106 protein-coding genes, 2 pseudogenes and 2 riboswitches (2 of these 110 only partly in view) are annotated in these 112,323 nt (G+C 70.8%); of the genes and pseudogenes, 72 read left to right on the top strand and 36 right to left on the bottom strand.

Going from position 1 to position 112,323, the window contains the following annotated elements; translation table 11 throughout:
- A protein-coding gene (locus ACZ4N4_RS12745; RefSeq protein ID WP_467587518.1) for an MFS transporter crosses the window boundary here: on the bottom strand, positions 1–981 show its 5' portion. It extends 567 nt beyond the left edge of the window; 981 of the gene's 1,548 nt are visible here — the first part of the coding sequence; the start codon lies at positions 979–981; the stop codon falls past the left edge of the window.
- 193 nt (positions 982–1,174) lie between these two features.
- Between ACZ4N4_RS12745 and ACZ4N4_RS12740 the strand changes: the two genes are divergently transcribed.
- From ACZ4N4_RS12740 to ACZ4N4_RS12730, 3 genes are all read left to right on the top strand, one after another.
- Positions 1,175–1,798 carry a TetR/AcrR family transcriptional regulator gene (locus tag ACZ4N4_RS12740; RefSeq protein WP_467587515.1) on the top strand — a complete coding sequence of 208 codons (624 nt, stop codon included), beginning with the start codon at positions 1,175–1,177 and terminating at the stop codon, positions 1,796–1,798.
- 82 nt (positions 1,799–1,880) lie between these two features.
- Complete coding sequence (locus ACZ4N4_RS12735) at positions 1,881–2,582, top strand: ribonuclease HII (protein ID WP_467587512.1); 702 nt, start codon at positions 1,881–1,883, stop codon at positions 2,580–2,582.
- A 68-nt stretch (positions 2,583–2,650) separates the two neighbouring features.
- Positions 2,651–3,277: a hypothetical protein gene (locus tag ACZ4N4_RS12730; protein WP_467587509.1), complete on the top strand. Its 627-nt coding sequence runs from the start codon at positions 2,651–2,653 to the stop codon at positions 3,275–3,277.
- A gap of 305 nt (positions 3,278–3,582) precedes the next feature.
- On the opposite strand, the gene ACZ4N4_RS12725 is transcribed toward ACZ4N4_RS12730, so the two are convergent.
- A complete protein-coding gene (locus ACZ4N4_RS12725; RefSeq protein WP_450767047.1) occupies positions 3,583–4,203 on the bottom strand; it encodes a hypothetical protein in 621 nt (206 codons plus the stop codon).
- A gap of 285 nt (positions 4,204–4,488) precedes the next feature.
- The gene (locus ACZ4N4_RS12720) at positions 4,489–6,654 is read right to left on the bottom strand and encodes a RecQ family ATP-dependent DNA helicase (protein ID WP_467587506.1); all 2,166 of its coding nucleotides are present in this window, start codon (positions 6,652–6,654) and stop codon (positions 4,489–4,491) included.
- Positions 6,655–6,782: 128 nt separating this feature from the next.
- On the opposite strand from ACZ4N4_RS12720, the gene ACZ4N4_RS12715 reads away from it, so the two are divergent.
- The 7 genes from ACZ4N4_RS12715 (at position 6,783) to ACZ4N4_RS12685 (ending at position 18,602) form a co-directional block, all read left to right on the top strand.
- Positions 6,783–8,282: a DUF4192 domain-containing protein gene (locus ACZ4N4_RS12715; RefSeq protein ID WP_467587503.1), complete on the top strand. Its 1,500-nt coding sequence runs from the start codon at positions 6,783–6,785 to the stop codon at positions 8,280–8,282.
- Between the two features lie 557 nt (positions 8,283–8,839).
- A complete protein-coding gene (locus tag ACZ4N4_RS12710) occupies positions 8,840–10,756 on the top strand; it encodes a glycogen debranching N-terminal domain-containing protein (RefSeq protein WP_467587722.1) in 1,917 nt (638 codons plus the stop codon).
- A gap of 165 nt (positions 10,757–10,921) precedes the next feature.
- Entirely contained in the window at positions 10,922–11,680 is a 759-nt protein-coding gene (locus ACZ4N4_RS12705) for an NUDIX hydrolase (RefSeq protein ID WP_360488650.1), read from the top strand.
- An 80-nt stretch (positions 11,681–11,760) separates the two neighbouring features.
- Complete coding sequence (locus ACZ4N4_RS12700; RefSeq protein ID WP_467587500.1) at positions 11,761–14,487, top strand: ABC transporter ATP-binding protein; 2,727 nt, start codon at positions 11,761–11,763, stop codon at positions 14,485–14,487.
- 162 nt (positions 14,488–14,649) lie between these two features.
- Entirely contained in the window at positions 14,650–15,537 is an 888-nt protein-coding gene (locus ACZ4N4_RS12695) for a FadR/GntR family transcriptional regulator (protein ID WP_467587497.1), read from the top strand.
- A gap of 520 nt (positions 15,538–16,057) precedes the next feature.
- Complete coding sequence (locus tag ACZ4N4_RS12690; RefSeq protein ID WP_453565769.1) at positions 16,058–17,614, top strand: RNA polymerase sigma factor; 1,557 nt, start codon at positions 16,058–16,060, stop codon at positions 17,612–17,614.
- A 121-nt stretch (positions 17,615–17,735) separates the two neighbouring features.
- Entirely contained in the window at positions 17,736–18,602 is an 867-nt protein-coding gene (locus tag ACZ4N4_RS12685) for a serine protease (RefSeq protein ID WP_467587494.1), read from the top strand.
- 99 nt (positions 18,603–18,701) lie between these two features.
- On the opposite strand, the gene ACZ4N4_RS12680 is transcribed toward ACZ4N4_RS12685, so the two are convergent.
- Positions 18,702–18,932, bottom strand: a complete 231-nt coding sequence (locus ACZ4N4_RS12680; RefSeq protein ID WP_351326738.1) for a DUF7455 domain-containing protein — start codon at positions 18,930–18,932, stop codon at positions 18,702–18,704.
- Positions 18,933–19,374: 442 nt separating this feature from the next.
- Here ACZ4N4_RS12680 and ACZ4N4_RS12675 point away from each other — a divergent pair, with 442 nt between their 5' ends.
- The 6 genes from ACZ4N4_RS12675 (at position 19,375) to ACZ4N4_RS12650 (ending at position 26,458) form a co-directional block, all read left to right on the top strand.
- Positions 19,375–21,498, top strand: coding sequence for a DNA gyrase/topoisomerase IV subunit B (locus ACZ4N4_RS12675; RefSeq protein ID WP_467587492.1), 2,124 nt, complete (start codon positions 19,375–19,377; stop codon positions 21,496–21,498).
- 388 nt (positions 21,499–21,886) lie between these two features.
- Positions 21,887–22,420 (top strand): DUF1453 domain-containing protein, encoded by a 534-nt coding sequence (locus ACZ4N4_RS12670; RefSeq protein WP_467587489.1) that lies wholly within the window; start codon positions 21,887–21,889, stop codon positions 22,418–22,420.
- Complete coding sequence (locus ACZ4N4_RS12665) at positions 22,417–23,568, top strand: sensor histidine kinase (RefSeq protein ID WP_467587486.1); 1,152 nt, start codon at positions 22,417–22,419, stop codon at positions 23,566–23,568. The genes ACZ4N4_RS12670 and ACZ4N4_RS12665 overlap by 4 nt, the downstream gene beginning before the upstream one ends.
- The gene (locus ACZ4N4_RS12660; RefSeq protein ID WP_467587483.1) at positions 23,565–24,242 is read left to right on the top strand and encodes a response regulator transcription factor; all 678 of its coding nucleotides are present in this window, start codon (positions 23,565–23,567) and stop codon (positions 24,240–24,242) included. The genes ACZ4N4_RS12665 and ACZ4N4_RS12660 overlap by 4 nt, the downstream gene beginning before the upstream one ends.
- Positions 24,243–24,311: 69 nt before the next feature.
- Entirely contained in the window at positions 24,312–24,869 is a 558-nt protein-coding gene (locus tag ACZ4N4_RS12655; protein ID WP_467587481.1) for a DUF485 domain-containing protein, read from the top strand.
- Positions 24,866–26,458 (top strand): solute symporter family protein, encoded by a 1,593-nt coding sequence (locus ACZ4N4_RS12650; RefSeq protein WP_467587478.1) that lies wholly within the window; start codon positions 24,866–24,868, stop codon positions 26,456–26,458. Before ACZ4N4_RS12655 ends, ACZ4N4_RS12650 begins: the two co-directional genes overlap by 4 nt.
- Positions 26,459–26,484: 26 nt before the next feature.
- On the opposite strand, the gene ACZ4N4_RS12645 is transcribed toward ACZ4N4_RS12650, so the two are convergent.
- Complete coding sequence (locus ACZ4N4_RS12645; protein ID WP_467587475.1) at positions 26,485–27,177, bottom strand: response regulator; 693 nt, start codon at positions 27,175–27,177, stop codon at positions 26,485–26,487.
- Positions 27,178–27,335: 158 nt separating this feature from the next.
- Here ACZ4N4_RS12645 and ACZ4N4_RS12640 point away from each other — a divergent pair, with 158 nt between their 5' ends.
- From ACZ4N4_RS12640 to ACZ4N4_RS12630, 3 genes are read left to right on the top strand one after another with little or no spacing between them, the layout of a single operon-like run.
- Positions 27,336–28,151 carry an ABC transporter ATP-binding protein gene (locus tag ACZ4N4_RS12640; protein WP_453565792.1) on the top strand — a complete coding sequence of 272 codons (816 nt, stop codon included), beginning with the start codon at positions 27,336–27,338 and terminating at the stop codon, positions 28,149–28,151.
- Positions 28,141–29,007: an ABC transporter permease gene (locus ACZ4N4_RS12635; RefSeq protein WP_467587472.1), complete on the top strand. Its 867-nt coding sequence runs from the start codon at positions 28,141–28,143 to the stop codon at positions 29,005–29,007. Before ACZ4N4_RS12640 ends, ACZ4N4_RS12635 begins: the two co-directional genes overlap by 11 nt.
- A 46-nt stretch (positions 29,008–29,053) precedes the next feature.
- Positions 29,054–30,106, top strand: coding sequence for an ABC transporter substrate-binding protein (locus tag ACZ4N4_RS12630; protein WP_467587469.1), 1,053 nt, complete (start codon positions 29,054–29,056; stop codon positions 30,104–30,106).
- 46 nt (positions 30,107–30,152) lie between these two features.
- Here ACZ4N4_RS12630 and ACZ4N4_RS12625 read toward each other — a convergent pair whose 3' ends face one another.
- The 4 genes from ACZ4N4_RS12625 to ACZ4N4_RS12610 all read right to left on the bottom strand — a co-directional run bounded on the left by ACZ4N4_RS12625 (position 30,153) and on the right by ACZ4N4_RS12610 (position 34,901).
- Entirely contained in the window at positions 30,153–30,833 is a 681-nt protein-coding gene (locus ACZ4N4_RS12625) for a response regulator (RefSeq protein ID WP_467587467.1), read from the bottom strand.
- Complete coding sequence (locus ACZ4N4_RS12620; RefSeq protein ID WP_453565802.1) at positions 30,830–32,479, bottom strand: ATP-binding protein; 1,650 nt, start codon at positions 32,477–32,479, stop codon at positions 30,830–30,832. The genes ACZ4N4_RS12625 and ACZ4N4_RS12620 overlap by 4 nt, the downstream gene beginning before the upstream one ends.
- 141 nt (positions 32,480–32,620) lie before the next feature.
- Entirely contained in the window at positions 32,621–33,565 is a 945-nt protein-coding gene (locus ACZ4N4_RS12615) for a sucrase ferredoxin (protein WP_467587464.1), read from the bottom strand.
- Between the two features lie 79 nt (positions 33,566–33,644).
- The gene (locus tag ACZ4N4_RS12610; protein ID WP_467587461.1) at positions 33,645–34,901 is read right to left on the bottom strand and encodes a citrate/2-methylcitrate synthase; all 1,257 of its coding nucleotides are present in this window, start codon (positions 34,899–34,901) and stop codon (positions 33,645–33,647) included.
- 110 nt (positions 34,902–35,011) lie between these two features.
- Here ACZ4N4_RS12610 and ACZ4N4_RS12605 point away from each other — a divergent pair, with 110 nt between their 5' ends.
- Positions 35,012–36,175, top strand: coding sequence for a citrate synthase/methylcitrate synthase (locus ACZ4N4_RS12605; protein ID WP_467587458.1), 1,164 nt, complete (start codon positions 35,012–35,014; stop codon positions 36,173–36,175).
- 131 nt (positions 36,176–36,306) lie between these two features.
- Positions 36,307–37,380, top strand: a complete 1,074-nt coding sequence (locus tag ACZ4N4_RS12600; RefSeq protein ID WP_467587455.1) for a CobW family GTP-binding protein — start codon at positions 36,307–36,309, stop codon at positions 37,378–37,380.
- Here the strand turns inward: ACZ4N4_RS12600 and ACZ4N4_RS12595 are convergent.
- Positions 37,377–39,833 (bottom strand): DNA gyrase/topoisomerase IV subunit A, encoded by a 2,457-nt coding sequence (locus tag ACZ4N4_RS12595; protein ID WP_453566615.1) that lies wholly within the window; start codon positions 39,831–39,833, stop codon positions 37,377–37,379. The two genes, ACZ4N4_RS12600 and ACZ4N4_RS12595, sit on opposite strands and share 4 nt — an antisense overlap.
- A gap of 285 nt (positions 39,834–40,118) precedes the next feature.
- Between ACZ4N4_RS12595 and ACZ4N4_RS12590 the strand changes: the two genes are divergently transcribed.
- The 4 genes from ACZ4N4_RS12590 (at position 40,119) to ACZ4N4_RS12575 (ending at position 44,991) form a co-directional block, all read left to right on the top strand.
- Positions 40,119–41,522 carry a M16 family metallopeptidase gene (locus ACZ4N4_RS12590; protein ID WP_467587452.1) on the top strand — a complete coding sequence of 468 codons (1,404 nt, stop codon included), beginning with the start codon at positions 40,119–40,121 and terminating at the stop codon, positions 41,520–41,522.
- Complete coding sequence (locus tag ACZ4N4_RS12585; protein WP_453565818.1) at positions 41,519–42,907, top strand: M16 family metallopeptidase; 1,389 nt, start codon at positions 41,519–41,521, stop codon at positions 42,905–42,907. The genes ACZ4N4_RS12590 and ACZ4N4_RS12585 overlap by 4 nt, the downstream gene beginning before the upstream one ends.
- A gap of 246 nt (positions 42,908–43,153) precedes the next feature.
- Positions 43,154–43,317: riboswitch (cyclic di-AMP (ydaO/yuaA leader) on the top strand.
- 12 nt (positions 43,318–43,329) lie between these two features.
- Positions 43,330–44,085 (top strand): M23 family metallopeptidase, encoded by a 756-nt coding sequence (locus ACZ4N4_RS12580; protein WP_453565821.1) that lies wholly within the window; start codon positions 43,330–43,332, stop codon positions 44,083–44,085.
- A gap of 210 nt (positions 44,086–44,295) precedes the next feature.
- Positions 44,296–44,991, top strand: coding sequence for a GntR family transcriptional regulator (locus ACZ4N4_RS12575; RefSeq protein ID WP_351709601.1), 696 nt, complete (start codon positions 44,296–44,298; stop codon positions 44,989–44,991).
- A 302-nt stretch (positions 44,992–45,293) separates the two neighbouring features.
- On the opposite strand, the gene ACZ4N4_RS12570 is transcribed toward ACZ4N4_RS12575, so the two are convergent.
- The gene (locus ACZ4N4_RS12570) at positions 45,294–45,575 is read right to left on the bottom strand and encodes an HPr family phosphocarrier protein (RefSeq protein ID WP_030563197.1); all 282 of its coding nucleotides are present in this window, start codon (positions 45,573–45,575) and stop codon (positions 45,294–45,296) included.
- Positions 45,576–45,751: 176 nt separating this feature from the next.
- Between ACZ4N4_RS12570 and ACZ4N4_RS12565 the strand changes: the two genes are divergently transcribed.
- The 4 genes from ACZ4N4_RS12565 (at position 45,752) to ACZ4N4_RS12550 (ending at position 51,322) form a co-directional block, all read left to right on the top strand.
- Positions 45,752–48,763, top strand: a complete 3,012-nt coding sequence (locus ACZ4N4_RS12565) for a bifunctional acetate--CoA ligase family protein/GNAT family N-acetyltransferase (protein ID WP_467587449.1) — start codon at positions 45,752–45,754, stop codon at positions 48,761–48,763.
- An 81-nt stretch (positions 48,764–48,844) separates the two neighbouring features.
- Positions 48,845–49,441 (top strand): DUF5998 family protein, encoded by a 597-nt coding sequence (locus ACZ4N4_RS12560; protein WP_352225937.1) that lies wholly within the window; start codon positions 48,845–48,847, stop codon positions 49,439–49,441.
- Entirely contained in the window at positions 49,441–50,634 is a 1,194-nt protein-coding gene (locus tag ACZ4N4_RS12555) for an alkaline phosphatase family protein (protein WP_453565827.1), read from the top strand. Before ACZ4N4_RS12560 ends, ACZ4N4_RS12555 begins: the two co-directional genes overlap by 1 nt.
- Positions 50,635–50,674: 40 nt before the next feature.
- Positions 50,675–51,322, top strand: coding sequence for a thymidine kinase (locus tag ACZ4N4_RS12550; RefSeq protein ID WP_467587446.1), 648 nt, complete (start codon positions 50,675–50,677; stop codon positions 51,320–51,322).
- 31 nt (positions 51,323–51,353) lie between these two features.
- On the opposite strand, the gene ACZ4N4_RS12545 is transcribed toward ACZ4N4_RS12550, so the two are convergent.
- Positions 51,354–52,157: a VOC family protein gene (locus tag ACZ4N4_RS12545; RefSeq protein WP_453565829.1), complete on the bottom strand. Its 804-nt coding sequence runs from the start codon at positions 52,155–52,157 to the stop codon at positions 51,354–51,356.
- A gap of 314 nt (positions 52,158–52,471) precedes the next feature.
- Between ACZ4N4_RS12545 and ACZ4N4_RS12540 the strand changes: the two genes are divergently transcribed.
- Positions 52,472–53,314, top strand: a complete 843-nt coding sequence (locus ACZ4N4_RS12540) for a sulfurtransferase (RefSeq protein ID WP_467587444.1) — start codon at positions 52,472–52,474, stop codon at positions 53,312–53,314.
- An 83-nt stretch (positions 53,315–53,397) separates the two neighbouring features.
- Here the strand turns inward: ACZ4N4_RS12540 and sepH are convergent, their stop codons facing one another.
- Complete coding sequence (sepH, locus tag ACZ4N4_RS12535; protein ID WP_453565835.1) at positions 53,398–54,432, bottom strand: septation protein SepH; 1,035 nt, start codon at positions 54,430–54,432, stop codon at positions 53,398–53,400.
- Positions 54,433–54,903: 471 nt separating this feature from the next.
- Here sepH and ACZ4N4_RS12530 point away from each other — a divergent pair, with 471 nt between their 5' ends.
- On the top strand, positions 54,904–55,692 hold the full coding sequence (locus tag ACZ4N4_RS12530) for a hypothetical protein (RefSeq protein WP_467587441.1): 789 nt from the start codon (positions 54,904–54,906) through the stop codon (positions 55,690–55,692).
- Here the strand turns inward: ACZ4N4_RS12530 and ACZ4N4_RS12525 are convergent.
- Positions 55,616–56,944 carry a D-arabinono-1,4-lactone oxidase gene (locus ACZ4N4_RS12525; RefSeq protein ID WP_467587439.1) on the bottom strand — a complete coding sequence of 443 codons (1,329 nt, stop codon included), beginning with the start codon at positions 56,942–56,944 and terminating at the stop codon, positions 55,616–55,618. The two genes, ACZ4N4_RS12530 and ACZ4N4_RS12525, sit on opposite strands and share 77 nt — an antisense overlap.
- Complete coding sequence (locus tag ACZ4N4_RS12520) at positions 56,904–58,142, bottom strand: MFS transporter (RefSeq protein ID WP_467587436.1); 1,239 nt, start codon at positions 58,140–58,142, stop codon at positions 56,904–56,906. The genes ACZ4N4_RS12525 and ACZ4N4_RS12520 overlap by 41 nt, the downstream gene beginning before the upstream one ends.
- Before the next feature lie 159 nt (positions 58,143–58,301).
- On the opposite strand from ACZ4N4_RS12520, the gene ACZ4N4_RS12515 reads away from it, so the two are divergent.
- A complete protein-coding gene (locus ACZ4N4_RS12515; protein ID WP_453565847.1) occupies positions 58,302–59,429 on the top strand; it encodes a ferrochelatase in 1,128 nt (375 codons plus the stop codon).
- Between the two features lie 8 nt (positions 59,430–59,437).
- Positions 59,438–60,253 carry an inositol monophosphatase family protein gene (locus ACZ4N4_RS12510; protein ID WP_467587433.1) on the top strand — a complete coding sequence of 272 codons (816 nt, stop codon included), beginning with the start codon at positions 59,438–59,440 and terminating at the stop codon, positions 60,251–60,253.
- Between the two features lie 151 nt (positions 60,254–60,404).
- On the opposite strand, the gene ACZ4N4_RS12505 is transcribed toward ACZ4N4_RS12510, so the two are convergent.
- Positions 60,405–60,578 carry a hypothetical protein gene (locus ACZ4N4_RS12505; protein ID WP_351709989.1) on the bottom strand — a complete coding sequence of 58 codons (174 nt, stop codon included), beginning with the start codon at positions 60,576–60,578 and terminating at the stop codon, positions 60,405–60,407.
- 416 nt (positions 60,579–60,994) lie between these two features.
- Between ACZ4N4_RS12505 and ACZ4N4_RS12500 the strand changes: the two genes are divergently transcribed.
- The 4 genes from ACZ4N4_RS12500 (at position 60,995) to ACZ4N4_RS12485 (ending at position 64,545) form a co-directional block, all read left to right on the top strand.
- Positions 60,995–61,648, top strand: a complete 654-nt coding sequence (locus ACZ4N4_RS12500) for a response regulator transcription factor (RefSeq protein WP_467587430.1) — start codon at positions 60,995–60,997, stop codon at positions 61,646–61,648.
- A 5-nt stretch (positions 61,649–61,653) separates the two neighbouring features.
- The gene (locus tag ACZ4N4_RS12495) at positions 61,654–62,913 is read left to right on the top strand and encodes a sensor histidine kinase (RefSeq protein WP_453565852.1); all 1,260 of its coding nucleotides are present in this window, start codon (positions 61,654–61,656) and stop codon (positions 62,911–62,913) included.
- 401 nt (positions 62,914–63,314) lie between these two features.
- A complete protein-coding gene (locus ACZ4N4_RS12490) occupies positions 63,315–63,611 on the top strand; it encodes a DUF4193 domain-containing protein (RefSeq protein WP_003997302.1) in 297 nt (98 codons plus the stop codon).
- A 13-nt stretch (positions 63,612–63,624) separates the two neighbouring features.
- Positions 63,625–64,545, top strand: coding sequence for a hypothetical protein (locus ACZ4N4_RS12485; RefSeq protein WP_467587427.1), 921 nt, complete (start codon positions 63,625–63,627; stop codon positions 64,543–64,545).
- Between the two features lie 27 nt (positions 64,546–64,572).
- Here ACZ4N4_RS12485 and ACZ4N4_RS12480 read toward each other — a convergent pair whose 3' ends face one another.
- Positions 64,573–65,034: a DUF3093 domain-containing protein gene (locus ACZ4N4_RS12480; protein WP_467587424.1), complete on the bottom strand. Its 462-nt coding sequence runs from the start codon at positions 65,032–65,034 to the stop codon at positions 64,573–64,575.
- Positions 65,035–65,092: 58 nt separating this feature from the next.
- Between ACZ4N4_RS12480 and ACZ4N4_RS12475 the strand changes: the two genes are divergently transcribed.
- The 8 genes from ACZ4N4_RS12475 to ACZ4N4_RS12440 all read left to right on the top strand — a co-directional run bounded on the left by ACZ4N4_RS12475 (position 65,093) and on the right by ACZ4N4_RS12440 (position 73,093).
- Positions 65,093–65,677, top strand: coding sequence for a PaaI family thioesterase (locus ACZ4N4_RS12475; protein ID WP_450766970.1), 585 nt, complete (start codon positions 65,093–65,095; stop codon positions 65,675–65,677).
- Positions 65,674–66,237, top strand: a complete 564-nt coding sequence (dut, locus tag ACZ4N4_RS12470; protein WP_467587421.1) for a dUTP diphosphatase — start codon at positions 65,674–65,676, stop codon at positions 66,235–66,237. The genes ACZ4N4_RS12475 and dut overlap by 4 nt, the downstream gene beginning before the upstream one ends.
- A gap of 1 nt (position 66,238) precedes the next feature.
- Positions 66,239–67,000 carry a DUF3710 domain-containing protein gene (locus tag ACZ4N4_RS12465; RefSeq protein WP_453565861.1) on the top strand — a complete coding sequence of 254 codons (762 nt, stop codon included), beginning with the start codon at positions 66,239–66,241 and terminating at the stop codon, positions 66,998–67,000.
- Between the two features lie 170 nt (positions 67,001–67,170).
- Positions 67,171–68,367 carry an alginate lyase family protein gene (locus tag ACZ4N4_RS12460; RefSeq protein WP_453383986.1) on the top strand — a complete coding sequence of 399 codons (1,197 nt, stop codon included), beginning with the start codon at positions 67,171–67,173 and terminating at the stop codon, positions 68,365–68,367.
- A gap of 156 nt (positions 68,368–68,523) precedes the next feature.
- Entirely contained in the window at positions 68,524–71,103 is a 2,580-nt protein-coding gene (locus ACZ4N4_RS12455; protein ID WP_453565864.1) for an ATP-binding protein, read from the top strand.
- Entirely contained in the window at positions 71,100–71,786 is a 687-nt protein-coding gene (locus ACZ4N4_RS12450) for a response regulator (RefSeq protein WP_467587417.1), read from the top strand. The genes ACZ4N4_RS12455 and ACZ4N4_RS12450 overlap by 4 nt, the downstream gene beginning before the upstream one ends.
- A gap of 149 nt (positions 71,787–71,935) precedes the next feature.
- Positions 71,936–72,334, top strand: a complete 399-nt coding sequence (locus tag ACZ4N4_RS12445; protein ID WP_351325771.1) for an OB-fold nucleic acid binding domain-containing protein — start codon at positions 71,936–71,938, stop codon at positions 72,332–72,334.
- A 3-nt stretch (positions 72,335–72,337) separates the two neighbouring features.
- The gene (locus ACZ4N4_RS12440) at positions 72,338–73,093 is read left to right on the top strand and encodes a DUF3159 domain-containing protein (protein WP_467587414.1); all 756 of its coding nucleotides are present in this window, start codon (positions 72,338–72,340) and stop codon (positions 73,091–73,093) included.
- 67 nt (positions 73,094–73,160) lie between these two features.
- Here the strand turns inward: ACZ4N4_RS12440 and ACZ4N4_RS12435 are convergent, their stop codons facing one another.
- Positions 73,161–73,832, bottom strand: coding sequence for a potassium channel family protein (locus tag ACZ4N4_RS12435; RefSeq protein WP_351710019.1), 672 nt, complete (start codon positions 73,830–73,832; stop codon positions 73,161–73,163).
- Positions 73,832–74,503, bottom strand: a complete 672-nt coding sequence (locus ACZ4N4_RS12430) for a potassium channel family protein (RefSeq protein ID WP_450766958.1) — start codon at positions 74,501–74,503, stop codon at positions 73,832–73,834. Before ACZ4N4_RS12430 ends, ACZ4N4_RS12435 begins: the two co-directional genes overlap by 1 nt.
- Before the next feature lie 363 nt (positions 74,504–74,866).
- Here ACZ4N4_RS12430 and ACZ4N4_RS12425 point away from each other — a divergent pair, with 363 nt between their 5' ends.
- Entirely contained in the window at positions 74,867–76,912 is a 2,046-nt protein-coding gene (locus tag ACZ4N4_RS12425) for an APC family permease (protein ID WP_467587410.1), read from the top strand.
- A gap of 169 nt (positions 76,913–77,081) precedes the next feature.
- On the top strand, positions 77,082–78,410 hold the full coding sequence (locus tag ACZ4N4_RS12420) for a class I SAM-dependent RNA methyltransferase (RefSeq protein WP_467587407.1): 1,329 nt from the start codon (positions 77,082–77,084) through the stop codon (positions 78,408–78,410).
- A 433-nt stretch (positions 78,411–78,843) separates the two neighbouring features.
- Here the strand turns inward: ACZ4N4_RS12420 and ACZ4N4_RS12415 are convergent, their stop codons facing one another.
- The 3 genes from ACZ4N4_RS12415 to ACZ4N4_RS12405 form a co-directional block, all read right to left on the bottom strand.
- Positions 78,844–79,149, bottom strand: coding sequence for a ubiquitination-like system serine protease family protein (locus ACZ4N4_RS12415; RefSeq protein ID WP_467587720.1), 306 nt, complete (start codon positions 79,147–79,149; stop codon positions 78,844–78,846).
- Positions 79,150–79,247: 98 nt separating this feature from the next.
- Positions 79,248–79,736 (bottom strand): hypothetical protein, encoded by a 489-nt coding sequence (locus ACZ4N4_RS12410; protein ID WP_467587404.1) that lies wholly within the window; start codon positions 79,734–79,736, stop codon positions 79,248–79,250.
- A gap of 371 nt (positions 79,737–80,107) precedes the next feature.
- Positions 80,108–80,470: an ArsR/SmtB family transcription factor gene (locus tag ACZ4N4_RS12405; protein ID WP_467587401.1), complete on the bottom strand. Its 363-nt coding sequence runs from the start codon at positions 80,468–80,470 to the stop codon at positions 80,108–80,110.
- Between the two features lie 81 nt (positions 80,471–80,551).
- A riboswitch (cobalamin riboswitch) is annotated at positions 80,552–80,760 on the top strand.
- A 28-nt stretch (positions 80,761–80,788) separates the two neighbouring features.
- Here ACZ4N4_RS12405 and nicT point away from each other — a divergent pair.
- Complete coding sequence (gene nicT / locus ACZ4N4_RS12400) at positions 80,789–81,895, top strand: Nickel transporter NicT (RefSeq protein WP_467587398.1); 1,107 nt, start codon at positions 80,789–80,791, stop codon at positions 81,893–81,895.
- Positions 81,896–82,008: 113 nt separating this feature from the next.
- On the opposite strand, the gene ACZ4N4_RS12395 is transcribed toward nicT, so the two are convergent.
- Positions 82,009–82,224: a hypothetical protein gene (locus ACZ4N4_RS12395; RefSeq protein WP_467587396.1), complete on the bottom strand. Its 216-nt coding sequence runs from the start codon at positions 82,222–82,224 to the stop codon at positions 82,009–82,011.
- Positions 82,225–82,550: 326 nt separating this feature from the next.
- Between ACZ4N4_RS12395 and ACZ4N4_RS12390 the strand changes: the two genes are divergently transcribed.
- The 4 genes from ACZ4N4_RS12390 to ACZ4N4_RS12375 all read left to right on the top strand — a co-directional run bounded on the left by ACZ4N4_RS12390 (position 82,551) and on the right by ACZ4N4_RS12375 (position 85,655).
- Positions 82,551–83,153: a hypothetical protein gene (locus tag ACZ4N4_RS12390; RefSeq protein WP_467587393.1), complete on the top strand. Its 603-nt coding sequence runs from the start codon at positions 82,551–82,553 to the stop codon at positions 83,151–83,153.
- Positions 83,154–83,192: 39 nt separating this feature from the next.
- Entirely contained in the window at positions 83,193–83,936 is a 744-nt protein-coding gene (locus ACZ4N4_RS12385) for a YcnI family copper-binding membrane protein (protein ID WP_467587390.1), read from the top strand.
- A gap of 275 nt (positions 83,937–84,211) precedes the next feature.
- Positions 84,212–84,853: a hypothetical protein gene (locus ACZ4N4_RS12380; protein WP_467587387.1), complete on the top strand. Its 642-nt coding sequence runs from the start codon at positions 84,212–84,214 to the stop codon at positions 84,851–84,853.
- 178 nt (positions 84,854–85,031) lie between these two features.
- Positions 85,032–85,655: a sigma-70 family RNA polymerase sigma factor gene (locus tag ACZ4N4_RS12375; protein ID WP_467587385.1), complete on the top strand. Its 624-nt coding sequence runs from the start codon at positions 85,032–85,034 to the stop codon at positions 85,653–85,655.
- Positions 85,656–85,774: 119 nt separating this feature from the next.
- Here ACZ4N4_RS12375 and ACZ4N4_RS12370 read toward each other — a convergent pair whose 3' ends face one another.
- Positions 85,775–85,990, bottom strand: coding sequence for a heavy-metal-associated domain-containing protein (locus ACZ4N4_RS12370; protein ID WP_467587382.1), 216 nt, complete (start codon positions 85,988–85,990; stop codon positions 85,775–85,777).
- 321 nt (positions 85,991–86,311) lie between these two features.
- On the opposite strand from ACZ4N4_RS12370, the gene ACZ4N4_RS12365 reads away from it, so the two are divergent.
- The 17 genes and pseudogenes from ACZ4N4_RS12365 to ACZ4N4_RS12285 all read left to right on the top strand — a co-directional run bounded on the left by ACZ4N4_RS12365 (position 86,312) and on the right by ACZ4N4_RS12285 (position 102,180).
- Complete coding sequence (locus ACZ4N4_RS12365) at positions 86,312–86,509, top strand: hypothetical protein (protein WP_467587379.1); 198 nt, start codon at positions 86,312–86,314, stop codon at positions 86,507–86,509.
- Positions 86,510–86,689: 180 nt separating this feature from the next.
- Positions 86,690–86,992, top strand: coding sequence for a hypothetical protein (locus tag ACZ4N4_RS12360; protein ID WP_467587377.1), 303 nt, complete (start codon positions 86,690–86,692; stop codon positions 86,990–86,992).
- A complete protein-coding gene (locus tag ACZ4N4_RS12355) occupies positions 86,989–89,286 on the top strand; it encodes a heavy metal translocating P-type ATPase (protein WP_467587374.1) in 2,298 nt (765 codons plus the stop codon). Before ACZ4N4_RS12360 ends, ACZ4N4_RS12355 begins: the two co-directional genes overlap by 4 nt.
- A 17-nt stretch (positions 89,287–89,303) precedes the next feature.
- Positions 89,304–89,876 (top strand): copper chaperone PCu(A)C, encoded by a 573-nt coding sequence (locus ACZ4N4_RS12350; protein ID WP_467587371.1) that lies wholly within the window; start codon positions 89,304–89,306, stop codon positions 89,874–89,876.
- A 134-nt stretch (positions 89,877–90,010) separates the two neighbouring features.
- The gene (locus ACZ4N4_RS12345; RefSeq protein WP_467587368.1) at positions 90,011–90,778 is read left to right on the top strand and encodes a hypothetical protein; all 768 of its coding nucleotides are present in this window, start codon (positions 90,011–90,013) and stop codon (positions 90,776–90,778) included.
- Between the two features lie 234 nt (positions 90,779–91,012).
- Complete coding sequence (locus ACZ4N4_RS12340; protein WP_467587367.1) at positions 91,013–91,618, top strand: sigma-70 family RNA polymerase sigma factor; 606 nt, start codon at positions 91,013–91,015, stop codon at positions 91,616–91,618.
- Between the two features lie 246 nt (positions 91,619–91,864).
- Positions 91,865–92,905 carry an ABC transporter substrate-binding protein gene (locus ACZ4N4_RS12335; RefSeq protein WP_467587364.1) on the top strand — a complete coding sequence of 347 codons (1,041 nt, stop codon included), beginning with the start codon at positions 91,865–91,867 and terminating at the stop codon, positions 92,903–92,905.
- Positions 92,906–92,961: 56 nt separating this feature from the next.
- Positions 92,962–93,927 carry a FecCD family ABC transporter permease gene (locus ACZ4N4_RS12330; protein WP_467587362.1) on the top strand — a complete coding sequence of 322 codons (966 nt, stop codon included), beginning with the start codon at positions 92,962–92,964 and terminating at the stop codon, positions 93,925–93,927.
- Positions 93,928–93,931: 4 nt separating this feature from the next.
- Positions 93,932–94,855 carry an ABC transporter ATP-binding protein gene (locus tag ACZ4N4_RS12325; protein WP_467587359.1) on the top strand — a complete coding sequence of 308 codons (924 nt, stop codon included), beginning with the start codon at positions 93,932–93,934 and terminating at the stop codon, positions 94,853–94,855.
- Positions 94,855–95,436, top strand: coding sequence for a DJ-1/PfpI family protein (locus tag ACZ4N4_RS12320; protein ID WP_467587356.1), 582 nt, complete (start codon positions 94,855–94,857; stop codon positions 95,434–95,436). The genes ACZ4N4_RS12325 and ACZ4N4_RS12320 overlap by 1 nt, the downstream gene beginning before the upstream one ends.
- A 156-nt stretch (positions 95,437–95,592) precedes the next feature.
- Positions 95,593–96,369 (top strand): hypothetical protein, encoded by a 777-nt coding sequence (locus tag ACZ4N4_RS12315; RefSeq protein WP_467587354.1) that lies wholly within the window; start codon positions 95,593–95,595, stop codon positions 96,367–96,369.
- A gap of 159 nt (positions 96,370–96,528) precedes the next feature.
- A complete protein-coding gene (locus ACZ4N4_RS12310; RefSeq protein ID WP_467587352.1) occupies positions 96,529–97,176 on the top strand; it encodes a superoxide dismutase family protein in 648 nt (215 codons plus the stop codon).
- 11 nt (positions 97,177–97,187) lie between these two features.
- A complete protein-coding gene (locus ACZ4N4_RS12305; RefSeq protein ID WP_467587349.1) occupies positions 97,188–97,754 on the top strand; it encodes a copper resistance CopC family protein in 567 nt (188 codons plus the stop codon).
- A 349-nt stretch (positions 97,755–98,103) separates the two neighbouring features.
- Entirely contained in the window at positions 98,104–99,534 is a 1,431-nt protein-coding gene (locus ACZ4N4_RS12300; protein ID WP_467587346.1) for a PepSY-associated TM helix domain-containing protein, read from the top strand.
- Between the two features lie 73 nt (positions 99,535–99,607).
- Positions 99,608–100,261 (top strand): DUF5134 domain-containing protein, encoded by a 654-nt coding sequence (locus tag ACZ4N4_RS12295; RefSeq protein WP_467587343.1) that lies wholly within the window; start codon positions 99,608–99,610, stop codon positions 100,259–100,261.
- Positions 100,262–100,553: 292 nt separating this feature from the next.
- A pseudogene (locus ACZ4N4_RS12290) lies at positions 100,554–100,715 on the top strand (iron chelate uptake ABC transporter family permease subunit); the annotation flags it as partial.
- A gap of 994 nt (positions 100,716–101,709) precedes the next feature.
- On the top strand, positions 101,710–102,180 hold the full coding sequence (locus ACZ4N4_RS12285; protein ID WP_467587341.1) for a hypothetical protein: 471 nt from the start codon (positions 101,710–101,712) through the stop codon (positions 102,178–102,180).
- Positions 102,181–102,205: 25 nt separating this feature from the next.
- Here the strand turns inward: ACZ4N4_RS12285 and ACZ4N4_RS12280 are convergent, their stop codons facing one another.
- The 10 genes from ACZ4N4_RS12280 to ACZ4N4_RS12235 all read right to left on the bottom strand — a co-directional run bounded on the left by ACZ4N4_RS12280 (position 102,206) and on the right by ACZ4N4_RS12235 (position 108,829).
- On the bottom strand, positions 102,206–102,568 hold the full coding sequence (locus ACZ4N4_RS12280) for a glutamate ligase domain-containing protein (protein WP_467587338.1): 363 nt from the start codon (positions 102,566–102,568) through the stop codon (positions 102,206–102,208).
- A complete protein-coding gene (locus tag ACZ4N4_RS12275; protein WP_467587336.1) occupies positions 102,568–103,092 on the bottom strand; it encodes a C39 family peptidase in 525 nt (174 codons plus the stop codon). Before ACZ4N4_RS12275 ends, ACZ4N4_RS12280 begins: the two co-directional genes overlap by 1 nt.
- A 36-nt stretch (positions 103,093–103,128) precedes the next feature.
- Positions 103,129–104,220 (bottom strand): D-alanine--D-alanine ligase family protein, encoded by a 1,092-nt coding sequence (locus tag ACZ4N4_RS12270; protein ID WP_467587334.1) that lies wholly within the window; start codon positions 104,218–104,220, stop codon positions 103,129–103,131.
- Positions 104,217–105,017 (bottom strand): diaminopimelate epimerase, encoded by an 801-nt coding sequence (gene dapF, locus ACZ4N4_RS12265; protein WP_467587331.1) that lies wholly within the window; start codon positions 105,015–105,017, stop codon positions 104,217–104,219. Before dapF ends, ACZ4N4_RS12270 begins: the two co-directional genes overlap by 4 nt.
- A gap of 389 nt (positions 105,018–105,406) precedes the next feature.
- Positions 105,407–105,949, bottom strand: coding sequence for an NUDIX hydrolase (locus tag ACZ4N4_RS12260; protein ID WP_467587329.1), 543 nt, complete (start codon positions 105,947–105,949; stop codon positions 105,407–105,409).
- Positions 105,946–106,338, bottom strand: a complete 393-nt coding sequence (locus ACZ4N4_RS12255; RefSeq protein WP_467587326.1) for a hypothetical protein — start codon at positions 106,336–106,338, stop codon at positions 105,946–105,948. Before ACZ4N4_RS12255 ends, ACZ4N4_RS12260 begins: the two co-directional genes overlap by 4 nt.
- Before the next feature lie 95 nt (positions 106,339–106,433).
- A complete protein-coding gene (locus tag ACZ4N4_RS12250; RefSeq protein ID WP_467587324.1) occupies positions 106,434–107,279 on the bottom strand; it encodes a helix-turn-helix domain-containing protein in 846 nt (281 codons plus the stop codon).
- A 27-nt stretch (positions 107,280–107,306) separates the two neighbouring features.
- The gene (locus tag ACZ4N4_RS12245; RefSeq protein ID WP_390043543.1) at positions 107,307–107,819 is read right to left on the bottom strand and encodes a DUF6879 family protein; all 513 of its coding nucleotides are present in this window, start codon (positions 107,817–107,819) and stop codon (positions 107,307–107,309) included.
- Complete coding sequence (locus ACZ4N4_RS12240) at positions 107,797–108,027, bottom strand: hypothetical protein (protein ID WP_467587320.1); 231 nt, start codon at positions 108,025–108,027, stop codon at positions 107,797–107,799. The genes ACZ4N4_RS12245 and ACZ4N4_RS12240 overlap by 23 nt, the downstream gene beginning before the upstream one ends.
- A 337-nt stretch (positions 108,028–108,364) precedes the next feature.
- Positions 108,365–108,829, bottom strand: a complete 465-nt coding sequence (locus ACZ4N4_RS12235) for a hypothetical protein (protein WP_467587318.1) — start codon at positions 108,827–108,829, stop codon at positions 108,365–108,367.
- A gap of 158 nt (positions 108,830–108,987) precedes the next feature.
- Between ACZ4N4_RS12235 and ACZ4N4_RS12230 the strand changes: the two genes are divergently transcribed.
- From ACZ4N4_RS12230 to ACZ4N4_RS12220, 3 genes and pseudogenes are all read left to right on the top strand, one after another.
- Positions 108,988–110,049 (top strand): NAD(P)/FAD-dependent oxidoreductase, encoded by a 1,062-nt coding sequence (locus ACZ4N4_RS12230; RefSeq protein ID WP_467587316.1) that lies wholly within the window; start codon positions 108,988–108,990, stop codon positions 110,047–110,049.
- 353 nt (positions 110,050–110,402) lie between these two features.
- Positions 110,403–110,975 (top strand): hypothetical protein, encoded by a 573-nt coding sequence (locus ACZ4N4_RS12225; protein WP_467587313.1) that lies wholly within the window; start codon positions 110,403–110,405, stop codon positions 110,973–110,975.
- Positions 110,966–111,546, top strand: a pseudogene (locus ACZ4N4_RS12220) (integrase); the annotation flags it as partial. The gene ACZ4N4_RS12225 and the pseudogene ACZ4N4_RS12220, both read left to right, overlap by 10 nt.
- A 324-nt stretch (positions 111,547–111,870) precedes the next feature.
- On the opposite strand, the gene ACZ4N4_RS12215 reads toward ACZ4N4_RS12220, so the two are convergent.
- Positions 111,871–112,125: a transposase domain-containing protein gene (locus ACZ4N4_RS12215; protein ID WP_467587310.1), complete on the bottom strand. Its 255-nt coding sequence runs from the start codon at positions 112,123–112,125 to the stop codon at positions 111,871–111,873.
- Between the two features lie 157 nt (positions 112,126–112,282).
- Positions 112,283–112,323, bottom strand: partial view of a hypothetical protein gene (locus tag ACZ4N4_RS12210; protein WP_467587308.1) — the final stretch only. Its footprint extends 394 nt past the window's final position; the window shows 41 of its 435 coding nt (coding positions 395–435); the start codon falls outside the window, past its right edge; the stop codon is at positions 112,283–112,285.

Below are 112,323 nucleotides of genomic sequence, written 5' to 3'. Positions count from 1 at the left end.
GCCGACGGCGATCGCCACCGTCACCGGCAGGAAGGCCAGACCGGCCCGGATCGGGCTGTAGCCCAGCACGTTCTGCACGAACAGCACGATGTAGAAGAACATCCCGAACATCGCCGCGGCCAGGCTCAGCATGATCACGTACGTGCCGGAGCGGTTGCGGTCGGCGAACATCCGCAGGGGGGTGATGGGCTCCTTCGCCCGGGTCTCGATGAAGACGAAGGCCAGCAGGAGCACCACCGCGGCACCGAAGGAGCCGAGGGTCAGAGTGTCGTGCCAGCCCTCCTCCGAAGCCCGGATGAAGCCGTACACCAGGGAGACCATGCCCAGTGTGGAGGCCAGCGCGCCCGCGATGTCGAACCGCCCGGGATGCCGGTCGGACTCGTTGATGTACTGCGGGGTGAGAGCGACGATCAGCAGTCCGATCGGCACATTGACGAAGAACACCCAGCGCCAGTCGAGCCAGTCGGTGAGCATGCCGCCGGCCAGCAGACCGATGGCGCCACCGCCCGCGGAGACGGCGGCGAACACGCCGAACGCCCGGTTGCGTTCGGGGCCTTCCGGGAAGGTGGTGGTGATCAGCGCCAGCGAGGTCGGCGACGCGATCGCACCACCCATGCCCTGGAGGGCGCGGGCGGCCAGCAGCTGCCAGGGTTCCTGGGCGAGACCGCCGAGGAGCGAGGCGAAGGTGAACAGCAGGATGCCGGTCATGAACACCCGGCGCCGGCCGAGGATGTCACCGGCTCGCGCACCGAGCAGGAGCAGACCCCCGAAGGTGAGCGTGTAGGCGCTGACCACCCAGGTGAGGTCCGTGGTGCTGAACTTGAGGGCGTCTTGAATGTGCGGGAGCGCGATGTTCACAATCGTCGCGTCAAGTACGACCATGAGCTGGCAGGCGGCAATCACGGCGAGCGCGATGCCGGGGCGCCCCTGCCGGCGGGCCGCACCGGGTTTCTGTTCGGATATCAGCTGAGAGGTTGTCACTATGGGTCCCCCACGAAGGTGTTAGTGAACGCCCGCGTTCACTGTCGCGACAACGGTAGTGAGTCCTCGGTAGAGAACGCAAGCGTTCACTTAACTGCGCGTCGCGTGCCGCGTCCCCCTTTGCCGTCGCGTGCCGCGCATCGTCCCCCCGCTCCGGAATCCCGCTTCCCCTCGCTCGCTGGAGAAACTCAAGATGGTTACCTCGCCCTGGACTGCCGCTCCTGCTCAGGCGGCCTCCCCCCGTCGGCGCGGTGCGGTCCTCGAACGCGCGATCCTGGACGCTGCCTTGGAGCAGCTCAGCACGGTCGGCTGGAACGGCCTCACCATGGAGGGTGTCGCCGCCGGTGCGCAGACCGGAAAGGCCGCGGTGTACCGGCGCTGGTCCTCGAAGGAGGAATTGGTCGCCGACGCCTTGCAGGCGGGTCTGCCACGTTTGGAGGAGGCCCCCGACCTCGGAAGTGTGCGCGAAGACCTGCTGGCCCTGTGCCGGCAGGCCCGGGACGCGATGTTCTCGCGCCCCGGCTTCGCCTTGCGGTCGGTGATTCACGAATGCGATCCGACGCAGGTCGAGCGGTTCCATGGGGTGATCTTCGACGGCGTCGTGGGGCCGACCACCAGGCTGATCGGTGACATCGTCGCCCGCGGCATAGAGCGGGGGGAGGTGCGCGCCGATGCGGCCAACGACTATGTGCTCGACGCCATTCCGGCGATGATGATGTACCGCAACAAGATTTCTGGAAGCGAATGGAGCGACCAGGAGGTCGAGCGGATGATCGACCAGTACATGCTTCCGCTGCTGCTGTCGCGCGGCGTCTGACCCGGCGCTCCCGCGGCCCGCGGGCCGGTAGGGGAAGCCGGGGTGTCGCTCGGGGATCGGCGCGGCGTACCCTGAGTGCGCCATGCCGTACGAACCACCTACTCACACCGTCGAGCGCTCCCTCCGCGCCACGACCGGAGCGAAGGTCATTGCCGGTGTCGACGAAGTGGGGCGCGGTGCCTGGGCCGGGCCCGTCACCGTCTGTGCCGCGGTCACCGGTCTTCGCCGACCACCCGAGGGCCTCACCGACTCCAAGCTGCTGACCGTCAAGCGCCGTACGGAACTTGCCGAGGTGCTGCGGACATGGGTCACGGCCTACGCCCTGGGCCATGCCTCGCCGGAGGAGATCGACAGTCTCGGGATGACGGCCGCGCTGCGGCTGGCCGCCGTCCGCGCCCTGGAGGCCCTCCCGGTCCGTCCCGACGCGGTCATCCTCGACGGGAAGCACAACTACCTCGGTACCCCGTGGCAGGTGCGCACGGTCATCAAGGGTGACCGATCGTGTGTGGCCGTCGCGGCGGCCTCGGTGATCGCCAAAGTTCAGCGCGACAAAATGATGGCCGAACTGGGTATCGACCATGCAGACTTCGGATTTGCGGACAACGCCGGGTATCCGTCGCCCGTGCACAAGGCCGCACTGGAGGACCGGGGCCCCACCCCGTACCACCGGTTGTCGTGGGCGTATCTTGATGCGCTGCCCCAGTGGCAGCACCTCAAGAAGGTCCGCAGCTGGGCGGAGGGAAGCGTTCCGGAGATCGAGGGTCAGCTCGGCTTCGACTTCTGACGTTCCTGTCGCACTGTTGTGCCACCCAGTTCACGTGACCTGCACCAACGTTTGATAGATATCAGCTCATGCCTCTCATTCCCGAGGAGCCTCAGATTCACGAGAGTGCCCAGGGTCCCCGCGCCACTCCGGCCAGTGGCCGTATCGCGCCGACCCCTCGTCCCGTACCCGGCCCCCGCCCCGCGGCTCCGTCGCGTCCCGGTCGTCCCGGCCCTGTGCGGCCGACGCCGCCGGTACAGCGCGCGCCGCGTGACATGGCCAAGCCAGGCCCGTCCGGCCCGGCCGTTCCCGCCGCGGCAGCGGCGGCCCCGCAGATCCAGCTGATCCCGGCATCGGTCGAGAGCGCTCTCGACTCCGCCGAGGAGGCAGTGGACCTGCTTCTCGACTCGGGCCGTGCCCCCGGTGACGTGCTGGTGATCACCACCGGCGCGCAGCATCCGTGGGCCGACCACGAGCTGACCTTCGGTGAAGCCTCCTACTGGGCGCAGCACGACGCTGGCGACGACGTCTTCTACACGGACGCGGCCGTCGCCTCCCGTGCCGCGACCCGCCCTGTGGTCGTCGTCGCCGTCAACGGCGGTTCCGACGCGGTCGCCGCCACGGTCCTGCCGCTGGCTCTCTCCCGGGCAGGTGCGCTGCTGATCGTCTGTGGCGACCCGCAGCGGATCAACTCGGTGCTGGGCGCCGGCGTCTGAGCGACCTCCGGCGCCTCTGGGACTCCGGAGGTACCGAAGGAGTTGTGGCGACGGACTCGCACGGTGGTGCCTTCGGCATGCCCGGAAGCGGGCGAGGGGCACCGGCCGTCGGGGCGCGGTCGTTCGACGGACGGAGGATCCGGAGCGCGGGTACCGGGCCGGATCTGTCGAGTGACCAAACCAGGCCACGTCCGCCACGGGCCGGAGTGGGGTGAGCGAGCCCGCTGAGCACGCCGTACGGCATGTTTCAGGGGGGCGTGCCCGGCGGCGGGTGCTCGGCCGGTGCCCCCGCGCGGGGGTCGGCTTCAGCGGGCGGCCGCGCGGCGCAGTACCTCGGAGGCGGCGCCTCCGGTGCGCGGTGGCAGGGGCGCGGACTCGGACAGGGCGAAGGGTTCGGGAGGCGAGTCGGCGTTCGGGCGCCGCCCGCCGCGACCCTCACCGAGTACCTGCCAGCCGTCGTGGGTCAGCGTGATGTACGACCCGCAGCGCAGCCCGTGCAGGGTGCAGGCGTCCCGCAGCCCCCACATCCAGGCACCGTCCTCCTCCGTCCAACGCGCGTCCCCCTCGCGGCAGTAGAGCAGTACGGCGGTCCGCACCGGGGTGCGGCGGCGCAGGTCGTGTGGGATGACCCGGCGCAACTGCGCCAGTAGCGCGTTGCGGAACATCCAGCCGTCGGCCTGCGCCGAGCGCCGGGTGAACGAGGCGCTGGCGCACAACCGTTCCTCCGGGTCGAGGACGGCCACGATCGCCGTCGTCGGCCTGGGACGGTGCCGGGCGTGCAGCCCGCTGACCACCTCACGAGGATTGCGCAGCAGCGGTATGCCGGCGTCGGCCCACTCCGCGGGCTCGAGCAGGCGGCTGGCGGAAACGGCGGACGCGGACGTCGACAACGATGCTGCCGAGGACGGAGCGAATCCGAAGGTCACGTTCCTCCCTTCGGCTACGCGCCCACACAGCGGGCGAGATTGGATTCGGGGGAGCGCGCACCGCAGTAAGGCCCAACCGGATCACGGACGAGCCGTGCGGGGAGCGGACTTCAATTCTTCCTGTCGAACTTGATTGCGGCAACGAGCAAATGGGGCCACCGACTGTTATCTGGTGGTGCGTGGCTTATATCCCTACCCACCGAGGCACCGGAGGACTCCGGGACGTTCGAGTACGACACGTGCGAACGCCGCATCCGGTGCCGTATTCGAACAGCACCGGGTCGATCAGCCCTGTACGGCCAGGACCAGCGGCAACACCCCGCGCGCCCCGGACCTCCGCAACATGCGCGCCGCGACCGCCAGCGTCCAGCCGGTCTCGGTGAAGTCGTCCACCAGCAGGACCGGACCCTCGGCCGCGGCGAGTGCGGCGGACAGGGCGGGTGGCACGGTCAGCGCGCCGTCGAGGGTCTTCAGACGCTGGGCACTGTTGCTGCGCGAGACGTGTGCCGCCTCTCCCGCGTACTCCACGGAACCCAGCAGAGGCAGTCTGCCGATCTCCGCGATGCGGGCGCCCAGGGAGTCGATCAGCCGGGGCCGGGAGCGCGAGGCGACGGTGACGACACCCACCGGGCGGGGCTGCGCGTCGGCCGCCCCAGGGGCCCATCCACCGGGGCCCTTCGCCCAGTCGGCCAGTACGTCCACCACCGCGCGGGCGACATCGTCCGGCACGGCCGTGTCCGGGGCCTGGGGTGCGAGCAGCGGCCGTAGCCGGTTGCCCCAGCCGATGTCCGACAGCCGCCCCAGGGCTCGCCCCGCGGCGGCCTGTTCACCGGCCGGAATGCGTCCCTTGAGATCGATGCCGATGGCCGGCAGGCCGGTCGGCCACATCCTCCGGGGCTCCACCTCGACGCCCGCGCGGCCGAGGTCGACCCGTGCGGCGTCCACTGCGGCTGTGGAGGTGTCCGCCGTGAACCGCGGCCGTGCGCAGTTGTCGCAGCGGCCGCAGGGCTTCGCGCCCTCGTCGTCGAGCTGGCGCTGCAGGAACTCCATCCGGCAGTCCGTCATGGCCGCGTACTCGCGCATCGCCTGCTGTTCGGCCGCCCGCTGCCGTGCCACCCAGTCGTACCGCTCCGCGTCGTACGTCCACGGCTGCCCGGTCGCGATCCAGCCGCCCTTGACCCGCTTGACCGCGCCGTCCACGTCGAGGACCTTCAGCATGGTCTCCAGCCGGGAGCGGCGCAGTTCCACCAGCGGCTCCAGCGCGGGCAGCGACATGGGGCCGCCGGCCCGGGAGAGTACGTCCAGGGTGCGGCGCACCAGCTCCTCCGAGGGGAAGGCGAGCGAGGCGAAGTAGTCCCAGATCGCCTCGTCCTCCCGGCCCGGCAGCAGCAGTACCTCGGCGTGCTCGACACCGCGCCCCGCGCGGCCCACCTGCTGGTAGTAGGCGATGGGGGAGGAGGGCGAGCCCAGGTGCACCACGAACCCGAGGTCGGGTTTGTCGAAGCCCATGCCGAGGGCCGAGGTGGCGATCAGTGCCTTGACCCGGCTGCCGATCAGGTCGTCCTCGGCCTGCTGCCGGTCGGCGTTCTCCGTCTTCCCCGTGTACGACGCCACGGTGTGCCCGCGCTGCCGCAGGAACGCGGTGACCTCCTCGGCGGCGGCCACGGTGAGTGTGTAGACGATGCCGGAGCCCGGCAGCTCGTCCAGGTGATCCGCGAGCCACGCCATCCGGTGCGCGGCGTCCGGCAGCCGCAGCACACCCAGGCTCAGGCTCTCCCGGTCCAGCGGACCGCGCAGCACCAGTGCGTCCGAGCCGCCACCGGTGCCCAGTTGCTCGGCCACATCGGCGGTCACGCGCGCGTTGGCCGTGGCGGTGGTCGCCAGCACCGGCACACCGGGTGGCAGTTCGGCGAGCATGGTGCGCAGCCGCCGGTAGTCCGGCCGGAAGTCATGGCCCCAGTCGGAGATGCAGTGGGCCTCGTCCACCACGAGCAGTCCGGTCGCCGCGGCGAGCTTGGGCAGCACCTCGTCGCGGAAGTCTGGGTTGTTGAGGCGCTCCGGGGACACCAGGAGGACGTCGACCTCGCCGGCCGCGATCTCCGCCTGGATCGCCTGCCAGTCCTCGGTGTTGGAGGAGTTGATGGTGCGGGCGTGGATACCGGCCCGGGCCGCCGCGCCCACCTGGTTGCGCATGAGCGCGAGCAGCGGGGAGACGATGACCGTCGGGCCGCTGCCCGCGGCCCGCAGCAGCGAGGTCGCCACGAAGTACACCGCGGACTTGCCCCAGCCGGTGCGCTGGACGACCAGGGCCCGGCGCCGGTCGGCGACCAGCGCCTCGATCGCCCGCCACTGGTCCTCGCGCAGCCGTGCCGTACCCGTGTCGTCGCCGACGAGACGGGCGAGGACGGCGTCCGCCCGCGTCCGGAGTTCCGCGTTGCTCGTGTGCTCCATGCGTCCATACAACAGGACGGGACCGACAGCCGGGCGGTCTGTGGACGAGCGCGGCGGCTTTGACGTGTCCCTGATTTGACTTGTCCACAGGAAAACCGGAATTCCGAGATCCGCGAGATCGTCGGCGCATGACGAATCACAGCGAAACCACCGGACCCTCCGAAAACGGCGACATCACGGGAGGTGTGCAACCCCTCGGCCATCCCGCCCACGACACCCAGATCACGCTGCGTACCCCGGCCGAACTGGCCGACGCGCTGCCCTACCTGCTCGGGTACCGCCCCGAGGACAGCATGGTGCTGGTGGCCCTGCACGACCGGGGCGGCCGTGGCCGGTTCGGCGGGCGGGCCCGGCTCGGCATCCCCGCGAACAAGGACGACTGGGAATCGGCCGCACGCCAGCTGGCCCAGGGCCTGACGGCGGGCAGCGAACGCCGTGGAACCCGCCCCGAGCAGATGGTCGCCTACGTCTGCCAGGAACCGTCGCCCGGCGAAACGGGCCGGGACGTCATGCGCCGGCTCGCCCCGCTCGCCCAATTGCTGCGCACCGAGTGCGGCCGCCTCGACGTGCCGGTGATCGAGGCGCTGTGCGTCTCGGGGGGCCGCTTCTGGTCGTACTGCTGCCCGGCGGACGAGTGCTGCCCTCCGGACGGCGCCCCCATGGGCCTGCCCGGCACCTCGGTGCTCGCGGCCGCCGCCACCTACGCCGGGATCCAGGTGCGCGGCACTCTGCGCGAGCTGCGGGCCAGGCTGCAGCCCTGGGAGTCCGGCGCCGCGCCGGAACAGGAGGGCGCCCTGGACCGCGCCGGAATGGCCCTGGTGCCCCGCATCCTCCACGATGCCTCCCGCGCGGAGGTGGCCGAGGAGACGCTCGCCCTCGCCGAGCAGCTCATGAGCCGGTACGCCGCGGCCGTCCCGGTGTCCGGCGTCCACCAGGCGGACCTCCGCGACGACGCTCTGCTCGCGCACGGCGAGGCCGCCCGGCTGATCCTCGGACTGCAGGACCGCACCACCCGCGACCGGGCGGCAGCCTGGATGGAGGGTGACGAGGCCGGACCCGCCCTGCGCCTGTGGCGAGCCCTGGCCCGCCGCTGTGTCGGCCCCTACGGCGAACACGCCGCCGCTCCCTTGACGCTGGCCGGCTGGGTCGCCTGGTCGACCGGCGACGACCTGGAGGCGCGGGAGGCCCTGGCGATGGCGCTGGGCGCGGACCCCGAGTACCTCTTCGCCCGCCTCCTGCACCAGGCCTGCAACGAGGGCCTGGACCCGGAGTCGATCCGCCGCTGCCTGCGCACGGAACGCGCGGGGCGCGAGTCGGCCGACGGCCCGGAGGCTGGCGGCGACAATGCTCCGGCCGACCCGGGCACCGACCACGAGCCGACCGCCGCCTCCGAGACCCGACGTCGCCGCCGTCCGCGCGCCGAAGACAGTTCCGACCCGCGGCGGCCACGGCCGGAGGGCGCCCGTCCGCGACCGGCGGGCGCAGTTCACACCCGGACCCGCCCCGGGTCGTCCAGGCCGGGCGACGGCACGCGCACCCGCGCGGCGGGGAAGACCGACACCCGAGGCGGCCGGGCCGCCCGGGAGGACTCAGGCACCCGGAAGGGCCGTGTCGAGGGGGACGAATGAACGGGGGCCGGCCAGGGACGGCACACGGACGGGCGTGGGCCGGTGCTGTCCGCCGCCGGACACGGAACCTCATCGGACCGGGGCGGTTCCGCGACTGCCCGCCCGTCGGCCGGCGCCGTGTCGGCCTGTCGGCCCTGGGCGTCCGAAGGCATGGGCCGAGCGGCCCGCGCGGAGTCCCCTCGCACTGTCGCCCGATCGGGTTCGGCGGGCGGGGGCGTGACCACGAGGAGCCCTCCTCCGTTCACCTGAGTGGCGGAACGCCTGGACGGGTCGTGCCGCCGCCCGTCCTCTGTCCCTCCGGAGTCCTCCGTCCGGCGCCCAGCACGTCCCGGGCGCACAGAGCGCAGAAGGAGCCTCCCGTGCATCAGCCGACTCCGACCTTCACCGCCGACGGCAACCGCCGACTCCGGGACGGCCCCCCACCTTGGCTGTCGCGGGCGGAAGGCCCGTCGGGGCAGCCCCGCGACCGCACGACACGGGCCACGCCCCCACGATCGACCCCAGGTCCGCAGAGCCCGGGGCACGTCGGCGGGCTGCCGCCCACGCACACCGCGTTGATCTGCGTCGCGCTGCCCGGCCTCGCCGTCTCCACGGAGCAGGGCCAGTTGACCGGCCGCGGCCTGGAAGGGTTCTACCGGGCGGGTCGGCGGCTGCTCGCACGCTGCCAGGTCCGTGTCGCCGGCCGCGAACCGCTCCCCGTGCAGGCGCGGATGGCGGGTGCGGACTCCACACGCTTCGTGGGTACCCTGCGGACTTCCCCGGGGGCCGGCCCGGATCCGGACGTCGTCGTGGAACGAATCCGTCACGCCGAGGGCACCGAGCGCATCACCCTGCACAGCTCCGCGCGCCACCCCCTGCGTCTGGCGCTGGAGGTGGCCCTCGGCACCGACCTCGCGGAGCTGAGCGCCATCGCCTCCGGCAGCCCCGGCCCCGAACTCCCGGCCAGTGTCCACGACTCCGGCCTGCGCTGGACCACCCCCACCGGCAACTCGTCGGTCACGGCGGACCCGCCACCCACCGACGCACTGGCCTCCGCGGGACTGCTGCGCTGGGAGTTCGAACTGCCCCCGGGCGGAACGGCGAGTGTGGAACTGCGGGTGCGCCCGGACGGCACGGGTCACCCGCGCGCCGTGGGACGCGCGGCCACGAGCCCCCTGGCGCCCGCCAGGGCCGCGGGTGACGATCCGAGAGCCGCGGCGCTGTTCAGGACCAGCATCGAGGATCTCCAGGCGCTGCTGCTCCGTGACCCGGCACACCCCTCCGACACCTACCTCGGGGCCGGGGCGCCCTGGCGCTGCGGCCTGGCCCCGGCCGAGGCGCTCGCCGCGGCCCGGATGACCCTTCCTCTCGGCACCCGCCTCGCCGCCGGCACCCTGCGCACCCTCGCCCGCACCCAATTGCGCGGTCCGGGTCCGCAGGCCGGTATGGTCCCCGGGCCGCGCCGGGATGCCGGAGCACATCTGCCGCCGGGCTGCACGGGCACGGAGGCCACCCTGCTCTTCCCCGTGCTGCTGGCGGAGGCCCGCCGCTGGGGGCTCCCGGACCAGGAGACGCGGGAACTGCTGCCCGCGGCCGAGCGCTGCCTGACCTGGCTGCGCACCACGGTGGGCGACCACACCTACCTCTGCGACCCACAGCCCGGCGGACCCGCGCGCAGCGAGACCCAGGCCCATGCCCACCGAGCCGCGCTGCTCGGCGCCGAGCTCCTCGACGCGTACGACCGGCCGGGCGGCGCCGGACTGCGGCAGTGGGCGGGGGAGCTGAGGAAGTCGTTCCAAGCGGACTTCTGGACCGAGGACAGAAGCGGCGGCCGTCCGGCGGCGGCGCTGACCCCGGACGGCCGCCCCCTGACCCACCTGGGCTCAGCCGCCGTCCACCTGCTCGACACCGGCCTGCTCGGCGCCGGCAGACCGGCCGACGGCCTGCTCGACAAGGTGCAGACCGAGCAGCTCGCCCGGTTGCTCGGCGGTCCGGCCATGGACTCGGGATGGGGGTTGCGCGGACTCGGGGCCAAGGAAGCGGGACACAATCCGTTCGGCCACCGGGCCGGGGCCGTCCGGGTCCAGGAGACGGCACTCGCCGTCGCCGGGCTGGCCGCCGCGGGCTACGAGAAGGAGGCGGGCGGCCTGCTGCGTGGCCTGCTGGCGGCGGCCGAGCACTTCGGCCACCGGCTGCCCGAGATGTTCGCCGGTGAGCAGCGCACCGACGGGAGCGCCCCCCTTCCGCACCCCGCGGCCTGCCGTCCGGCGGCCACGGCCGCCGCCTCCGGGGTGCTGCTCCTCACCACCCTCGCCGGCATCCGCCCCGACGCCCCGGCCGGGACCGTCACCCTCCGGCCCGTGCACAGCGCGCCCCTGGGTGAACTCGGCCTGACCGGCCTGCGGGTGGCCGGCGCGCCTTTCTCGGTACGGGTCAGCCGACTCGGCCTGGCCATGGTCGAGGAGGCCGCGGACGACCTGCAGTTGGGGGCATGACCCCAGGCAATCGTGCGAGACGTGACCGGCGCGACGAACGGGCGGGCGGCCGTCGGACGCGTGCCGGAACGAACTACGGGGTGCATACCTGAGCGAAGTGGATCAGCCGTCGAAGCGAGCGACGAAGGGAGTGTTTATCGTCAGGCAGACGACTATGATCACCGCATGCCCTACGACCCGTCAGCCTTTCCGCCCTTCGCCGTCACCGTGGACCTGGTCGTGCTGACTGTGCGCCGCCACGCCCTGTGCGCGCTGGCGGTACGCAGAGGCGAGCAGCCGTTCCAGGGGCGCTGGGCGCTGCCGGGCGGCTTCGTACGGGCAGACGAGGATCTCTCGCAGGCGGCGGCGCGGGAACTCGCGGAGGAGACCGGGCTGCGCGCTCACGACCCCGATGCCCCCGCCCAGGACGGCGGGGCCCACCTGGAGCAGCTGGCGACCTACGGCGACCCCAAGCGCGACCCCCGGATGCGCGTGGTCAGCGTCGCCCACCTCGCCCTCGCCCCCGACCTCCCCGCTCCGCGCGCGGGCGGCGACGCCAGCAACGCGCGGTGGGCGCCGGTCGAGGAACTGCTCGCGCAGGGCGGCTATGGCCGGGACGGCGAGACGGTTGCACCGCTCGCCTTCGACCATGCCCAGATTCTGTCCGACGGGGTGGAGCGCGCCCGCTCCAAGATCGAATACTCGTCCCTGGCCACCGCGTTCTGCACACCCGAGTTCACGGTCGGTGAGCTGCGCAGGGTCTACGAGGCGGTGTGGGGCGTGGCGCTCGACCCGCGCAACTTCCACCGCAAGGTGACCGGCACCCCCGGTTTCCTCGTCCCCACCGGCGGTACGACCACCCGTCAGGGCGGCCGTCCGGCTCAGCTCTTCCGTGCCGGCGGCGCGACTCTGCTCAACCCTCCGATGCTGCGACCGGAGGTCTGACCGTCCGACAGCGCGAACCCTGTCGCGGTTAAACCCTTCTATACCCGGAAAAACGGTCATTCCGCGCTATCTTCCCTAAGGTGATCGAGGCCTTCGGACTGACCAGCAATCCCCGCAAGGCGCACCCGCCCGCCGTCGACGACGTGACCTTCGAAGCGCGCGCGGGCCGCGTCACCGCACTCCTGGGCGACGCAGGCGCGGGCAAGACCACGGCGCTCAGACTGATGCTCGAACTCCAACAGGGCCGTGGACTCACCTACTTCAGGGGTCGCCCCTTGCATCGGATCGCCCACCCCTCGCGTGAGGTCGGCGTCCTCCTCGGTGACGTTCCCGGTCACCCGGCCCGCTCCGTACGCGGGCATCTGCGCATGCTGTGCGCGGCGACCGGAGTACCGGTCCGGCGCGCCGACGAAGTACTCGAAGCGGTCGGGCTCGTCAGTCTGCGCGAGGAGCGCCTGGGCACGCTCTCGCGCGGCGTGGACCGACGACTGGGCCTGGCCTGCGCCCTGCTCCCCGACCCGCACACCCTTGTCCTGGACGAACCCACGCACGGTCTCTCCACCCGTGAGGGCCACTGGCTGCACCGCATGCTCCGGGCGCACGCCGCACGGGGAGGCACGGTCCTGTTCGCCACCTCCGACCCCAAGGAGGCCGCCCGTGCCGCCGACCGGGTGGTCACCCTGGAGGCCGGCAGGCTTGTCGCGGACCAGGAGGCCACCGACTTCGCCCGAACCCGGCTGCGCCCCCGCGTGGCCGTCCGCAGCCCCCACGCCGCCCGGCTCGCCGCCCTCCTCACCAAAGAGGCCCGCACGGACCACCGCTCGGTGGAGGTCGTCAGCGAAGGCGGCAACCGCCTGTCGGTGTACGGCAGCACGACGGCCGAGGTCGGCGAGGCGGCGTTCCGCCACGGCATCCTCGTCCACCAACTCGCGGACGAGGTCGGCGACATGGGGGCGGGAGCCGGATCGGAGCCGGTCACGGACGCCGCACCGGAGGCCGTACGACGGCAGCGGGGCGACAGCGAACCGGCCGCGGCGGAGGAACACCGGACGGTCGGCGGGGCGCCGACCACCGACCGGCGGGACACGCCCGGTGCCGACAGCCGTCAGGACACGAGCGGTTCTCCGGTCACCCCGCAGCCTCGGATGTCGGCCGGATCGAAGTCGGTGAGTCAGTCCCGCGCCGCCGGTCAGGAGCAGGGCCCGGATCTGCCCGCGAACACAGCGGGGCACACGGGCGCAGCTGAGCAGCTGCCCGAATCCAGCGGGGCGTCCGCGCACGCGGAACAGTCAGGCCGCGCCGTCGTCACCGAGACCCCGACCGTGGCGCTCTCGGCCCGGTCGACAGGCGCCACGGCGGCTGCCCGGCCGTCGTCGGCCGACACCGCGTCCTCGTCGGCTGTGGCCCCGGCCGCATCGTCCGAGCCGCCGATCCACGCCCCAGCCCCGGACCCCATGTCCGCCACCGTCCCCGCCCAGCCACCCTCCACTGCCGATCCCGCCCAGCCGTCCGCCGCCGCGTCCACCCACCCACCGGTCGACGCCGCCTCGGCTCACTCGTCGACCGCCACCCCTGCCCAGCCGTCGGCCGCGGCCTCCTCCGCTCACCCGCCAGCGGTCACCGCATCCGGCCGGCCAGCCGTCGGTGCCGCCTCCGGGCGTTCCTCGACCACTGCCGCCGCTGCCCAGGCGTCCACCACCGCGTCCGCCCCGCCGCAGGCCTCCGCCGCATCCCCCCAGTCGTCACCGCGTCCCGTTCCGGACGATCCCTTCGCCCGCTCAGCCTCCTCGCAGTCGCCGGCCCCCACCGTGTCCGGCGTAGCTCCGACCACGCAGCCGCCCGTCAAACAGCCACAGCCCGGCGAAGCCTCGACCGCCAAGCTCTCCGCCAGGCTGCCGCGGCGGAAGTCGCAGACCAGCGAACCTTCGGCAGCGGGTGGCGACCCCATCCCCCTTCCGGCCGGGTCCGCGCGACGGGCTCACGCCGTCGCTCCGGACGACTCGTCGCCGCTCCCACCCGCCATCGCAGTCCGCTCCGCCCCCAGCCCCCTCCGTCCGCTGCGCTACGAGCTCCGCCGAGCCGCCGGGATCGGTACCGGCTTTGTCACCTGCGGTGTTGTCCTGGTGGTGTCCGCCCTCACCACCGTCCTGCTCGCCCGGCTCGGGCACACCCCGCAGGCCCGGCTGTTCGCCGCCTGGCCGCGGGAGCTGCCGCTGCCCCCTGCGGCGCTCGGCGCGGGGCTGCTCGGGGCGCTGGCCTTCGGGGACGAGTTCCGCCACCCCGCACTGGCGGCGGACCGCGGCACCGTGCCTCGCCGACTGGGGCTGCTCACCGCGAAACTGGCGGTCTCCGGAGCCACCGCCGTATTGCTCTCGTTCCTCACCCTGGGCTGCGACGCCGAGATGCTCTATGTCGTCTACGGCCGGGAACTCGCGAAGGTTCCCGCCGAGTGGCTTCCGATGACCGCGAGTTGGTTCGGACTGATCGTCGGCTGTGCCTGGGCCGGTGTGCTGGCGGCGGGCGTCTTCCGGTCCACCACGGCCGGTCTCGCCGCGGTGCTCGCCGTGCCCGTACTCGTCGTGCCCGTCGTGCACAAGGCGCTGCAGGGGTCTGGTGTGCGGATGGCCGCCGGACTCCCGATGCGGATGCGGGAGATGTTGCTGCTGCAGTGGCCCTTCGGGGGCGAGCGCTATCTGGTCGCGGCAGCCCGGGTGCTGGCCCAACCCGTGGGCGGGGCAATGGCGTTGTCGCTGGCCACGCTGCTCTGCGCGTACCTGTTCACCACCTTCCGGGCCAGGCTCCGATAACCACGGACCGGGCGCTTCCGATCCTCCCGTGTGCACAACTCCCCGCAGAAAGGCCATTTCTTTCCGATAAGGCGTCAATTGCGATGGGGTGAGCGATCACCCTTTCGTGTGCTTTTCACCAAAGACCTCAAGGGAGTTGGAGACAGCGCCGACAAAGGATCCGTGAGTACCCTTGCGCACACCATGATGACCGCCGCCCGCTCCGCAGACTCTGGTCTGGTCGGCCCGGGCGAACTCGACCGCTACCCGTACGTGGATGCCCCGGCCACCGATCGTGTCGGGGCACCTTCCTGGGAGGGCCCGGACCCCGAGCTGGGCCGGGTGGGACGGCGTGCCGCGGGCAGCCGCGGCCGCGGACTGCACGGTCAACTCGTCCAACAGCTGGGTCAGATGATCGTCTCGGGTGACCTGGGCGCGGACCGCCCGCTGGTGCCCGAGGAGATCGGCCAGCGATTCGAGGTCTCCCGCACCGTCGTCCGTGAGTCCCTCCGGGTCCTGGAGGCCAAGGGCCTGGTCAGTGCCCGCCCGAACGTCGGCACGCGCGTGCGTCCCGTCAGTGACTGGAACCTCCTGGACCCCGACATCATCGAGTGGCGGGCCTTCGGGCCGCAGCGCGACGACCAGCGCCGCGAGCTCAGCGAGCTGCGCTGGACGATCGAGCCACTCGCCGCGCGGCTCGCGGCCGGGCACGGGCGGGAGGACGTCCAGCAGCGCCTGTCCGACATGGTCGAGATCATGAGCCACGCGATGGCGCAGGGTGACGCGCTGACGTTCTCGCGCGCGGACGCCGAGTTCCACTCGATGCTCATCCAGATCGCGGGCAACCGCATGCTGGAGCACCTCTCCGGCATCGTGTCGTCGGCCCTCCACGTCTCCGGCGGTCCGGTCACCGGCTGTGAGCGGCCGAACGAGACGTCCCTGGCCCAGCACGCGCGGATCGTCGACGCGCTCGGCACGGGCGACGGCACGGCGGCCGAGTCGGCCATGCGTCAGCTGCTCACCGTCCACCCCGAGGTCGAGCGCGTGGTTCCCGCCCCGCGTGAGCACTGACCCGCGTCGATAGCGGTGCGCCAGGTCGGTTCCGCGCTCTGGGAGCGCCACCGGCCCTGGACCCCGCTTCCGCCGGACCTCGCCGGATCCCTCAGGGCTCCGGCGAGGTCCGGCGGCGGGACGGACACGCGGCGGTCGTATGACGGACACGGCAACGGTCGAGCGACAGACACCGCACCGGTCGAGCGGTGTATGCCAGGCTCGGTGGCGGCCGTACGGCGCATGCGTCGGCGTCCGAACCGCCCGGAGAGATCAGCGGCGACAACCTCTGCCCATATCTGACCGTTTTTGGGCGCTTACGGGGTGTGACTCGGGCCACGTAGATTGGGCGTAACGCTCTTGCGAACAACGCGATGACCTAAGAGGTGACAGCCGCGGAGGGAATACGGACGCCATTCATGGCGCTGTGTATCTTCCCGGCCCCCGCCCGCGCCGTCGGCCCATCCCCAAGCCGGCGGTCGGCTCCAGTCCGTCCAGGACGGGGCCGGAAGCCGTTTTCCAACGTTCCGAGAGGTTGTTCGTGTCGGCCAGCACATCCCGTACGCTCCCGCCGGAGATCGCCGAGTCCGTCTCTGTCATGGCTCTCATTGAGCGGGGAAAGGCTGAGGGGCAGATCGCCGGCGACGATGTGCGTCGGGCCTTCGAAGCTGACCAGATTCCGGCCACTCAGTGGAAGAACGTACTGCGCAGCCTCAACCAGATCCTTGAGGAAGAGGGTGTGACGCTGATGGTCAGTGCCGCGGAGCCCAAGCGCACCCGAAAGAGCGTCGCAGCGAAGAGTCCGGCCAAGCGCACCGCCACCAAGACGGTCGCAGCGAAGACGGTGACCACCAGGAAGGCCACCGCCACGGCCGCCCCTGCCGTGTCCCCCTCCGTAGCCGACGATCCGGCCGAGGAGGCGGGGTCCGTGAAGAAGGCCGCCGCCGCCAAGAAGGCCGCCCCCACCGCCAAGAAGGCCGTCGCCAAGAAGACCGCGACCGCCGCGAAGAAGGCGGTGCCGGCGAAGAAGACCGCCGCCAAGAAGGACGACGTCGAGATTCTCGAGGAAGAGGTCCTCGAAGAGGCCAAGGCGGGCGCCGAGGAGCCCGAGGGCACCGAGAGCGCGGGCTTCGTCCTGTCCGACGAGGACGAGGACGACGCGCCGGCGCAGCAGGTCGCCGCGGCCGGTGCCACCGCCGACCCGGTCAAGGACTACCTCAAGCAGATCGGCAAGGTCCCGCTGCTCAACGCCGAGCAGGAGGTCGAGCTCGCCAAGCGCATCGAGGCCGGTCTGTTCGCCGAGGACAAGCTGGCCAACGCCGACAAGCTCGCCCCGAAGCTCAAGCGCGAGCTGGAGATCATCGCCGAGGACGGGCGCCGCGCCAAGAACCACCTCCTGGAGGCCAACCTCCGTCTGGTGGTCTCCCTGGCCAAGCGCTACACCGGCCGCGGCATGCTCTTCCTGGACCTCATCCAGGAGGGCAACCTCGGTCTGATCCGCGCGGTCGAGAAGTTCGACTACACCAAGGGCTACAAGTTCTCCACGTACGCCACCTGGTGGATCCGTCAGGCGATCACCCGCGCCATGGCCGACCAGGCCCGCACCATCCGTATCCCGGTGCACATGGTCGAGGTCATCAACAAGCTCGCGCGCGTGCAGCGCCAGATGCTCCAGGACCTGGGCCGCGAGCCCACCCCGGAGGAGCTGGCCAAGGAACTCGACATGACCCCCGAGAAGGTCATCGAGGTCCAGAAGTACGGCCGCGAGCCCATCTCCCTGCACACCCCCCTGGGTGAGGACGGCGACAGCGAGTTCGGTGACCTCATCGAGGACTCCGAGGCCGTCGTTCCCGCCGACGCGGTGAGCTTCACGCTCCTCCAGGAGCAACTGCACTCGGTCCTCGACACGCTCTCCGAGCGTGAGGCGGGCGTCGTCTCGATGCGCTTCGGCCTCACCGACGGTCAGCCGAAGACCCTCGACGAGATCGGCAAGGTCTACGGCGTCACGCGCGAGCGCATCCGTCAGATCGAGTCCAAGACCATGTCGAAGCTGCGCCACCCCTCGCGTTCGCAGGTGCTGCGCGACTACCTCGACTAGGTCGCGGTCGTACGACGTCGAAGGCCCGGCTCCCCTGTGGGGGACCGGGCCTTCGGGCTGCGGGTCGCGGTGCGCTGGATGACTCTGGGTGTCCTGGTACCACCCAGAGTGAGGAGCGTGCATGCGCCGTCCCTTTGCCCCGGTCCTGATCCGACCGCTGATCCTGGCGGCCGTCACCGCCGTGATACCGCTGGCCGGCCCGCCCCCGGCAGTCGCCGACAGCGTTGTCGTCGGCGGGTTCCCCGTCGACGTCTCGCAGACTCCCTGGACGGTCGCGCTGTCCAGCCGTGACCGGTTCGGAGGTACGCGGGCCGGCCAGTTCTGCGGTGGGGTGGCAATCGGCCGGACCACGGTGCTGACCGCGGCCCACTGCCTGGCCGACGAGGTGATCGGGGGGCCCGCCGAGCGGGTGCGCGACCTCAAGGTCATCGCGGGCCGCACGGATCTTCTCTCGACGCAGGGCCAGGAGATCCCGGTGACCGTCGCACGGGTCAATCCGCGCTACGACCCCGATGCGAACACCGGCGACTTCGCCGTCCTCACCCTCGCGCAGCCCCTGCCGGCCGGTGCCGTCGTCAAGATGGCCGCCGCAGGCGACGCCGCCTACCGGGCCGGCACCGGTGCCCTGGTCTCCGGATGGGGCGACATCACGGGTGGCGGCGACTACGCGCGCCGGCTGTACGCGGCGCAGGTCCATGTGCTGCCCGACCAGGCGTGCGAGCGGGCTTATCCCGGCGGCGCCGACGGCACCTACCGGGCGGATTCCATGGTGTGCGCGGGGGAGACCTCGGGCGGACCCGACGCCTGTCAGGGGGACAGCGGGGGACCGCTGGTGGCGCAGGGGCGGCTCATCGGACTCGTGTCGTGGGGCAGCGGCTGCGGCCGCCCGGGGAGTCCCGGTGTCTACACGCGCGTCTCCGAGGTCGTGCGGGCCCTCGGGCCGGACGGTGGCTTCAGCCGCTCAGGAAGGCCTCACAAGCCCTCCTGAGGGCTGCTGTGGGCACATGACGACGGGCGGTCGCTCCCGAGGGAGCGGCCGCCCGTTCACCGGTCTGGGCCGGAGCTGGCTCGTCGTGTGTGCGAGAGGTCAGCGCTCATCTTCGGAGGCGGTGTTCGGAACGGACGTCAGCCGCTCCGTCTCGTCCTGTATCTCAGCGGCGATCTTCTTGAGTTCCGGCTCGAACTTGCGTCCGTGGTGGGCGCAGAAGAGCAGTTCTCCGCCGCTGAGCAGCACGACGCGCAGGTATGCCTGGGCGCCGCAGCGGTCGCAGCGATCGGCGGCCGTCAGGTGGCTCGCGGGGGTCAGAACAGTAGTCACGTCGCCTCTTCTCTAGCTCGACGAGCTGTCGTACCAGGGTCAACATCCAACCAGCCCGAAAACGTTCCCGCTCGGGGCTTCTCCTCGAAAAAAATCTTTCGAGGTGGCCGTCTGCTGCCGGTTGGCGGCGAATGTGCCGTATTGCGTCGTCTTAAGTGCTTACGGGTTCGCGCGGTTTCATCGGTCTCATCCTCCCGGCCGGGTTGCCGGTTGTTTGTGAGGACGTGCCCGGAGCCTAAATGGTTCATGCCTCGAAGGGAACGTGATATGTACTTCACTCCAACGAGGGATCGAACACGCATGCGACCGTGGACTAGGGTGAGTTCACGACGAGGGTGGCGTTACAACGGCTCTACCAGGCCTCGGTACCCTCTGAACGGCGACCGAAGCCGGCCCCTTACCCAAAAGGGGCTCCACTGAAATTCAGCGAGGAGCGAACCGCGTGACCGCCGATACGTCCGTGCCGTCCACAGCGCTGCTGGCAGGAGCAGACCGGGACGGTTCCAACTACACCGCGCGGCACCTGCTCGTCCTCGAGGGCCTCGAGGCAGTGCGCAAGCGCCCCGGTATGTACATCGGATCGACCGACAGTCGCGGTCTGATGCACTGTCTGTGGGAGATCATCGACAACTCCGTGGACGAAGCCCTGGGCGGCTACGGCGACCACATCGAGGTCATCCTCCACGACGACGGCTCCGTCGAGGTCCGGGACAACGGCCGCGGCATCCCCGTGGACGTCGAGCCCAAGACCGGCCTGTCCGGTGTCGAGGTCGTGATGACCAAGCTGCACGCCGGCGGCAAGTTCGGCGGCGGCTCCTACGCGGCCTCCGGCGGCCTGCACGGCGTCGGTGCCTCGGTGGTCAACGCGCTCTCCGCGCGGCTCGACGTCGAGGTGGACCGCGGCGGCCATGTGCACGCGATCAGCTTCCGCCGCGGTGTCCCCGGCGTCTTCGCAGGTGACGGCCCGGACGCGAAGTTCGAGGCCAAGAGCGGGCTGCGCAAGACCAAGAAGATCCCCAGGACCCGCAGCGGCACCCGGGTGCGTTACTGGGCCGACCGCCAGATCTTCCTCAAGGACGCCAAGCTCACCCTGGAGACCCTCCACCAGCGGGCCCGCCAGACCGCGTTCCTGGTGCCCGGACTGACCATCGTCGTCCGTGACGAGTACGGTCTCGGCGCCGACGGCAGCAAGGGCGAGGAGTCCTTCCGCTTCGACGGCGGCATCAGCGAGTTCTGCGAGTACCTGGCCACCGACAGGCCGGTCTGCGATGTCCTCCGTTTCTCCGGACAGGGCACCTTCAAGGAGACCGTCCCGGTCCTGGACGACCACGGTCAGATGACCCCCACCGAGGTCACCCGCGAACTCGGTGTCGACGTGGCGCTGCGCTGGGGCACCGGTTACGACACGACCATGAGGTCGTTCGTCAACATCATCGCCACGCCCAAGGGCGGCACCCACATGGCCGGCTTCGAGCAGGCCGTCCGCGAGACCCTCAACGAGGTGCTGCGCGCCAAGAAGCTGCTGCGTGTCGCCGAGGACGACATCGTCAAGGACGACGCCCTGGAGGGCCTCACCGCCGTCGTCACCGTCCGTCTCGCCGAACCGCAGTTCGAGGGCCAGACCAAGGAGGTCCTCGGCACCTCGGCGGCCCGCCGGATCGTGAACAACGTGGTCACCAAGGAACTGAAGGCGTTCCTCACCTCCACCAAGCGGGACTCGGCGGCCCAGGCCCGGGTGGTCCTGGAGAAGGTGGTCGCCGCCGCGCGGACCCGCATCGCCGCCCGTCAGCACAAGGACGCGCAGCGCCGGAAGACCGCCCTGGAGTCCTCGTCCCTGCCGGCCAAGCTCGCCGACTGCCGCAGCGACGACGTCGAGCGCAGCGAGCTCTTCATCGTCGAGGGAGACTCCGCGCTCGGTACGGCGAAGCTGGCCCGGAACTCGGAGTTCCAGGCGCTGCTGCCGATCCGGGGCAAGATCCTCAACGTGCAGCGGTCCTCGGTGACGGACATGCTCAAGAACGCCGAGTGCGGCGCGATCATCCAGGTCATAGGGGCGGGCTCCGGCCGCACCTTCGACATCGACGCGGCCCGCTACGGCAAGATCATCATGATGACCGACGCCGATGTCGACGGCTCCCACATCCGCTGCCTGCTGCTGACGCTGTTCCAGCGCTACATGCGGCCCATGGTCGAGGCCGGCCGGGTCTTCGCCGCGGTGCCGCCGCTGCACCGCGTCGAGATCGTCCAGCCCAAGAAGGGGCAGGACAAGTACGTGTACACGTACTCGGACCGTGAGCTGCGCGACAAGCTCATGGAGTTCCAGAGCAAGGGCATCCGGTACAAGGACTCCATCCAGCGCTACAAGGGTCTCGGCGAGATGGACGCCGACCAGCTGGCCGAGACGACCATGGACCCGCGCCACCGCACCCTGCGCCGGATCAACCTCTCCGACCTCGAAGCGGCGGAGCAGGTCTTCGACCTGCTGATGGGCAACGACGTGGCTCCCCGAAAGGAGTTCATCTCCGGCTCGGCGGCGACGCTGGACCGCTCGCGGATCGACGCGTAGCCGCTGCGCTGGGTCTTGGCCGACGGGGCGCTGAGCTGGTCGCCGGTGAAGACGGGGCGGTGCGCTGGTCGCCGGTGAAGGTGGGCGGCGGTGAAGGCAGTGGTGGTGAAACACGCCCGCCTTGCACCGCGCGCCCGCCTTGCACCGCGCGCCCGCCATCTGCCGTGCGCCCGCCACCTGTCGCGTGCCCGCCAAATGCGCGGCGCGCCCCCATCCGCACGGCCCCACCCGCGGGCGCCTCCACCCGGGGGTGGAGAGATCCCGCTCGTCGGATTCCACCCGTGGTCCACCCACACTCCGATCTGTTGACCTGCGCATTTCCGTAGCGTCGGAGGTGTCGGCAGCTCCCGCTCCCGGCACCGCCCCCTTCCCGCTCACGGAGGCACTGATGTCCGGGCTCGTCAACGCGTTGCTGATCGTGGCAGTCGTCGTCGTGGTGATCGTGCGCCAGTTCCGCGCCCGCCCGATCGACACCGGTCGGCGCTGGTGGCTGCTGCCCGTGATCCTCGCGGTCGTCGCACTGCGCGAACCCGGCATACTCGACGCCCATCACCGCACCGGATCCGCCTTGCTGCTCGGTACGGAGCTGCTGGTGGGACTGGGGACGGGTGCCGCCTGGGCCTGGACCACCCGGGTGTGGACGGAGCCCGACGGGGTCGTATGGACCAAGAGCACCAAGGCCAGCGCGATCGTCTGGTTCGCCGGGATAGCCGTGCGCGTCGGTCTCGTCGCCATCGGCGCCCTCGTCGGCGTCCACCAGCACAGCTCGGCCCTCATGCTCGGCCTGGCGGTCACGCTGCTGGTTCGCGCCGGCATCCTCGTCTGGCGTGCGCAGTCCCTCCCCTCCGCCCCGTCCGCAGGCGGTCCCACCCGGGCGTACGGTGACGCTATGGCCCGGGTCACCAGGAAGGAAGGCGTGTGACGGAGAACGTCTGGACGCGCTGGCCCTCGCGCGAGGCGCTGGGCCGCGCGGGGGTCACCCGGCCCCGGCGCATGCTCGCCTGGGCTGTGCGGGCGGTGGTCCTCGCCCTGCTGCTGTGGGGCGCCTTCCACCAGTCGCACGTCCACGGCTGGGGCATGGCCGCGGTGGTGGCGGGTGTCGTCGTGACCGCCGTGGCCTCCTGGGGCTTCTACCGGACCACGTACGCCCACCGGCTCGTGCCCTCCCTGCTTCTCATCGGTGTCCTCCTGGCCGTCGCGGTGGCGGCGGAGGCCAACGGATTCCGGGGACCGGCCCTCGTGATCTGGTGCGGCTGCGGCATCTCCGCCGTGGAGCGGCTGCCGATCGCGATCGCGGTGCCCGTCACATCCGTGGCCCTGGCCTCGTACTCCGCGTTCACCAACGACGTATGGCTGACCACCGCGGCCACCGTCGTCGGATTGGCACTCGGCGGCTACGTGATGAGACTCGACGCCGAGGCCCGGGGGCACGCTCAGCGGCTGCTGGCCCAGGAGCGCGCGGCGAGAGCGGCCGAGGCTGAGTCGGCGGCGCTGGCGGAGCGGGCCAGGATCGCGCGGGAGATCCACGACGTGCTGGCCCACAGTCTCTCGGCCCAGATGGTGCACCTGGAGGCGGCGCGGTTGCTGATCGAGCGCGGAGCCGACCGGGAGCAGATCCTCGAACGGGTCGTGGCCGCCCGGGGAATGGCCAGCAACGGACTGGCCGAAACCCGACAGGCCCTGTCCGCCCTGCGCGGCGAGCTGACGCCGCTGGAGGAGTTCCTCACGGAGGTCGTCGCTTCGGCCGACGGTGCCGAGGTCACCGTCACGGGCGAACGCAGGGCCCTGCCCGCAGAGGCGTCGCAGACCGTACGACGCGTCGCCCAGGAGGCGCTGACCAACGTTCGCAAACATGCCCACGGCGCCAAGGTCCAGGTACGGCTGGACTATCAGGAGCACGAAGTGACCCTGAACGTCAGGGATTCGGGCGGTCGTCCCGGCGATCTCACCGGTGCGGGCAGCGGGTACGGTCTGCTGGGTATGCGGGAGCGAGCCGAGTTGCTGGGTGGCTCGCTGGAGGCAGGGCGTGACGACGAGGGGTTCGAGGTGACGTTGAGGGTGCCCGTATGACGGAGGTGGAGCAGAAGCCCGCGCGGGTGGTGGTCGCCGACGACCAGACAGTGGTCAGGGAGGGCATCGTGATGCTCCTCGGCCTGTTGCCCGGCGTGGAGGTCGTGGGAGCGGCGGGCGACGGGGAGGAAGCTGTGCGGCTGGTCGCCGCACTCGCCCCGGACGTGGTGCTGATGGATCTGCGGATGCCGCGTTGCGACGGTGTGGAGGCGACCCGGCGGATCAGGGCGGAGTACCCGGGGACACAGGTCGTGGTGCTCACCACGTTCGCGGACGACGAGTCGCTGTTCCCGGCGCTGAAAGCCGGTGCACGTGGCTATCTCACCAAGGACGCGGGCGGCGACGAGATCGTGCGGGCGGTGCAGAGCGTCCTTTCGGGAGACGCGGGACTGTCGCCGAGCATCCAACGGCGGCTGCTGGAAAGGCTGTCACAGCCCGAGCCGACGGCCGTGGCCACGGAGGCGCCCGACGGGCTGACCGTGCGGGAGACCGAGGTCCTGGTGCTGATCGCCGAGGGGCTCACCAACCAGGAGATCGCCCGCAGACTGCATGTCTCCACCGCGACCGTGAAGACACACATCAACAACCTCTTCGCCAAGACGGGCCTCAAGGACCGGGCCCAGGCGGTGCGTTACGCCTACGCGAAGGGACTGGTGCGGCCACCAGCGAATTGAGTCACCTGATGGGGTGAAGAGCCGCGGGAAGAAGTGTCGGGGATCTTCCCGGTCTGTCCATCCTTGGGCATGCAGTCAAGCAACGATCGTCACCGCGACGGCGGGGACGGTCCCGAGAGTTCGGCCGAGCAGCACGAGGACCAGGGCGAGTACGGCGCGGCCTCCCGAGAAGTCAGGTACGAGGATCCCTGGTACGACGCGCTGGCCTCCGGCTGGGGCGAGCTGGACGGCACCGGGGTACCGGCTCCCGCCGTACCGGCCGCGCGGTCGGAGCGGGAGGGGGCGGCCGTTCGCGCCCGTGACGTGTATCTGGAGGTGCAGCGCAGTGCGGCCTTCCAGGAGGTGCGCAGCCGCTATCGCAGGTTCGTGGTGCCGGGAGTCGTCGTCTTCCTCACCTGGTACGTGGGGTATGTGGTGACCGCGACGACCGCGCCGGGGCTGATGGCCAGGCCCGTCGCAGGGGCCGTGAACGTGGCGATGGTCGCGGGCCTCGGGCAGTTCCTCACCACGTTCCTGCTCACCTGGGCCTACGCCCGGCACGCGCGGTTGCGCAGGGACCGTGCCGCGCTGGAGCTGCGCTGGGACACCCAGGAGCTGACCAGGGGCGCCCGGGGCGGTGAGTCATGACGGGGCATCATCAGACGTTGGCTCTGCTGCTGTTCAGCGCGTTCGTCGCGGTGACGCTCGGGATCACGACGTGGGTGAGCCGACGACGGCATGGTTCGGCGGAGGAGTTCTATGCCGGCGGGCGGCTCTTCTCCCCGATGGAGAATGGTTTTGCCATCGCGGGCGACTACATGTCGGCGGCTTCCTTCCTCGGTGTGACCGGCCTCATCGCGCTCTTCGGCTACGACGGACTGCTGTACGTGGTGGGCTTCCTGGTCGCCTGGCTGGTCGTGCTGTTCCTGGTGGCCGAACTGGTTCGCAACTGCGGGCGGTTCACGCTCGCCGATGTGATCGCGGCGCGGATGCGGGAGCGACCCGTGCGGATCGCGGCGGGAACTTCTTCGATCACCGTGTCCGTTCTCTATTTGGTGGCGCAAATGGTGGGGGCGGGCAGCCTGGTGGCGCTGCTGCTGGGGCGGACGAGCCAGGCCGCGCAGGCGTGGACGGTCATCGGGGTCGGCGCGCTGATGGTGATCTACGTGTCGTTGGGAGGCATGCGGGCGACCACCTGGATCCAGATCGTGAAGGCGGTCCTGCTGCTCAGCGGCACGGTGGTGCTGACCGTGCTGGTGCTGGTGCGGTTCCACGGCGACATCGACCGCCTGCTGCTCACGGCGGCCGACCGCAGTGGGCACGGGAAGTCGTTCCTGGCGCCGGGCCTCAAGTACGGCGGCAGCTGGAGCGCCCGGCTGGACTTCATCAGTCTGGGGTTGGCGCTGGTGCTGGGCACGGCGGGGCTGCCGCACATCCTGTCCCGCTTCTACACGGTGCCCACGGCGCGGGCGGCACGGCGTTCGGCGGTCTGGTCGATCGGGCTGATCGGCGGCTTCTACCTGATGACGATCGTGCTCGGTTTCGGGGCGGCGGCCCTCGTCGGACCGGACGCGGTGCGCGCCTCGAACGCGTCGGGGAACACGGCAGTTCCGCTGCTGGCACTCGATCTGGGCGGCGGCGCGGGCTCCACAGGCGGAACGGTTTTGTTCGCGGTGGTCGCGGCCGTCGCCTTCGCGACCATTCTCGCGGTGGTCGCCGGGATCACCCTTGCCTCGTCCGCGTCCGTCGCCCATGACCTGTATGCCTCGCTGCGCAGACCGCACGCCAAGCAGCGCAGCGAGGTGGCGGTGGCGCGGACGGCCGCGGTCGGCATCGGGGTGGTGGCGATCGCCCTCGGCCTGCTGGCCCGCGACATGAACGTCGCCTTCCTGGTGGGGCTGGCCTTCGCGGTGACCGCCTCGGCGAACCTGCCCGCGCTGCTGTACTCGCTGTTCTGGCGGGGCTTCACGACCCGTGGCGCGGTGTGGGCCGTATACGGCGGGCTGGTCCCGGCCCTGGTGCTGGTCGTGCTGTCCCCGGTGGTCTCGGGAAGCCCGGGCGCGCTGTTCCCGGCCGTTGACTTCCAGTACTTCCCGTTGCAGAACCCGGGGATCGTCTCCATCCCGCTGGGCTTCCTCGCCGGGTGGCTCGGCACGGTCACCTCGGACGAGGTTCCGGACGAGGCCAAGCAGGCGGAGACCGAGGTGCGGTCGCTGACCGGGGCGGGGGCCGTCTGACCTGTGCCGGAGCGGCTACGGAGCCGCTACGGCGCCACCCAGGCGTACCGGTGCTCGGGGCGGCCCGTGTCGCCGTACTTCAGGGAGAGATGGAGCCGGCCCACCTGTTCCAGGTGACGGAGGTAGCGCTGGGCGGTGGAGCGGCTGAGGCCCGTCTCGGCGGCGACCTCGTGGGCGGAGAGCGGGTGGTCGGCTCGGTGCAGGACGCCGCAGATGAGGTCGCTGGTGGGTTCGGAATGGCCGCTCGGCAGCCCGGGCGCGGACGGCACCGGTGAGGTGCGCAGCGCGCCGAAGATCCGGTCGACCTGCTCCTGGCCGGTCAGGCCCCGGCCGCCGACCCGGTCGACGGTGCGGCGCAGCGCCGCATAGGAGTCGAGGCGGGTGCGCAGCGCGGCGAAGGTGAACGGCTTGACCAGGTAGTGCAGGGCACCCAGCCGCATCGCCCTCTGGACGGTGGCCACATCGCTGGCGGCCGTGATCATGATGACGTCGGTGCCATGGCCCTGTTCCCGCATCCGGTGGACGAGCTCGAGGCCGGTCTGGTCCGGCAGATAGTGGTCCAGCAGGACCAGGTCGATGGCGCCGCGTTCCACGGCGGCCAGGGCCTGGGCGGCGCTGTGCGCGCGGGCGGCCACCCGGAAGCCGGGAACCTTCCCCACGTACTTGGCGTTTATCTCAGCGACGCGGAAGTCGTCATCGACCACCAGGACGTCAATCATCAGGCCTCTCCTTCAAGGCCGGCGAGCGTTAAGCCCGTGTTTCGGCTCCGCAGTTGTAGCGCGAGCAAAAAGAGCACAACAGATGCTTGCGAGCAAAAGAACGGCTTGCGCCCAGAAGACTGATGCTGTGGTCCGGGCCACACCTACCGTCCCGGCCCATGAGCGCAGACACCAGCCCCGCCATCGAGCTGCGGGGCGCGAGCAAGATCTTCAAGACCCCGTCGGGGGGTCTGCACACGGCTGTCCGCGACCTCGACCTCACCGTGGGGCGTGGTGAGTTCGTGGCCGTCGTAGGGCCGACGGGCTGTGGCAAGTCCACCACGCTGACCCTGGTCAGCGGGCTGGAGGAGCCCAGTGAGGGCGACGTGCTGGTGGCCGGTGAGCCGGTGGCCGGCGTCGGCGACAAGGTCGGATTCGTCTTCCAGCAGGACGCTACCTTCCCCTGGCGGACCGTGCTGTCCAACGTGATGGCTGGCCCCCGCTTCCGGGGCGTGCCCAAGGCGGAGGCCAGGGAGAAGGCCCGCGAATGGCTGGCTCGGGTCGGCCTCGCCGCCTTCGAGGACCGCTACCCGCACCAGCTCTCCGGCGGCCAGCGCAAGCGCGTGGCGCTCGCCGCGACCTTCGTCAACGACCCCGAGATCCTGCTCATGGACGAGCCGTTCTCCGCCCTCGACGTGCAGACCCGGGCCCTGATGTCGGACGAGCTCCTTGAACTCTGGGAGGGCACGGGCGCCTCCGTGGTGTTCGTCACCCACGACCTGGAGGAGTCCATCGCGCTGGCCGACAAGGTCGTCGTCATGACCGCAGGACCCGCGACCGTCAAGCAGGTCTTCGACATCGACCTGCCCCGCCCCCGCAAGGTCGAGTCGGTGCGTCTGGAGCCGCGGTTCATCGAGATCTACCGCGAGATCTGGGAGTCCCTCGGCGAAGAGGTCCGCATCACCCGCGAGAGGGGTGCCGCTCATGTCGCCTGAGGTGCTCAGCACACCGGTCGTCGACACGGTCAAGGCCGGCCCGGACCGCGCCCGGTCGCGGGCCCAGGCCGCCCGTAGACGCAAGGCGATCGTGTTCGCCGTACGCGTGCTGCTGCTGGTGGCCGTGCTCGGTCTCTGGGAGGTCCTGTCCCGGGCCGAGGTCATCGACCCGTTCAACTTCTCGATGCCCTCCCAGATCTGGGACCAGATCTGGACCTGGGTGACCCACGGCACCGCCCTCGGCTCCCTGGGCGAGCAGATCTGGTACACGCTCTACGAGGCGCTGCTCGGCTGGGTCATCGGTGTCATCGCCGGCGTCGTGTTCGGAATCGCCCTGGGGCGGATCGACTTCCTTGCCGATGTTCTCGGTCCGTTCATCAAGGTGCTCAACTCGATCCCCAGGATCGTGCTCGCCCCGATCTTCCTGATCTGGTTCGGACTCGGCCCGTCCTCCAAGGTCGCCTCGGCCGTGGTGCTGGTCTTCTTCCCGGTGTTCTTCAACGCCTTCCAGGGTGCCCGGGAGGTCGACCGCAACCTCGTCGCCAACGCCCGCATCCTGGGTGCCAGCGACCGTCGGGTGACTCTCCAGGTGGTCGTTCCGTCAGCCACCTCGTGGATCTTCACCAGTCTCCACGTGAGCTTCGGCTTCGCGCTCATCGGCGCCATCGTCGGCGAGTACATAGGGGCGACCAAGGGCATCGGGCTGCTCGTCTCGCAGTCGCAGAACACCTTCAACCCGGCCGGCGTGTACGCCGCGATGGTCATCCTCGCTGTCGTAGCCCTCGCTGCCGAAGGGCTGCTGACCTTCGCCGAGCGCCGCATCTTCCGCTGGAAGCCGACCGGCTCCGACAGCTGAGCCTCCACTTCTCACCGCACCGACCTCTCACAAGGACGTGAACCCCATGCGCACCACCGCCAGATACGCCTCGCTGGCCGCCGCCGGCCTGCTCGCCCTCTCCTCGCTCACCGCGTGTGCCAACGACGCGGCCAGCACCTCCGCCACCGGCAGCAAGGGCGACGGCAAGGGCGAGAAGGTCAAGATCATGGTCGGTGGCCTGGACAAGGTCATCTACATGCCCGCGATGCTCACCCAGCGGCTCGGCTACTTCGACGCCGAGGGCCTCGACGTGGAGCTGCTGACCGAGCCGGCCGGCGTGCAGGCCGAGACCGCGCTCGTCGCCGGGCAGGTCCAGGGAACGGTCGGTTTCTACGACCACACGCTTGACCTCCAGACCAAGGGCAAGGCGGTCGAGTCCGTCGTGCAGTTCTCGCGTGCGCCCGGAGAGGTGGAGGTCGTCTCGACCAAGGCGGCCGGCGACATCACCTCGCCCAAGGACTTCAAGGGCAAGAAGCTCGGCATCACCAGCCTCGGGTCGTCGACCGACTTCCTCACCAAGTACCTCGCCGTCAAGAACGGGGTGAAGGTCAACGACTTCTCGCCGGTCGCCGTCGGCGCGGGCGCGACCTTCATCGCTGCGCTCCAGAAGGGTGCCATCGACGGCGGTATGACGACCGACCCGACGGTCGCCACGATTCTGGACAAGAAGGCGGGCAAGGTCCTGCTGGACATGCGGACGCCGGAAGGCTCCCAGAAGGCGCTGGGCGGCCCGTACCCGTCGTCGAGCCTGTACATGCAGACGGACTGGGTCAACGGTCACAAGGACACCGTCCAGAAGTTGGTCAATGCCTTCGTCAAGACGCTCAAGTGGATGTCCACGCACAGCGCCGCCGAGATCGCGGCCAAGATGCCCGCCGACTACGCCCAGGGCGACAAGGCCCTCTACACGCAGTCCATCAAGAGCACGCTGCCGATGTTCACCGACGACGGCGTGATGCCGGAGAACGGCCCGGAGACCGTGGAGAAGGTGCTGAAGGCGTTCAACACGAACATCCAGAACGCGGATGTCGACCTCAGCAAGACGTACACGACGGAGTTCGTCAAGGCTGCCAAGTAGAGGCTGCTGAGCAGAGGCCGCCAAGTGACGGCCGGTTGAGCGGGTCTCAGCCGCGGGTCGCCCACACGTAACGGTGTTCGGGGCGGCCCGCGTCGCCGTATTTGAGGGTCAGCCGGGCCCTTCCCGTGCGCTCCAGGAGCTTCAGATAGCGCTGGGCGGTCTGGCGGCTCACGCCCGTCCGTTCGGCGATCTCCTGGGCCGACAGCGGGCCTTGGGCGTTCATCAGGGACTGGCGCACCAGCTCGGCAGTGGTGGGGGAGTGCCCTTTGGGCAGGTCCGGCTCGGACGTCGTGGACAGGGCGCCGAAGATGCGGTCCACCTGGGCCTGTTCGGCCTCGCCGCCGCCGTCCAGGGTGCGCCGCAGCTCGGCGTACGCCTCCAGCTTGGAGCGCAGCCCGGCGAACGCGAACGGCTTGACGAGGTACTGCAGGGCGCCGTGCCGCATCGCCGCCTGCACGGTCGACACGTCCCGGGCCGCCGTCACCATGATCACGTCGGTCCGGTAGCCGCGCCGACGCATCTCCTGGACGACCGCGAGACCCGTGTCGTCGGGCAGATAGTGGTCCATGAGCACCAGGTCGAGGCGGGGCAGCGTCTCCAACTGGAGCAGCGCCTCGGCCGCGTTGTGGGCCTCGCCGGCCACATGGAAGCCCGGCACCTTCTCGACGTAGGCGGCGTTCACCCGGGCGACCCGGGTGTCGTCGTCCACGACCAGGACCTCGATCATCGCGTCTCCTCGTCGGCCGGGACGAGCGCCGGTTCCGGCTCGGTCAGTGCCTCGGGGAGTGCGACCGTGAACTGCGCGCCCCCGCCGTCCGCCTCGCCCACGTCCGCACTGCCGCCCTGCCGTTCGGCGAGCCGGCGTACCAGCGAGAGCCCGATGCCGCGTTTGCCGTGCGCGGGCGGCTTCTTGGTGGACCACCCCTCGGTGAAGACCAGCTCCCGCTGCTCCGCCGGGATCCCAGGCCCGGTGTCGCACACCCGGAGGACGACCGCGCGGCCCTCGGCGCACAACTCGACCTCCACGCGCGCGTGCGGAGTGCCGGCGACCGCGTCCAGGGCGTTGTCCACGAGATTGCCCACGACCGTGACCAGCCCCCTGGGGTCGATCAGCCGATCCGGCAGCCAGGTGCGGTCCGACACCCACAGGGCGACCCCGCGCTCGGCCGCGACGGTGGCCTTGCCGACCAGCAGGGCGGCCAGCAGCGGGTCCTGGATCTTCTCGGTGACCTGCTCGGCGGTGACCCGGTGGTCGCCCACCACCTCGCCGACGAAGTCCACGGCGTCGTCGTACATCTCCAGTTCCAGCAGCCCGAGCAGGGTGTGCATACGGTTGGCGTGCTCGTGGTCCTGGGCGCGCAGGGCGTCGATCAGCCCGCGCGTGGAGTCGAGTTCGCGGCCGAGCTGCTCCAGCTCGGTGCGGTCGCGCAGGGTGGCGACGGCGCCGCCGTCGTCGGTGGGCATGCGGTTGGCGACCAGGACCCGCTGGCCGCGCACGGTGAGCAGATCGGTGCCGGTCACCCGGCCGGCCAGGACATCGGTCGTACGGCCCTCACCGAGCGCCTCGTCAGGAGACCGGCCGACGGCCTCGTCGCCGATGCCGAGCAGCCGTCTCGCCTCGTCGTTCAGCAGGCGGATGCGGCCGCCGCGGTCGAGCGCGACGACGCCCTCCCGGATGCCGTGCAGCATCGCCTCGCGCTCCGCGAGGAGCGCCGAGATGTCGGAGAAGGCCAGGTCGCGGGTCTGCCGCTGGACCCGTCGGGAGATCAGCCAGGCGGCCAGCGCACCGACCGCGAGAGCGCCGCCGGCGTAGGCGAACAACCCGGGGATGGCGCTGAGCAGGCGCGCCCGCACGCTGTCGTACGCGATACCGACCGAGACCGCCCCGATGATGCGGTGCTTCGCGTCGTACAACGGCACCTTGCCGCGCGCGGAGCGGCCCAGGGTGCCGTTGTCGATCTGCATGACGTCCTTGCCGGCCAGCGCCTCCCTCGGGTCGGTCGAGACATGGCGGCCGATCTCCGAGAGAGTCGTGTGCGACCAGCGGAACCCCCGCCGGTCCATCACCACGATGTACTCGGCGCGGGTGGCCTTCCGGATCCGCTCCGCCTCCCGCTGCACCGGGCCGGTCGTGCTCGGCTGCGTGGTGAGGACGCCCTCGGCGATCTGCGGATCCTGGGCCGTGGTCTGGGCGATCGCCAGTGCCCGGCGCATCGCCTCCTGGTCCAGCTGTTTGCTCAGCGGTGCCAGGAAGAGCCCGGTCGCCAGCACCGCGACCCCGGCGGCGATCACCAGCTGCATCAGCAGGACCTGCGAGAACGCCCGTCGGGGCAGGCCGAGCCGCAGGCGGCGTGCGGGAGGAGTGGGGCTCATGCCCACGACGGTACGTGGGCGTGCGGGCCCGGCCGTAGGGGGTGTGGCATGGATCTCTTGACTATTTCTTGGGGAAACCCGTCATCGGGGGTCGCCTCAGCTCACCCTTCTCGGGTGCGGCAGCCCACCTTCGCCGCCGCGTCAGCTCGCCAGAGCCGTCGTCGTCCGCAGTTCCCGCAGCGACACCACGTCCATCCGGGCCGGCGACCCCAGCACCGACACTCCGCAGCTCTCCGCGCGGGGCGGCAGTGAGGTGCCCTGGGCCACGCCGACCCGCCAGCGGCGGCCGTCGGTGTGGGCGACGGTGACGTCCCAGTGCGGGGCCGCGCCCTCGGTGCGCACGACGCTCAGCACGCCCGCCGCGTACTCGCCCACCGTCTCGCGCACGGCCAGCTCGGCCGCCTGGCCGGGCCGTTCCCAGGCGGAGCACCCACGGCACCCCTCCAGCACCACACGGCCCTCCTGGGCGCCGCGCAGGACCTCCTTGACGGCATGGGCCTCGGCGCGGCCGTACGCGTAGCCGTACGGCAGCACGAGCACCGTCGGCGAGAAGCGATGACCACCCAGATGGGTGACCTCCCAGGTGCCCGCCACGCCGGACGCGGCCAGTTCGGCGGCGAGCGGGCGGCCGAGCAGCGCGCAGCAGCGGTCGCGCTTGCCGTTGGTGCAGACGAGCGCGAGCGGGCCGCCCGCGTGCGGCCGGCCGTCGAGCGCCGTGCCGAACGACCGGTGGTCGCCCGCACCGAGCGCGGCGAAGTCGAGGCCGAGCAGCCGCTCGGGGTCGCGGGTGGCAGCGCTGTGCAGCCAGACGTTGCCGGGAACCGTGTGGGCCGCGTACACCTGGCGGACGGCGGGGGTGCCCGGATCGGCGTGGCGGCCGGGGCGGCGGATGAGCGCGATCCGCACGCCGGTGCCCTTGGCGGCGGCCTCCAGGGCGCGGCCAAGGGCGGGGTCCAGATGGCTCGAAGTGAGCGCCTTGGCACCCCACGGGCCGGGCTGTTCCAGCAGCAGCCACGTCGTCGCGGTGGCCGCGGTGCCGGAAACGGGCTCGTCAAGCATCCGGGAGACGGTTGTGCACCTACTCACAGAGGTGAGCCTAACCTGACTCTGCCCCGGGATGACTTCCGGCCCTGCTCCGTTCGCCTCGCCGGTGGGCCGTTGTCGGCTACTCCGGCAGCGGCTGCGGCGGCTTCGGGCCGACGTAGTGACCGCTGGGACGCATCCGCAGCGGGCGTTCCCCGTACTCCTCCAGGACATGCGCGATCCATCCCGCTGTCCGGGCGACGGCGAAGATCGTCTCGCCCGCGGTGGCGGGCATGCCGCAGGAGGCCGTGAACACGGCCAGCGCCAGGTCGACGTTGGCGTGCAGTGGAGCGTGCCGGGCGGTCGTGGCGACGACGTCCCGGGCGGCGAGCAGAGCGGGCTCCGCGCGGGGGACCTCCTCAAGGAGGCCGAACAGGACTCGCGCGCGAGGATCCTCGCCCTGGTAGAGCCGGTGGCCGAGGCCGGGGATACGGCGGCCCGCGCGGAGTTCGTCCGCGATCACCGGGACGGCGGTGCCCTGGTCGAGGACGTCGAGCAGCATCCGGTGGGCGAGGCCGCTGGAGGCGCCGTGCAGGGGGCCTTCGAGGACGCCGAGCCCGGCCGACACGGCCGCGTAGGCGTGGGCGCGTGCGGAGGCGGCGAGCCGGACCGCGAGCGTGGAGGCGGCCAGGTCGTGGTCGACGAGCAGGGCGAGCGCCGCGTCCAGGACGCGCAGTTCGGCGGCGCTGGGGTCGATGCCTGTCAGCCGGCGCCACAGCCGGTGGGCCAGCGGGCCGTCGTCGTGCCGGCGCTCGCGCTGCGGGGGCAACGCCGCGACCAGGGTGGGGATCAGCACGCGCGCGGTGCCGAGGACGGCGTCCTCGGACAGGTCGAAGCGCAGCGGATCCTCGGCGGCCGAGGCGATCGTGGCGACCCGCAGTCGGTCGGTGGGGGAGGTGTGCTCCGGCAGCGCGTCGACGGCCCGGCGCGCGACGGCGACGGTGTCCCGCGGGGCGGTGAGGGTCACGCCCGGCGTCATCCGGCCCGTCCACAGCCACTCGGCCACCTCCTCGTAGGAGTGGCGCACGGCGAGTTCGGTGGCGTCGACGCCCCGGAAGAAGTAGCGGTCCTTCTCGATCAGCGTGATCCGGGTGCGTACCGACAGATCCCCGCCGGACCCCGGACTCCCCGTGGCATCCCGCCTGTTGCGCCGGGCGAGCGCCGCCACCTCGTCGGCGTCGAAGGTGCTGGCGCGGCCGCCGGGCTCACGCCTGCTGCTCAGCTGGCCACGGCTCACATAGGCGTACACGGTCTCGGGTTTCACCCCGAGCAGCTCGGCGGTCTCCTTGGTGCTCAGCCGTCGCGCGGGACTGCCGGGAGCGGGTTGTTGATCGCGCATGGCGCCACCGTAGCCGTGTCCGACACATATTGATTCAATCAATATTGACAGACGATGAGTCAAGCATGGACAGTCGAATCAAGTTCAGGGTGGAAAGCGGAGGCAATGTCATGACCGTCAGCAGGAGTGCGTCGACCCTTGTCGAGGTGCCGCGTGGGCTCGCCGGTGTCGTCGTCACCGACACCGAGGTGGGGGACGTCCGGGGGGCCGAGGGCTTCTACCACTACCGGCAGTACTCGGCCGTCGAACTCGCCCGCACCCGTGGCTTCGAGGACGTCTGGCACCTCCTGGTCCACGGCGAACTGCCGGACGCGGCGCGTGCCGCCGCCTTCGCCGCCGAGACCGCCGCGCTGCGGCACCTGCCCGACGAGGTCCGGGCGGCGCTGCCCGCGGTGGCCGCGGCGAGCGGCGGGTCCGGACCCCTGGCCGGGATGCGCACCGCGCTCTCGCTGCTCGGCGCCGCGCAGGGGTTCCGGCCGGTGTACGACATAGACGCGGAGCGGCGACGCGCCGACACGGTCGTCGCCTGTGCGGCCGTGCCGACGCTGCTCACCGCGCTGTACCGGCTCGGACAGGGGCTCGACCCGGTCGAGCCGCGCGCGGACCTGTCGTACGCGGCCAACTACCTGTACATGTTGACGGGTTCGGAACCGGATCCCCGGCAGGCGCGTGCGGTCGAGCAATACTTGATCTCAACCATTGATCACGGATTCAATGCGTCAACCTTCACGGCTCGCGTCATCGCGTCGACCGGCGCGGACGTCGCGGCCTGCCTCGTGGGGGCGGTCGGTGCGCTGTCCGGGCCGTTGCACGGGGGCGCGCCCAGCCGGGCGCTGGACACCCTGGACGCGATCGGCACACCGGACCGGATCGACCCGTGGATCCGGGAACGGGTCCTGGCCGGCGACCGCGTGATGGGCTTCGGGCACGCGATCTACCGTACGGAGGACCCGCGTTCCCGCATGCTGCGCGAGATCGCGCAGGACTTCGGCGGCCCCCGGGTCGCGTTCGCCGTCGAGGTCGAACGCCATGTGGAGCGCATCCTCGCCGAGCTGAAGCCCGGCCGCGAACTCCACACCAACGTCGAGTTCTACGCGGGCGTCGTCATGGAACTGTGCGGCCTGCCCCGCGAGATGTTCACCCCGACGTTCGCGGCGGCCCGCGCGGTCGGCTGGAGCGCCAACATCCTGGAACAGGCGGCCGACTCGAAGATCATCCGGCCGGTGGCACGGTATGTGGGGCCGGCGCCGAGGGCGGCGGCCGCGGCTCGGTAGGCCTCTGCGGCGAGCGTCACGAACCGTGGCTTCTCGCCCGGCACGCCCAGGGCGACGGGCGCGGTCTTGGGCGGCAGGTCGTTTCCTATCCTGGACCGATCACGTCCGCGTCGGTACGAAAGAGGCCCCCGTTGGAGCACCGCCCCAGCCCCCAGCAGATCCCGGTCGTCGTGCTCGCCGGATTCCTGGGCTCCGGGAAGACCACGCTCCTCAATCACCTGCTGCACCGCAGCGGAGGCAGCCGGATCGGGGCGATCGTCAACGACTTCGGGGCCATCGAGATCGACGCGATGGCCGTGGCCGGCGCCCTCGGCGACTCCACCGTCTCGCTCGGCAACGGCTGCCTGTGCTGCGCCGTCGACGCGAGCGAACTGGACCGGTATCTGGAGCGGCTCGCCGACCCGGCCACCGGTGTCGACGTGATCGTCATCGAGGCGAGCGGTCTCGCCGAGCCTCAGGAACTCGTCCGGATGCTGCTCGCCAGCGAGCACCCCGGCATCGTCTACGGCGGCCTCGTCGAGGTCGTCGACGCCGCCGAGTTCGACGACACACGCGCGAAGCACCCCGAGATCGACCGGCACCTCGCCCTCGCCGACCTGGTCGTCGTCAACAAGCTCGACCGGGCCGAGCGGGGCGGCGAGCGTGTCCTGGGGCTCGTGCGGTCGCTCAGCGACCACGGGGCCGCCGTCGTGCCGGCCACCTACGGCCGTATCGACCCCGAGTTCCTCTTCGACTGCCGGCCAGGGGAGGAGCGCATCGGGCAGTTGTCCTTCGACGATCTGCCCGAGCATGCAGAAGGCGATGAGCACGCGGGACACCCGCACAGCCGGTACGACAGCCTGTCCTTCGTCTCCGGCCGGCCACTCGATCCCCGCAGGCTCATGACCTTCCTCGACAGCCGGCCCGAAGGGCTCTACCGGATCAAGGGGTACGTCGACTTCGGGCCGTACGACACCGGGAACCGGTACGCCGTGCATGCCGTGGGGCGGTTCCTGCGGTTCTACCCGGAGCCCTGGGGGCGGGACGAGGAGCGGCTGACCCAGCTCGTGCTCATCGGCTCCGGCATCGACGTGCCCGCCCTGCGCAAGGAACTGGACGCGTGCACGAACGACGCCCCACACGCCGACGAGCACGGCATGTGGGGCGTCCTGCGCTATGTGCAGGGCCTGGAGGAAGGCCCTGAGGAGGAGGGGTACGGGGCCTAGACCGGGCCCGCCACCACCGACACCGTCTTCGGCAGCGACACACCCGAGCCGTCCCGGCGCGGATCGGCCTCCGGGAGCTCGGCCGGCGTGCCGTTCTTCTGAGCGGCCTTCGCCGGCACCGGCCCCGCCCAGGCGAAGGCCAGGCAGTCCTCGCCCTTCAGGAACCGCTGGCAGCGCACCCCGCCGGTGGCGCGGCCCTTGCGCGGGTACTGGTCGAACGGGGTGAGCTTGGCCGTCGTCTGCACCGAGTCGTCGAGGGTGCCGCGTGAACCGGCCACCGTGAAGACCACCGCGTCGGCCGCCGGGTCCACCGCCGTGAAGGAGATGACCTTCGCGCCCTCCGTGAGCTTGACGCCCGCCATACCGCCCGCCGGCCGGCCCTGCGGGCGCACCTGGGAGGCCTGGTAGCGCAGCAGCTGCGCGTCGTCCGTGATGAACACCAGGTCCTCCTCGCCGGTGCGCAGCTCCATCGCGCCGACGATCCGGTCGCCCTCCTTGAGGGTGATGACCTCCAACTCGTCCTTGTTGGACGGGTAGTCGGGGACCACACGCTTGACCACGCCCTGCTCGGTGCCGAGGGCGAGACCCGGCGACGACTCGTCCAGTGTGGTCAGGCAGACCAGCGACTCGCCGTCCTCCAGGGAGAGGAACTCGGACAGGGGCGCGCCGCCCGCGAGGGTCGGGGCGGTCGCCGTCTCCGGGAGCTGCGGCAGGTCGACCACGTTGATACGGAGCAGACGGCCGGACGAGGTCACCGCGCCGACCTCGCCGCGGGCGGTCGCCGGGACCGCCGAGACGATCACGTCGTGCTTGGCCCGCTTGCCGTCGGCGTCCTCCGGGAACGGCTCGCCGTTCGTCGTGCGCGCCAGCAGGCCGGTCGAGGAGAGCAGCACCCGGCACGGGTCGTCGGCCACCTGGAGCGGCACCACGGCCGCCGGGGCGCCCGAGGCCTCCAGCAGGACCGTGCGCCGCTCGGTGCCGAACTTCTTCGCCACCGCGGCCAGTTCGGCCGAGACCAGCTTGCGCAGCTCGGCGTCCGACTCCAGGATGCGGGTCAGCTCGGCGATCTCCGCGGTGAGCTTCTCCTTCTCCGCCTCCAGCTCGATGCGGTCGTACTTGGTCAGGCGCCGCAGGGGGGTGTCCAGGATGTACTGCGTCTGGATCTCCGACAGCGAGAAGCGCTCCATCAGGCGCTGCTTGGCCTCCGCGCTGTTCTCACTGGAGCGGATCAGCCGGATGACCTCGTCGATGTCGACCAGGGCGGTGAGCAGGCCCTCGACCAGGTGGAGGCGGTCGCGGCGCTTGGTGCGGCGGAACTCGCTGCGACGCCGGACCACGTTGAAGCGGTGGTCGAGGTAGACCTCGAGCAGTTCCTTCAGGCCCAGGGTGAGCGGCTGGCCGTCCACCAGGGCGACGTTGTTGATGCCGAAGGACTCCTCCATCGGCGTCAGCTTGTAGAGCTGCTCCAGGACCGCCTCGGGCACGAAGCCGTTCTTGATCTCGACGACCAGACGCAGCCCGTGCTCGCGGTCGGTGAGGTCCTTGACGTCGGCGATGCCCTGCAGCTTCTTGGAGTTGACCAGGTCCTTGATCTTGGCGATGACCTTCTCGGGGCCGACCGTGAAGGGCAGTTCGGTGATGACCAGCCCCTTGCGGCGGGCGGTGACCGTCTCCACCGCCACCGTGGCGCGGATCTTGAAGGTGCCGCGGCCCGTCTCGTACGCGTCCCGGACGCCCTCCAGGCCGACGATCCGGCCGCCGGTGGGCAGATCGGGGCCCGGGACGTGCTTCATCAGCGTGTCCAGGTCCGCGTTCGGGTACCGGATCAGATGGCGGGCGGCCCCGATCACCTCGCCGAGGTTGTGCGGCGGCATGTTCGTCGCCATGCCGACCGCGATGCCCGACGAGCCGTTGACCAGCAGGTTGGGGAACGCGGCGGGCAGCGCCACCGGCTCCTGCTCCTGGCCGTCGTAGTTCGGCGCGAAGTCGACCGTGTCCTCGTCGATCGACTCGGTCATCAGGCTGGTCGCCTCGGCCATCCGGCACTCGGTGTACCGCATGGCGGCCGGCGGGTCGTCGTTGCCCAGCGAGCCGAAGTTGCCGTGGCCGTCGACCAGCGGGACGCGCATCGAGAACGGCTGGGCCATCCGCACCAGCGCGTCGTAGATCGAAGAGTCGCCGTGCGGGTGCAGCTTGCCCATCACTTCGCCGACCACGCGCGCGCACTTCACATAGCCGCGCTCGGGGCGCAGCCCCATCTCGTTCATCTGGTAGACGATCCGGCGGTGCACCGGCTTCAGGCCGTCGCGGGCGTCCGGCAGGGCGCGCGAGTAGATGACCGAGTACGCGTACTCGAGGTAGGAGCCGCGCATCTCGTCCACGACGTCGATGTCGAGGATCCTCTCCTCGTACGAGTCGTCGGGCGGCGGGGTCTTCGTGCTGCGGCGGGCCATCGCTGCCGGCTCCTTGCTCATGCGTGAACGGGATCTGACGCTGACCATTGTGGACCGCGGTACTGACAACCCGGGCCAGGCCCCGGTCTCCGCGGCCCGCCCCGGTGCCTCGGAGGCGTTCGGGAGCGAGTCGGACGCAGGCTACGCGATCCGCTGTGGGCGTACGTGGTGCGGGAACTTCGCCCAGTCCCGGCACGCTTGCATACAGTGGCAGGACTGGCAGAAAAACCGCGGTCCGAGACCGCTTCCGCGGGTGACGTGAGTGACGCGAGTGAAGGGACGTACATGCCCATGGGTCACACGACCACGGCCGAGACAGGCTCCGGAGGCCTGACAGCGACCGAGCACCGCTTGGCCAACGGTCTGCGCGTGGTGCTCTCCGAGGACCACCTGACCCCGGTCGCGGCGGTCTGCCTCTGGTACGACGTCGGTTCCCGGCACGAAGTCAAGGGACGTACCGGCCTGGCTCACCTTTTCGAGCACCTGATGTTCCAGGGCTCCGCCCAGGTGAAGGGCAACGGCCACTTCGAGCTCGTCCAGGGTGCCGGCGGCTCGCTCAACGGCACCACCAGCTTCGAGCGCACCAACTACTTCGAGACCATGCCCGCCCACCAGCTGGAGCTCGCCCTCTGGCTGGAGGCCGACCGCATGGGCTCCCTGCTCGCCGCCCTGGACGACGAGTCGATGGAGAACCAGCGGGACGTCGTCAAGAACGAGCGCCGCCAGCGCTACGACAACGTCCCCTACGGCACCGCCTTCGAGAAGCTCACCGCGCTCGCCTACCCGGAGGGCCACCCCTACCACCACACGCCGATCGGCTCGATGGCGGACCTGGACGCGGCCACCCTGGAGGACGCGCGGGCGTTCTTCCGTACGTACTACGCGCCCAACAACGCGGTTCTGTCGGTGGTCGGCGACATCGACCCCCAGCAGACCCTCGCCTGGGTCGAGAAGTACTTCGGCTCCATCCAGGCGCACGACGGCAAGCCCGCCCCGCGCGACGGCTCGCTGCCCGACATCATGGGCGAGCAGCTGCGCGAGGTCGTCGTGGAGGAGGTGCCCGCGCGCGCGTTGATGGCCGCCTACCGGCTCCCGGAGGACGGCTCGCGCGCGTCCGACGCGGCCGACCTGGCCCTCACCGTCCTCGGCGGCGGCGAGTCCTCCCGCCTCTACAACCGCCTCGTACGACGCGACCGTACGGCCGTCGCCGCCGGCTTCGGCCTGCTGCGCCTGTCCGGTGCGCCCTCCCTGGGCTGGCTGGACGTGAAGACCTCCGGCGACGTCGAGGTGCCGGTCATCGAGACCGCCATCGACGAGGAGCTCGCCCGGTTCGCCGAGGAGGGCCCCACGCCCGAGGAGATGGAGCGCGCCCAGGCCCAGTTGGAGCGCGAGTGGCTGGACCGGCTGGGGACCGTCGCGGGCCGCGCGGACGAACTGTGCCGGTTCGCCGTCCTGTTCGGTGACCCGCAGCTCGCCCTGACCGCCGTCCAGCGCGTCCTCGCGGTGACCCCGCAGGAGGTCCAGGAGGTCGCCAAGGCCCGGCTGCGGCCGGACAACCGCGCGGTGCTCGTCTACGAGCCCAAGTCCCCGGAGACGGTCGAGGACGCCGACGTACCCGAGGACCCCGAGGCCGAGGCCACGGTCGAGGCCGCCACCGCCGAGCACGACGACGAGGAGACGGCCAAGTGACCGAGCTCGCCACCATGGACTTCCACCCGCAGCCCCAGCCGGGCGACGCCCGGCCCTGGGCCTTCCCGGCCCCCCAGCGCGGCACCCTGGACAACGGTCTCACCGTGCTGCGCTGCCACCGGCCCGGCCAGCAGGTCGTCGCCGTCGAGGTGCTCCTGGACGCGCCTCTGGACGCCGAGCCGGCCGGCCTGGACGGCGTCGCCACGATCATGGCGCGCGCCTTCTCCGAGGGCACCGACAAGCACTCCGCCGAGGAGTACGCCGCCGAGCTGGAGCGGGCCGGCGCCACCCTGGACGCCCACGCCGACCACCCCGGTGTCCGGCTCAGCCTGGAGGTTCCGGCCTCCCGCCTGGCCAAGGGACTCGGGCTGCTCTCCGACGCGCTCAGGGCGCCCGCCTTCGCCGACAGCGAGGTCGAGCGGCTGGTCCGCAACCGCCTCGACGAGATCCCGCACGAGCTGGCCAACCCCAGCCGCCGGGCCGCCAAGCAGCTCTACAAGGAGCTCTTCCCGTCGACCGCGCGGATGTCCCGACCGCGCCAGGGCACCGAGGACACCGTCGAGAAGATCGACGCGGCCGCCGTACGCGCGTTCTACGACCGGCATGTCCGCCCCGCCACCGCCACCGCGGTCGTCGTCGGCGACCTCACCGGCATCGACCTGGACGAACTGCTCGGCGAGACCCTGGGCGCCTGGCGCGGCTCCACCGCCCAGCCCCGGCCGGTGCCCCCGGTCTCCGCCGACGACACCGGCCGTGTCGTCATCGTGGACCGCCCCGGAGCCGTCCAGACGCAGCTGCTCATCGGCCGCATCGGCGCCGACCGGCACGACCGCGTCTGGCCCGCCCAGGTGCTCGGCACCTACTGCCTGGGCGGCACCCTCACCTCCCGCCTGGACCGCGTCCTGCGGGAGGAGAAGGGCTACACCTACGGCGTCCGCGCCTTCGGGCAGGTCCTGCGGTCCGCCCCCGACGGCAGCGGCGCCGCGATGCTCGCCATCAGCGGCTCGGTGGACACCCCGAACACCGGCCCGGCGCTCCAGGACCTGTGGACGGTGCTGCGCACCCTCGCCTCCGGCGGCCTCACGGACGCCGAGCGCGACGTCGCCGTGCAGAACCTGGTGGGCGTGGCGCCGCTCAAGTACGAGACGGCGGCGGCCGTCGCCGGCACCCTGGCCGACCAGGTCGAGCAGCATCTGCCCGACGACTTCCAGGCCACGCTCTACCGGCAACTGGCCGCCACGGGCACCGTGGAGGCCACCGCTGCCGTCGTGAACGCCTTCCCGGTCGACCACCTGGTGACCGTCCTCGTCGGCGACGCGGCGCAGATCAAGGAGCCGGTCGAGGCCCTCGGCATCGGCGAAGTGACGGTCGTCGCCGCCGAGTAGGCGGAGGGGGCCGGCCGGAGCAAGCGGCGCAGCAGGGAGCGCGGCCGGACGAGCGGCACGCGCGCGTGCAGCGGCCCTGGTGACCGTCACGTCACCAGGGCCGCCGAATGTCCGAATTGGGGCGGAGGTTGCCTGTCTGCCCTGTGGGATGCGCGACAAAAACCATGATCCGTTTGAGCAGGGCGAGGGCGTCCTCGTAGGTTCTTCCGGACTGTCCGTCAGGCAGTGCGCCGCGCCCGCGGCACCGGACAGTCATCGCCGAGTCCCCGTACGGCGCGAGCTAGGGGAGCCGGGGACCCATGCAGTCCCTGGGGTGAATCGGGCGCCCGCGCGAGCCGCGAGGGGGCCCGTAGGAGACCTTCCTGCTCCGAACCCGTCAGCTAACCCGGTAGGCGAGAGGGAAGGAAAGGACCAGCCTCTACATGGCGTTCATGTGCGCCTCCGGGAAGCATCGTCGCCCCGGCCGGGTGAAGCGCACCACCGCGCAGGCCGTCGGCATCGCGGCCCTCACCACCACGGGTGTCATCGGCACCGTCTCGGCCGCCCCGGCGCTCGCCGCGGAGAACTCCGTCGAGCAGACCGGCCTCACTCCAGTGATCACGGTCAGCGACTCGGTCGCCGACCAGATCGACGCCCAGGCCGCCGCGCAGACGGCCGCCGCCGAGCGCAAGGCGGCCGAGGAGGCCGCGCGCAAGAAGGCCGCGGAGAAGGCCAAGAAGGAGCGCGAGGCCGAGGCGCGCGCCGCGCGGGCAGCCGAACGCAAGCGCCTCAACGCCTTCGTCGCGCCGATCTCCGACTCGTACGTCTCCACCGGGTACAAGACCGGCGGCTCCCTGTGGTCCTCCGGCGCCCACACCGGCATCGACTTCCACGCCGCCACCGGCACGGTGGTGCACGCGGCCGGCACCGGCACGGTGGTCTCCACCGGCTGGGGCGGGTCCTACGGCAACCAGATCGTCATCAAGATGGCCGACGGCATGTACACCCAGTACGGTCACCTGTCGTCGATCGGCGTCTCGGTGGGCCAGAAGGTCACCCCGGGCCAGCAGATCGGCCTCTCCGGCGCGACCGGCAACGTGACCGGCCCCCACCTCCACTTCGAGGCCCGCACGACCCCTGAGTACGGCTCGGACGTCGACCCGGTCGCCTATCTCCGCAAGCACGGCGTGAACGTCTGACCCGAGCACGCCGACGAACATGTGACGTCAACGGCGAGAGCCCCGAAGCCCCGGCCCCCGAGCCGGGGCTTTCGTCGTTTTCGTGACCCCGGTGTCCAAAAAATATGCATGGATTCAGGGCCCCCGTCGGAAATTCCCGCTCATTGCAATAGAGTCACGGAACGGACGCCACTCGGCGGCGTTTCACGGGGATTAAGGCGGAGGTCGGACATGCGTATTCCGGCGCACTCGGTATGCACAGCCATCCGCGACGACATCGTCGCGGGTGTCTACGAGCGCGGCAGCCGGCTCACCGAGGAACTCCTGGCCCGTCGCTACGGCGTCTCGCGCGTCCCCGTCCGCGAGGCCCTGCGCACCCTGGAGGCCGAGGGCTTCGTGGTGACGCGCCGGCACGCGGGCGCGTGCGTCGCGGAACCGACCGAGCAGGAGGCCGCCGACCTGCTGGAGATGCGTCTGCTCCTGGAGCCGCTCGGCGCCTCCCGGGCCGCCCAGCGCCGTACCGAGGCCCACCTCAAGGTGCTGCGCGGACTGGTCAGGCTGGGCCAGGAACGGGCCCGTCGGGGCGGCAGCGAGGACCTGCGCTCCCTGGGCGGCTGGTTCCACGAGACACTCGCCCAGGCCACCGGCAGCCACGCCCTGACCTCGACACTCACCCAGCTGCGGCACAAGATCGCCTGGATGTACGCCGTCGACGCCCCCGCCAACCCCGTGGAGTCCTGGGCCGAGCACGGCGCCATCGTGGACGCGGTGACGCGCGGCGACAGCGAGCGCGCGCGGGCGATCACCGCGCTGCACACCGAGCGGTCCGCGGTCTCGCACCGGCTGCGCTTTTCCGGCGGCACGGACCGGGCCAACGGTGTGAGGACTTCGCAACATCCCGTAAACATGTCGGGCCTGCGGCATTAACACGGGCACCGTATACAAAGAGGAGTTATTCGGTGGAGCAGTATTTCCGTTGCCCTCTCGCGGGCTCCGCCGTCCTTATTTCGTGCGCGCCCGGAATTTCCGACGGTGCGCCTTCGGTGTGCCCTGTGCGGAATTAACTATGCCCGGTGCAAAGTCCGGCTCCCGATAAAGGGTGGCCGTTCATGAAGACCGGCTCCGGGGGACACCACGGCGGGATCTCCGGGTGACGGCACGGCGGGAACGGCGAGACCGCGCCCCCCCGGAGGAGTGGCGCGGTCTCGGTCGTGCGGGCGCTGTGGCGCTCAGACGGTCTCGGGGAGCTCCTCGAGACCCTCGGCGACCAGCTTGGCCAGGCGGTCGAGGGCGGCGTCCGCGCCCTCGGCGTCGGAGGCGAGGACGATCTCCTCGCCGCCCTGGGCGCCCAGGCCCAGGACAGCCAGCATGGAGGCCGCGTTGACGGGGTTGCCCCCGGCCTTGGCGATCGTCACCGGGACGCCTGCGGCCGTGGCGGCTCGGACGAAGATGGAAGCGGGGCGGGCGTGGAGGCCCTCGGCCCAGCCGACGTTGACGCGGCGCTCAGCCATGTGATGCTGCCCTTCGGTGTTCAGGGTTGTCTAGACCAGTTTCCCATATCGTGAAGCATGCCCGGAGCTGACGTAAGTCCCTCCGGGTGTGTCGCCGGACCGCGGCCTCGGTCCGGCTTCCGTCCTCCACAGACTGCCTCGCGCCACTGTCGGACGCGAGCCGTACTCTGGGGCCCATGCAGACCCCGGCGGACCGACAGGACGGGCACGCGTACCCCTCCCACTGGGAGGCGGACGTGGTGCTGCGCGACGGTGGTACCGCGCGCGTCCGGCCCATCACCGTTGATGACGCCGACCGCCTGGTCAGCTTCTACGAGCAGGTCTCGGACGAGTCGAAGTACTACCGCTTCTTCGCGCCCTACCCCAGGCTCTCCGCCAAGGACGTCCACCGCTTCACGCACCACGACTTTGTGGACAGGGTGGGACTCGCGGCCACCATCGGCGGCGAGTTCATCGCCACCGTACGCTATGACCGCATTGGCGCCGACGGTATGCCCGCCTCCGCGCCGGCCGACGAGGCCGAGGTCGCCTTCCTCGTCCAGGACGCCCACCAGGGCCGGGGCGTCGCCTCCGCCCTCCTGGAGCACATCGCGGCCGTCGCGCGGGAGCGCGGTATCCGCCGGTTCGCCGCCGAGGTGCTGCCCGCCAACAGCAAGATGATCAAGGTGTTCACGGACGCCGGCTACACCCAGCAGCGCAGCTTCGAGGACGGCGTGGTCCGCCTGGAGTTCGACCTGGAGCCCACCGACCGCTCGGTCGCCGTCCAGCGCGCACGGGAGCAGCGGGCGGAGGCCCGTTCGGTACGACGGCTGCTGACCCCCGGTTCGGTGGCCGTGATCGGCGTCGGCCGAGCGCCCGGCGGTGTCGGCCGCAGCGTCCTCGGCAACCTCCGGGACGCCGGCTTCACCGGCCGCCTGCACGCCGTGAACCAGGCCTTCCCCGAGGACCTCAAGGAGGTCGACGGGGTGCCCGCGCACCGCTCCGTGCGCGACATCGACGGACCGGTCGACCTCGCCGTGGTCGCCGTACCCGCCGAGCAGGTCCCGGACGCCGTCACCGACTGCGGCGAGCACGGCGTCCAGGGGCTCGTCGTCCTCTCCGCCGGGTACGCCGAGAGCGGCCCGGACGGCCGCGAACGCCAGCGCGAACTCGTCCGGCACGCGCGCACGTACGGCATGCGCATCATCGGGCCGAACGCCTTCGGGATCATCAACACCGCCGCCGACGTACGCCTGAACGCCTCCCTCGCGCCCGAGATGCCCCGCCCCGGCCGGATCGGCCTCTTCGCCCAGTCCGGTGCCATCGGGATCGCCCTGCTGTCCCGGCTGCACCGGCGCGGCGGCGGCGTCACCGGCACCACGGGCGTGTCCACCTTCGTGTCGTCCGGCAACCGCGCCGACGTCTCCGGCAACGACGTCCTCCAGTACTGGTACGACGACGCCGAGACCGATGTCGTCCTCATGTACCTGGAGTCCATCGGCAACCCGCGCAAGTTCACCCGTCTCTCGCGGCGTACGGCGGCGGCGAAGCCGCTGGTGGTGGTGCAGAGCGCAGGTTCGGCGCCGCAGGGGCACGCGGTACGGGCCACGCGGCTGCCGCACGCCACGGTGTCCGCGCTGCTCCGGCAGGCCGGGGTGATCCGCGTCGACACGATCACGGAGCTGGTCGACGCGGGGCTGCTGCTCGCCCGGCAGCCGCTGCCGGCCGGGCCCCGGGTGGCGATCCTCGGGAACTCCGAATCGCTCGGGCTGCTGACCTACGACCGCTGTCTGGCGGAGGGGCTGCGGCCGGCGCCGCCGCTGGACCTGACGACCACGGCGACCCCCGCGGACTTCCACCGGGCGCTGTCGGAGGCGCTGGCGGACGAGTCCTGCGACGCGGTGGTCGTCACGGCCATCCCGACGATCGGGGAGGGGGCGGTCGGGGACGCGGAGCTGGCGGAGGCCCTGCGGTCGGCGGCCGAGGGGGCGCACGGGAAGCCGGTGCTGGTGGTGCACGTGGAGCTCGGGGGGCTGGCGGAGGCGCTCTCGGCCGCGGGCCGCACCGCACCGCAGACGCAGGTCATGGCACCCGGCGCCTCCAGCGGTGCCCACCGGTTCCGCCCCGCACCGACGGAGGCGGGAGCCGAGCCGCCCTCCACCGAGCCGCCCTCCACCGAGCCGCCGCGCACCGAGCCGCCCTCCAGCGCGGCAACGGCGCGACCGGGCACGTCGCCCACCAACGCGACCGCACGACCGGGCGCGCCCTCGTCCGCCGCGGGAGCCGTCCGGACACCCCCCGCCGCCGTCACCGAGGCGGTCCAGTCGCCCGCCCCGCACCCCTGCTCCCGGCTGATCCCCGCGTACCCCGCCGCCGAGCGTGCCGTCCGGGCACTGGCCGAAGCCGTGAAGTACGCGCAGTGGCGGCGGGAGGCCGCCGATCCCGGGAAGGTGCCCGAGTACGACGACATCGACGAGAAGGGGGCCGCCGAGCTGATCGGCGCGCTGCTCGAGCGCGGGGAGGGGCTCAACCTCGGGACCGAGGAGACCTGTGCGCTCCTCGGCAGGTACGGCGTCGCCGTGCATCGCGCGCTGCCCGCCCCCACCCCCGAGGCCGCCGCCGTGGCCGCGCGCGACCTCGGCTACCCGGTCGCCCTGAAGGCCACCGCCCCGCACCTGCGCCACCGCGCCGACCTGGGCGGGGTACGGCTCGACCTGGCGGACGAGGAGCAACTGCGCCGGGCGTACGCCGAGTTGACCGAGCTGTTCGGGCCGCCGCAGGAGCTGCGCCCGGTGGTGCAGCGGATGGCACCCCGGGGTGTCGACACCGTCGTACGGGCCGTGATCGACCCGGCGGCCGGGGCCGTGCTGTCCTTCGGGCTGGCCGGGGCCGCCTCGCAGCTGCTCGGGGACACGGCCCACCGGCTGGTCCCGGTGACGGACCGGGACGCGACCTCGCTGGTGCGGTCGATCCGAACCGCCCCCCTGCTGTTCGGCTGGCGCGGCTCGACCCCCGTCGACACGCCCGCCCTGGAGGAACTGCTGCTGCGCGTCTCCAGACTGGTCGACGACCATCCCGAGGTGGTGGCGGTCACCCTGGAACCGGTCGTGGTCGCCCGGCACGGCGTCAGCGTCCTCGGTGCCACCGTCCGCCTCGCGCCGCCGCCCGCCCGCGACGACCTGGGCCCGCGGACCCTGCCCGCCTACTGACCGCGGCGAACACCCGCCCCCGTGGTGGCTTTCGACCAGGGTGCGTCGACTGGCCCGGACCCCCCTTGCCCACGGATTAGGATGGACGCCATGGCCAAGACCAGTACGACGACCCAGGGGCTGCGCGTCGCGATCGAGCGCAGCGGCTACTACCCGGCCCTCGTGGCCGAGGCGGTGGAGGCCGCCGTGGGCGGTGAGCCGATCCGGTCGTACCTGGTCCACCAGGAGACGACGTTCGACCAGAACGAGGTGCGGCGGCATGTGACCGTGCTCGTCCTCACCGGCAACCGCTTCATCGTGAGCCACACCGACGAGCAGGCCGCCGACAGCACCTCCCCGACGCCGTACGCCACCACCTCGACGGAGTCGGTCAAGCTCGGCCGGATCTCGTCGGTCGTGGTCAGCCGGGTGGTGGCCAACCCGGAGCAGTACACGCCGGGCACCCTGCCCCGCGAGATCGTGCTGACCATCGGCTGGGGTGCCGTCTCCCGTATCGACCTGGAGCCCGCCGCCTGCGGCGACCCCAACTGCGAGGCCGACCACGGCTACACGGGCAACTCCACGGCGGACGACCTGAGCCTGCGCGTCAGCGAGGCGGGGGACGGCCCGGAGACGGTGCGCCAGGCGCTCGCCTTCGCCCAGGCCATCTCCGAGGCGACCGCGGACGTCACGCACTGATGGCGTACGCCGCCTGGGACCATCCGGAACCGCTCGCCCTCGGCTCCGCGCCGCTGCCCGAGTACGGCAGCGGTTCCCTCGCCGACCTGCTGCCCACCCTGGCCGCCGGGATGGCCGTACCCGGAATGACCGCGTCGATCACGGAACTGACCGCGGCCGACCGGAACTGCGTCTTCCTGGTCGACGGTCTGGGCTGGGAGCAGCTCAGGGCCCACCCGGACGAGGCGCCCTTCCTGGCCTCGCTGCTCGGCAGTTCACGCGGCGGCACCGGACGGCCGATCACCGCCGGCTACCCGGCGACCACCGCCACCTCCCTCGCCTCCGTCGGCACCGGCCTGCCGCCCGGCGCGCACGGCCTGCCCGGCTACACCGTCCGCAACCCCGCCACCGGCGAGCTGATGAACCAGCTGCGCTGGCAGCCGTGGAGCGACCCGGCCGCCTGGCAGCCGTACCCCACCGTCTTCCAGCTCGCCGCCGACGCCGGCGTGCACTCGGCCCAGGTGTCCTCCCCGACCTTCGAGCGCACCCCGCTCACCAAGGTGGCGCTCAGCGGCGGAACGTTTCACGGCCGGCTGACCGGCGAGGAGCGGATGGACTTCGCCGCCGAGCAACTGGCCGCCGCCGACCGCTCCCTGGTGTACACGTACTACGCCGAGCTGGACGGTGCCGGGCACCGCTACGGCGTCGACTCCGACACCTGGCGCGGTCAGCTGATGCACGTCGACCGGCTGGTGCAGCGGCTCGCCGAGCAGCTCCCGCCGCGCAGCGCGCTGTACGTCACCGCCGACCACGGCATGCTCGACGTGCCGTTCGACGAGCAGCACCGCATCGACTTCGACGAGGACTGGGAGCTGCGGGCCGGGGTCGCCCTGCTCGGCGGCGAGGGCCGGGCACGGCACGTGTACGCGGTCCCCGGCGCCGCGAGCGACGTGCTGACCTGCTGGCGCGAGGTGCTCGGCGAGCAGTTCTGGGTGGCCTCCCGGGACGAGGCGATCGCGGCCGGCTGGTTCGGCCCGCCGGACCGGTTCGACGAACGGGTGTACGAGCGGATCGGTGATGTGGTCGCGGCCGCGCACGACGACGTCCTGATCATCGCCTCCGAGCGGGAGCCCAAGGAGTCGGCGATGGTCGGCAACCACGGTTCGATGACCCCCGTCGAGCAGCTCGTCCCGCTGCTCGAAGTACGCTCCTAGCGCCCCTCGTCCCACCTCTCCGAAAGGTGTTCAACTCCCCATGCCCGAGCTGGTCTTCTTCTCCGGAACGATGGACTGCGGGAAGTCGACCCTGGCTCTGCAGATCGAGCACAACCGGTCGGCCCGCGGTCTCGTCGGCATGATCTTCAGCCGTGACGACCGCGCCGGTCACGGCAAGCTGTCCTCCCGCCTCGGCCTGGTCACCGACGCCGTGGAGGTCGAGGACGGCCAGGACCTGTACGCGTACCTGGTCGACCATCTCTCGCAGGGCGGCCGCGCGGACTACGTCATCGCCGACGAGGCGCAGTTCCTGGTGCCGGAGCAGATCGACCAGCTCGCGCGCGTGGTGGACGATCTGGGACTGGACGCCTACGCGTTCGGCATCACCACCGACTTCCGCTCCAAGCTGTTCCCCGGCTCCCAGCGGCTGGTGGAGCTGGCCGACCGGGTCGAGGTGCTCCAGGTCGAGGCCCTGTGCTGGTGCGGCGCCCGTGCCACCCACAACGCCCGTACGGTGGGCGGCGAGATGGTCGTCGAGGGTGCCCAGGTGGTCGTGGGCGATGTCAACGAGTCGGCCGGGAAGGTCGGTTACGAGGTGCTGTGCCGCCGCCACCACCGGCGCCGGATGACCGCCGCGTCGGCCCACGCGGCGGCCCTCTCCCCGGACGTCCTGCCCGTCACGACCTGACTCCCCGGACGTCCTGCCCGTCACGGCTGACTCAGCGCGGGCTCTCGATCACGGAGAAGACCGCGCCCTCCGGGTCGGCCACCGTGGCGACCCGCCCGTGCGCGCTGTCCCGGGCCGGCTGCAGCACCTGCCCGCCCAGCTCGGCGACCTCGCGCAGGGTCGCGTCCGCGTCGGCCACCTCGAAGTATGTCAGCCAGTGCGGCCCCCGGTCCCGCGGCAGCGAGAGACCGACCCCGTGGATGCCGGCCACCGGGCGGCCCTCGACGTGCAGGGTCACGTAGTCGAAGTCGGCGGACACCACCGGCTCCTCCTCGTAACCGAACACCGCCTCGTAGAACTTGGCGACGCTCGCGGTCTCGAAGGTGAGCAGCTCGTTCCAGGCGGGTGTGCCGGGGACACCGGTGATGGACGTGCCGAGGTGGGCCGAGGCCTGCCAGATGCCGAACACCGCGCCCGACGGGTCGGAGCCGATGGCCATCCGCCCGGCCTCGGCGGCGTCGAGCGGGCCGACGCCCACCGTGCCGCCGCACAGCCGGGCCGTCTCGGCCGTCAGGTCCACGTCCTCCGAGGCGAAGTACGGCGTCCAGGCGATCGGCAGCTGACGGTCCGGCGGCAACTGCCCGATGCCCGCGACCTCCTGTCCGTCGAGCAGCGCCCGGACGTAGGGGCCGAGCTGCTGCGGCCCGGGCTGGAACTCCCAGCCGAACAGGGCCTCGTAGAACTCCTCGGTCGCGGTCAAGCCGTGCACCATCAGACTCACCCAGCAGGGGGTGCCGGGCGTGCGCCGAGCGTGTGTACCGCCGTTCGGGCCGGCCGATCCCCGTACCTCGGTCATCGTCACTCTCTCCTCGGCCCCTCGCGGTGGCCGTGTCGCTTCCGCTCTCCGGACCGGCTGTGCCGCAGCCGCGGGCACGCTCCGTGCCGATGCTCGCACCCTGCGTGGCGTCCCGCGTCCAGGCGGTGGCGGCGGCCTTCGCCGCGAGGATGCCTGATCTGCCGTTTCTCGTCCGTTTCCGGGCGATTGCCGCCGGGTGTCCATCAGCTGTACAGCATGTGCCCGATCCCGTACGCCCGGTGATCGAGCCTGTCCGGCCGAGCAGAGTAGTCGTACCTGGACGATGCGGCCACCCCTGGCGTAAGGATGGGGCCATGGAAGCCATCATCACCGCAACCGAACTCGCCGCCGACCTGGCCGGGCCGAATCCGCCCGTGCTGCTGGACGTGCGCTGGCAGCTGACCACGCAGGGCGGCGCGGCCTTCGACGGCCGGGCCGAGTACGCCGCCGGGCACCTGCCGGGCGCCCGCTACGTGGACCTCGACACTGAGCTGGCCGCCGCGCCCGGCGAGCGCGGCCGGCATCCCCTGCCCGACCTGGCCGTCTTCGGGGCGGCGATGCGCCGTGCGGGTGTGTCGGCGGGCCGCCCGGTGGTCGTGTACGACGGCGGACACGGCTGGGCGGCGGCGCGCGCCTGGTGGCTGCTGCGCTGGACGGGTCACCCGGATGTGCGGGTCCTGGACGGCGGGTTGCCGTCCTGGGAAGGCGCTCTTTCGGCTGACGCGGCCGAGTCGACCGAGGGTGACTTCGAACCTGCGCCCGGCGCGCTGGAGTTGCTCGACGCGGACGAGGCGGCCGCGCTGGCCCGCGCAGGTGTGCTGCTCGACGCCCGTGCGGGGGAGCGGTACCGGGGTGAGGTGGAGCCGATCGACCGGATCGGCGGCCACATCCCGGGCGCCGTCTCCGCGCCGACCACCGAGAACGTCGGCCCGGACGGCCGGTTCCTGTCCGCCGGGGAGCTGAGTGACCGTTTCAAGGCCCTGGGCGCCTCCGCGGCGGCTCCGGTGGGCGTCTACTGCGGCTCGGGCGTCTCGGCCGCCCACGAGGTGCTGGCGCTGGCCGTGGCGGGCATTCCGGCGGCGCTCTACGTCGGTTCGTGGTCGGAGTGGTCCGCGGACCCGTCCCGTCCGGTCGCGATCGGCCCCGACCCGCAGTAGGGCGGAGGCAGAAGGGCAACGAGAAGAGGGGGCACGCGCGCGTGCCCCCTCTTCGTACGGTCGTACGGGTTCTGCGGCTCCTGCTATTCCTGCTTCTTGCGCCGCGTCCCGAAGACGATCTCGTCCCAGCTCGGCACCGCGGCCCGGCGGCCGGGGCGGACACCGTCGGCCTCGGCCTGGCGGTCGGTGGCGCCGATCAGCCGGTCGCGGTGGCTGCCGACGGAGCGGGGCATCAGGACGTCCGCGTAGGCGGAGCCGGCCGAGGCCGCGGGGGCCGGGGGCTCCTCCGCCGCCGGTTCCGGAGCGGGCTCCTCCGGGACGGCCTCCGTCGGGCGCTCCGGGACCACCATGTCGCCCCGGAAGCTCGGTACCGCCTCCAGCAGGCTGGTCAGCGAGTCCCGCTCGCCGGCCGTCTCCTCGAGCGGTTCGGCCGACTGCGCGGGCAGGCTCGGCCGGTCCCGGTCGCCGGAACGGTCCAACGGGCGGTCACGCGGCAGCCGCGCGATCCGCGGCACGAACGGAAAGCTGGGCTCCGGTACGGCGAGGTCGTCGGACTCGCCGATCAGCGAGCGCGCCTCGTCGTCGACGGCCTGGACCAGCCGCCGGGGCGGGTCGTAGGTCCAGCTCGCCGAGTGCGGTTCGCTCGCGACCCGGTAGACGAGGAGGACTTCCCAGGTGCCGTCGTCGCGCCGCCAGGAGTCCCACTGCACGGTGTCCTTGTCGGCACCGCGCAGCACCAACCGCTCCTGGACGGCCTCGCCGAGCAGCGGCCCGGAGTTCTCGCCGGGCCGGCGTACCGGCGTCTTGCGGGCTCGCTCGGCCATGAAGGCGCGCTCGGCCAGTACCGGACCCTCGAAGCGCCGCACCCGGTCGACGGGGATCCCGGCGAGCTGGGCGACCTCTTCCGCGGTCGCACCCGCCCGTATCCGCGCCTGGATGTCTCGGGGCCGGAGATGGCTCTCGACCTCGATCTCGATCTGGCCGAGCCGGGGCCGGTCGCCGCGTACGGCGGCACGGAGCCGTTCGTCGATCGGAAGCGTGTACTCCGTAGAGTCGGCAGCCTTGAGCACCAGCCGTGTGCCGTCATTGGAGACGGCCACGACACGCAGTTCGGGCATGGGGACCTCCCGGGTGGTGCCTGCCGACGTCACGTGCGTCGCTGCTTCCGCTAGTCGAGTGTGGCCTGCCCGGGTGCAGCCTGCCACAACCTTGCCGAGTTGCCCGGCGTGTCGGGCACGGGCCCGGGTACGCCGTTATGGCACGGTTACCTATTCGCAACGCTAAGTGACCAACTCCGTCACCCTGTGCAACTAGCCCCCTCCCGGCGGTCCTGCAAGGCCCCGGACGCCCTGGCGGGAGACCGGACCCAGGGCTCGCAACAGTACTCCATTCGGGCCACGTGCGTGGATTGGCGCGCCGCCCAAATTATGGCAACGAGCCGTCTCCGGCCGTCGGTTGCCCACTTCGGGCGATCTTGAACGTGGCGTACTTCACGCAATCCGCAGAAACGGAACTAATGGTTTCGTTCGTACGTCCCTTTCTCATGCAGTCGGTCGAACAAGTATGGGAAGGGCAGGCAAGGTTCGGGAATGCGCGAAAGGCCCGGTTCCGGTGACCAGACCAGTGCGGGGGAGGAGGGGAAGGGAAGTTCGAGGCGGATCGACCTCAGCGTGCCCCAGGTCGCGGGCAGTGCCGTGGCCGCGGTCATGGCCGCCAAACTCGCGTCCTATGTAGGGGTGTACGGCACGATCCTCGGCGCCGGCGTCGTCAGTGTGATCGCCACCTGCGGCGGCACCCTCTTCCAGCACTTCTTCAAGCGCACCGGTGAACAGCTGCGCGACGCGACGGTGGCCCCCCGGCCCCCGGAGCAAGCGCCCCCGGAGCCCGGCGAGTTCACCGCGGGCACCGTCTACCGCGCCCGGGTGCGGACCTGGCGCCGCCCGGTGTTCGCGGCGGCCCTGGTGTTCGTGGTGGCCATGGCCGGCATCACGACCTACGAACTGGTCTCCGGCGGCAGCTTCAGCGGCGGCTCCGGTACGACGGTCAGCGGCGCCGTCACCGGCGACACCGGGTCCCCGAAGTCGCCGGACCCCTCGGATCCCGCTGACCCCTCGGACCCTTCGGGCTCCCCTGACCCGAACTCCGGTGAGGGCGCGGGCATTTCGCAGGCCCCGTCGCCGTCGTCGTCCCCGGACGCGTCACGGACACCGGCGAGCGAGGGCGCCACGACGCCGGCACCGTCCCCGAGCGGGTCCGTGAGCGGGGAGCCGAGTGCGGCCCCCTCGCCCGCCGGGTCCTCGGCTACGGGCCCAGCACCCTCCGCAAGTAGTCGTTCTGGAACAGCCGGTCCGGATCGAGACGATCCCGCAGCGCGGTGAACTCGCCGAACCGGGGGTAGGCCTTGGCGAAGTACTCCGCGTCCCTGGTGTGCACCTTGCCCCAGTGCGGACGGCCCTCGTGCGCGGTGAAGATGCGCTCGGCGGCGGTGAAGTACGCCTGGTACGGGGTGCCCCGGAACATGTGCACCGCGACGTAGGCGCTGTCCCGGGCCGAGGCGGTGGACAGGGCGATGTCGTCGGCCGGGGCGGTGCGGACCTCGACCGGGAAGTTGATCCTGAGACCGGAACGGTCGACCATCGCCTTCAGTTCCCGCAGCGTGTCCACCAGGGCCTCGCGCGGCACGGCGTACTCCATCTCCACGAAGCGCACCCGACGCGGGGATGTGAAGACCTTGTAGGGGATGTCCGTGTACGACCGCGCGGACAGCGCCCTGCTGGAGATCCGGGCGACCGTCGGTACGACGGCGGGCACCGCGCGGCCGAGCAACTGCACGCCGTGGAAGAGGCCGTTGGAGAGGAACTCGTCCTCGAACCAGCCGGCCAGCTGCCCCACCGGCTGCAGCGGGCCCGCGCTGCGGTTGTTGCGCTTGGTGTTGGTGTTGCCGGTGTGCGGGAACCAGTAGAACTCGAAGTGCTCGTTCTCGGTCCAGTGCTGGTCGAACTCGGCGAGGACCCGGTCCAGGGGCATCGGCTCCTCCCGCGCGGAGAGCAGGAAGAGCGGCTCCACGGCGAACGTGATCGCGGTGACGATCCCGAGCGCGCCGAGACCGATCCGCGCGGCCGCGAAGATCGCACGTTCTTCTTCGGTCCCCTTCTCGGAGCAGGTGAGCACCGAGCCGTCGGCGGTGACCAGTTCGAGTTCCCGGATCTGGGCGGCGAGCGAGGCGGACTCGCGGCCCGTGCCGTGGGTACCGGTGCTGGTGGCCCCGGAGACCGTCTGCTCCATGATGTCGCCCATGTTGGTCAGCGACAGGCCCTCGCGGGCCAGGGCGATGTTGAGTCTCTTGAGCGGGGTGCCGGCCTCGACCGTGACGGTCATGGCCTTACGGTCGATATTGCGGATCCCGGTCAACAGTTGAGGGCGGATCGAGACGCCGTCGGTCGCGGCGATCGAGGTGAAGGAGTGGCCGCTGCCGACCGCCTTCACCTTCAGGCCGTCCTCCGCCGCCTGTCGTACGGCCGCGGCCAGCTCGTCCACGGAGGCGGGTGTGACCTCCCGCGCGGGACTGACGGTGACCGTCCCTCCCCAGTTACGCCACGTGCCGTTCTTCCCGCTCGCTGTACTGCTCAACGGTGCCTCCCCGACCCGTGACCGGCCTGTTGAGCCGGCGGTACCCGAGGAAACCGACCGCGACCGCGACGGCCCCGGACACGGCCGGAACCCCGTACCCGGCGCGGGCCCCGGCAGCGTCGATCACCCAGCCGGCGACCGAGGAGCCGAGCGCCACCCCGACCGCGAGGCCGGTGCTCACCCAGGTCATTCCCTCGGTGAGCTTCGCGCGAGGTACGTGCTTTTCGATGAGGGACATCGTCGTGATCATCGTCGGTGCGATGGACAGGCCCGCAACGAACAGCGCCACGGCCAGAAGCGGCAAGTTTCCGACCAGTAGGAGGGGGATCATACTCACGGCCATCGCACATACGCCCAGCAGCCACCTGCGTTCCGGCTTCCCCGCGAACCGCATCAGTCCGAAGACCACCCCGGCCAGACAGGAGCCCGCCGCGTACAGGGCCAGGACCACGCTCGCGGCGCCCTTGTGGCCGCGTTCGTCGGCGAAGGCGACGGTCACCACGTCCACCGCCCCGAAGATCGCTCCGGTGGCCACGAAGGTCGCCACCAGCACCTGGAGGCCGGGCGCGCGCAGCGCCGAACCGCGGGTGTGGTGCTCACGCGGGTGCGGTGCGGGCTCGGTGGCGCGCTGGGCGGTCAGCCAGAGGACGCCGGCGGCCAGGAAGCAGGCGGCCAGCAGCGGCCCCGCCTCCGGGAACCAGGCGGTGGACAGGCCGATGGAGATGATCGGCCCGAAGATGAAGCAGACCTCGTCGACGACGGACTCGAACGAGTAGGCGGTGTGCAGCTGCGGGGTGCCCCGGTAGAGGGCGGCCCAGCGGGCCCGGATCATCGCACCCAGGCTCGGCACCGCGCCGATCCCGGCGGCGCAGACGAACAGCACCCAGTCCGGCCACCCGTAGTACGCGGCGAAGAGCAGTCCGGCCGCCGACGCCAGCGCGAGCAGGGTCGCGGGGCGCAGCACACGGCGCTGGCCGTACCGGTCGACCAGCCGGGACACCTGCGGGCCGACCCCGGCGGCGGCGAGCGCGATGGTGGCCGAGAGCGCGCCCGCGAGGCCGTACCGGCCGGTGAGCTGGGAGATCATCGTGACCACGCCGATGCCCATCATGGACAGTGGCATCCGGCCGACGAAGCCCGCGGCGGAGAAGCCCTTGGTGCCGGGAAGGGCGAACAGGGCGCGATAGGGGCTGGGCACGGAGGTCTCCGACGGCTGGGTAAGGCGTGACAGCGGTTGGTACAGCTTACGAGTAAGGGGACCCTAATGCACCTTGTCGGCACTGGGGATAAACCTCCCGAATCCGACTCTTCACGCTCCTGTTTCCGGGGTGTCAGCGCCGGGTGGCAGGATCGGCACATGTCAGACGCGCTCGATGCCACCCCCTACGACGCCCTGCTCCTGCTCTCCTTCGGCGGCCCGGAAGGCCCGGACGACGTGGTTCCGTTCCTGGAGAACGTGACGCGCGGCCGCGGTATCCCGAAGGAACGCCTCAAGGAAGTCGGGCAGCACTACTTCCTGTTCGGCGGGGTCAGCCCGATCAACGACCAGAACCGCGCCCTGCTGGACGCCCTGCGCAAGGACTTCGCCGGGCACGGCCTGGACCTGCCGGTCTACTGGGGCAACCGCAACTGGGCGCCGTATCTGACGGACACCCTGCGCGAGATGGTCGCCGACGGCCGCCGCCGCATCCTGGTGCTCGCCACCAGCGCCTACGCCTCGTACTCGGGCTGCCGTCAGTACCGCGAGAACCTCGCGGACTCGCTGGCCGAGCTGGCGGCCGAGGGCCTCGAACTGCCGAAGATCGACAAGTTGCGGCACTACTTCAACCACCCCGGCTTCCTCGACCCGATGATCGACGGGGTGCTGCGGTCCCTCGCCGACCTCCCCGAGGACGTCCGCGCGGGCGCCCACATCGCCTTCACCACCCACTCCATCCCGACCGCGAGCGCCGACACCTCGGGGCCGGTCGAGACCCATGGGGAGGGCGGGGCGTACGTCGAGGAGCACCTGGACGTGGCCCAGCTGATCGCCGACGCGGTCCGCGAGCGCACCGGCGTCGACCACCCCTGGCGGCTCGTCTACCAGTCCCGCTCCGGCGCCCCCCACATCCCTTGGCTGGAGCCCGACATCTGCGACCACCTGGAGACGCTGCACGGCGCCGGGGTCCCGGCCGTCGTCATGGCCCCCATCGGCTTCGTCTCCGACCACATGGAGGTCCTCTACGACCTCGACACGGAGGCCACGGCCAAGGCCGAGGAGCTCGGCCTGCCGGTACGGCGGTCCGCGACCGTCGGCTCCGACCCGCGGTTCGCCGCCGCGATCCGTGAGCTGGTCCTGGAGCGCGCGGGCGTGGAGAGCGGGCGCGAGGTCACGCCGTGCGCGCTGGGCGCGCTGGGCGCGAGCCACAACCTGTGCCCGGTCGGCTGCTGCCCCGCCCGCGCCCCCCGCCCCGCCGCGGCCGGCGCCGACAGCCCGTACGCGTGAGGAGCCCCGTGACCGACGCCCCGCACACCGACCTGCTCGAGCTCGCCAAGGAGGCGGCCGCCCGCGCGGGCGCGCTGCTGCGGGACGGCCGTCCGGCCGATCTCGCCGTGGCCCGGACCAAGTCCAGTCCGATCGACGTCGTGACCGAGATGGACATCGCGGCCGAGAAGCTGATCACCGACCTGATCTCCGGACACCGCCCCGACGACGGCTTCCTCGGCGAGGAGGGCGCGTCGACGCGGGGCACGAGCGGGATCCGCTGGGTGATCGACCCGCTCGACGGCACGGTCAACTACCTGTACGGGCTGCCGACCTGGGCGGTCTCCATCGCCGCCGAGCAGGACGGCGAGACCGTGGCCGGTGTCGTGGCGGCGCCGATGCGCGGTGAGACGTACCACGCGGTACGGGGCGGCGGAGCCTGGGCGACCGGGGCGTGGGAGGGCGAGCGGGAGCTGCGCTGCCGCCCGGCGCCGCCGCTGGACCAGGCGCTGGTGTCGACCGGCTTCAACTACGTGACGGAGGTCCGCGCCCACCAGGCCGAGGTCGCCGCCCGGCTGATCCCGCTGCTCCGCGACGTACGCCGGAGCGGGTCGGCGGCGATCGACCTGTGCGACGTGGCCTGCGGCCGGCTGGACGGGTACTTCGAGCGCGGGCTGAACGCGTGGGACTGGGGCGCGGGCGACCTGATCGCGCGGGAGGCGGGCGCGTCGACCGGTGGCCGCCCCGGAGAGCGCCCGTCCCGGGATCTGACGGTCGCCGGCACCCCGGGTGTCTTCGAGCCGCTCCAGCAGCTGCTGGAGGACTTCGGGGCCTGGCACGACTGAGGACCGGGCGTCGAGGAGGGGGCCCGGTTTCTTCTGGTGCCGATGAATCGAACGTCGTTGCGGTGGGTAGGGGGCGAGGTATGAGCAGGGCCCCGGCGCTGGATTCGCCGGGGCCCTGCTCCTGTGCCGGTGAGCTGCTGCTGCGGGACTGTCAGACGCTGGTCATGCCGACTTCCACGCCGTGTTCGGCGGCGAGGCGGCGCAGGTCGTCGAGCTCGGCCTGTTCCACTTCGACAAGGAAGTCGTCGCCCTCGTCACGAGCCCGGGTGATGTCGGACTCGGTCGCCTTTATGCGCTGCAGAAGTCCTGTGGTGAATGCGTCCATGCTGCGCCCCCTCGTCCTGGGTCGTGGGTCGGTGGCACGGGGGTGTGCCGTTGAAGGGGCGATCACGTCTCTCGCGGGTGCCCAGCGCTGCCCAGCTGGGCGGCGACGGTGCCGGACACCCCCATCGTCCACTCTGCTGTAGCGGCGATGTACCTACCGCATGGTGCTGCGGCACATGCAGAGCGTGATCGCGGGGTGTACATGCCGTCCTCCCCCCGCTCCCCTCCGTGGAAACCTCAACCGGAAGAGAAAATCTCGCATTCCCGCCCGGCGCCGCCGATCCTGCTGCCCCGGCTCTCGTCTTACTGCCGACTTATGGCCGAAAAGGGCAGGATGGAGGTCACACACCCCATGGAGATCCCTGCCCACGTGCGCCGGTGCGCGCTACGCGGGTGGACAGCGGAAGGACAAGCGACGTGCGCGTACTCGTCGTCGAGGACGAGCAACTGCTCGCCGATGCGGTGGCCACCGGACTGCGCCGGGAGGCCATGGCCGTCGACGTCGTGTACGACGGTGCGGCCGCCCTGGAGCGCATCGGCGTCAACGACTACGACGTGGTGGTCCTGGACCGCGACCTCCCCCTCGTGCACGGCGACGACGTCTGCCGCAAGATGGTCGAGCTCGGCATGCCCACGCGCGTGCTGATGCTCACCGCCTCCGGCGACGTCAGCGACCGCGTGGAGGGCCTGGAGATCGGGGCCGACGACTACCTTCCCAAGCCCTTCGCGTTCAGCGAGCTCATCGCGCGCGTGCGCGCCCTCGGCCGCCGTACCAGCGTGCCGCTGCCGCCCGTGCTGGAGCGCGCCGGTATCAAGCTCGACCCGAACCGCCGCGAGGTCTTCCGCGACGGCAAGGAGGTCCAGCTCGCGCCCAAGGAGTTCGCGGTCCTGGAGGTGCTGATGCGCAGCGAGGGCGCCGTGGTCTCCGCCGAGCAGCTCCTGGAGAAGGCCTGGGACGAGAACACGGACCCCTTCACCAACGTCGTACGGGTCACCGTGATGACGCTGCGCCGCAAGCTGGGCGAGCCCGCCGTGATCGTCACCGTCCCCGGCTCGGGCTACCGGATCTGATGACCGTGGCCACCACTCCCGCACCTCCGCAGGCACCCCCCAAGCCCACCTGGGACCCCCGGAGACCGCAGCCGGTCTTCCCCTGGCTGCGCCCGACCATCCGGATACGGCTCACGCTGCTGTACGGCGGCATGTTCCTGATCGCCGGCATCCTGCTGCTCTCGATCATCTACCTGCTGGCCGCGCAGGCGATCAGCACCGGCAACCAGCCGCTGTTCAAGATCGTCAAATTCACGGCGCTCCAGGTGTCCAGCGACAACTGCCCCGCGATCAACATGGCCGGCCCCACGTCCTCCGTGCCGCTGCCGGACTTCAACAACGCGATCGCCCAGTGCGTGGATCACCAGCGCCAGGCGGCCCTGGACGACCTGCTGAGCCGTTCGCTGCTGGCCCTGCTGGGCCTCGCCGTGATCGCCTTCGCGTTCGGCTACGCGATGGCCGGCCGGGTGCTGTCCCCGCTCGGCCGGATCACCCGCACCGCCCGCGCGGTGGCCGGCTCGGACCTGTCCCGCCGGATCGAGCTGGACGGCCCGGACGACGAGCTCAAGGAGCTCGCGGACACCTTCGACGACATGCTGGAGCGGCTGCAGCGTGCCTTCACCGCCCAGCAGCGCTTCGTAGGCAACGCCTCCCACGAACTGCGCACTCCGCTGGCGATCAACCGCACGCTGCTGGAGGTCCATCTCTCGGACCCGGGCGCGCCGATGGAGCTGCAACAGCTCGGCAAGACCTTGCTGGCCACCAACGAACGCAGCGAGCAGCTCGTGGAGGGCCTGCTGCTGCTCGCCCGCAGCGACAACCAGATCGTCGAGCGCAAACCGGTCGACCTGGCCGAGGTCGCCACCCAGGCCGTCGACCAGGTGCACGCCGAGGCGGCGGCCAAGGGCGTGACCATCCGGGGCGTGCGGAAGCCGGCGGTCGTGCAGGGCAACGGCGTCCTGCTGGAGCGGATCGCGCTGAACCTGGTGCAGAACGCGGTGCGCTACAACGTGCCCGAGGACGGCTGGGTCGAGGTCGCCACCGAGATCCAGCACGGCCAGGCGGTACTGTCGGTCTCGAACACCGGTCCGGTGGTGCCCGCGTATGAGATCGACAACCTGTTCGAGCCCTTCCGGCGGCTCCGTACCGAGCGCACGGGCAGCGACAAGGGAGTCGGGCTCGGCCTGTCCATCGTCCGGTCCGTGGCCCGGGCGCACGGCGGCCACATCGCGGCCCGGCCCCGAGAGGGCGGGGGTCTCGTGATGAGGGTCACCTTGCCGGTCTGATGCCGTTACAAGATCACGACACACGCGGAGGATGTTCGCTTTGCGCGGAATTTTCTGTCGGCGTGGCGTGGTACCCCATGTGTGATCGATCACAAGGGCGGATTTCCGGCCATATACTCTCCGTGATCATGGCTGGGGGAATAAAGCCGGGAAAATCCCTGTTTTCACGGGTCTTGATCACGGGAAGTACAGGGTGAGGCGCCTTTGAGGTGTCTCGTGAGGACCGTGTACGGTCCCCATCGCCATTCAACCTGATCACTCTCGAGGGATCCGGTTGGGTGTCGATTGAGTAACAGACCTTGATGTGAGGCAAAATCTCCGCCTCAGGTCGGGCACAAGTCCGGCCTCTCACGCGTTACGTGCGCTGGAGACACCGCAGACACCCAGAGGGGGAGAGCGACATGGCAACCGATTACGACACTCCACGCAAGACCGACGATGACGTCGACTCGGACAGCCTTGAAGAGCTGAAGGCTCGGAGGAACGACAAGTCCACGTCCTCGGTGGACGTAGACGAGTTCGAGGCCGCCGAAGGCCTGGAGCTGCCCGGCGCGGACCTCTCGAACGAGGAGCTGGCCGTCCGGGTGCTGCCCAAGCAGCAGGACGAGTTCACCTGCATGAGCTGCTTCCTGGTGCACCACCGCAGCCAGCTGGCCCGGGAGAAGAACGGTCAGCCGATCTGCCGCGACTGCGACTGAGGAGGGGTCGGGCATGACTGGCTCGACCCCACCCCGGAAGCGCCGCTTCCCCCTGCCGGGAGCGGACTCGGGGCCGTCCGACGGCCCACGCGCGCGTGACGACGACGGGCGAGGCTCATCCGATCCGGGAGCCTCGCTCGAACCGGCGGCCGACCGGGGTGACCTCCCGGCGCCGGCGGACCAGCCCGCGCCCGTCGCCAGGCGACGGGCCGGGGTCATCCGTGACAAGGCCGTGAATCTGGCCCGGGAAGGCGCCCGCAAGGGCGGTGGCCGGGCGAGAGCGGGGCTGGCCTACCTCGCGGACCGGATCATCGAGATCGCCCCTCGTGTCCCCGTACGCGACCTCGCGACCCTGCGTCGGCAGTTCCCGGACCTCGGGCCCGAGCAGCTCGCCGACAAACTGGTGGCGGGCGCGGCGGGCGCGACCTCGGCCGTCGGGGCCGGGGTCGGCGCGGCGGCGATGCTGCCGGTGCCGCCGGCGATGCCGACCGAGCTGGCCGCGGAGATCACCGGGGTCGCGGCGATCGAGCTGAAGCTGATCGCCGAACTCCACGAGGTCTACGGCGTACGGCCGCCGGGGAACCTGAAGGCCCGCAGCACCGCGTATCTGTCCTCCTGGTCGGGGGAGCGCGGGATCGACGTGATGAAGCCGTCGACGGTCAACAACGCCCTCGGCGGGCACATGAAGCGCGAGCTGCGCCAGCAGATCATGAAGCGGATGGTGCGCGACCTGCCCAACCTGATGCCGTTCATGGTGGGTGCCGCGGTGGGCGCGGTCATGAACCGCCGGGACACCAAGAAGCTCGCGGCGCGGATCCGGACGGACCTGAGAAAGATCCAGGTGCCGTGGGAGGAACTGCCGGAGCTGCCGCCGCTGGAGAAGCCGGCGGAGCCGCTGCCGATCGCCGAGCTGCCGGAGGACTTCGGAGGCTGACGGCCGGCGGTGCGAACCGGGCGAGACCTACTGGGCCCGCTTCGCCGCCTCGATCGCCGCCGCCAGGGCCTCCGGCTCCCGCGTCGACAGGTACAGGTACGGCGTCGGGTCCGCCGGGTCCGTGACCTCCACGCGTAGCGCCCTGGGGATGTAGGCGCGCAGCAGGAGGAAGGCGCGGACGTCGGCCTTGTACGTGCGCCAGGCGCGCGCCTCCTCCGGGTCCAGGACCTCTGACGCGCCCAGGGCGGACACCGGGATCTTCGCCTCGCCCGCGATCAGCGAGTCGCCCACCACCCGGATGCGCGGGGAGCCGTACGAACTGGCCACCACCGCTGCCGCCGCCGTGCCGCCCACCAGGCCGCCCAGCGTCGGCAGAGTGCCGAAGGGAAGCAGGACCAGGGCGCACGAGACGCCGATCAGGAAGCTGAGGAACCACCACGACCAGGGGGCCGTGAGGCGTTCTTCGTACGGGGTGGCGGAGAGCTGCATGGCGTCAAGCTTGGCACGGTGTCCGGATTCACCGGACGCGCGGGTAAGGTCTGCGGCTGTGAGTGGTAGTTCCGCAGCTCTTCAGCCTCCCGCCAGTGCCCGGAAACCGGTGCGGCATCCCGACGCTCCCGCGCCCGGCGAGCTCATCGGCGCCCACTACGAACAGTGTTTCGGGTGCGGCCACGAGCAGTCGCACGGGCTGCATCTGGAGGTGCGGGCCGGCGAGGGGGTCTCCCTCACCGCCGAGTTCACCGTGCGGGCCGCCCACCAGGGCGCCCCGGGCCTCGCGCACGGCGGCGTCCTCGCCAGCGCCCTCGACGAGACGCTCGGTTCGTTGAACTGGCTGCTGCGGAAGATCGCCGTCACCGGACGGCTGGAGACCGACTTCGTACGGCCGGTGCCGGTGGGTACCACGCTGTACCTGGCGGCCGAGGTCGCCGCGGTGGCCGGCCGGAAGATCTACTCGACCGCCACCGGGCGCCTGGACGGACCCGACGGACCCGTCGCCGTCCGTGCCGACGCCCTGTTCGTGGAGGTGCCGGTCGAGCACTTCGTCGACAACGGCCGCAAGGAAGAGATCAAGGCCGTCATGAACGACCCGGACCAGATCCGGCGCAGCCGCGCCTTCGAGGTGAACCCGTGAACCCCGCATCCTGCGTGAGCCCTCTCGACGTCCTCATCCGGCGCGTCGATCCGGAGGTACCGCTTCCGGCGTACGAGCACCCCGGTGACGCGGGAGCGGATCTGCGGACCACCGAGGCGTGCGAGCTGAAGCCCGGCGAACGGGCCGTACTTCCGACGGGGGTGTCGATCGCCCTCCCGGATGGGTACGCGGCCTTCGTGCACCCTCGTTCGGGGCTCGCCGCCCGGTGCGGTGTGGCCCTCGTGAATGCCCCGGGGACGATTGATGCCGGGTACCGTGGGGAGATCAAGGTGATCGTGGTGAATCTCGATCCGCGCGAGGCCGTGCGGTTCGAGCGCTTCGACCGGATTGCCCAACTGGTCGTCCAGCAGGTCGAGAGGGTCCGCTTCCAGGAGGTGGCGGAACTTCCCGGCACGGCACGGGCCGAGGGGGGCTTCGGGTCCACCGGCGGGCATGCCGCGGTGGGTGACGGGAGCGGCACAAGCGGTCAGGCCGCCGACGGTGGCCGGACGGGTGGGAATCGATACGCTTCGGTCGTATCCGACCGGGAAGGACAGTGACGTGTTCGGACGTCGCAACAAGAAGGGTGCCGCCGAGGACGCGGCCGGCGAGGCCGAGCAGGTCGTCGACAGCATCGGCGCCGAGGCGGACGAGGAAGAGGGCGAGCGCGAGCGCGTACGCCTGGAGCCGGAGCCCCGGCCCGACGGGCCGTGGGACGACTCCGAGGTGCGGGAGCCGGGCGAGGGCCGGGTGGACCTCGGCGGGCTGTTCGTGCCCGGCGTCGACGGCATGGAGCTGCGGGTCGAGGTCGCGGGTGACGCGATCGTCGCGGCGACCGTGGTGCTCAAGGACAGCGCCGTGCAGTTGCAGGCCTTCGCCGCGCCCAAGCGCGAGGGCATCTGGGGCGAGGTGCGTGAGGAGATCGGCTCCGGCATCACCCAGCAGGGCGGCATCGTCGACGAGGTCGAGGGTCCGCTGGGCTGGGAGCTGCGCGCCCAGGTGCCGGTGCAGCTGCCGGACGGCACGGGCGGCTTCCAGGTCGTGCGGTTCGTCGGTGTGGACGGTCCGCGCTGGTTCCTGCGCGGGGTGATCTCCGGGCAGGGCGCGGTGCAGCCGCAGGCCGCCGGGCTCCTGGAGCAGATCTTCCGGGACACCGTCGTGGTCCGCGGCGAGGGTCCGATGGCCCCCCGTGACCCGATCGTCCTGAAGCTGCCGAACGACGCCCAGATGGTCCCCGAGGGTGTCCAGCAGGAGGAGTCGTCGCGCTTCTCCGGCGGCATGGGCCAGCTTCAGCGCGGGCCGGAGATCACCGAGGTCCGCTAGCACGACGACAGACAGCGACAAGGGCCGTACCCCGCACGGGGTGCGGCCCTTTCACATGCGCGGGGATTCCGGTGTGAACGGCTCCGGCTTACTTCACACCTTGACGGAAGTCTGGTCCGTACCTACGGTCTCGGCACGCCTAAGTTCACAGAGGCGCTCCAGGTTCACATATGAGAACGTACGAGAACGGAGTCGCTGTGCGTCGCATCCCCCTGCTCGCGGCCGTGGGAGCCCTGCTCCTGGGCGTCTTCACGGCCCCCGTCGCCCACTCGGCCCCCAGCACCTTCGTGCACCCCGGAGTCACCGTCTCCAAGGCCCAGCTGGACTTCGCCCGCACCGAGGTACTGGCCGGCGCCCAGCCCTGGAAGGCGGCCTACGACCAGATGATGGCGAGCAAGTACGCCGACCTGAACCGGACGCCCGCGCCCCGGGCGACGGTCGAGTGCGGGTCGTACTCGAACCCCAACTACGGCTGCACCGACGAGCGCGAGGACGCGATCGCCGCCTACACCGACGCCCTCGCCTGGTACATCACCAAGGACGCCCGCTACGCGCAGAAGGCGATCCAGATCATGGACGCCTGGTCGGCCACGATCACCAGTCACACCAACAGCAACGCGCCCCTGCAGACCGGCTGGGCCGGCTCCTCCTGGCCCAAGGCCGCCGAGATCATCAGGTACACGTACACGGGAACCTGGGCGAACGAGGCCCGCTTCGCCACCATGCTGCGCAACGTCTACCTCCCGACCGTCATCAAGGGCTCCAACTCCAACGGCAACTGGGAGCTGACGATGATGGAGGCGGCCGTCGGCATCTCCGTCTTCCTTGAGGACAAGGCGTCGTACGACACGGCCATGGCCAAGTTCCGCACCCGCACGGCCGCTTACGTGTACCTGGCCTCCGACGGGTCGGTGCCGAAGACCGTGCCCAGCCAGAACCTCGACACCACCGCCAAGATCGTCTCCTACTGGCAGGGCCAGTCCACCTTCGTCACCGGACTCACCCAGGAGACCTGCCGGGACTTCACGCACACCGGCTACGGCATCTCCTCGATCTCGCACGTCGCCGAGACCAGCCGGATCCAGGGCCAGGACCTCTACGGCACGGACGTCGGCGAACGGCTGCGGCAGGCGCTCGGCTTCCAGTCCAAGTACCAGCTGGGCACCGCCGTCCCCAGCTGGCTCTGCGGCGGCTCCCTGACCCTCGGCCTCGGGCCCGTCACCGAGGTCGGCTACAACGCCCTCCACAACCGGCTGGGCATCGCCATGACCAACACCCAGACGCTCACCCAGAACAACCGTCCCGCGGGCACCAACAACCTCTTCGTCGCCTGGGAGACCCTCACCCACGGCGACAACCCCAACTGAGCCACCTGTGCCCCGTGACCTCCTCGGAGAGGCCCGCGGGGCACATCAGGGTTGCGTCAAAGATGCCTGCCGCCGAACCGCCTGCCCCGTCCGTCCGGATTGTTGGCCGTAAGGTCGACGCTGCGTAGGCGGCGGTAAGCGGAAGACAATGGGACCATGGCACGCGGCAAGCTTCGGATCTATCTCGGTGCGGCACCGGGCGTGGGCAAGACCTACGCCATGCTCTCCGAGGCCCACCGGCGCGTGGAGCGCGGTACCGACTGCGTGGTCGCCTTCGTCGAACACCACGACCGGCAGCGCACCGAGGTGATGCTGCACGGCCTGGAGCAGGTCCCCCGCAAGGAACTGGAGTACCGGGACGCCACCTTCACGGAGATGGACGTGGACGCGGTGCTGCACCGCGCCCCCGCCGTCGCCCTGGTGGACGAACTCGCCCACACCAACATCCCCGGCTCCCGCAACGCCAAGCGCTGGCAGGACGTCGAGGAGCTGCTGACGGCCGGGATCGACGTCGTCTCCACCGTCAACATCCAGCACCTGGAGTCCCTCGGCGACGTCGTCGAGTCCATCACGGGGGTGCGCCAGCGCGAGACCGTGCCCGACGAGGTGGTACGGCGCGCGGACCAGATAGAGCTGGTCGACATGTCGCCCCAGGCGCTGCGCCGGCGCATGGCCCACGGCAACATCTACCAGCCGGACAAGGTCGACGCGGCCCTGTCGAACTACTTCCGGCCCGGCAACCTGACCGCCCTGCGCGAACTGGCGCTGCTGTGGGTGGCCGACCGGGTCGACGAGTACCTGAAGCAGTACCGCAGCGAGCACCGGGTCTCGGCGATCTGGGGCTCGCGGGAGCGCATCGTCGTCGGGCTGACCGGCGGGCCCGAAGGGCGCACGCTGATCCGGCGGGCCGCGCGGCTCGCCGAGAAGGGCGCGGGCGGCGAGGTCCTCGCCGTCTACATATCCCGCAGCGACGGCCTGACCTCGGCCTCCCCGAAGGAGCTCGCCGTCCAGCGCACCCTGGTCGAGGATCTCGGCGGCACCTTCCACCAGGTCGTCGGCGAGGACATCCCCGCCGCCCTGCTCGACTTCGCGCGCGGGGTCAACGCCACCCAGATCGTGCTCGGCTCCTCCCGCCGCAAGGCCTGGCAGTACGTGCTCGGGCCCGGCGTCGGCGCCACGGTCGCCCGCGAGTCGGGACCCGACCTGGACGTCCACATCGTCACCCACGAAGAGGTGGCCAAGGGACGCGGGCTGCCGGTGGCAAGGGGCGCCCGGCTCGGGCGCGGGCGGATCATCGCGGGCTGGCTGGTCGGCCTGGTCGGCCCGGCCGTCATGGCGGTGCTGCTGAACACCGTCGACCTCGGCCTCGCCAACGACATGCTGCTCTTCCTGACCCTCACGGTCGCGGCCGCGCTGCTCGGCGGGCTCTTCCCGGCGCTGGCCTCGGCGGCCTTCGGATCCCTGCTGCTGAACTACTTCTACACCCCGCCCCTGCACCGGCTCACCATCGCCGATCCGAAGAACATCGTGGCCATCGTGATCTTCTTCGGGGTCGCGCTGTCCGTCGCCTCGGTCGTGGACCTCGCCGCCCGCCGCACCCACCAGGCCGCCCGGCTGCGCGCCGAGTCGGAGATCCTCTCCTTCCTCGCCGGCAACGTGCTGCGTGGCGAGACCAGCCTGGAGGAGCTGCTCGAGCGGGTCCGGGAGACCTTCGGCATGGAGTCCGCCGCCCTCCTGGAGCGGCCGGACGACGTCCAGCCGTGGAGCTGCGCGGGCCGGGCCGGCGTCGGACCCGCCCTGGCGCGCCCCGAGGACGCCGACGTCGACGTGCCCATAGGCGACCACATGGCCCTCGCGCTGACCGGCCGGGTACTGCCCGCCGAGAACCGCCGGGTGCTCGCCGCCTTCGCCGCCCAGGCGGCCGTCGTACTGGACCGCAGGCGGCTCCAGGACGAGGCCGATCAGGCCCGCGCGCTCGCCGAGGGCAACCGGATCCGGACCGCCCTGCTGGCCGCCGTCAGCCACGATCTGCGCACCCCGCTCGCCGGGATCAAGGCGGCGGTGTCGTCGCTGCGCTCCGACGACGTGGCCTGGTCCGAGGAGGACCGGGCCGAGCTGCTGCAGGGCATCGAGGAGGGCGCCGACCGCCTCGACCACCTGGTCGGCAACCTGCTCGACATGTCCCGCCTGCAGACCGGCACCGTCGCCCCGATCGTCCGGGAGATCGACCTCGACGAGGTGGTCCCGATGGCGCTGGTCGGGGTGGACGAGGGCAGCGTCGAGCTGGACGTCCCCGAGACCCTGCCCATGGTGGAGGCCGACGCCGGGCTCCTGGAGCGGTCGGTGGCCAACCTGGTCGAGAACGCCGTCAAGTACAGCCCGCCCGACCGGACCGGCCCTGTGGTCGTCGTGTCCGCCAGCGCCATCGCGGACCGCGTGGAGCTGCGGGTCGTGGACCGCGGGCCCGGCGTGCCCGACGACGCCAAAGAGCGCATATTCGAGCCCTTCCAGCGCTACGGTGACGCTCCGCGCGGCGCCGGGGTCGGACTGGGGCTCGCGGTCGCCCGGGGCTTCACCGAGGCGATGGGCGGCACGCTCAACGCCGAGGACACGCCCGGTGGGGGCCTCACCATGGTCCTCACCCTCCGCGCGGCAGGATCGGTCACCGCAGAAGCAGAACCCGTGGCTGAAGCAGCAGCACAGGCCGTGGCAGAACCGGAAAGGCAGGCCTCATGACCCGTGTGCTCGTGGTCGACGACGAGCCGCAGATCGTGCGTGCCCTCGTGATCAACCTCAAGGCGCGCAAGTACGAGGTCGACGCGGCCCCCGACGGCCGTACCGCCCTCGAACTGGCCGCCTCCCGCCACCCCGACGTGGTCGTCCTCGACCTCGGCCTGCCCGACATGGACGGCGTCGAGGTGATCAGGGGGCTGCGCGGCTGGACCCGGGTGCCGATCCTGGTGCTGTCCGCCCGTCACTCCTCCGACGAGAAGGTCGACGCGCTCGACGCGGGCGCCGACGACTACGTCACCAAGCCCTTCGGCATGGACGAGCTGCTGGCCCGGCTGCGGGCCGCCGTCCGCCGCGCCGAGCCGGTCGCCGGGACCGGCGAGGACGACGTGCTGGTGGAGACCGAGGGGTTCACCGTCGATCTGGCCGCGAAGAAGGTCAACCGGGCCGGCCGGGACGTCCGGCTGACCCCCACCGAGTGGCATCTGCTGGAGGTGCTGGTCCGCAACACCGGCCGGCTGGTCAGCCAGAAGCAGCTGTTGCAGGAGGTGTGGGGGCCGTCCTACGGGACGGAGACCAACTATCTGCGCGTGTACATGGCACAGCTGCGCCGGAAGCTGGAGGCGGACCCCTCGCACCCCGAGCACTTCATCACGGAGCCGGGCATGGGCTACCGGTTCGAGAAGTGAACCGGGCGTTCGGGTCGAGAAGCGAACCGGGCGCCAGGTCGAGAAGCGAACCGGACGTTCGAGGAGTGGATCGGGCGTTCGGTTCGGGAAACGGGCCGGGGGGTGAGCTGGACTACGGCAGTGTCGGTGAGCCCCGGTACGCTTCAGACATGAGTGCTGTCCCTCGTTCCGAAAAGCCGGCCGGCCGGTTCCGGCGCATGCTGGGCCGGCTGTCCTCGTCGCAGGAGGACCTGGAGTCCGAGGAGCTGCGCGAGGACGCCGACACGGCGGGCTGCATCCGGATCGGCGACTGCCAGGACCGGCAGATCGTCACCGTTACTGGTACCTTGCGCACGGTCACCCTGCGGCCGCGTGCCGGAGTCCCGGCCCTGGAGGCCGAGCTGTTCGACGGCTCCGCGGCGCTGGACGTGGTGTGGCTCGGCAGGCGCTCCATCGTGGGCATAGAACCGGGGCGCAGGCTGATCGCATCGGGCCGGATCTCGCTGAGCCGGGGCCGCCGGGTGCTTTTCAACCCCAAGTACGAACTGAGACCCCTCGGTAGGGAGTAGCCGGTGACGTCGCTCGACAAGCCGACCGAAGACACTCAGGCCAAGGACGATGCGCGGGCGGTGACCGAGGCCGCGCTGTTCGAGGCCTTCGGCGGCGTGCGCGGCATGGTCGAAACGGTGCTGCCCGGCCTGCTGTTCGTCACGATCTTCACCATCAACAAGGACCTGCACTGGTCGGCGATCGCCGCCCTCGCGGTCTCCGTGGTGCTGGTCGTGGTCCGCCTGGCGATGAGGGACACCGTCAAGCACGCCTTCAGCGGGGTCTTCGGCGTCGCCTTCGGTGTCGTCTTCGCGATGATGACCGGCAACGCCAAGGACTTCTACCTGCCCGGCATGCTCTACACGCTGGGCCTGGCGGTGGCCTACATCATCACCACGCTGTGCGGGGTGCCGCTGATCGGCCTGATCCTCGGCCCGGTCTTCAAGGAGAACCTCTCCTGGCGCACCCGCAACCCCGGCCGCAAGAAGGCGTACGCCAAGGCCAGCTGGGCCTGGGGCCTGATCCTGCTCGCCAAGTGCGCGATCCTCTTCCCGCTGTACTGGTGGGCCAACACGGCCCAGCTCGGCTGGGTGCTGGTCGCCCTGAAGATCCCGCCGTTCCTGCTCGCGGTCTGGCTCACCTGGGTCTTCCTGGCGAAGGCGCCGGCGCCGATCGACGTCTTCGCCGAGATGGAGGCGGAGGAGAAGGCCGAGGAGGAGCGCAAGGCCGCGCTGGCCGCGGAGAGCGGCGAGCCCTCGGCCGGACGCCACCGCAAGTAGACGGCCGCACGCGTACGACACAAGGGCGCCCTCCGCAACGGAAGGGCGCCCTTCTTCGCGCGCTGCGTCAGACGTCTTCCCGCCGTACCGAGAGCAGATCCTCCAGTTGCTCCTCGCGGGCCTGGGCCGCCACGAACAGGAGTTCGTCGCCGGCCTCCAGGGAGTCCTCGCGGGAGGGGGTGAGGACCCGGGTGCCGCGGATGATCGTGACCAGCGAGGTGTCCTCGGGCCACTCCACGTCGCCGACCTGGGTGCCGGCCAGGGCCGACTCCTCGGGCAGGGTCAGCTCCACCAGGTTGGCGTCGCCGTGGCTGAAGCGGAGCAGCCGGACCAGGTCGCCGACGCTCACCGCCTCCTCGACCAGGGCGGACATCAGACGGGGCGTCGACACGGCCACGTCCACACCCCAGGCCTCGTTGAACAGCCACTCGTTCTTGGGGTTGTTGACCCGCGCGACGACGCGCGGAACGCCGTACTCCGTCTTCGCGAGGAGCGAGACGACCAGGTTCACCTTGTCGTCGCCCGTCGCGGCGATCACGACGTTGCAGCGCTGCAGCGCCGCCTCGTCCAGGGAGGTGATCTCACAGGCGTCGGCGAGCAGCCACTCCGCCTGCGGGACCCGCTCCACCGAGATGGCGGTCGGGGCCTTGTCGATCAGCAGGACCTCGTGGCCGTTCTCCAGCAGCTCGCCCGCGATCGAGCGGCCGACGGCGCCGGCTCCGGCAATGGCGACCCTCATCAGTGACCGCTCTCCTCTTCCGGACCCCCGGCGAAGGCGGCCTCGACCTTGTCGACGTCATCCGCGCGCATCATCACATGCACCAGGTCGCCCTCCTGCAGCACCGTCTGCGAGGTGGGCAGCATCGCCTCACCGAGCCGGGTGAGGAACGCGACCCGGACGCCGGTCTCCTCCTGCAGCGTGCTGATCTTGTGGCCGACCCACTTCGGTGAGGCGTGCACCTCGGCGAGCTGCACCCCGCCGGTGGGGTCGCGCCACAGCGGCTCCGCGCCCGAGGGCAGCAGCCGGCGCAGCATCTGGTCGGCGGTCCAGCGGACCGTGGCGACGGTCGGGATGCCGAGGCGCTGGTAGACCTCGGCACGGCGCGGGTCGTAGATGCGGGCCGCGACGTTCTCCACACCGAACATCTCGCGGGCCACCCGGGCCGAGATGATGTTCGAGTTGTCACCGCTGGAGACGGCGGCGAAGGCGCCCGCCTCCTCGATGCCCGCTTCGCGCAGGGTGTCCTGGTCGAAGCCGACCCCGGTGACCCGGCGGCCGCCGAACCCCGGGCCCAGCCTGCGGAAGGCGGTGGGGTCCTGGTCGATCACGGCGACCGTGTGCCCCTGTTGCTCCAGGGTCTGGGCGAGAGCGGAACCCACTCTGCCGCAGCCCATGATGACGATGTGCACGACCGTCCTTCCGGTGTCCCAAAGTTACTGCTCAGCCCCATCAGGGTCTCAGACCGAGGCCCAAGCTACACACGCACCGTCCGAGCTGGGCACCCCTCGGTCACGCTCATCGGCGAGTGATGCTGCGCACGCTCCAGGCAGTGAGGATTCCGAGGCCCACGAGCGTCACCGTGGCACCGATCAGTTCTGCGGTCGCGGGCATGAGGCCTCCGAGGTGCGAAGACAGGCGGGGTCTGTCATCTAGGCACGAATGGCGCGAAGGCCGCGGAATCCGCAGTTCCGACCGTCACTTTTTTCACTCGGGAGGCAGATCCCGTACTGCGGCTGGAGCCCTGCCAGGTCGAAGGCCTACGATCCTCTCTCGTGTCCAAACTGACCGACGTGCCCAAACGGATCCTGATCGGGCGCGCTCTGCGCAGTGACCGGCTGGGCGAAACGCTCCTGCCGAAGCGCATCGCACTCCCCGTCTTCGCCTCCGACCCGCTGTCCTCCGTCGCCTACGCGCCGGGGGAGGTCCTGCTGGTCCTGTCCATCGCGGGCGTGTCGGCGTACCACTTCAGCCCCTGGATCGCCGTCGCGGTCGTCGTGCTGATGTTCACGGTGGTCGCCTCCTACCGGCAGAACGTGCACGCCTACCCGAGCGGCGGCGGCGACTACGAGGTCGCCACCACCAACCTCGGCCCCAAGGCCGGCCTCACCGTCGCCAGCGCGCTGCTCGTCGACTACGTCCTGACCGTCGCCGTCTCCATCGCCTCCGGCATCGAGAACCTCGGCTCGGCCATCCCCTTCGTCGTCGAGCACAAGGTGCTCTGCGCGGTCACCGTGATCGTGCTGCTGACGCTGATGAACCTGCGCGGGGTGAAGGAGTCCGGCAAGCTCTTCGCGATCCCGACGTACGTGTTCGTCGGCGGCGTCTTCATCATGATCGCGTGGGGTGCGTTCCGGGGCCTGGTGCTCGGCGACACGATGCGCGCACCGACCGCCGACTACCACATCAAGGCCGAGCACCAGGGCCTCGCGGGCTTCGCGCTCGTCTTCCTCCTGCTGCGCGCCTTCTCCTCCGGCTGTGCCGCGCTCACCGGTGTCGAGGCGATCTCCAACGGCGTCCCGGCCTTCCGCAAGCCGAAGTCGAAGAACGCGGCGACCACGCTCGCCGCGATGGGGCTGCTGGCGGTCACCATGTTCTGCGGCATCATCGCGCTCGCCATGGCCACCAAGGTCCGCATGGCCGAGAACCCGGCCACCGACCTGATCCACAACGGCGTCGCGATCGGCTCCGGCTACGTCCAGAACCCGGTGATCTCCCAGGTCGCCGAGGCGGTCTTCGGCAAGGGCAGCTTCCTGTTCATCGTGCTCGCCGCGGCCACCGCCCTGGTCCTCTTCCTCGCGGCGAACACGGCGTACAACGGCTTCCCGCTCCTCGGCTCGATCCTCGCCCAGGACCGCTACCTGCCGCGCCAGCTGCACACCCGCGGCGACCGCCTCGCCTTCTCCAACGGCATCGTGCTGCTCGCCGGCGCCGCCGCCCTGCTGACGGTGATCTACGGCGCCGACTCGACCCGCCTCATCCAGCTGTACATCGTCGGCGTGTTCGTGTCCTTCACGCTCAGCCAGACCGGCATGGTCCGGCACTGGAACCGCCATCTGGCGACCGAGAAGGACCCGGCCAAGCGCAGCCACATGATCCGCTCCCGCGCGATCAACACCTTCGGCGCCTTCTTCACCGGCCTGGTGCTGGTCGTCGTGCTGGTCACGAAGTTCACCCACGGCGCCTGGGTGGCGCTGCTCGGCATGTGCATCTTCTACGCCACGATGACCGCGATCCGTAAGCACTACGACCGGGTCTCCGAGGAGATCTCGGCCCCCGAGGAACCGGACGACGACCTGGTACGGCCGTCCCGCGTGCACTCGGTCGTCCTGATCTCCAAGATCCACCGCCCCACCCTGCGCGCCCTCGCCTACGCCAAGCTGATGCGCTCGGACACCCTGGAGGCGCTCACCGTCAACGTCGACCCGGCCGAGACGAAGGCGCTGCGCGAGGAGTGGGAGCGGCGCGGGATAGACGTCCCGCTGAAGGTCCTCGACTCGCCCTACCGCGAGATCACCCGGCCGATCATCGAGTACGTCAAGGGCCTGCGCGCCCAGTCCCCGCGGGACGCCGTCTCAGTGATCATCCCGGAGTACGTGGTCGGCCACTGGTACGAGCATCTGCTGCACAACCAGAGCGCCCTGCGCCTCAAGGGCCGGCTGCTGTTCACCCCGGGTGTCATGGTGACCTCGGTGCCCTACCAGCTGGCGTCCTCGGAGGCCGCCAGGAACCGGGCCCGCAAGCGTCAGGACTGGAACGCACCGGGCGCGGTCCGGCGCGGGCCGGCCGAACACCGGCAGAAGGAGCACAGCGGGGGCTGAGCGCGGCCCGGAGGTCCCGGCGATCACGGTTCGCCGGGGCGGCCCGGGCGGCCCGGAGGCCTCGGCGATCACGGTTCGCCGGGGCGCCCCGGCGAGCACGTAGACTGGTGGGCTGTCGTCGGCCCATGCGCGGTCGAGCCCCCTCTCGCTGATCTGGAGTCACCCCGCCATGCAGGCAGAACCGAAGAAATCTCTGGTGGGGACGGAGTACGAGGTCGAGGTGGGCCCGGTCGCGCACGGCGGGCACTGCATCGCCCGGACCGCCGAGGGCCAGGTGCTGTTCGTCCGGCACGCGCTGCCCGGCGAGCGGGTGGTGGCCCGGGTGACCGAGGGCGAGGAGGGGGCCCGCTTCCTGCGCGCCGACGCGGTCGACATCGTGGACGCGTCCAAGGACCGCGTGGAGGCCCCCTGCCCCTATGCCGGCCCCGGCCGCTGCGGCGGCTGCGACTGGCAGCACGCCAAGCCGGGCGCCCAGCGCCGGCTGAAGGGCGAGGTGATCGCCGAGCAGCTGCGGCGGCTGGCCGGCCTGACGCCGGAGGAGGTCGGCTGGGACGGCACGGTGATGCCCGCCGAGGGCGACAAGCTGCCGGCGGGCGAGGTGCCCCAGTGGCGCACCCGCGTGCAGTACGCGGTCGACGCCGACGGCAACGCGGGACTGCGCCGGCACCGCTCGCACGAGGTGGAGCCGATCGAGCACTGCATGATCGCGGCGCCGGGCGTCAGCGAACTCGGCATCGAGGAGCGCGACTGGTCGGGCATGCTGGCGGTGGACGCGATCGCCGCGACCGGTTCCCAGGACCGCATGGTGATCCTGGAGCCCCGACCCGGCGCCCGCCTGCCCCTCGTCGAACTCGACAAGCCGGTGTCCGTCCTGCGGGTGGACGAGAACGACGGTGGCATCCACCGCGTCCACGGCCGCGCCTTCGTCCGCGAACGGGCCGACGGCCGCACCCACCGTGTGGGCAACGGCGGCTTCTGGCAGGTCCACCCGAAGGCGGCGGACACCCTGGTGACGGCGGTGATGCAGGGTCTGCTGCCGCGCAAGGGCGAGATGGCGCTGGACCTCTACTGCGGTGTCGGCCTGTTCGCCGGCGCCCTCGCCGACCGCCTCGGCGAGAAGGGCGCGGTGCTGGGCATCGAGTCCGGCAAGCGGGCGGTGGAGGACGCCCGCCACAACCTCGCCGGCTTCCCGCGGGTCCGCGTCGAGCAGGGCAAGGTCGAGTCGGTCCTTCCGCGCACCGGCATCACCGAGGTCGACCTCATCGTCCTCGATCCGCCCCGCGCGGGCGCGGGGCGCAAGACGGTGGAGCACCTGGTGTCCCTGGCCGCCCGCCGAATCGCCTACGTCGCCTGCGACCCGGCGGCACTGGCCCGCGACCTGGCGTACTTCCGGGACGGCGGATACCGGGTACGCACACTGCGGGCGTTCGATCTGTTTCCGATGACGCACCACGTGGAGTGTGTCGCGATCCTTGAACCGGCCGGAAAGGCCGTCTGACCTGCGGGTTCAGATGGTGTGCGCTATGTGCGGTGTGGGCGTTACGGGCGATATCTTGACGCTGAAATGACGCTCTCCGAGGTGTCTTGACGCTCATTTGACGCCCGTTCTGATGGGATGTCAGGAGCGTTGAGGTCCTGGTCAGGTCGCCGGTAGTGGCTGAGGAGCATCCGTCCGATAGGGGTGGGGCCTGATCTCCCGCGACTGCGCGTGAACGTGCCAGAGTGAAGCGCTGACACCACGCCAGGGGATCGGCTGATGCGCCAACTCGGGCAGTTGGCGGCTGAAGTCCTGTCACTCGTGGAGCGATTGCGGGCGGGAGGGCGCTGACCTGGGGTTTCGCAGGGGAACCTGCGTTGACCTGGGAAAACTCCTCTCGGTAGTTCTCACGGGTCAACGCCGTTTCCCAGGCTCATGTGCCCTGGATGTACCCTCACTTGCGCTTCCGCAGTGCGGCCCACCACCTGGAAGTGATGGGGAAGGCTGCACCTCTTCGGCTCGTTCGGCCCATGGCCTCAGTTGTTGGGTGCGTCGTTCCACGGTTGGCGGAGATTTCTTCCTCGGTCCACTGCCTGGCCCACACGACTGTGTTGTTGCGAATCCAGTAGTGGGACTTGCACGGGAAGCTCCAGTTCCCGATCGAGGGGTGCAGGGAGATCGCGACTCCGTCGAAGGTCAGCTTCCATTCCCGGGGCGCGAGGGGGGTGACGACCTCGTACCCGCAGCCGCAGCCGCACAGGTGGGTGACCAGGGCTTAGCGGATGGAGACGTACACCATGCCCTGGTCCAACTGCTCGGGGAAGCAGTCGACGAACACATGTGTGATCCGGGTGTCAGTCACCCCGTGTCCTCGTTGGTGAGGACGTTTCCGTCCAATTGGTAGACGCTGTGGTGTTCGTGCTCGAGGTCAACGTAGAAACCGTAGACCTTCTTGAACCTCACTACGGCGAGCGAGGCGTTCATGGCGTTGAGCTCGGCGATTTGGATGTTGCTGGCGTACGCGTTGTCCTCGTCCGAGTCGGCGAAGGGGATTCGCTGCCGCTCATGTACGTGGCTGCGCTGGCCGGGAACGCTGGTGGTTACCCGTAGCAGTCCCGTCAGGGAGGTGTCGCATACGAGGACGCCCATGCCCACATCGATGAACGGGATGTCGTACTCCTCAAGCCGGCCGACCACCGGACGCTTGATCACCCCCTTGTCGAGCGCGAGGAACACGAAGTCCATCCCGCGCAATTCCTCGATGGTCGTCTCGTCCACGAACATCGGATGCGGGACGATGCCGGTCCGCATCTTTCCGTAGCGGTCCGCGTAGTAGTCGACCTTCATTGGGGCCCCCTGCAGTTCCTCTTCGGAGGGTGCACCGGGTGCGCGGAAGGCGTTGTGCTGAATGAAGGGCAGGCAGGTCCGGCGCCTGCCGGTATTGGTGTATGTGCAGGTCAGGGCATCGGTGGCGATCGGTCTCGGGTGGTGTCGGGGTGGCTCTGGGAGAAGATCTTCTCCCAGATTTCTCCCAGGCGGCGGCTCTCCGGTGCGGTGGGAGCAGGGACGCTTGCCGTTGCGATAGCAAGTTTGCGTGGTGGTGGTGCTATCCGATGCCGGGGGCTTTGGTCGTTCCTCGCGGCGCGCAGGTCGGCTCCCGCCCGTGCTCTGACGATTGCCGGCGCCTCGGCGCCTCGCCGCGTCGATAAGCGCGCCGCTCAGTCGGTGTCGGCGGTGGCGCAGTGTTTCAGTAGGTCGACGGTGACCGGGTCGACGACTCGGTAGCGCACCACGCGGCCCTCCTTCTCACCTGCCACGACGCCGGCGGCGCGCAGCAGGCGCAGGGCCTGGGAGACGGCAGGGTCGTTCATGCCGGTCGCGACGGCGAGGTCGGAGACGGCGAGCGGGCCCGTGTGGTGCAGGGCCAGCAGGAGGGCGAGGCGTCCGGGGTCGGCCAGCAGGGAGAAACGCTCGGCCCAGGCGCGGACATGGTCGCGTTCGCCGATAGCGGCGATCGCGTCGCAGACCCGGTGGCCGTCGATGGTGCGGCGGTCGGCACGGTCGGCGGGGACGAGGTGCATACGAGCCATCTTCCCAGGTGCTCCGATGTGATCTTGCATACCTGCGTAGCTGCGCAGTTATGCAAGGGCCACGTGGTCCTCGTACCGTTGGGGAGCCGTGGTGTTCGGGAAGACCGGTGACAGCCCTGCGTGGTTCGGGGGCTCAGGCCGGAGCGGCCCTCGCCACTGTGATCGGGGAGTTTCCGTCCCATGGGTTGTACGGTCACTGTCCGCCGGCTGGCGGACGGGAAGGCCGGGACGGGCACGCGGCACCCGTAAGCCAGGAGACCGGCCACGGCATCTCACGAAGTGATCCACGAGGTGCTGGAGCGTGACCTGATGGCCCTGCCCGAAACCGGGACCGAGACCAGTTCTGTTTCCTTTCGCTGGCGGCGCGAGGACACCGTCAAGACGGTGGGGCTGATGGCGGTGATCGCAGCCCTCCATGTCGTCGCCTTCGGGATCCTTTTCCTGCTCGTCGTCCCCGGGCACTACGAGATCGGCTCCAAGGCGTTCGGTATCGGGCTCGGCGTCACCGCCTACACGCTCGGTATGCGGCACGCCTTCGACGCCGACCACATCGCCGCGATCGACAACACCACCCGCAAGCTGATGGCCGACGGCAAGCGGCCGGTGTCGGTGGGCTTCTGGTTCGCGCTCGGGCACTCCAGTGTGGTGGTCGCGATGGCGGCGCTGGTGGCGGGCGGCGCCCAGATCGCCGGCACGCTGGTGAACGACGACTCCAGCACCCACCAGACGCTGGGCGTCATCGGTACGACCGTCTCCGGTTCGTTCCTCTACATCATCGCCGCGCTCAACCTGGTGGCCCTCATGGGCATTCTGAAGGTGTTCCGGGCCATGCGGGCGGGCAGGTTCGATGAGAAGGAACTCGAACAGCATCTGGATTCCCGCGGGTTCATGAACCGGATCCTCGGCCGCCTCACCAAGTCCGTCACTCGCCCCGGCCAGATGTACCCGCTCGGCTTTCTCTTCGGCCTGGGCTTCGACACGGCGACCGAGGTCGCGCTGATGGTGATGGCCGGATCGGGTGCGGCGGCGGGCCTGCCCTGGTACGCCGTCCTCTGCCTCCCCCTGCTGTTCGCCGCGGGCATGAGCCTGTTCGACACGCTCGACGGCACCTTCATGAACTTCGCCTACCAGTGGGCCTTCTCGAACCCGGTTCGCAAGGTCTTCTACAACCTCACCATCACCGGCCTGTCCATCGCCGTGGCCTTCCTGATCGGCACGATCGAACTCGTGGGCGTGCTGCACGAGAAACTCGACCTGCGCGACGCCGTGACCAACTGGATCGCCGGCCTTGACCTCGACAACGTCGGCTACCTGATCGTCGGTCTGTTCGTCGTGGTGTGGGCCGCCGCGGTGGCGTACTGGAGGCTGGCCAAGGTGGAGCAGAAGTGGGCGGCCCGCCTGGGGGAGAGCGGCTGACACCAAGGGATCGTCCGCGGGCCGGGAAGCCGTGCCGCGCCGCTTCCCGGCCCGCCGCTTCGTGTGTGTCCCGGTCCACCTCGGCCGGCGCGCCGACCGGCGGCGGCGTCATGTCACGGCGTGGCGATGCCGTCCAGCTTGCCCGCCTTGGCGTCGGCGACGATCGAGGAGAACTGGTCCGCGCTCATCTGGACGCGCTGGCCGAAGTCGTCGGTCAGGATGATCCGCTGCTCGGCCGGGGCGGCGGGGTCGACGAAGAGCTGGGGACAGCCGCAGTTGCACTCGCCGCAGAACGTCGCCAGCGGTTCGAGTCCGTTGATGTCGGTCATGTTGCTCCGCCTCCGTGGGTGTGGGTACAGGGGTGCGGCGCCGGCTTCTGGTCGGCATGGCCGCGGGGGGCTCCCCGAGGCATACCCGGCGCGCTGGACGCGGACGCGAGCCCGCGCCGGGTGCGGATGCGCGGCGGGTGGCCGGTGTGCGCTCGTGCTCCGTCCACGCTTCCGTTGCCTCGATCCGGCCACCTTGGCCGGGAACTGAACGGGGTCCGTATCCGACTCGTATGGAGGAGGCGGGTCGACCAGGTCGTTCGTGGACGGTGGTGCGCATGCGCAGGCGAGGGTGGGGCGCCTCCGGCCGCGTGGCAGCATCGGGGGTCATGAGGGTGTCCCTGGCGGTGCGGAGCGTGCGCGCGGCGGTGTTCGCCGTGCTGTGCGTGCTGCTCGCCGCCGGGGGGCACGCGCTGGCCACGGGGATGATGCCGCCGGTGTCGGTCCAGGTCGCGGCGGTCGCGCCCGTCTTCGCGGCGGGATGCCTGCTCGGCGGGCGGGAGCGGTCGCTGGCCGGGATCGGCGGCCTGGCGCTCGCCGTGCAGGGTGGCCTGCACTTCATGTTCCATATGGTCGAACCGCACCACGCCGCGATGGTCCTGCACGGCATGCGGATGACCGCTGCCCAGGCACAGGACCACGTCCATGCGCTGACGCCGCACGCCACCGCCGCCCATGCCGGGGCAGCCCTGGTGCTGACCTGGTGGCTGCGACGCGGTGAGGCCGCGCTCTGGTCCTTGCTGCGCTGGGCGGTCGCCCGCGTGCCGGGGCTGGCCGCCTGGTGGCGCGTGGCGGCTGGAGCGCGCGGGGTGCCCGGTCCTCCGGAGCACGCGTGCGGGACCGGTAGGGAGTCCAGGACGCTGAAGGGTGCGCGGCTGCGGTACGCCGTTCACCGCCGGGGTCCGCCGTCGGGGGCGGCCTACGCGCTCTGAACCCGACATCCCTTCTTCATCACGGAGATCCGTTCACTCATGTCCCCGAACCGCACCACCCTGCGCCGCGCCGGCGCCGTCACCGCCCTGACCGCCGCCGGGCTCCTCGCCGCGGCCGGCGTCGCCTCCGCGCACGTCACCGTCCACCCCGAGAGCTACGCCAAGGGCGCCACCGACGGTGTCCTGACCTTCCGGGTGCCCAACGAGGAGAACACCGCCTCCACCACCAAGGTGCAGGTCTTCCTGCCCACCGACCATCCCGTCCTGGGCGTCCTCGTCTCCCCGCAGGACGGCTGGACCGCCCAGGTGACCACCACCAAACTCAAGACGCCGGTCAAGACCGACGACGGCACCATCACCGAGGCCGCCTCCGAGATCACCTGGACCGGCGGAAAGATCGGCGCCGGTCAGTACGAGGACTTCGACGTCGCCTTCGGGCAGCTGCCCGAGGACACCGACCAGCTGACCTTCAAGGCGCTCCAGACCTACTCCGACGGCAAGACCGTCCGCTGGATCGAGGCGGCGGGCTCCGGGGACGAGGAGCCGGAGAACCCGGCTCCGGTCCTCAAGCTCACCGCGAAGGCCGCCGGGGAAGGAGACAGCGGCACGGCCGCCTCGGCTGCGGGCTCGAAGAGTCCCGCGGCTTCCGAGTCCAAGGCGTCGGCCAGTGACTCCACCGCCCGTGGTCTTGGTGTCGCCGGGCTGGTGGTGGGCGTCCTCGGGCTGGTGGCGGCCACGTTCGCCGTCCTGCGCGGTCGTTCCACCGGATCCAAGGCCGAGTAGGGCACGCTTCTCCCTGGTTCCCGCCGGCGAGCATCGGTCGGCGGGACGGGGACACGTGTGACCGGGGGCGACCGGCACCGTGCGGCCGTACCCGACCGGGCTGCTCGGGAGCCAGGTCCACGGATCTGCTCCCCTCCATGAGTCGGGTCCGAGTGCCCGTGAGTTCCGGGCATTTCCCGTGATCCAGGTCACATGCTGTGGATTGGGTGGGAACGCCTGTGGGTTTCCGTGCGTCGGCCCTGCCGACCGGTACCTGGGTGCCAGGATGAGGCGCCATGACAGCAGGGTGGTGCTCTCGCGCGTTACGGACCGCGGTGTTCGCGGCCGTGTGCGTGCTGCTCGCCGCCCTCGGTCACTTGATGATGTCCGGCAGCGAGGTGCCCTCGTGGGCGCTGGCCGCCGCGGTCGCCGTGACCTGTGTCGGCGGCTGGTGCCTGACGGGGCGTGAGCGTGGGCCGCTGCTGATCGTGGTTGCCGTGGTCGCCGCTCAGGTGCTGCTGCACGAGGGGTTCTCCTTCGCGCAATCCAGGGCCGTCCCGTCCGGCACCGCGGCCTCCATGGACATGGGCTCGATGCGCGCCGGCTCCGTGGGCATGGCCCACATGGATCACATGGACCGCATGGGTCACTCCCTGGCCGGCACCTCCCCTTCGTCCGGCATGCTGGCCGTCCACCTGGTTGCGGCGCTGCTGTGCGGCCTGTGGCTGGCGTACGGCGAGAAGGCCGCCTTCCGCATCGCGCGGGCGGTGGCCGGATGGCTGATCGCGCCGCTGCGGCTGCTGCTCGCCCTGCCCGGCGTCGCACACCGCCGGCCGGGCCGCGTACGGCGGCGTGATGCGGACCGGGCACCGTGCCTGCTGCTTCTCGTCCACGCGATCACTTCCCGGGGCCCGCCGGTGCGGGCCGCTGTCGTCTGAGGACAGCTGGTTCCCCGAGGCCGCCCGTGTCGGGTGCCTCGGGCCGCGGCCGTACGACCGCTCGGCGCCGCAGCTCCGCCGCGCCACCGTGCCGTAGGCCGTCTCCCCACTTCACCGGACCGCCCGTGCCTTTGGCGTGCCCTGGTCCGGATCACGGTCGACCCGAGAAGGACACCAGGTGATCACCTCTGCCCTGCCCACCGCGCATGCCAGGAACAGCAGGACGGCGGCGCTCGACGAATCGATCACCGCCTGGGCGCTGGCCGCCCGCCGCGGTGACGCCGAGGCCGTCGAGCGGTTCGTGGGCGCCCTGCACCGGGACGTCCGGTGCTACGTCGCCCAGTTGTGCGGCGATCCACAGGCTGTGGACGACCTGGCCCAGGACACGTTCCTGCGGGCGCTGGGCAGTCTGCACCGGTTCGAGGGACGTTCCTCGGTCCGGTCGTGGCTGCTGTCCATCGCCCGCCGCGCGGTGATCGACAGCTACCGGTACGCCGCGGCCCGGCCGCGCCTGAGCGACGTACCGGACTGGCGGCTGGCCGTCGAACTCGCCCAGCCGTGCGGCCTGCCGGGCTTTGACGACGGCATCGCGCTGCTGGACCTGCTGGCCGCGCTGCCCGGCGAACGCCGTGAGGCGTTCATCCTCACCCAACTGGTGGGCCTGACCTACGAGGAGGTGGCCGAGGTCAGCGACTGCGCGATCGGGACGGTCCGGTCCCGGGTGGCCCGGGCCCGCGCGGCCCTGATCGAGCTGTTGGAGGAGGCGGAGGGGAAGGAGGAGGCTGCGGCCCTGGCGGTCTGAGGACGCGCCGGGGGCCGAGGGCCCGCGTGCGCGGTCGACGAAGAAGGCCGGGCAGGACGGCTGACGTGTCCCTGCCCGGCCTTGCCGGTGCGCGTGCTTGTCCCGAGAGACTCAGGAGTTCAGGCGGCGACCGTGTCGGCGACGCCGTACCCGGCCTCGACGATCGCGGCGCGGAGCCGGCCGTCGTCGAGGTCCGTCCCGTGCACGGTGACGGACTTGGCGGCGACGTCGACCACGACCTCGCTCACCCCCGCCACCTCGGACACCTCTTCCCTGATGCTCGCCGCGCAGTGCTCGCAGCTCATGCCGGTGACGCTGTACCGCTTCTGTGCCATGGCGCAACTCCTGGATGCCGAGGGGGCTTTGGGTGGTTTACGGGCGTACGGGGTCGGGTGTTCAGGCCGTTCCCGTCACCACAACAGTCGGCTGAGCGGAGCCGGAAGTTCCGGAGCGGGTGCGCCGATTCCGGTGCCGGGCGGGCGGGAAGGAACTCTCCGCGGCACCGGGCCGGGTTCGGGTGGGGAGGGGTTCGGGTGGCGGACTGCCGACACGGCGATCACCGTGGCACTGCGCACGCCGGGTGGCCCTGGGAGCCCGAGCCGAGGGATGTCCGGGACCGGCGGAGACGCGTCGGCGCAGGAGCCTGGCCGCTGCTCGTGGCCACGGTCGCGGTTCTCGCCGGCGGCTACGGCTGGCTGGGTTCCGTCGCCGCCGGCACGCTCGGTGCGCTGGTCGGATGTGCCGCGGGGCTGGTGGCCGGGGCCCTGCTGTACCTCCTGGTCGACTCGGCCGTATCGGGCGACCTGATACGCCACCGCCGTGGCCGGAGAGCGTCGCGACGCCCGACACGGTGACCTGTCGCCATATTTCTGAGCGGGTGTGAACCCTCCGCTCACCCCTCGCCCCCGCGACAATGTGGTGGGCGTCACGTTTGGCTGCGGGAACTCGATGTTCTGCCCGGCCGACTACTGGATCGGTGCGGCTTCAACGGCCGCCCTTCGCACGCCGGTTCGATGCGACCAGGAAGGTCGAGCATGGCCGAGTTCCGACAACCGTCCCACCCTGCCGACACCACGGCCCGCAGATTGCTGCCGCCCCCCGCGCTCTGTGGCTTCCTGCTGCTGCTCGCCCTCGTGTTCTCGGTGTCGTACGCCGTCGGATCGGCCGCCGGACCGGTGGCGCCCGGGATGCACGGGACCGGGAGCGCCGGGAGCGGAAACGGGGGAAACGGCGGAGACGGCAGCGGGAGCGGTGGCGGTGGCGGTATGGAGGACATGTCCGGGACGGACGGGAGCATGCAGGACATGCCGGGGATGACGGACGGGAGCGGTCAGTGACGGCGGGCGAAGCGACGGCCGGTCTCGTGGTCACGGATCTCACCGTCGGCGGGATGACCTGCGCGGCCTGCGTGCGGCGGGTGGAGAAGAAGCTCGCCAGGCTGGAGGGCGTCACGGCCACCGTGAACCTGGCCACCGGGATGGCCCGGGTCAGCCATCCGGCCGACGTCGCACCGGAGGAACTCGTCACCGCGGTCGAACAGGCCGGCTACCAGGCCGCCCTGCCCGCGCCCGAGGAGAAGGAGACGGCCGAGGACAGCACGGACGACGGGTCCGCGGCCGCCGCCCGGCAGGAGCGCGAGCGGCTCCTCGTCACCGCGCTGCTCGCCGTCCCCGTGCTGGCGCTGTCGATGGTGCCCGCTCTTCAGTTCCGCAACTGGCAGTGGCTGTGCTTCGCGCTGGCCGCTCCGGTGGCGGTGTGGAGCGCATGGCCTTTCCACGAGCGCGCGCTACGCGGGCTGCGTCACTCCACGGCCACCATGGACACCCTGGTCTCGCTGGGCGTGGCGGCGTCCTTCTCCTGGTCGGCGTACGCGCTGTTCCTCGGGGGAGCGGGCGATCCCGGGATGCGGATGCCGTTCAGCCTGCTGCCGTCGGCGTCCGACGGCGTGGCGCACGTCTACCTCGAAGCCGCGGTGAGTGTGCCGCTGTTCGTGCTGACCGGGCGGTACCTGGAGGCGCGGGCGCGTCGGGGGACCGGGGCGGCCCTGCGGGCGCTGGCGGACCTGGCGGCCAAGGAGGTGTCCGTCCGCGACGAGCAGGGCGAGCGGTCCGTCCCCATAGAGCAGTTGAGGGTGGGGCAGGTCTTCGTCGTGCGCCCGGGGGAGCGCGTCGCCACCGACGGGCGGGTGACGGAAGGCAGTTCCGCCGTGGATCTGTCCCTGGTCACCGGCGAGAGCGAGCCCGTGGAGGTGAGCCCCGGCTCGGCGCTGGTCGGCGGGGCCGTCAACGCCGGCGGACTGCTCCTCGTACGGGCGACGGCGGTCGGCGCGGACACCCAGCTGGCCCGGATCACCCGGCTGGTCACGGAGGCACAGGCCGGGAAGGCGCGGGCGCAGCGGCTGGCCGACGCGGTGGCCGGGGTGTTCGTGCCGGTCGTGCTGACCATCGCGGTGACCGTCCTCGGGTTCTGGCTGGGAGCCGGCGCCGACCCGCAGGCGGCGATCACCGCCTGCGTGGCCGTCCTCGTCGTGGCCTGCCCGTGCGCGCTGGGACTCGCCACCCCCACCGCACTGATGGCCGCCACCGGGCGCGGGGCGCAGCTGGGCGTACTGGTGAGCGGGCCGCAGACGCTGGAAGCGCTCCAGCACGTGGACACGGTCGTCCTGGACAAGACCGGCACGCTGACCTCCGGCCACATGACCGTCGCCCGGGTGGCGGCGGTGCCCGGCGGACTGGGGCAGGAGGAGCTGGTCCGTCTGGCCGGAGCGGTGGAGCGGGGCTCCGAGCATCCGATCGGGCGGGCCATCACGGCGTACGCGCGCCGCTCGACCGACCGCGGGCCCCTGCCGGAGGTGAGCGGCTTCGTCGCCACGGCGGGGCGGGGGGTCACCGGGCGGGTGGACGGTCGTACGGTCGAAGTGGCCGTGCCGGAGGGCGAGTTGCCGCCGGTGCTGGCCGAGGCTCTGGCTTCGGCTGAGGACGAGGCGTACACGTCCGTGCTCGTCCGGGTGCACGGCCGGGCCGAGGCGCTGATCGCAGTCGGTGACCTCGTACGCCCTGGCAGCTACCGGGCCGTGGAACGGTTGCGGCGGCTCGGCATCCGCCCGGTGCTGGCCACCGGGGACCGCGAGGCTCCCGCGCGGGCGGTGGCCTCGGCGCTCGGGATCGACGAGGTGCACGCCCGGTGCTCGCCGGAGGACAAGGCCGACCTGGTCCGGCGGCTGAAGGCGGAGGGTCGTCGGGTCGCCGTGGTCGGCGACGGGGTGAACGACGCCGCCGCGCTCGCCGGCGCCGATCTGGGCATCGCCATGGGCAGCGGTACGGATGTGGCCATCGGGGCGGCCGACCTGACCCTGGTGCGCGGTGACATCGATGCGCTCGTGGACGCCGTCCGGCTGGCCCGGCGCACCCTCGGCACGATCCGCGCCAACCTGCTGTGGGCCTTCGGCTACAACGTCGTCACCGTGCCGCTCGCCATGGTGGGACTGCTCAACCCCATGCTCGCCGCCGCCGCGATGTCGGTGAGCTCGGTGCTGGTGGTGGCCAACAGCCTGCGGCTGCGCGGCTGGCAGCCGGCGCCCAGTGGTCGCCTGGGGCGCGGGGGGCCAACCGGGAAGGCGGCGGTTCGATGAAGTGGGCGACTCCAGCCATGAAGTGGACGACTTCGGCCCCCAAGTGGGTGACTGAGGGCCTGAAGTGGGCGACTCTTACCCTCGGTGACCGGCGGCGGCTGAGGGACGGCGCGCTCGCCGCTCTCGTTCCCGTCGCCGCGTGCAGCGTTGCCCTGGCGGGCCTGACCGTCTGGACCGGCACCGGCAGGGCGGGCAGTCCGGCGCGTATGCAGGTCACCGAAGGACGCGTCCTGGTGCCGTCCGCCGGAGTCGCGGAGACGGCGGCGTTCTTCCACATCGGCAACGAAGGCGGCTCGGCCGACAGCCTGATACGGGTGACCTCGCGCGACGCCTCCGGCGGCATCGCGCTCGCCCGGCACCGCATGGACCAGGGGAACGCGGCCTACCGAGCCACCGTCGACTCCGTCGGGATACCGGCGGGCGGCAGCCTCACGATGTCGCCGGAGGGGGTGGATCTGACGGTGTCCGCTCCGGCCGGGAAGAAGTGGGGTGCGGGCGATCTGGTGCCCTTCACGCTGGAGTTCCGGCACAGTGGGCGGGTCAAGGTGCTGGCCGTGGTGGTGCGTCCGGGAAGCTTCTCGTTCCAGTAGTCGTGCCGCCCGCCCGCAGAGTTCCCGCCGGTCGGGTGTGAGGTGCGTCACCGATTTGGCGGTGAGTCGGGGGGTGGGGGCGCGCACGTACCCCCTGACGACGAGTGGACGCCGGGTGCGAGGATGGGCGGGCTATGACTGTCCGAGGGTGGTGCCGTGCGCTGCGGGCCGGTGTGTTCGCCGCCGCCTGCGTGCTGCTCGCCGCCCTCGGTCACGTGATTATGTCGGGCACCTCCGTCCCCGGGTGGGCTATGGCCGCAGGCATGGCCGGGACCGGCGCGGCGGGCTGGCTGCTGGCCGGCCGTGAGCGCGGACGCACGCTGATCGTCACGGTGGTGACGGCGGCGCAGGCGGTGCTCCACGAGGCGTTCTCCCTGGCGCAGACGTTCACCTCCGCGGCGGCGTCGGGGCAAGTCACCGCCGCGGCCCGCACTCCGGGAGCCATGGGCATGAGCGACATGCGCATGGGCTCGATGGACATGAGCGGCATGGACATGGGCGCGATGGGCGTGGGCTCCACGCACATGGGCTCCATGCGGATGGACCCGATGGACATGGGGTCCATGGCGCACGGCATGACCGGCGTCCAGCACACACACGGTATGGCCGGCATGTCCGGCATGAGCGGCGCCGCCACATGCGGCATGTTCGCCGCGCACCTCCTGGCCGCGGTCCTGTGCGGGTTGTGGCTCGCCTACGGCGAGCGTGCGGTCTTCCGTGTCCTGCGGGCCGCGGCCACCCGGCTGGCGGCACCGCTGCGGATGCTGCTGGCCGGGCCCGCGCCGCTCCCGCGCCCGCTCACGGTCAGGCGCCGCGCCACCGACGTCCCGGCTCCGGCGCGCCTTCTCCTGTGCTGCTCCCTCACCTCCCGGGCCCCGCCCGCGGGTGCCGCTGTCGCCTGAGACAGCCGGAACCACCGGGGCTTCACGTCTGGCCTTCCGTCCTGCCGCGTTCGCGCGCAGTTCCTTCTTGTTGTGGCGCCTCACGTCGGCACGTCCGCGTGCCGCTGTGCGCCGACACCTCCTGACGGGCCCCGGGCATCGCCGTACCCACCGCGTACGGCTGCGGCACCCCAAGTCCCGGTGCGCCGCCGCTCTCAGTGGCAGGCCCCGGACGACCCGAGAGGGACACATCACGTGACTGTTTCCGTCCTGCCCGCTGCCCTGAAGACACGCGCCTCGGCGGACGCGGCGGCGACCGCCTGGGCGCTGGCCGCCCGCGGCGGCGACCCCCGCGCGGCCGAGCACTTCGTCCGCGCGCTCCACAACGACGTGCTGTGCTACGTCGTCCACCTCAGCGGCGATCCCCAGACCGCCCACGACCTCACGCAGGACACCTTCGCGCGAGCGTTCGGCAGCCTGCACCGTTTCGAGGGCCGGGCCTCGGCCCGTACCTGGCTGCTCTCCATCGCCCGCCGTGCGGTGGCCGACAGTTTCCGGTACGCCGCCGCCCGGCCACGGCTCGCCGATACGTCCGACTGGCAGGCGGCCGTCGAACACACCCAGCCGTGCGGCCTGCCGGGCTTCGACGACGGAGTGGCCCTGCTCGACCTGCTGGCCGCGCTGCCCGACGAACGCCGTGAGGCGTTCGTCCTGACCCAGGTGGTCGGCCTGTCCTACGAGGAGACGGCCGGCTTCACCGGCTGCCCCGTCGGCACCGTCCGCTCCCGGGTCTCCCGGGCCCGGGCGACTCTGGAACGCCAGCTCCTGGAGGCGGAGGCGCCGGCCACCCGAGCGGCCTGACGCGAAGGACCGGTGCTCCCCGGCAGGGGAGCACCGGCTGCTGCCGTGCGCGGGTACTGCCCTGCTGGGGCACGGCCGGGCGCCGTCCGCGTCCGGTTCGAGGAGCGCGGCCATCCGGCCCGTCCGGCGACGCCCGGAAAGTCACCGGCAACTGCCGGGAACTCAGGGTCACTTCGCCCCGACTTCTGCAACGCAAGCCCCTCAGCCCGTGAGTGCAACTCGTACACCCGTACACAAGGAGCCCGCATGTCGATGAACCGGCCGGTCGCCACCGCCCTGGCCGCAGCCCTCTGCCTGCTCACCGCGGCATGCGGTGCCTCCTCGTCCGACGACAGGGCGAGCGGCGGTACGACCCAGGCCGCGGCCTCGAAGACCGGTTACCCGGTGACCCTGGACAACTGCGGCCGGAAGGCGACCTTCGAGAAGGCCCCCAGCCGGGTCGTCGTCATGAACGGCGCCTCCGTCGCCGAGGTCTCCACCCTCCTCGCCCTCGGCCTGGGAGACAGGATCGTCGCCAACCAGCAGGGCTACGGCATGTCCGAGGTACCCGGCCGGGCCGCCGCCATCAAGAAGCTGCCCACCGGGAACGTCAAGCTCAACGACGCCTACGACATCCCGCGCGAGGCGACGCTCGGCCTGCGTCCCGATCTCGTGCTGTCCGTCACCACGTACGGCTTCGACGAGAAGAACGGCTTCGCCACCCGCGACCAGTTGGGGCAGGTCGGCGCCAACAGCTACGTCTCCCCGCAGGGCTGCGACGACGACCCCTCCAGGATGACCGTCGCCGACAGCTACCGGCTGCTGCGCGACATGGGAAAGATCTTCAACGTCAGTGACAAGGCCGAGAAGCTGGTCGCCGCCTCCGAGAAGAACATCGCGGCCGTCACGGACAAGGTGAAGGGGGAGAAGAAGCCGAAGGTCATGGTGCTCTTCTCCAACATGTCCATGGGCGGCAACGACTTCAGTTCGGTCCTCGCCAACGGCATCGTCAACGACATCCTCGCCAAGGCCGGCGGCACCAACGCCTTCTCGGACACCACCAAGGCCACCTTCGCCGACCTGAGCAAGGAGAAGGTGGCCGCCACCGACGTCGACGCCGTCGTCGTCATCAGCTACAACGACCCCGACCCGGCGGCTTACGCCAAGAAGCTGCTCAAGGAGTTCCCCCAGTGGCCGGCCGCCAGGAACAACACGTACGTGACGCTGTCCGACTCGATGTACCTCGGCCCGAGCAACGACCTGGCCGTGGAGAAGGTCGCGAAGATGCTGCATCCGGACGCCTTCTGAGCCGGCTCGGGATCCCGCTGGCGTTCACGTTCCTGCCCCTCGCGCTGGCCGGCACCATGATCGTGGCGATCAGTATCGGCGCCGTGAGCGTGCCGGTCGGTGACGTGTGGGGGATCGTCCTGCACCACGTCACCGGTGCGGGGGCGGCGCCCTCCGACCCGGCGCTCGACCAGATCGTCTGGAACTTCCGCACCCCGCGGGTGGTCCTGGCCGCCCTGGTCGGCGCGGGCCTCGCCGTGTCCGGCGCGGTGCTCCAGACCGTGGTGTCCAACCCGCTCGCCGACCCCGTCGTACTGGGCTTCTCCTACGGCGCCACCCTCGGCGCGGTCCTCGTCATCACCCTGGGCGGGGGCGCCGCGCTGGCCGGGCTCGGGGTGTCGGCGGCGGCCTTCCTCGGGGCGGTCGCCGCCGGGGCGCTGGTGTTCGCGCTCGGGCAGCGGCGGGGTCGGCTGGCCCCGACCCGGCTGGTGCTGGCGGGTGTCGCCGTCGGGTACGTCTTCCTCTCGGCCACCAGCTACGTGCAACTCCAGGCGACGCCGAACGAGTTGCGGACGGTGATGTTCTGGATGCTGGGCAGTGTCGCGGGCGCCCAGTGGGACCAGGTCCCCACGGTCGCCGCGGTGGTGCTCGTCACGACCACGCTCCTCGCCCTCTTCGGCCGGCGCCTCAACGTCCTGCTGGCCGGCGACGAGTCCGCCACCGCCCTCGGCGTCGACGTCAACCGGCTCAGGGCCGTCCTCCTGGTCCTCAGCGCGCTGCTCACCGGCACCGTCATCGCCGTCGCCGGCAGCATCGGGTTCGTCGGCCTGATGATCCCGCACCTGGTGCGCCTGACCACCGGCGCCGACCACCGCCGCCTGCTGCCCCTGACGGCCCTGCTGGGTGCCGTCTACCTGGTCCTCGTCGACCTGCTCTCCCGCACCCTCGACCGTCCCAACGAACTGCCGCTCGGCATCCTCACCGCCCTCCTGGGCGCCCCGTTCTTCCTGTGGCTGCTGCGCCGCAACAAGGGTCTGGACTGACCACATGAAACTGACCGTCGACCGGCTCCACATCACCCTGGACCGCACCCCGATCCTGCGCGACGTGAGCCTCGAAGCCCGCAAGGGAGACATCGTCGGCCTCGTCGGCCCCAACGGCAGCGGCAAAAGCACCCTGCTGCGTGCCGTCTACCGCTCGCTGCGCCCGGCGGACGGCGCCGTCCGGGTCGGCGAGGACGACGTCTGGGCACTGTCGCCCCGGGCCGCCGCCCGCCGCACCGCCGCTGTCCTCCAGGACGCGGGCGGCAACACCACCGGCCTGACCGTCACCGAGATCGTCGCCCTCGGCCGCGCCCCCCACCACGGCCTGCTGGGTCGCGACGGCGCCGAGGACCACCGGGCCGTGACGGACGCCGTCGACCGCTGCGGCGTACGGCCCTTCGCGGAACGCGACTACGCCTCCCTGTCCGGCGGCGAACGCCAACGTGTCCTGCTGGCCCGCGCGTTGGCCCAGCACCCGCAGCTCCTCGTCCTGGACGAACTCACCAACCACCTCGACATCCGCGCCCGCTTCGAACTCCTCGACCTCATCCGCGCCACCGGCGTCACCACCCTCGCCGTCCTGCACGACCTCGATCTCGCCGCCCGCCTCTGCGACCACCTGGTCGTCCTGCACGAGGGACGCGTGGTGGCGGCGGGACCGGTCCTGGAGGTACTCACCCCGCGGATCCTCGCCGGAGTCTTCGGCGTCCGCGCGCACACCGAACGGCATGCCGACGGCGTCGTCCGGATCACGTACTCGGCCCGGCCGCTCGCGGACGAGGAGGCCGTGGAGGACGTGGAGGCCGTGGAGGACGACAGCCGATCCGAGAGCGTGCGCCCGCGGCAGGCCCCGGAGCCCGCGCGGGCACCGTCCGTGGATGCCCCAGCCTCCGCCTCAGCCTTCGCCCCAGCCAAGGAGAACAACTGATGTCGCTGCGTGTTCAGATCCTCATGTACGACGGGGTCGAGGAGCAGGACGCCATCGGGCCGCGTGACGTGTTCGGGCACGCTGTGCAGGCGGGCGGTCAGGTGGAGACGACACTGGTGCGGCCGTCGGCGCCCGGCGAGGTGACCTGCTTCTTCGGCACCAGGATCGTGGTGCCGACTGCCTGGGATCCCACCGACGCGGATGTGCTGATCGTGCCGGGCGGCGGTGACCAGCTGATCAGGGACCCGGAGGTGCTGCGGGACCTCGTACGGGCACAGGAGGCAGGAGTCACCGTCGCCGGTGTCTGCACCGGGGTCCTGGTGCTGTCCGCGGCGGGCTTGACCAAAGGCCGCCCGTGCACGACACACCACCTGGGCAAGGCCGAGCTGGCCGCTCAGGGAGGCAAAGTGATCGACGCACGAGTCGTCGACGACGGGAATCTGGTGACCGCCGGCGGTGTCACCAGCGGCATCGATCTGGCGCTCTGGCTGATCACCCGCGAGTGCGGAGCATCCGTCGCCCTCGGCGTCGAGGCCGTCATGGAATACGAGCAGCGCGGGGCCGTCTGGCGAAGCTCCTGATCAACCGACTTGTCGGGTCGCGAGGCGATGGCCACATGCGGCTCCGCCGCGCGGACGCGGCCGGTGCGCACGGCCCGTCATACACGTGGGGAGCGTGAACGCGGGGGCATTCCTGTCCGTATGAGGCAACAAGCCCATTGGCAGCAGGAGTTGACTGTGTCCCCGACATCGGCCGCTGTGCGGGGCGTTGGCCTGCGTCCGCTGCGGGCGGGCGTCTTCGCCGCCGTCTGCGTGGTGACGACGGCGCTCGGCCACGCCCTGATGTCCGGCGACCTGCTGCCCTGGTGGGCCCTGGGGGCGGCGTTCACCGGGACGGCCACGGCTGCCTGGTGGCTGACAGCCCGTGAACGCGGTGCCCTCGCGGTGGTCGGGGTCACGACGGCCACCCAGGGACTGCTGCACCTGTGGTTCGACCTGGCTCACATACTCGTCCGGATGCCGTCCGGTGGGTCCGGGCGGGCGGCGGTCTCCGGCATGGACCATGCGATGGCGTTCTCCGGTTCCGGAATGGCCATGCACATGGGACACGCGGACATGGCGATGGCGTCCACCGGCACGGCGTCCGCCGCGTCCGCCCTGTCGGCGCGGTCTGTGCCGCTGCACCAGGGCTCAGCCGGGATGTTCCTGGCGCATCTGCTGGCCGCCGTCGTGTGCGGCCTGTGGCTGTGGCGCGGCGAGACGGCGGTCCATCGGCTGGGCCGGGCCCTTGCCGTCACGCTGCTGGCGCCCCTTCGCCGCGTCCGCCGTATGCTCGCGGGCCGGGTACCGGCTCGGCGCGCTCGGGTCGCCCGCCCGGTCGCGGCCACCGCGCAGACGCCGTCCGCCACCTCCGCGGTACTGCGGCACACCGTCATCCGCAGGGGCCCGCCACGGCCCGGTTCGGCAGTCCTCCGTCCCTCGACGACCGGTCCACTGTCCGCCGTACCCCTCTGAAGTCCTTTGTGAATCCCGAGGGTTGGGCTATGGGCCGACGCGTTCCCGGGCTCGGTGTGTGCTCTCGCGCGCCCCGGCCCGTTCCCTGGCCCGGCATGTGCCCGCCCGCCTGTGCGCGGGCGACGGCGCGTGCCCTCCTGCCCATCGATCGGGAGTTCCATGTACCACCGCACGTCTGTCTGCCCCTCCCCCTCCGGCACTCCGTCGGCGTCCGAACCTCTCCGCCGCACGCCCCGGCTCATCCTCGGCACCGCTCTCGTGGCCGCCGTGGCCGCCCTCCTCGCCGGTTGCGGAGGCGAATCGTCCGACCACGCCGCCGCCAAGCCGAAATCGACCGCCTCCGCCCACAACATGGACGACATGTCCGGCATGGCGATGGGGGACCCGTCGGCCACGCCCGCCTACAAGATGCCCGACGCCGCAGTGGTGCAAGGCACGTTCAAGCTGCTGGACACCCGGCCGCCCGGCCTTGACCACGTCAAGGGCACGGCCTGGCTCGCGCAGGGGCCGAAGGGCACGACCGTCACCGTGAAGCTCACGGGTCTCCAGCCGGGCGCCTCCTACATGGCGCATCTGCACGCCCAGCACTGCTCGGCCGACAACGGCGGCGAGCACTTCCAGTTCGTCCAGGGCGGCCCCGCCAAGCCGCCCAACGAGGTGCACCTCATGTTCAAGGCCGACCAGAAGGGCATGGGGATGACCACGGTGAACAACACCCGTAAGACGGGCAAGGGAGCGGTCGCCATCGTGGTCCACCCCAGCGAAGCCCTCGACAACCGCATCGCATGCGCGGACTTCGACTTCTGAGGGCACCGGCCGTGCTTGGCACGGCCGTGTGCGCGCTGCTGTCCGCCGGCGGTACACCTGCCTACGCCCACACCGCCCTCCAGGAGGCGTCTCCGGCCCCCGGGGCCAAGGTCGGCACCGACACCCGGGTCATCGCGCTGACGTTCGGCAGTCTGCTGAAGGGAACCCTGCCCAAGGTCTCCGTCGCCGGACCGGACGGCAGGCCGCTGCCCGTCGGCGAGCCTGTCCTGGTCCCGGGCTCCACCGTCTGTGCGGCCGTGAACGGGTTGCCGGCCGGCGTCGACTCCATCACCTACACCGTGCTGGCGGTCGACGGCGACGCGCAGACCAACCGCTTCCTGTTCCAGGTGACGAAAGGCGCGAAGTCGGCACCGGTGCCCGCCGCGTGCCGAGGCCGACGGCTGCCGAGTCCACCGGTGGTGAAACAGGCCGGCGGCTTCCTGGAGCGCCAGGGGACTGCCGTCGTCGGTGCCTCAGCCGCAACAGCCGTACTGGCAGCGGCGGTCGGAGTGCTCGTCGTACGCAGGAGGCGTCGAGGCGGTGCGGCCGTGGGAGGCGGCGACGCCGTGACCGGGTGAACGGAGGCGGACTCAGGGTGCCCGCGGCTGAGAGTGCAGGTCGCGGGCACCCCGGGAAGCGGGTCGCGGAAACCTCGGACAACCCGGGAACTCGGACACTCCTCGGTCCGACTGATTTAGGGCAGCGGCCGAATTCGGCCGGGCGCGGGGCGACTTCACGGCCGGACACCGGCCGGGCGCCGTCCGCCCTGCACAGTGACGGCGCCCGGCCCGGTGCGCCGCCGAGACAGCGCGAGGTCCGCCCATGTCCGTCAGCCCCGACGTCCCAGACGTGCCCGGCCCAGGCCCTTCCAGCACCACGACCACAGCAACCACGGAGACCACAGAGACAAAACCGAGTACGGCGACCATGGCGAGTACCGCAGATGCTGCGAGCGCCGAGAGGCCCGAGGCCGTTCCCCGCCCGGCCGCCGCACCGGCGCGACGGCCGGGCGGCTTCGGCGCGCTGCTGGTCCGACTGCATTTCTACGCCGGTGTCCTGGTGGCGCCCTTCCTGCTCGTCGCCGCGGTCACCGGCCTGCTCTACACATTCACCCCGCAGCTGGACCACCTGGTCTACGGCAAGGAACTCACGGTCTCGCACGCCGGCGACAGCGTGCGACCCCTGGCCCAACAGGTGGCCGCCGCCCGGACCGCACACCCGAAGGGCACGCTGATAGCCGTACGGCCGGGCAGCGGCGACGCGACGACTCAGGTCGACTTCTCGTTGCCCTCACTCGGCGAGAAGGCACACACGGTGTACGTCGACCCGTACACCGGCAAGGTGAAGGGGCAGCTGACCACCTGGTACGCGGAGACCCCGCTGACGACGTGGCTGGACGCGCTCCACCGCAACCTGAACCTGGGAGTGCCCGGCCGCTACTACTCGGAGTTCGCCGCCAGCTGGCTGTGGGTCCTGGTCCTGGGCGGAGTCGCCCTGTGGTGGCGCAGGCAGCGCGGGACGCGAACCGCCCGCCGTCTGCTCCTGCCCGACCGGGCAGCCAGGAAGGGAGTACGTCGGACCCGGAGCTGGCACGCGGTCACCGGCCTGTGGCTCGCGGCCGGCCTGCTCGTCCTCTCGGTGACCGGCATGACCTGGTCGCGCTACGCGGGCGCCCACTTCGGCGAGGCCCTCGACGCGCTCAGCTCCCACACGCCCTCCGTCTCCACCTCCCTGAGCACCGCCTCCGCTGCCAAGACGGCAGGCTCGGGCACCGGTAAGACTGTCGACCCGAACGCGATCGACGGTGTCATGAAGGCGGCCCGTAGCGACGGGCTGACCGGCCCGGTGGAGATCGCCGTCCCGGCCGAAGGCGGTACGGCCTGGACCGTCTCCCAGACCCGCAACCTGTGGCCGGTCGGCCGCGACAGCCTCGCCGTCGACGCCACCACCGACACCGTGGTCGACCGGGTCGACTTCGCCGACTGGCCACTGCTGGCCAAGCTGACCCGCTGGGGCATCAACGCGCACATGGGCACCCTGTTCGGCCTCGCCAACCAGCTCGTTCTCGCCGCGCTCGCCACCGGTTTGATCTGCGTGATCGTCTGGGGCTACCGCATGTGGTGGCAGCGCCGCCCCACCCGCGCCGACCGCCGCGCCCCGCTCGGCGCACCCCCGGTCCGCGGCGCCTGGCGCGGTATACCCTCCTGGGCCCTGGCCACCGGCGTCGTCGTCCTGGTCGCGGTCGGCTGGGCACTGCCCCTGTTCGGCATCCCGCTGGCCGCCTTCCTGGCCGTGGACCTCGCTGTCGGAGTCGTCCGCCGCCGTACGGCCACCGCCCCGGCCGCCTCCGCCCGGTGACCGGCGTGCGGAGAAGACCACCGGCCGTCGTCATGCGCTCCCGCGTCCCGGCGGCACTCCAGGAAGTGGCCTCGTGATCGCCGCGAGCGGACTGCGCTGGATCTTCACCCTGGTCTTCGCCGTCACGGCGGCGCACGGGATCCTGCGCGGCACACGCCCGGGTGTCGTATTGCCCGAGCGGGTGGACCACTCCCTGCACGCCGTGATGGGACTGTCCATGATCGCGATGGTCTGGCCGTGGGGCATGGAGGTGCCGGCCCTCCCGCAGATCGTCGTGTTCGTGGTGGGCGCGGTGTGGTTCGTCTGCTCCGCGCCCTTCCGCTCCCACCGCGGATTCCACCTCAAGACGCTCCTCGGTACGGCATTCCACGCCGTGATGATGGCGGCCATGGTGTGGATGATCGCCGTCATGGACTCCGACGGCATGACGGCGGGGCAGGGATCAGGCGGAGCCGGACACACCATGGCGGGAATGGACATGTCGGCGGGCGGTGGCATGGCCACCATGAGCCTTGCCGGCACCGGACGCAAACTGACAGCGGTCGCGCTGGCCCTGGTCCTGCTGGTCTTCGCGTTGCGCTGGCTGACCCGCGCCTTCGACGCGGCCCGCGTGACGTCGGCCGGCGCGCCGGGGACGGTGGCGGACGTACGGGCCGACGTGTTGTCACCGGCCTGCCACGGGGCCATGGCTCTGGGGATGGCCGTGATGTTAATCCTGCTTCTCTGAGCCGCTCGACTGCTACAGAGCGCTGCCATTTGCTGTGCGTCGACCTTCTTTCCTTCGTGCGGGACAGCTCGGCAGGCCGTTGGTGATCGAGTGAAGGAATCATCGGAGTGGGCTGCCGAGGTGACATGCCACCGGTGCCGAGCGGAGTACGCCCGGCACCAGCAGCTGTCCGGTCAGAAGACAGACCAGGGCCGGCAGCGCGTGGTCCCGATCTTGTGCGTGCTCAGGTACAGGAAGCAGACGATCGCGTCGCGGGTGGCGAAGGCGGACAGGTCGGGGGCGGGCGTTCGTAACGGCGGCAGATATCGGCATCGACGTCACCAGCCTGCGCCGCGAGCTGTTCACCGTGACCAGTGTCCTGACCGTCGTCCTGGTCGCGGATTCCGGTGCGATCGCCTTCGTCGCGCTGATGGTGCCGCATGTCAGTCGCCCGGTCGTCGTCGGCGGCCACAGACCTGGTGACATCCAATCTGATCGACCGCGGCCAGGAGCCAATCCGTCGTACCCGGTCGCGATGGGTTCGCTGTGGGAGACCGCCGCCACGGAGTTCAGAGTGACCTGTCGAAGCCGGCTTGGCCGAGCTCCATGGTCATCCGATCAGATCTTGAAGGAGCAGCTGCTCACATCACGGGTGAGCCCGGCCCGCGCGCAGCCGGTCGGGCTCACCGGCAGGGGTCCGGGCCTTTGACCGGGACCTCGCGGTTGGGTGAAGCCGTGGTCAGGGCCCCAGTGGCACATCACGTTCCCTGTGACCTCCGCATTTCGAGCCTACGCTCGCCCGGGCTGGTCAAGGCTGCTTTCGTTGGGCCGAGGGTGTTTACAGGCGGACGACGATCAGGGCGATGTCGTCGTGTCCGCCGCCGCTGACGCCGAGTGGCTGCGGTGGCCGCCTTCTTCGCGCGTCTCGCTCAGGTCTTCGAGATCTGGTCGGAACAATGTGCCATCACGGCTGCACAGAGCCGAGGTCGATTGGTTGCCAGGCCCCCTGCGTCCATGTCCAGGGCTATGGCTGTCTTGACGGCAGCGGCGGCTGTTGCAGCCGAACTGCTTGCGTCTCTGTACGGTTGGTCCTCTTATGGGGGGCGAAGTTTCGCAACGTGCGCATCTGGCCCGTCTCAACGCAGCCGCCAACGCGAATTCGGCTCGGGCCGCGACGAAGAGGCCCAAGGCTTAGTCACGGGCTGGGGGTTCACCTTCGACAGGCGGTTTCCGTACTTCGAGCTGGAATCACTGGAGCCGTCACCTGGCCCTGAGCCGGTCAGAATCAAGATCAGGGGATGACGGCCAACGTGGTTTGCAGCACGACAAGGCGGACACACCTTGTCGAACGCTCGGATCTGATCGAGTCGGGGCGTCAACATCGAGTGATGAATAGCCAGGCAAGCCGCCGGATGTGATGGGACATCGTTGGACCGGCTATCTGTGGCGCGATGAGGCAGTGTGGCGGCATGAGAGAACTACCGGAAGAAGATCAGCCAAGCGGTCAGGGCCTCGTGCCTGCTGATGATGACACCGCAGCAGCGGACGTGGGTGATCTGAACGACCCGCGCAATCCGATGGCGGTCGCCTTCGCCTTCTACAACGCGGTCATGGACGCGGCCGGTCCCAACATGAAGGCGCTGCGCCAGATTTGCACTCCCGAGTCGTGGGACGCGTGGGGGAACTTCTCGCAGGTTCGAGAGATGATCGGCGATCGAGGACTGGCGACTCGTGCCGACCCTCCGGCCACAGGAGAGATGGACGTTCGGTACGCGAAGGTCGTAGCGCTCCCCGATCCAGACCAGTCGGTGATGTCGGACGGATACGTGCCAGTCGGTGCGCACATCATCACCATGCAGTGGCGGCCGTCGGACGGCTATTGGCGAGTACACGGCTTCGGTGACTACATCCTTCCGGAGGATCTTCCGCCAGCTCGGTGAGACAGCGCCCGTGGCACCCGGCGGTTCACAGGCTCGTGACGGGCTGTCCAGTGAGTGCTTGGGCGATCTGCCAGAGTTGACCGCCGCGGGATGCCTTCACGAGGACGACGTCGCCGGGGCGGATGATGGATTTCAGGTAAGCGGCGGCGGTCGCGTTGTCGCCGACCATGGCGATGTCAGGCACGCCGGCCGCTCCCGCCGCGAGCGCGAGTTGCTTGGCGAGAGCGTTGCCAACTGCCACAAGGAGGTCGACGCCGTTCTCGGCCGCCATGCGTCCGACCTCGCGGTGGGCTTCGACGGACTCGTCGCCCAGTTCCAGCATCTCTCCGAGTACGGCGATCCTCCGGCCGCCTGCGGCCTCGGTCGTGTCGCCGTCTGCCTCGGTCATCAAGAGTCTCCGTTATGGATGAGGGGCGCGAAGGTGATCGCGCGGCCGGTGTAGGAAGCGGACAGGCGGCTGAGGGGGACTCGGTCGTGCGTCTGGCCCCAGGCCGACGGGTCCCGGAAGTGGATCGTGGGGTCAGGGCCGTCCTCGTAGCCGCGAACGATGACGAGGTGACCGCCGGCGCGGCCGTCGTCGGGGAACTGCTCGGTCACGGAGACGATGAGCGGGGCGTCGTCGAGCCGCCTCGTCAAGTCTTCGGCCGGGACCGGCTCGGCGTTCGAGGGGACGCCGAGGTCGGTCGCGAGGCTCGCGATCCCCGCGTGGAGTGCTCCACGCGGGGTCAGGACCTCGTGCTTGACCGCGAGTTTCAGGAGCTCCGTGACCGTCGGGGCCTCGCGCCCGTAGGCGAGGAGGATCATTCTCAGCGAGGCCAGGCCGCACGCCCGGTTGGACCACTCGATTCTGTCCCCGAGAGCCCATCCCCCGTGTTGATCCCACTGGGCGGGGTCGATGAGCTGACGGCACATGGGGACATCGTGGACGCGCGGCACAGCGGCGGGCTCCTACGGCGAGACGGCAGCCTCCCGAGCCCGTGTGGTGCCGGCGAACGCGGGAGTGGGCAGGGGGACATCGTAGGGCGGCCGGGCCAGAGCCTCGTGCAACATGGCCAACACGACGTCCGTGTGCGTGAGTCCGACCATCGCCGCCCCCACCACGAAATTGCTGTCACGGGACATACCCGGCGTGCTGTTGACCTCCAGCACGTACGGTTCGCCGTCCTCGGCGAGGATGAAGTCGATGCGCGCCGAGCCGCGCAGCCCGATGCCGTCCCACAGGATCCGGGCGTCCCCGGTGATCTTGTCCAGCACGTCGGGCGCCAGGTTGGCGGCGCGCACGGTCACGGTGCCGCTGGAGTCCACGTCGAGCTTCGTGTCGGCGTCGTAGAAGTCGGCGCCGGTGGCCTCGGTGGCCAGCGGTGGGAAGACGACGACCGAGCCGCCCGGCAGCTCCAGGAGCCCCACGGTCACCGGAGTGCCGGTCACGTACTCCTCGACGAGCACGGACGTGCCCACGTCGCCGGCGGCGTCTGCCAGGGCGCTGGGCAGATCCGCCGGATCGCGTACGAGGCTCATGCCCACGCTGGATCCGCCGAAGGGGGGCTTGACCATCACCGGGCGCCCGTTCCACGTCGCCGGGCCGCCGATCCAGACGTGCCATCCAGGTGTCGGGATGCCGAGGGCCAGCATCACGCGCTTGCAGAGGATCTTGTCGGCGGCCACCGCGGATGCCCCGACTCCGCTGCCGCAGTAGGGCACGCGAAGGTAGTCGAGCAGTCCCTGCAGCCGGCCGTCCTCACCGTAGGGGCCGTGCAGGTTCGAGAGGACCACGTCGTACTCGACCAGTCCCATGATGAAGTCGGGCTCGCACGGGTCCAGCACCTTCCAGCGGACGCCGATCTCTTCCAGTGCCCCGGCCAGGGCGGTGACCGATCGCTGCTCGACGGGGCACTTCGCGTGGTAGAGCCTGTCCTCCGCGGATACCGGCCCGTAGACGAGGGCGACGCCGAGGCCCTGGCGGCTCCGTCCCCACTCGCGAAGCTTCTCGGTGGCCTTCCGCACCGCGATGTTCGAGCTGGTGTTGAGGAAGAGAGTCATGCGAGTACTCCTTCGAAGGTGTGGGTGACCGGGCCCCCGACCCAATGAGTCCGGTTCGGGCGGGCGTCGTGCGGCCGGACCGTGAGCGGCTCTCCGGCGCGGTTGTGGACGGTGACGGCACGTCGTGCCACCAGTCCGCGCATGGTGGCGACGACGACGGCCGCGACCGCTCCGCTTCCGCACGAGAGGGTTTCCGCCTCGACCCCGCGCTCGTAGGTGCGGATCTTCAGCGCCTGGTGGCCGGCGAGCTGGACGAAGTTGACGTTCGTCCCCAGCGGGGCGAGGTCGGCGTGGTGACGGACAAGGCGCCCGACGACCGCCGCGTCGATGGCGTCCACGTCGTTCACGATCGCCACGACGTGTTCCGTGCCGGTGTGGGCGCTGTCGAACCAGGTCGGTCTGCCGTTGACGACCGTCTGTAAGCGCCGGGGGAGAACTGCGCCCAGCTCGGCCGTGACCCAGACGGAGTCGTCGGAGACGATCGCCTCGTGTTCCACGCCGTCCATGTGAAGGCACATCTGCCGGAAACCGTGATCGCGGTGGGCAGCCCAGGCGGAGCACCGCAGGGCATTGCCGCACATGGTGGCGAGCGAGCCGTCCGCGTTGAAGCAGGTGACTTCGAGGACAAGCGGCCTGAGGCTGATCAATCGGCTGATGACCAGGCCGTCCGCACCTACGCCGGTACGCCTGGCGCACAGACGCTCCGCCTCCTTCGGCCACTCCTTGTCGTCGTCAGGCCCGAGGCCGGAGAGCAGCACGAAGTCGTTCCCGGCGCCATGGATCTTGCGAAAGCGCATGACAAAGCTCCTCGCATAGTGAGGTGAGAGTGACGGTGCGATTCCCGAACTGGGCTGAGGATCAGCCGAAGCCGATGGGTCGGTACGTCGTCCGGGCCTGTCGCATGACCCAGGGCTCCCGCCCGGCAAAGATCAGTACGCGATGGGCTGCGGTGCCGGCCGACCTCATGTCCCGCACGCGCTGGTACTCACCGTCCAGGTAGACGAAGTCACCGACGCGGACATCGCCCGGTGGCCGGGGCGTTCCCATCGTTCCGACAGGCGGAGGCGGTACAGAGGGCAGTTCGTTGGTCCTGCGTTCGTACATCAGCCCCTCCAGATGCCCAGCAGCAGGGAGCCTCCGATGGCGACAAGGCTTACGACGTAAGCGAGTTGTTGGCTTCGGGGACTCATAGGGTTCCGATCAGGTGGCGCTCCACACGGCTGCGGACCGAGGGGATACCTATTTCTGTGAGGGGCACCCAGGCCGCCGCGCCCATCTCGATCACCGACGGGAACACGGCGCCCGAATGGGTCCGGAAGAGGTATCGGATGCCGACTCGGAGACGGGACCCGTACCGGTGCTGCCCCGGCCTGGTGACATCGACCAGGAACGGCCCCTCGGCGCCGGGCTGCGTCCATACGTCCCGGATGCCGGCCTGCTCTGCCAGCAGGCGCAGGGCCGCCTCGCTGAGGGAGTCGTCCGCGTCCTCCGGCTCCGCCTCCGCGAGTGCGTAACCCCCTTCGTGCCGCAGGCACAGGACGCGACTGCGTTCGTCGACTACGACGGCTCCTGCCATCACAAGGGGGCAGCGCTGGTCATGGGTACAGGCTCGGCGCTGCGCGTGGTCGCGGGCCGCGTCGTAGACCGGCAGCAACGCCATCCTGTCGGCGGGGTGCTCGTGGATGTAGTGGGAGAGCTCCCGAACGATCTGGTCGTCCCTGATGCTCACGGCGCCTCCAGCCCGTTCCGCTCGGAGTACACCCACAGCAGTCGCCGCGTGAGAAGGGCGGCATCGCGGAGATACAAGTAGGTCCCGAAGGAAGGTGTCTCCGCGGTCGGCCGGTTCGTGAGATCGACCAGCCTGGTTCCCTTGCGGCGGAGCTGCCGGACCTCGCTGTCGTCGGCTCCCAGATCCTCGCGGAGCAACCGGTTCAGGTGACGTGCGATCGCCGGCACCTGCCTGTCCATCGCCGCGCGGGTCGTCGTCCCCATCCGCAGGGCGAGGATGGAATTCGTCTGCGAGGAGATCGCCTCTACGTTGATGGGGGCGTCGTCGTCTTCGACGTCCTTGGCCGTCTCGGCCGTCTCGGCCTTCTTGCCCGTACTTGCCACTGTCATCACCGGCCCCTCCGGAGCACGCTTTCAGCCGTGACGACAAAGCTAGGAAGGGGGGAGGCCGGGCCTCTATGAATGTGCCGGAACTTGCCCGGCATTCACCCTAGAGATTCGATGGCTGACGTGATGAGTTCACGCGCGGCGGGGCCGTAGACGGCAAGTTCGGCCAGCTCGCTGAACGTCTTGGCATACATGGCAAGTTCGTGTTTCTGGACGACGCTGAGATGGGCCGAGATCAATTCGACGTTCACCAACTCATCGTCGTACAGGAAGAACCCTTCAACGGGCCAGAGCCCCGACCGGTCGGCGTCCTGGGGGATGATGCCGATGCTCACCGACGGCAGGGCCATGACGCTGAGGAGATAGCCGAGCTGGCCTGCCATGACCTCGGTGCCGCCGATGCGGTACCGCAGCACGCTCTCCTCCAGAAGGATGGCGAACGTGTGGTTCCCGTAGACGACCTGCTGCTTTTCGACGCGCACTTTGACGGCCGCCGACACGTCGTCTATGAGCCCGCGGCGGTCCCGAATGGAGGTCAGAAGTGCGGTGATGTACGAGGCCGTCTGCACGGGCCCAGGGATGAGCCAAGGCGAGTAAATGCGAAAGCGCTCGGTGCGCTCCCAGAGAGGAACGACGGACTCCTGCGCCCACTTGAGGCCGTGGCGCTCCATCTTCCGCCACTCGACGTACATGCCCTCAATTCCGCGGGCTGTCGAGATGAGGTCCTCTGTTTCGCCCTCGGCGCCACACGCGGAACACCAGGCACGAAGGTCGCGTTCCGAGGGCGCGCGGGTGCCGCTCTCGAAGCGCGAAGCCTTTGATTCGTGCCAGCCCAGACTCTGGGCCAGAGCCCGCTTGGTGAGCCCGGCTGTTTTCCGGATTTCGGCGAGGCGTTGCCCGAGCGCCTTGCGGGCTTCCTGGACGCTCGAAGATGGTGATGTCATGTCGGTGCGAGGCTGCTGTTCGAACGGTCAGGCCAGCTCGAACTGGGCGTGAGGTGTTCCCCGCTGCCACACGGCCTCGAAGGCCGACTCGCAGAGCTTCGCCACCTCCGGGTCATCCGTGAGTTCCACCTCCATGTTCTCGCCCTCGCCATCGAAGTGATTGACGAGGACCAGGCCGGAGTCGAACAACCAGAAGTCGTTGCCCGGCAGCGCGATGTCAGTCGCGTCGCGCCGCGAGAGCCAACGCACCTCTTCGCCGGCGGCAATGTTCAGTCCGTCCGTCACGTCGTACTCGAAGCGGATGTACTCACTGACCGGCGTCGAGACGACGCGGGCGCGTCGGACCTCGACGCCTCGCGAGGTCGCCTCCGTGACGATGGCGTGCCAGTCGGCCCAGCGCTGGGCGGGGTCGAGGACCTCTCCGGCCTTCCAGTCGATGAAGGCAGGGTCCGACTTCATGTAGGCGTCGCGCATCTCCAGATGGACGGCCGTCCGCCGGCAGTCCCGGAAGAGCTCCTCAAACGTCGGGGGCCTCGTCATCCTTGTTCACCTCCAAGAAGAACTGCACCATGCGCCGCGGGATCTCCACCACTGACTCGTGGCCGGGGATGTCCATCTGCCCGAGGCGCTCGGCGTCCTCCACCTTCCACCCCTGCACGAGGTAGCTGTCCTTCTCCTCGTCGAGGTAGATGGTGGGCGAGCCGCCACTGGGACTCTCCGGGTCCTTGCCGAGCTTACGCAGGGCCATGATGTCCTCCTCGGATGCCGGTAACGATCTCTGTGCCAGAGCTTGCCCGTGCCTGAGCCCTCAGGCTAGGAACTTGCCCAAACTTGCCAGGACTTCGGGTGGTGACCCGAGCGGGTAAACCTGGTCGGGGCCGGGCGCGTGAATGCGATCCGCTTCGACTGACCGCCAGTGGGACGGTGGTCGTCGTGGTCTCCGGCAGCCCCGGCCTTGTCGATGCCCACGTGCGCAAGGCGGTCGCCAGGGCCACAGTGGTGAGGTCTACGGGGTGAATCGGCAGCCGCTTCGGTCCTGCCGTAACGGCGGCCCACTGAGTGGGCCGCCGTCGGTGTGCGTTCGGTCAGTTGTCTTCGTGCTCGGCGGGGCATTCGAGGCCGTTTCGTGCGGAGACGATCTCGACCAAGCGCTCGTATTCCGCGTAATGCTCGTCGGGCATGGTGGCGTATGCCGCCGCCCTCGCGAGACCCCTGGTCCGTGCGGGCGCCCGCTTCGAAAACGGCCGACTGGTCGAACGCACCGAGACCTTCGCGGCCTGAGGAGAATGCCATGATGGCCGTCTTCGATACCTACGGCACGAAACACCTACACGGCGCGGGAGCTGTCGGACCTGCTCGCCGGCCGGTTCACGGTGGCCTTCACCGAACGTGAGAGCGACTACCTCGGTATCTACTTCCTCGCCACCCTCGCTGACACCACCCGCATCCACGTCCAGCCGAACGCCATTCCCGGAGACGACGGCGAAGACGATCTCTATGAGGATGAGTATCCCGAGGTGCTGGTACTCCTCCTCAGCATGCGAATTCATCGTCCCGGGTCATTTTCAAGTGCAGCCTCATACGCCACATCGCCCGAAAGTGTCAAACGAACATGCTGAATACGCAAAACGCAAGCCGAGGCTCCGATTCTTTGCGGAAATAGCAAATCAGTTTGCTGTGAAAAGTGGTGCGGAGTGACCATGCCGATATGGACACCGATGAGCTGAAGAGCACCGAAGGCCGCACCTGGGACGTCGTCGTGGTCGGCGGGGGCGCCGCCGGCCTGTCCGCCGCGCTGCTCCTGACCCGCGTACGGCGCTCCGTCCTCGTCATCGACGCAGGCGAACCCCGCAACGCCCCCGCCGCGCGAGTCGGCGCCCACAACATCCTGGGCCGCGAAGGCATCTCCCCCCTGGAACTCCTTCGCGTAGGCCGGGAGGAAGTCGCCTCCTACGGCGGAGAAGTCGTCAACGGCCGGGTCGCGCGAGTCGAGCGTGGCGGCAGCACCTTCACCATCACCACACAGGACGGACAGCGCGCCCGTGCCCGGCGCGTCCTGGTGACCACCGGCCTGATCGACGAACTGCCCGACATCCCCGGCCTGGCTGAGCGGTGGGGGCGCGACGTGATCCACTGCGTGTACTGCCACGGCTGGGAAGCCCGCGACACCAAGGTCGGCGTCCTGGGCAACTTCCACCAGGCTCTGCTGTTCCGTCAGATGACCGACCAGGTCACCCTCTTCGCCCACCACGCACAGGCGGAGCTCACCGACGAGCAGTGGGAACAGCTCGCCGCCCTCGGCATCGAAGTGATCCACGGCGGCGTCACCGCTCTGGAGACCGACACCGAACAGGACAAGCTGACCGGCGCCCGCCTGGCCTCCGGCACCGTCATCCCCCTCGACACCCTCGTCGTCGCCCCCACCTTCACCGCCCGCGGCGGCTTCCTCGAAGACCTCGGCCTCACCCTCAACCCCCACCCCGCCGTCCCCGGCGTTCAGGTCGCCGTCGACCCCTCCGGATTCACCGGCGTCCAGGGCGTGTGGGCCGCTGGGAACGTCAGCGACGTCCTCGCTGCCGTGCCCCAGTCGGCCGGCGCCGGAAACACCGCAGGTGGCGCCATCAACATGGACCTCATCCTCGAAGACGCCCGACGTGCCACCGAGGCCCGCGAAGCAGCATCGGCAACGCCGTTCGACGGCCCGATGGAAGCAGAAGTGTCACGACGCGTTCTGGGTACCCGCGCCCACGGTCTGGAAGGTCCCGCATAGCGAGCGGCGAGGTGCTTCCGCAACACGTCGTCATCGCCACCGCAAGGGCCGCCATTACGGCACGGTCCTGATCGACATGGCCACCCACCGTCTGCTTCACCTCTTCGATGGCCGCGACGGTGAGGACCTGGCCGCCTGGCTGCGCGATCACCCCGAGGTGAAGGCCATTCTGCCGGGATCGCTCGGGCGGTTACGGAGAGGGCGCACGGCTCGGGGAGCCACAGGCCGGGCAGGTCGCCAACCGCTATCACCTGTGGGCCAACCTCGGCCAGGCGGTCGAGAAGACGGTGAATGCCCATCGTGCCCGCCTGGCCGAACCGCCTCCTGGACCTGCCGACACACCCGACGAGCTGGTGGCAAAGCTGCAGGTGGTCCGGCCATCACGAGAGCTGAAGATCGTGACTCGGCTGCGTGAGCAGCATGCCGCCGTCCACGAGCTGTGGGAACAGGGGATGTCGAAGGCGGCGATCGGCCGGAAGGTCGGATTGCACCAGGCCACCGTCCGTAAGCTGGTGGGCGCTCGCTCGGCCGACGATGTCGTCGCCGAGAGCCTTCAGCGGGCGCATATCGTCGACCCGTACGTCGGCTACCTGCACCGGCGCTGGAACGAAGGCGTCAGAAACGCCACGCAGCTCTACCGCGAGATCCAAGAACTTGGTTACCCCGGAGGCGAGTTGGCCGTCCAACGTCACCTGCGGCGCTACCGAACCGGCCGGGGACATACACCTGTCCCGGGCCCCAAGCCTCCGCCGGTTCGCGAGGTCACCTTCTGGATCATGACCCTGCGCCTGCCGAATAATCATCCGCGCTGGCAGGAGGCAGTGTGCGTCGATCACGGGGCGCCGACCGCGTCGCCCGAAGTGTCAAAGTCAGCACCCTGGCCGCCCTGTGGATCAAGGCGGCATGATGATCGACCGTGCTGCTGAAACTGGCCTGCCTCGGCGTCATGAATGCCCTTGCCCTCCTGAGATTGCTCCCGATGAGCGACCGCGAGACGGATGCCGAGATACTCGCCCCGCGTCACCAGATCACGGTGCTGGAACGCCAACTCGGCAAGAACAGAGTCCGGTTCATCCCTGGCGACCGGGCGTTCCTGGCAGCTCTCCTTTGTCGGCTGTGGTTCGACGCTCTCCGCAACATGCGGCTACTGGTGCGCCCCGAGACGGTGCTGCGCTTGATCGCACGCCGCCACGCTGCGGCCTCCCACCCCAAGCGCCCCGGCAGGCCGCGGACCATACGCTCCATCCGGGCCCCGGTGCTGCGACTGGCGACAGAGAACCCCACCTGGGGCTACAGGAGAGTACAGGCGAACTGCTCGTCCTCGGGGTGAAGGTGGCCGCGTCCACGGTGTGGGAGATCTTGCACGAGGCCGGTATCGACCCCGCACCCGAACGGACCTTCCATACCTGGGCGGGCTTCCTGCGCTCCCAGGCCGATGCCCTCCTCGCCTGCGACTTCTTCGAAACCGTAACGCCCTCGGGGGCGCGCATGTACGTGCACGGCCTGTCGTCCGGGGACTTCGTCCCGGCCAGGCAGATCTGCGGGTAGCCGGAGGTCGCGTACTGGTTCGTGCTCTTGCCCAGGCGTGCCCGGTGCAGCGGGCTGTCGGGGACGTCGAGGTAGGCGCCGTCGATCGCGACGGTCAGCAAGCCCTTGAATCGGGTACCGGTGCGGATCGCCGAGGCCGGCCCGCGCAGGAGACCGAACAGCGCACGCATCGGCGTACTCCGAGTCGGGTCCGGGCGTCCCGCAGCGCCGCCCGGTGATCTTCGGGACCGGTATTGCCTCCAGCGCGGCGGTGAACTTGCGCCAGACGGCCAGTTATCCGCACTCCTCGAACAAAGCGGCGGCCAGCAGCAGGTAGACCACCACCCGGGCGGGAAGCATCCGCAGTTGCTGCTGGGTCGCACCGGTCTCGGTAAGGGCCTCATCGACCATGTCGATCGGGACGATCTGGGTGAGTTCCCCCAGATGGCCAGGGGCGAACAGGCCATTGGCTAACGTGATTTCACGTGTGATGACACGCTGATCGGACAGCGGAGCTCCCGGGTTGGCATGACGAGTCTTGGTCGACAAGTCGTTCTGCCGGGGCTCCGCTTCCTAGTCCGGCGTTCACGCAGATCAGGTCGCACTTGAATTAATGATCTGCAAGCCCTAACTTCACGGCCTTGCGCTTTAGCAGGCTGCAGTCCAACTCGAGAAGGGCGGAGCCTGACGCGGTTCGCGCGTTCACCTACTTGCGGCAAATCTCGCCCTCGAAGCGGACAACGCCGA

This window comes from Streptomyces sp. NPDC026538, assembly GCF_055567535.1.
The sequence above is the reverse complement of the archived record's forward strand: the minus strand, read 5'-3'. Positions and strand labels throughout refer to the sequence as shown.

Bases quoted from the DNA above. Each gene is read 5' to 3' on its own strand.
- ACZ4N4_RS12740 (WP_467587515.1), top strand. From the start codon at position 1,175: ATGGTTACCTCGCCCTGGACTGCCGCTCCTGCTCAGGCGGCCTCCCCC.
- ACZ4N4_RS12735 (WP_467587512.1), top strand. From the start codon at position 1,881: ATGCCGTACGAACCACCTACTCACACCGTCGAGCGCTCCCTCCGCGCC.
- ACZ4N4_RS12730 (WP_467587509.1), top strand. From the start codon at position 2,651: ATGCCTCTCATTCCCGAGGAGCCTCAGATTCACGAGAGTGCCCAGGGT.
- ACZ4N4_RS12720 (WP_467587506.1), bottom strand. From the start codon at position 6,654: ATGGAGCACACGAGCAACGCGGAACTCCGGACGCGGGCGGACGCCGTC.
- ACZ4N4_RS12715 (WP_467587503.1), top strand. From the start codon at position 6,783: ATGACGAATCACAGCGAAACCACCGGACCCTCCGAAAACGGCGACATC.
- ACZ4N4_RS12705 (WP_360488650.1), top strand. From the start codon at position 10,922: ATGCCCTACGACCCGTCAGCCTTTCCGCCCTTCGCCGTCACCGTGGAC.
- ACZ4N4_RS12685 (WP_467587494.1), top strand. From the start codon at position 17,736: ATGCGCCGTCCCTTTGCCCCGGTCCTGATCCGACCGCTGATCCTGGCG.
- ACZ4N4_RS12670 (WP_467587489.1), top strand. From the start codon at position 21,887: ATGTCCGGGCTCGTCAACGCGTTGCTGATCGTGGCAGTCGTCGTCGTG.
- ACZ4N4_RS12660 (WP_467587483.1), top strand. From the start codon at position 23,565: ATGACGGAGGTGGAGCAGAAGCCCGCGCGGGTGGTGGTCGCCGACGAC.
- ACZ4N4_RS12655 (WP_467587481.1), top strand. From the start codon at position 24,312: ATGCAGTCAAGCAACGATCGTCACCGCGACGGCGGGGACGGTCCCGAG.
- ACZ4N4_RS12650 (WP_467587478.1), top strand. From the start codon at position 24,866: ATGACGGGGCATCATCAGACGTTGGCTCTGCTGCTGTTCAGCGCGTTC.
- ACZ4N4_RS12645 (WP_467587475.1), bottom strand. From the start codon at position 27,177: ATGATTGACGTCCTGGTGGTCGATGACGACTTCCGCGTCGCTGAGATA.
- ACZ4N4_RS12640 (WP_453565792.1), top strand. From the start codon at position 27,336: ATGAGCGCAGACACCAGCCCCGCCATCGAGCTGCGGGGCGCGAGCAAG.
- ACZ4N4_RS12635 (WP_467587472.1), top strand. From the start codon at position 28,141: ATGTCGCCTGAGGTGCTCAGCACACCGGTCGTCGACACGGTCAAGGCC.
- ACZ4N4_RS12630 (WP_467587469.1), top strand. From the start codon at position 29,054: ATGCGCACCACCGCCAGATACGCCTCGCTGGCCGCCGCCGGCCTGCTC.
- ACZ4N4_RS12625 (WP_467587467.1), bottom strand. From the start codon at position 30,833: ATGATCGAGGTCCTGGTCGTGGACGACGACACCCGGGTCGCCCGGGTG.
- ACZ4N4_RS12620 (WP_453565802.1), bottom strand. From the start codon at position 32,479: ATGAGCCCCACTCCTCCCGCACGCCGCCTGCGGCTCGGCCTGCCCCGA.
- ACZ4N4_RS12610 (WP_467587461.1), bottom strand. From the start codon at position 34,901: ATGCGCGATCAACAACCCGCTCCCGGCAGTCCCGCGCGACGGCTGAGC.
- ACZ4N4_RS12605 (WP_467587458.1), top strand. From the start codon at position 35,012: ATGACCGTCAGCAGGAGTGCGTCGACCCTTGTCGAGGTGCCGCGTGGG.
- ACZ4N4_RS12595 (WP_453566615.1), bottom strand. From the start codon at position 39,833: ATGGCCCGCCGCAGCACGAAGACCCCGCCGCCCGACGACTCGTACGAG.
- ACZ4N4_RS12590 (WP_467587452.1), top strand. From the start codon at position 40,119: ATGCCCATGGGTCACACGACCACGGCCGAGACAGGCTCCGGAGGCCTG.
- ACZ4N4_RS12580 (WP_453565821.1), top strand. From the start codon at position 43,330: ATGGCGTTCATGTGCGCCTCCGGGAAGCATCGTCGCCCCGGCCGGGTG.
- ACZ4N4_RS12575 (WP_351709601.1), top strand. From the start codon at position 44,296: ATGCGTATTCCGGCGCACTCGGTATGCACAGCCATCCGCGACGACATC.
- ACZ4N4_RS12570 (WP_030563197.1), bottom strand. From the start codon at position 45,575: ATGGCTGAGCGCCGCGTCAACGTCGGCTGGGCCGAGGGCCTCCACGCC.
- ACZ4N4_RS12565 (WP_467587449.1), top strand. From the start codon at position 45,752: ATGCAGACCCCGGCGGACCGACAGGACGGGCACGCGTACCCCTCCCAC.
- ACZ4N4_RS12560 (WP_352225937.1), top strand. From the start codon at position 48,845: ATGGACGCCATGGCCAAGACCAGTACGACGACCCAGGGGCTGCGCGTC.
- ACZ4N4_RS12555 (WP_453565827.1), top strand. From the start codon at position 49,441: ATGGCGTACGCCGCCTGGGACCATCCGGAACCGCTCGCCCTCGGCTCC.
- ACZ4N4_RS12550 (WP_467587446.1), top strand. From the start codon at position 50,675: ATGCCCGAGCTGGTCTTCTTCTCCGGAACGATGGACTGCGGGAAGTCG.
- ACZ4N4_RS12545 (WP_453565829.1), bottom strand. From the start codon at position 52,157: ATGACCGAGGTACGGGGATCGGCCGGCCCGAACGGCGGTACACACGCT.
- ACZ4N4_RS12540 (WP_467587444.1), top strand. From the start codon at position 52,472: ATGGAAGCCATCATCACCGCAACCGAACTCGCCGCCGACCTGGCCGGG.
- sepH (WP_453565835.1), bottom strand. From the start codon at position 54,432: ATGCCCGAACTGCGTGTCGTGGCCGTCTCCAATGACGGCACACGGCTG.
- ACZ4N4_RS12530 (WP_467587441.1), top strand. From the start codon at position 54,904: ATGCGCGAAAGGCCCGGTTCCGGTGACCAGACCAGTGCGGGGGAGGAG.
- ACZ4N4_RS12515 (WP_453565847.1), top strand. From the start codon at position 58,302: ATGTCAGACGCGCTCGATGCCACCCCCTACGACGCCCTGCTCCTGCTC.
- ACZ4N4_RS12505 (WP_351709989.1), bottom strand. From the start codon at position 60,578: ATGGACGCATTCACCACAGGACTTCTGCAGCGCATAAAGGCGACCGAG.
- ACZ4N4_RS12490 (WP_003997302.1), top strand. From the start codon at position 63,315: ATGGCAACCGATTACGACACTCCACGCAAGACCGACGATGACGTCGAC.
- ACZ4N4_RS12485 (WP_467587427.1), top strand. From the start codon at position 63,625: ATGACTGGCTCGACCCCACCCCGGAAGCGCCGCTTCCCCCTGCCGGGA.
- ACZ4N4_RS12480 (WP_467587424.1), bottom strand. From the start codon at position 65,034: ATGCAGCTCTCCGCCACCCCGTACGAAGAACGCCTCACGGCCCCCTGG.
- ACZ4N4_RS12460 (WP_453383986.1), top strand. From the start codon at position 67,171: ATGAGAACGTACGAGAACGGAGTCGCTGTGCGTCGCATCCCCCTGCTC.
- ACZ4N4_RS12455 (WP_453565864.1), top strand. From the start codon at position 68,524: ATGGCACGCGGCAAGCTTCGGATCTATCTCGGTGCGGCACCGGGCGTG.
- ACZ4N4_RS12450 (WP_467587417.1), top strand. From the start codon at position 71,100: ATGACCCGTGTGCTCGTGGTCGACGACGAGCCGCAGATCGTGCGTGCC.
- ACZ4N4_RS12445 (WP_351325771.1), top strand. From the start codon at position 71,936: ATGAGTGCTGTCCCTCGTTCCGAAAAGCCGGCCGGCCGGTTCCGGCGC.
- ACZ4N4_RS12435 (WP_351710019.1), bottom strand. From the start codon at position 73,832: ATGAGGGTCGCCATTGCCGGAGCCGGCGCCGTCGGCCGCTCGATCGCG.
- ACZ4N4_RS12420 (WP_467587407.1), top strand. From the start codon at position 77,082: ATGCAGGCAGAACCGAAGAAATCTCTGGTGGGGACGGAGTACGAGGTC.
- ACZ4N4_RS12410 (WP_467587404.1), bottom strand. From the start codon at position 79,736: ATGAAGGTCGACTACTACGCGGACCGCTACGGAAAGATGCGGACCGGC.
- ACZ4N4_RS12405 (WP_467587401.1), bottom strand. From the start codon at position 80,470: ATGCACCTCGTCCCCGCCGACCGTGCCGACCGCCGCACCATCGACGGC.
- nicT (WP_467587398.1), top strand. From the start codon at position 80,789: ATGGCCCTGCCCGAAACCGGGACCGAGACCAGTTCTGTTTCCTTTCGC.
- ACZ4N4_RS12395 (WP_467587396.1), bottom strand. From the start codon at position 82,224: ATGACCGACATCAACGGACTCGAACCGCTGGCGACGTTCTGCGGCGAG.
- ACZ4N4_RS12390 (WP_467587393.1), top strand. From the start codon at position 82,551: ATGAGGGTGTCCCTGGCGGTGCGGAGCGTGCGCGCGGCGGTGTTCGCC.
- ACZ4N4_RS12385 (WP_467587390.1), top strand. From the start codon at position 83,193: ATGTCCCCGAACCGCACCACCCTGCGCCGCGCCGGCGCCGTCACCGCC.
- ACZ4N4_RS12380 (WP_467587387.1), top strand. From the start codon at position 84,212: ATGACAGCAGGGTGGTGCTCTCGCGCGTTACGGACCGCGGTGTTCGCG.
- ACZ4N4_RS12370 (WP_467587382.1), bottom strand. From the start codon at position 85,990: ATGGCACAGAAGCGGTACAGCGTCACCGGCATGAGCTGCGAGCACTGC.
- ACZ4N4_RS12360 (WP_467587377.1), top strand. From the start codon at position 86,690: ATGGCCGAGTTCCGACAACCGTCCCACCCTGCCGACACCACGGCCCGC.
- ACZ4N4_RS12350 (WP_467587371.1), top strand. From the start codon at position 89,304: ATGAAGTGGACGACTTCGGCCCCCAAGTGGGTGACTGAGGGCCTGAAG.
- ACZ4N4_RS12345 (WP_467587368.1), top strand. From the start codon at position 90,011: ATGACTGTCCGAGGGTGGTGCCGTGCGCTGCGGGCCGGTGTGTTCGCC.
- ACZ4N4_RS12335 (WP_467587364.1), top strand. From the start codon at position 91,865: ATGTCGATGAACCGGCCGGTCGCCACCGCCCTGGCCGCAGCCCTCTGC.
- ACZ4N4_RS12330 (WP_467587362.1), top strand. From the start codon at position 92,962: ATGATCGTGGCGATCAGTATCGGCGCCGTGAGCGTGCCGGTCGGTGAC.
- ACZ4N4_RS12325 (WP_467587359.1), top strand. From the start codon at position 93,932: ATGAAACTGACCGTCGACCGGCTCCACATCACCCTGGACCGCACCCCG.
- ACZ4N4_RS12320 (WP_467587356.1), top strand. From the start codon at position 94,855: ATGTCGCTGCGTGTTCAGATCCTCATGTACGACGGGGTCGAGGAGCAG.
- ACZ4N4_RS12310 (WP_467587352.1), top strand. From the start codon at position 96,529: ATGTACCACCGCACGTCTGTCTGCCCCTCCCCCTCCGGCACTCCGTCG.
- ACZ4N4_RS12300 (WP_467587346.1), top strand. From the start codon at position 98,104: ATGGCGAGTACCGCAGATGCTGCGAGCGCCGAGAGGCCCGAGGCCGTT.
- ACZ4N4_RS12285 (WP_467587341.1), top strand. From the start codon at position 101,710: ATGAGAGAACTACCGGAAGAAGATCAGCCAAGCGGTCAGGGCCTCGTG.
- ACZ4N4_RS12280 (WP_467587338.1), bottom strand. From the start codon at position 102,568: ATGACCGAGGCAGACGGCGACACGACCGAGGCCGCAGGCGGCCGGAGG.
- ACZ4N4_RS12275 (WP_467587336.1), bottom strand. From the start codon at position 103,092: ATGTGCCGTCAGCTCATCGACCCCGCCCAGTGGGATCAACACGGGGGA.
- ACZ4N4_RS12270 (WP_467587334.1), bottom strand. From the start codon at position 104,220: ATGACTCTCTTCCTCAACACCAGCTCGAACATCGCGGTGCGGAAGGCC.
- dapF (WP_467587331.1), bottom strand. From the start codon at position 105,017: ATGCGCTTTCGCAAGATCCATGGCGCCGGGAACGACTTCGTGCTGCTC.
- ACZ4N4_RS12255 (WP_467587326.1), bottom strand. From the start codon at position 106,338: ATGACAGTGGCAAGTACGGGCAAGAAGGCCGAGACGGCCGAGACGGCC.
- ACZ4N4_RS12250 (WP_467587324.1), bottom strand. From the start codon at position 107,279: ATGACATCACCATCTTCGAGCGTCCAGGAAGCCCGCAAGGCGCTCGGG.
- ACZ4N4_RS12245 (WP_390043543.1), bottom strand. From the start codon at position 107,819: ATGACGAGGCCCCCGACGTTTGAGGAGCTCTTCCGGGACTGCCGGCGG.
- ACZ4N4_RS12240 (WP_467587320.1), bottom strand. From the start codon at position 108,027: ATGGCCCTGCGTAAGCTCGGCAAGGACCCGGAGAGTCCCAGTGGCGGC.
- ACZ4N4_RS12235 (WP_467587318.1), bottom strand. From the start codon at position 108,829: ATGAATTCGCATGCTGAGGAGGAGTACCAGCACCTCGGGATACTCATC.
- ACZ4N4_RS12230 (WP_467587316.1), top strand. From the start codon at position 108,988: ATGGACACCGATGAGCTGAAGAGCACCGAAGGCCGCACCTGGGACGTC.